The sequence below is a fragment of the Microcoleus sp. N9_A2 genome (assembly GCF_036701775.1).
In the GTDB taxonomy this organism is placed as follows: Bacteria; Cyanobacteriota; Cyanobacteriia; order Cyanobacteriales; family Microcoleaceae; genus Microcoleus.
This window is the reverse complement of record NZ_JAUBRH010000005.1, coordinates 111891-211189: the sequence shown is the minus strand read 5'-3', so window position 1 is coordinate 211189 and position 99299 is coordinate 111891. Positions and strand designations below refer to the sequence as shown.

91 protein-coding genes (1 of these 91 only partly in view) are annotated in these 99299 nt (G+C 46.2%); 45 read left to right on the top strand and 46 right to left on the bottom strand.

From position 1 onward, the window contains the following. The coding region (locus QUA44_RS05055) for a DUF4347 domain-containing protein (protein WP_333248550.1) at nucleotides 1-3398 on the bottom strand (3398 nt) is incomplete at its 3' end. 639 nt (nucleotides 3399-4037) lie between these two features. Continuing rightward, the gene (locus QUA44_RS05050) at nucleotides 4038-4919 is read right to left on the bottom strand and encodes a lysophospholipid acyltransferase family protein (protein ID WP_333248552.1); all 882 of its coding nucleotides are present in this window, start codon (nucleotides 4917-4919) and stop codon (nucleotides 4038-4040) included. An 864-nt stretch (nucleotides 4920-5783) separates the two neighbouring features. Here QUA44_RS05050 and QUA44_RS05045 point away from each other — a divergent pair. Then, nucleotides 5784-6737: an SH3 domain-containing protein gene (locus QUA44_RS05045; RefSeq protein ID WP_333248556.1), complete on the top strand. Its 954-nt coding sequence runs from the start codon at nucleotides 5784-5786 to the stop codon at nucleotides 6735-6737. A 438-nt stretch (nucleotides 6738-7175) separates the two neighbouring features. Here QUA44_RS05045 and QUA44_RS05040 read toward each other — a convergent pair whose 3' ends face one another. The 9 genes from QUA44_RS05040 to groES all read right to left on the bottom strand — a co-directional run bounded on the left by QUA44_RS05040 (nucleotide 7176) and on the right by groES (nucleotide 12631). Next, nucleotides 7176-7352, bottom strand: a complete 177-nt coding sequence (locus QUA44_RS05040) for a hypothetical protein (protein WP_333248558.1) — start codon at nucleotides 7350-7352, stop codon at nucleotides 7176-7178. Nucleotides 7353-7426: 74 nt separating this feature from the next. Continuing rightward, entirely contained in the window at nucleotides 7427-8086 is a 660-nt protein-coding gene (locus QUA44_RS05035) for a glutathione S-transferase family protein (RefSeq protein WP_333248560.1), read from the bottom strand. Between the two features lie 76 nt (nucleotides 8087-8162). Continuing rightward, entirely contained in the window at nucleotides 8163-8642 is a 480-nt protein-coding gene (locus tag QUA44_RS05030; RefSeq protein ID WP_333248562.1) for a hypothetical protein, read from the bottom strand. Then, nucleotides 8596-9090 (bottom strand): hypothetical protein, encoded by a 495-nt coding sequence (locus QUA44_RS05025; RefSeq protein WP_333248564.1) that lies wholly within the window; start codon nucleotides 9088-9090, stop codon nucleotides 8596-8598. The genes QUA44_RS05030 and QUA44_RS05025 overlap by 47 nt, the downstream gene beginning before the upstream one ends. Nucleotides 9091-9276: 186 nt before the next feature. Then, on the bottom strand, nucleotides 9277-9477 hold the full coding sequence (locus QUA44_RS05020; protein ID WP_333248566.1) for a hypothetical protein: 201 nt from the start codon (nucleotides 9475-9477) through the stop codon (nucleotides 9277-9279). Between the two features lie 120 nt (nucleotides 9478-9597). Then, nucleotides 9598-9858 carry a hypothetical protein gene (locus tag QUA44_RS05015; RefSeq protein ID WP_333248568.1) on the bottom strand — a complete coding sequence of 87 codons (261 nt, stop codon included), beginning with the start codon at nucleotides 9856-9858 and terminating at the stop codon, nucleotides 9598-9600. A 147-nt stretch (nucleotides 9859-10005) separates the two neighbouring features. After that, nucleotides 10006-10341, bottom strand: coding sequence for a flavoredoxin (locus QUA44_RS05010; protein WP_333248569.1), 336 nt, complete (start codon nucleotides 10339-10341; stop codon nucleotides 10006-10008). Nucleotides 10342-10540: 199 nt separating this feature from the next. Then, on the bottom strand, nucleotides 10541-12181 hold the full coding sequence (gene groL, locus QUA44_RS05005) for a chaperonin GroEL (RefSeq protein WP_333248571.1): 1641 nt from the start codon (nucleotides 12179-12181) through the stop codon (nucleotides 10541-10543). Between the two features lie 138 nt (nucleotides 12182-12319). Beyond that, complete coding sequence (gene groES / locus QUA44_RS05000) at nucleotides 12320-12631, bottom strand: co-chaperone GroES (RefSeq protein ID WP_194008182.1); 312 nt, start codon at nucleotides 12629-12631, stop codon at nucleotides 12320-12322. Between the two features lie 367 nt (nucleotides 12632-12998). Here groES and QUA44_RS04995 point away from each other — a divergent pair, with 367 nt between their 5' ends. The 7 genes from QUA44_RS04995 to QUA44_RS04965 all read left to right on the top strand — a co-directional run bounded on the left by QUA44_RS04995 (nucleotide 12999) and on the right by QUA44_RS04965 (nucleotide 19242). Beyond that, on the top strand, nucleotides 12999-13424 hold the full coding sequence (locus QUA44_RS04995) for a ferredoxin (protein WP_333248573.1): 426 nt from the start codon (nucleotides 12999-13001) through the stop codon (nucleotides 13422-13424). A 648-nt stretch (nucleotides 13425-14072) separates the two neighbouring features. Further along, nucleotides 14073-14723: a response regulator transcription factor gene (locus QUA44_RS04990; RefSeq protein ID WP_333248574.1), complete on the top strand. Its 651-nt coding sequence runs from the start codon at nucleotides 14073-14075 to the stop codon at nucleotides 14721-14723. A gap of 335 nt (nucleotides 14724-15058) precedes the next feature. Then, complete coding sequence (locus QUA44_RS04985) at nucleotides 15059-15580, top strand: LabA-like NYN domain-containing protein (protein WP_006633075.1); 522 nt, start codon at nucleotides 15059-15061, stop codon at nucleotides 15578-15580. 255 nt (nucleotides 15581-15835) lie between these two features. After that, nucleotides 15836-17479, top strand: coding sequence for a 2-isopropylmalate synthase (locus QUA44_RS04980; protein WP_333248575.1), 1644 nt, complete (start codon nucleotides 15836-15838; stop codon nucleotides 17477-17479). 143 nt (nucleotides 17480-17622) lie between these two features. Further along, a complete protein-coding gene (locus QUA44_RS04975) occupies nucleotides 17623-18423 on the top strand; it encodes a class I SAM-dependent methyltransferase (RefSeq protein WP_333248577.1) in 801 nt (266 codons plus the stop codon). A 46-nt stretch (nucleotides 18424-18469) separates the two neighbouring features. Then, complete coding sequence (locus QUA44_RS04970) at nucleotides 18470-18766, top strand: antitoxin family protein (protein ID WP_106150941.1); 297 nt, start codon at nucleotides 18470-18472, stop codon at nucleotides 18764-18766. Continuing rightward, nucleotides 18760-19242, top strand: coding sequence for a type II toxin-antitoxin system VapC family toxin (locus QUA44_RS04965; protein WP_333248580.1), 483 nt, complete (start codon nucleotides 18760-18762; stop codon nucleotides 19240-19242). The genes QUA44_RS04970 and QUA44_RS04965 overlap by 7 nt, the downstream gene beginning before the upstream one ends. 72 nt (nucleotides 19243-19314) lie before the next feature. Here the strand turns inward: QUA44_RS04965 and hisC are convergent, their stop codons facing one another. The 4 genes from hisC to QUA44_RS04945 all read right to left on the bottom strand — a co-directional run bounded on the left by hisC (nucleotide 19315) and on the right by QUA44_RS04945 (nucleotide 23205). Further along, a complete protein-coding gene (gene hisC / locus QUA44_RS04960; protein WP_333248581.1) occupies nucleotides 19315-20361 on the bottom strand; it encodes a histidinol-phosphate transaminase in 1047 nt (348 codons plus the stop codon). A gap of 44 nt (nucleotides 20362-20405) precedes the next feature. Next, entirely contained in the window at nucleotides 20406-21119 is a 714-nt protein-coding gene (locus QUA44_RS04955) for a glycerophosphodiester phosphodiesterase family protein (RefSeq protein WP_333248583.1), read from the bottom strand. Continuing rightward, nucleotides 21116-21970, bottom strand: coding sequence for an alpha/beta hydrolase (locus QUA44_RS04950; protein WP_333248584.1), 855 nt, complete (start codon nucleotides 21968-21970; stop codon nucleotides 21116-21118). The genes QUA44_RS04955 and QUA44_RS04950 overlap by 4 nt, the downstream gene beginning before the upstream one ends. A gap of 173 nt (nucleotides 21971-22143) precedes the next feature. Beyond that, nucleotides 22144-23205, bottom strand: coding sequence for an esterase-like activity of phytase family protein (locus tag QUA44_RS04945; RefSeq protein WP_333309528.1), 1062 nt, complete (start codon nucleotides 23203-23205; stop codon nucleotides 22144-22146). A gap of 273 nt (nucleotides 23206-23478) precedes the next feature. On the opposite strand from QUA44_RS04945, the gene QUA44_RS04940 reads away from it, so the two are divergent. Then, nucleotides 23479-24801, top strand: a complete 1323-nt coding sequence (locus tag QUA44_RS04940; RefSeq protein WP_333309523.1) for a tetratricopeptide repeat protein — start codon at nucleotides 23479-23481, stop codon at nucleotides 24799-24801. A 70-nt stretch (nucleotides 24802-24871) separates the two neighbouring features. On the opposite strand, the gene QUA44_RS04935 is transcribed toward QUA44_RS04940, so the two are convergent. Continuing rightward, nucleotides 24872-25393, bottom strand: coding sequence for a GNAT family N-acetyltransferase (locus QUA44_RS04935; protein ID WP_333248590.1), 522 nt, complete (start codon nucleotides 25391-25393; stop codon nucleotides 24872-24874). Between the two features lie 252 nt (nucleotides 25394-25645). Further along, nucleotides 25646-26005 carry a GNAT family N-acetyltransferase gene (locus QUA44_RS04930; protein WP_333248592.1) on the bottom strand — a complete coding sequence of 120 codons (360 nt, stop codon included), beginning with the start codon at nucleotides 26003-26005 and terminating at the stop codon, nucleotides 25646-25648. Nucleotides 26006-26138: 133 nt separating this feature from the next. On the opposite strand from QUA44_RS04930, the gene QUA44_RS04925 reads away from it, so the two are divergent. Next, entirely contained in the window at nucleotides 26139-28208 is a 2070-nt protein-coding gene (locus tag QUA44_RS04925; protein ID WP_333248917.1) for an ABC transporter ATP-binding protein, read from the top strand. Between the two features lie 217 nt (nucleotides 28209-28425). Here QUA44_RS04925 and QUA44_RS04920 read toward each other — a convergent pair whose 3' ends face one another. The 5 genes from QUA44_RS04920 to QUA44_RS04900 all read right to left on the bottom strand — a co-directional run bounded on the left by QUA44_RS04920 (nucleotide 28426) and on the right by QUA44_RS04900 (nucleotide 32885). Next, nucleotides 28426-28644: a hypothetical protein gene (locus QUA44_RS04920; RefSeq protein WP_172184703.1), complete on the bottom strand. Its 219-nt coding sequence runs from the start codon at nucleotides 28642-28644 to the stop codon at nucleotides 28426-28428. Between the two features lie 27 nt (nucleotides 28645-28671). Continuing rightward, nucleotides 28672-29889: a DNA double-strand break repair nuclease NurA gene (locus QUA44_RS04915; RefSeq protein ID WP_333248594.1), complete on the bottom strand. Its 1218-nt coding sequence runs from the start codon at nucleotides 29887-29889 to the stop codon at nucleotides 28672-28674. A 530-nt stretch (nucleotides 29890-30419) separates the two neighbouring features. Continuing rightward, complete coding sequence (locus QUA44_RS04910) at nucleotides 30420-31214, bottom strand: HAD family hydrolase (RefSeq protein ID WP_333248596.1); 795 nt, start codon at nucleotides 31212-31214, stop codon at nucleotides 30420-30422. A gap of 54 nt (nucleotides 31215-31268) precedes the next feature. Continuing rightward, on the bottom strand, nucleotides 31269-32003 hold the full coding sequence (locus QUA44_RS04905; protein ID WP_333248598.1) for a DUF928 domain-containing protein: 735 nt from the start codon (nucleotides 32001-32003) through the stop codon (nucleotides 31269-31271). Nucleotides 32004-32144: 141 nt separating this feature from the next. Continuing rightward, nucleotides 32145-32885: a DUF928 domain-containing protein gene (locus tag QUA44_RS04900; RefSeq protein ID WP_333248601.1), complete on the bottom strand. Its 741-nt coding sequence runs from the start codon at nucleotides 32883-32885 to the stop codon at nucleotides 32145-32147. Between the two features lie 391 nt (nucleotides 32886-33276). On the opposite strand from QUA44_RS04900, the gene QUA44_RS04895 reads away from it, so the two are divergent. The 4 genes from QUA44_RS04895 (at nucleotide 33277) to malQ (ending at nucleotide 38201) form a co-directional block, all read left to right on the top strand. Continuing rightward, on the top strand, nucleotides 33277-35067 hold the full coding sequence (locus QUA44_RS04895) for a CHASE2 domain-containing protein (protein ID WP_333248603.1): 1791 nt from the start codon (nucleotides 33277-33279) through the stop codon (nucleotides 35065-35067). 71 nt (nucleotides 35068-35138) lie between these two features. Continuing rightward, nucleotides 35139-35897: a MinD/ParA family protein gene (locus QUA44_RS04890; RefSeq protein WP_333081123.1), complete on the top strand. Its 759-nt coding sequence runs from the start codon at nucleotides 35139-35141 to the stop codon at nucleotides 35895-35897. Between the two features lie 206 nt (nucleotides 35898-36103). Continuing rightward, on the top strand, nucleotides 36104-36229 hold the full coding sequence (locus QUA44_RS04885) for a photosystem II protein Y (protein ID WP_333248606.1): 126 nt from the start codon (nucleotides 36104-36106) through the stop codon (nucleotides 36227-36229). Between the two features lie 463 nt (nucleotides 36230-36692). Then, nucleotides 36693-38201, top strand: coding sequence for a 4-alpha-glucanotransferase (malQ, locus tag QUA44_RS04880; protein ID WP_333248609.1), 1509 nt, complete (start codon nucleotides 36693-36695; stop codon nucleotides 38199-38201). Between the two features lie 433 nt (nucleotides 38202-38634). Here malQ and QUA44_RS04875 read toward each other — a convergent pair whose 3' ends face one another. The 3 genes from QUA44_RS04875 to QUA44_RS04865 all read right to left on the bottom strand — a co-directional run bounded on the left by QUA44_RS04875 (nucleotide 38635) and on the right by QUA44_RS04865 (nucleotide 40790). Continuing rightward, on the bottom strand, nucleotides 38635-39516 hold the full coding sequence (locus QUA44_RS04875; protein ID WP_333248612.1) for a RodZ domain-containing protein: 882 nt from the start codon (nucleotides 39514-39516) through the stop codon (nucleotides 38635-38637). Further along, the gene (locus tag QUA44_RS04870; RefSeq protein WP_333248920.1) at nucleotides 39513-40307 is read right to left on the bottom strand and encodes a pseudouridine synthase; all 795 of its coding nucleotides are present in this window, start codon (nucleotides 40305-40307) and stop codon (nucleotides 39513-39515) included. Before QUA44_RS04870 ends, QUA44_RS04875 begins: the two co-directional genes overlap by 4 nt. Nucleotides 40308-40493: 186 nt before the next feature. Continuing rightward, nucleotides 40494-40790 (bottom strand): hypothetical protein, encoded by a 297-nt coding sequence (locus tag QUA44_RS04865; RefSeq protein WP_333248614.1) that lies wholly within the window; start codon nucleotides 40788-40790, stop codon nucleotides 40494-40496. Nucleotides 40791-40925: 135 nt separating this feature from the next. Between QUA44_RS04865 and QUA44_RS04860 the strand changes: the two genes are divergently transcribed. Then, entirely contained in the window at nucleotides 40926-41717 is a 792-nt protein-coding gene (locus QUA44_RS04860; protein ID WP_333248616.1) for a DUF2993 domain-containing protein, read from the top strand. Nucleotides 41718-41922: 205 nt separating this feature from the next. On the opposite strand, the gene QUA44_RS04855 is transcribed toward QUA44_RS04860, so the two are convergent. From QUA44_RS04855 to QUA44_RS04845, 3 genes are all read right to left on the bottom strand, one after another. Then, the gene (locus QUA44_RS04855) at nucleotides 41923-42840 is read right to left on the bottom strand and encodes a phosphatidate cytidylyltransferase (protein ID WP_333248618.1); all 918 of its coding nucleotides are present in this window, start codon (nucleotides 42838-42840) and stop codon (nucleotides 41923-41925) included. A 334-nt stretch (nucleotides 42841-43174) separates the two neighbouring features. Beyond that, complete coding sequence (cbiT, locus tag QUA44_RS04850; protein ID WP_333248620.1) at nucleotides 43175-43768, bottom strand: precorrin-6Y C5,15-methyltransferase subunit CbiT; 594 nt, start codon at nucleotides 43766-43768, stop codon at nucleotides 43175-43177. A 99-nt stretch (nucleotides 43769-43867) separates the two neighbouring features. Next, complete coding sequence (locus QUA44_RS04845; protein ID WP_333248622.1) at nucleotides 43868-45439, bottom strand: aminotransferase class I/II-fold pyridoxal phosphate-dependent enzyme; 1572 nt, start codon at nucleotides 45437-45439, stop codon at nucleotides 43868-43870. Between the two features lie 358 nt (nucleotides 45440-45797). On the opposite strand from QUA44_RS04845, the gene QUA44_RS04840 reads away from it, so the two are divergent. Beyond that, nucleotides 45798-46046, top strand: a complete 249-nt coding sequence (locus QUA44_RS04840) for a gamma-aminobutyric acid A receptor, epsilon-like protein (RefSeq protein ID WP_333248625.1) — start codon at nucleotides 45798-45800, stop codon at nucleotides 46044-46046. Between the two features lie 140 nt (nucleotides 46047-46186). Here the strand turns inward: QUA44_RS04840 and QUA44_RS04835 are convergent, their stop codons facing one another. Beyond that, on the bottom strand, nucleotides 46187-46549 hold the full coding sequence (locus QUA44_RS04835) for a hypothetical protein (RefSeq protein WP_333248626.1): 363 nt from the start codon (nucleotides 46547-46549) through the stop codon (nucleotides 46187-46189). Nucleotides 46550-46670: 121 nt separating this feature from the next. Between QUA44_RS04835 and ychF the strand changes: the two genes are divergently transcribed. After that, complete coding sequence (ychF, locus tag QUA44_RS04830; protein WP_333248629.1) at nucleotides 46671-47762, top strand: redox-regulated ATPase YchF; 1092 nt, start codon at nucleotides 46671-46673, stop codon at nucleotides 47760-47762. Between the two features lie 27 nt (nucleotides 47763-47789). Continuing rightward, on the top strand, nucleotides 47790-48155 hold the full coding sequence (locus tag QUA44_RS04825) for a phage holin family protein (RefSeq protein ID WP_333248922.1): 366 nt from the start codon (nucleotides 47790-47792) through the stop codon (nucleotides 48153-48155). A 150-nt stretch (nucleotides 48156-48305) separates the two neighbouring features. Here the strand turns inward: QUA44_RS04825 and QUA44_RS04820 are convergent, their stop codons facing one another. The 3 genes from QUA44_RS04820 to QUA44_RS04810 all read right to left on the bottom strand — a co-directional run bounded on the left by QUA44_RS04820 (nucleotide 48306) and on the right by QUA44_RS04810 (nucleotide 50545). After that, the gene (locus QUA44_RS04820) at nucleotides 48306-48740 is read right to left on the bottom strand and encodes an NUDIX hydrolase (protein ID WP_333248632.1); all 435 of its coding nucleotides are present in this window, start codon (nucleotides 48738-48740) and stop codon (nucleotides 48306-48308) included. Nucleotides 48741-49054: 314 nt separating this feature from the next. Continuing rightward, nucleotides 49055-49507 carry a DUF3531 family protein gene (locus tag QUA44_RS04815; RefSeq protein WP_333248634.1) on the bottom strand — a complete coding sequence of 151 codons (453 nt, stop codon included), beginning with the start codon at nucleotides 49505-49507 and terminating at the stop codon, nucleotides 49055-49057. Nucleotides 49508-49522: 15 nt separating this feature from the next. Further along, nucleotides 49523-50545: a Sll0314/Alr1548 family TPR repeat-containing protein gene (locus tag QUA44_RS04810; protein WP_333248637.1), complete on the bottom strand. Its 1023-nt coding sequence runs from the start codon at nucleotides 50543-50545 to the stop codon at nucleotides 49523-49525. A 394-nt stretch (nucleotides 50546-50939) separates the two neighbouring features. Between QUA44_RS04810 and QUA44_RS04805 the strand changes: the two genes are divergently transcribed. Next, a complete protein-coding gene (locus tag QUA44_RS04805) occupies nucleotides 50940-51611 on the top strand; it encodes an energy-coupling factor ABC transporter ATP-binding protein (protein ID WP_333248640.1) in 672 nt (223 codons plus the stop codon). A gap of 239 nt (nucleotides 51612-51850) precedes the next feature. Continuing rightward, entirely contained in the window at nucleotides 51851-52570 is a 720-nt protein-coding gene (gene rsmG, locus QUA44_RS04800; protein ID WP_333248642.1) for a 16S rRNA (guanine(527)-N(7))-methyltransferase RsmG, read from the top strand. Nucleotides 52571-52684: 114 nt separating this feature from the next. On the opposite strand, the gene QUA44_RS04795 is transcribed toward rsmG, so the two are convergent. Next, the gene (locus tag QUA44_RS04795) at nucleotides 52685-53437 is read right to left on the bottom strand and encodes a Fe-Mn family superoxide dismutase (protein ID WP_333248644.1); all 753 of its coding nucleotides are present in this window, start codon (nucleotides 53435-53437) and stop codon (nucleotides 52685-52687) included. A gap of 213 nt (nucleotides 53438-53650) precedes the next feature. After that, on the bottom strand, nucleotides 53651-54832 hold the full coding sequence (locus QUA44_RS04790) for an aldo/keto reductase (protein WP_333248646.1): 1182 nt from the start codon (nucleotides 54830-54832) through the stop codon (nucleotides 53651-53653). On the opposite strand from QUA44_RS04790, the gene QUA44_RS04785 reads away from it, so the two are divergent. Beyond that, entirely contained in the window at nucleotides 54795-54923 is a 129-nt protein-coding gene (locus tag QUA44_RS04785; RefSeq protein ID WP_333309531.1) for a hypothetical protein, read from the top strand. The two genes, QUA44_RS04790 and QUA44_RS04785, sit on opposite strands and share 38 nt — an antisense overlap. 128 nt (nucleotides 54924-55051) lie before the next feature. Here QUA44_RS04785 and rpiA read toward each other — a convergent pair whose 3' ends face one another. Further along, nucleotides 55052-55768: a ribose-5-phosphate isomerase RpiA gene (gene rpiA, locus QUA44_RS04780; protein ID WP_333248648.1), complete on the bottom strand. Its 717-nt coding sequence runs from the start codon at nucleotides 55766-55768 to the stop codon at nucleotides 55052-55054. 214 nt (nucleotides 55769-55982) lie between these two features. Here rpiA and QUA44_RS04775 point away from each other — a divergent pair, with 214 nt between their 5' ends. The 3 genes from QUA44_RS04775 to QUA44_RS04765 all read left to right on the top strand — a co-directional run bounded on the left by QUA44_RS04775 (nucleotide 55983) and on the right by QUA44_RS04765 (nucleotide 60427). After that, nucleotides 55983-56330: a hypothetical protein gene (locus QUA44_RS04775; RefSeq protein ID WP_333248655.1), complete on the top strand. Its 348-nt coding sequence runs from the start codon at nucleotides 55983-55985 to the stop codon at nucleotides 56328-56330. Between the two features lie 362 nt (nucleotides 56331-56692). Then, nucleotides 56693-57115, top strand: coding sequence for a hypothetical protein (locus QUA44_RS04770; protein ID WP_333248658.1), 423 nt, complete (start codon nucleotides 56693-56695; stop codon nucleotides 57113-57115). A 45-nt stretch (nucleotides 57116-57160) separates the two neighbouring features. Further along, the gene (locus QUA44_RS04765; RefSeq protein ID WP_333248661.1) at nucleotides 57161-60427 is read left to right on the top strand and encodes a tetratricopeptide repeat protein; all 3267 of its coding nucleotides are present in this window, start codon (nucleotides 57161-57163) and stop codon (nucleotides 60425-60427) included. Nucleotides 60428-60694: 267 nt separating this feature from the next. Here the strand turns inward: QUA44_RS04765 and QUA44_RS04760 are convergent, their stop codons facing one another. Next, entirely contained in the window at nucleotides 60695-64660 is a 3966-nt protein-coding gene (locus QUA44_RS04760) for a PAS domain S-box protein (protein ID WP_333248663.1), read from the bottom strand. A 296-nt stretch (nucleotides 64661-64956) separates the two neighbouring features. On the opposite strand from QUA44_RS04760, the gene QUA44_RS04755 reads away from it, so the two are divergent. Both QUA44_RS04755 and QUA44_RS04750 read left to right on the top strand, forming a co-directional pair. After that, on the top strand, nucleotides 64957-65169 hold the full coding sequence (locus tag QUA44_RS04755; protein ID WP_333248665.1) for a hypothetical protein: 213 nt from the start codon (nucleotides 64957-64959) through the stop codon (nucleotides 65167-65169). 128 nt (nucleotides 65170-65297) lie between these two features. Next, on the top strand, nucleotides 65298-65885 hold the full coding sequence (locus tag QUA44_RS04750) for a cytochrome b (protein ID WP_333248666.1): 588 nt from the start codon (nucleotides 65298-65300) through the stop codon (nucleotides 65883-65885). On the opposite strand, the gene QUA44_RS04745 is transcribed toward QUA44_RS04750, so the two are convergent. After that, nucleotides 65870-69619, bottom strand: coding sequence for an alpha-mannosidase (locus tag QUA44_RS04745; protein WP_333248669.1), 3750 nt, complete (start codon nucleotides 69617-69619; stop codon nucleotides 65870-65872). The genes QUA44_RS04750 and QUA44_RS04745 overlap by 16 nt on opposite strands. A gap of 311 nt (nucleotides 69620-69930) precedes the next feature. On the opposite strand from QUA44_RS04745, the gene QUA44_RS04740 reads away from it, so the two are divergent. The 4 genes from QUA44_RS04740 (at nucleotide 69931) to QUA44_RS04725 (ending at nucleotide 75763) form a co-directional block, all read left to right on the top strand. Then, nucleotides 69931-71916: a hypothetical protein gene (locus tag QUA44_RS04740; protein ID WP_333248671.1), complete on the top strand. Its 1986-nt coding sequence runs from the start codon at nucleotides 69931-69933 to the stop codon at nucleotides 71914-71916. Nucleotides 71917-71994: 78 nt separating this feature from the next. Further along, entirely contained in the window at nucleotides 71995-72111 is a 117-nt protein-coding gene (locus QUA44_RS04735) for a photosystem II reaction center protein I (protein ID WP_039887172.1), read from the top strand. A 284-nt stretch (nucleotides 72112-72395) separates the two neighbouring features. After that, a complete protein-coding gene (locus tag QUA44_RS04730; RefSeq protein WP_333248673.1) occupies nucleotides 72396-74924 on the top strand; it encodes a DUF3769 domain-containing protein in 2529 nt (842 codons plus the stop codon). A 167-nt stretch (nucleotides 74925-75091) separates the two neighbouring features. Next, nucleotides 75092-75763 carry a hypothetical protein gene (locus QUA44_RS04725; RefSeq protein WP_333248676.1) on the top strand — a complete coding sequence of 224 codons (672 nt, stop codon included), beginning with the start codon at nucleotides 75092-75094 and terminating at the stop codon, nucleotides 75761-75763. 266 nt (nucleotides 75764-76029) lie between these two features. On the opposite strand, the gene QUA44_RS04720 is transcribed toward QUA44_RS04725, so the two are convergent. After that, nucleotides 76030-76539 (bottom strand): phycobiliprotein lyase, encoded by a 510-nt coding sequence (locus QUA44_RS04720; protein WP_333248677.1) that lies wholly within the window; start codon nucleotides 76537-76539, stop codon nucleotides 76030-76032. A gap of 513 nt (nucleotides 76540-77052) precedes the next feature. Here QUA44_RS04720 and QUA44_RS04715 point away from each other — a divergent pair. Beyond that, entirely contained in the window at nucleotides 77053-77241 is a 189-nt protein-coding gene (locus QUA44_RS04715; RefSeq protein ID WP_333248679.1) for a hypothetical protein, read from the top strand. A 4-nt stretch (nucleotides 77242-77245) separates the two neighbouring features. Then, nucleotides 77246-79477: a hypothetical protein gene (locus tag QUA44_RS04710; protein WP_333248680.1), complete on the top strand. Its 2232-nt coding sequence runs from the start codon at nucleotides 77246-77248 to the stop codon at nucleotides 79475-79477. A gap of 98 nt (nucleotides 79478-79575) precedes the next feature. Here the strand turns inward: QUA44_RS04710 and QUA44_RS04705 are convergent, their stop codons facing one another. The 3 genes from QUA44_RS04705 to QUA44_RS04695 form a co-directional block, all read right to left on the bottom strand. Further along, nucleotides 79576-79713 (bottom strand): hypothetical protein, encoded by a 138-nt coding sequence (locus QUA44_RS04705; protein WP_333248683.1) that lies wholly within the window; start codon nucleotides 79711-79713, stop codon nucleotides 79576-79578. 117 nt (nucleotides 79714-79830) lie between these two features. Further along, nucleotides 79831-81240, bottom strand: a complete 1410-nt coding sequence (locus tag QUA44_RS04700) for a (Fe-S)-binding protein (RefSeq protein ID WP_333248685.1) — start codon at nucleotides 81238-81240, stop codon at nucleotides 79831-79833. 297 nt (nucleotides 81241-81537) lie between these two features. Further along, nucleotides 81538-82854, bottom strand: a complete 1317-nt coding sequence (locus QUA44_RS04695; protein WP_333248687.1) for an FAD-binding oxidoreductase — start codon at nucleotides 82852-82854, stop codon at nucleotides 81538-81540. Between the two features lie 96 nt (nucleotides 82855-82950). On the opposite strand from QUA44_RS04695, the gene QUA44_RS04690 reads away from it, so the two are divergent. The 4 genes from QUA44_RS04690 (at nucleotide 82951) to QUA44_RS30635 (ending at nucleotide 86635) form a co-directional block, all read left to right on the top strand. Beyond that, nucleotides 82951-84414 carry an ATPase domain-containing protein gene (locus QUA44_RS04690; RefSeq protein ID WP_333248689.1) on the top strand — a complete coding sequence of 488 codons (1464 nt, stop codon included), beginning with the start codon at nucleotides 82951-82953 and terminating at the stop codon, nucleotides 84412-84414. A gap of 433 nt (nucleotides 84415-84847) precedes the next feature. Further along, entirely contained in the window at nucleotides 84848-85219 is a 372-nt protein-coding gene (locus tag QUA44_RS04685; RefSeq protein WP_333248692.1) for a response regulator, read from the top strand. Beyond that, nucleotides 85216-86376, top strand: a complete 1161-nt coding sequence (locus QUA44_RS04680) for an ATP-binding protein (protein ID WP_333248695.1) — start codon at nucleotides 85216-85218, stop codon at nucleotides 86374-86376. Before QUA44_RS04685 ends, QUA44_RS04680 begins: the two co-directional genes overlap by 4 nt. 121 nt (nucleotides 86377-86497) lie before the next feature. After that, nucleotides 86498-86635 (top strand): hypothetical protein, encoded by a 138-nt coding sequence (locus QUA44_RS30635; protein WP_445243635.1) that lies wholly within the window; start codon nucleotides 86498-86500, stop codon nucleotides 86633-86635. A gap of 116 nt (nucleotides 86636-86751) precedes the next feature. Here QUA44_RS30635 and QUA44_RS04675 read toward each other — a convergent pair whose 3' ends face one another. Then, the gene (locus QUA44_RS04675; protein WP_333248698.1) at nucleotides 86752-87732 is read right to left on the bottom strand and encodes a DALR anticodon-binding domain-containing protein; all 981 of its coding nucleotides are present in this window, start codon (nucleotides 87730-87732) and stop codon (nucleotides 86752-86754) included. A 355-nt stretch (nucleotides 87733-88087) separates the two neighbouring features. On the opposite strand from QUA44_RS04675, the gene QUA44_RS04670 reads away from it, so the two are divergent. The 5 genes from QUA44_RS04670 to QUA44_RS04650 all read left to right on the top strand — a co-directional run bounded on the left by QUA44_RS04670 (nucleotide 88088) and on the right by QUA44_RS04650 (nucleotide 92824). Further along, nucleotides 88088-88921, top strand: coding sequence for a Crp/Fnr family transcriptional regulator (locus QUA44_RS04670; protein WP_445243633.1), 834 nt, complete (start codon nucleotides 88088-88090; stop codon nucleotides 88919-88921). Next, nucleotides 88890-89714: an HAD-IB family phosphatase gene (locus QUA44_RS04665; protein ID WP_333248701.1), complete on the top strand. Its 825-nt coding sequence runs from the start codon at nucleotides 88890-88892 to the stop codon at nucleotides 89712-89714. The genes QUA44_RS04670 and QUA44_RS04665 overlap by 32 nt, the downstream gene beginning before the upstream one ends. 259 nt (nucleotides 89715-89973) lie before the next feature. Beyond that, entirely contained in the window at nucleotides 89974-90594 is a 621-nt protein-coding gene (gene mtnB / locus QUA44_RS04660; RefSeq protein ID WP_333248703.1) for a methylthioribulose 1-phosphate dehydratase, read from the top strand. A gap of 157 nt (nucleotides 90595-90751) precedes the next feature. Then, nucleotides 90752-91786: a patatin-like phospholipase family protein gene (locus QUA44_RS04655; RefSeq protein ID WP_333248704.1), complete on the top strand. Its 1035-nt coding sequence runs from the start codon at nucleotides 90752-90754 to the stop codon at nucleotides 91784-91786. A gap of 225 nt (nucleotides 91787-92011) precedes the next feature. After that, a complete protein-coding gene (locus tag QUA44_RS04650; RefSeq protein ID WP_333248707.1) occupies nucleotides 92012-92824 on the top strand; it encodes an MlaE family lipid ABC transporter permease subunit in 813 nt (270 codons plus the stop codon). A 316-nt stretch (nucleotides 92825-93140) separates the two neighbouring features. Here QUA44_RS04650 and QUA44_RS04645 read toward each other — a convergent pair whose 3' ends face one another. Further along, entirely contained in the window at nucleotides 93141-94649 is a 1509-nt protein-coding gene (locus tag QUA44_RS04645) for an SGNH/GDSL hydrolase family protein (protein ID WP_333248709.1), read from the bottom strand. A gap of 206 nt (nucleotides 94650-94855) precedes the next feature. Here QUA44_RS04645 and QUA44_RS04640 point away from each other — a divergent pair, with 206 nt between their 5' ends. Both QUA44_RS04640 and QUA44_RS04635 read left to right on the top strand, forming a co-directional pair. After that, nucleotides 94856-95200: a hypothetical protein gene (locus QUA44_RS04640; RefSeq protein WP_015174589.1), complete on the top strand. Its 345-nt coding sequence runs from the start codon at nucleotides 94856-94858 to the stop codon at nucleotides 95198-95200. A 165-nt stretch (nucleotides 95201-95365) separates the two neighbouring features. Further along, on the top strand, nucleotides 95366-95608 hold the full coding sequence (locus QUA44_RS04635; protein ID WP_333248713.1) for a hypothetical protein: 243 nt from the start codon (nucleotides 95366-95368) through the stop codon (nucleotides 95606-95608). Between the two features lie 254 nt (nucleotides 95609-95862). On the opposite strand, the gene QUA44_RS04630 is transcribed toward QUA44_RS04635, so the two are convergent. Then, nucleotides 95863-96063 (bottom strand): hypothetical protein, encoded by a 201-nt coding sequence (locus QUA44_RS04630; protein ID WP_333248715.1) that lies wholly within the window; start codon nucleotides 96061-96063, stop codon nucleotides 95863-95865. Between the two features lie 267 nt (nucleotides 96064-96330). On the opposite strand from QUA44_RS04630, the gene QUA44_RS04625 reads away from it, so the two are divergent. Beyond that, on the top strand, nucleotides 96331-96675 hold the full coding sequence (locus QUA44_RS04625; RefSeq protein WP_333248717.1) for a hypothetical protein: 345 nt from the start codon (nucleotides 96331-96333) through the stop codon (nucleotides 96673-96675). 115 nt (nucleotides 96676-96790) lie between these two features. Here the strand turns inward: QUA44_RS04625 and QUA44_RS04620 are convergent, their stop codons facing one another. Together QUA44_RS04620 and QUA44_RS04615 are read right to left on the bottom strand one after the other, a co-directional pair. After that, complete coding sequence (locus QUA44_RS04620) at nucleotides 96791-98077, bottom strand: glycoside hydrolase family protein (protein WP_333248719.1); 1287 nt, start codon at nucleotides 98075-98077, stop codon at nucleotides 96791-96793. A gap of 412 nt (nucleotides 98078-98489) precedes the next feature. Next, nucleotides 98490-99149: an NAD(P)H-binding protein gene (locus QUA44_RS04615; RefSeq protein WP_333248722.1), complete on the bottom strand. Its 660-nt coding sequence runs from the start codon at nucleotides 99147-99149 to the stop codon at nucleotides 98490-98492. 121 nt (nucleotides 99150-99270) lie between these two features. On the opposite strand from QUA44_RS04615, the gene QUA44_RS04610 reads away from it, so the two are divergent. After that, on the top strand, nucleotides 99271-99299 hold the start of the coding sequence (locus QUA44_RS04610) for a DUF1997 domain-containing protein (protein ID WP_333248723.1). 685 nt of this gene lie beyond the right edge of the window; only the first 29 of its 714 coding nucleotides appear in the window; the start codon lies at nucleotides 99271-99273; its stop codon lies off the right edge, out of view.

The following is a 99299-nucleotide window of genomic DNA, read 5'->3' as shown; positions in this document are numbered from 1 at the left end:
CCTGTTGGTAAGGTAAGGTTGCTGAGGTTTAAAGCTGCTGTACCGAGATTTTTGACGGTAAAGGTTTTGTTGAGAGTGCCGCCAATCGTTGCACTGCCAAAGTCGATCGCACTTGTTGTACCATCTACTATATCTGTTGTGCCGTCTAATACTTGGATTTCTGGTGCAGGTGCGTTGTATGTGACACTATTATCCGTACTGGTACTAACAAAATTCTGATTGCCTGCTGTATCAGTAACGCCGTTAGCTTTGATGCTGGCAATGACGTTTCCGCTACCTGTGATACCGTTGACTGCAACTGTGTAAACGGGGCCGCTACCTGTGATGGTGGGCGTTAATGTTCCACTTGCTGTACTGGCAGTTAAGTCGATATCAGCAGCATCTAAACCTGTCACTGGTTCGCTAAATGTGACGGTAAAGTTGATGGGTGAAGTAGCAGTTGGGTCGGTTTGTGCTGTTGCTTGGTTGATCGTGACGGTGGGTGCCGTAGTATCAATTACTATGGCTTTATTCGCACCTAATGAATTGGCCGTAGCGGGAGTTGGTAGAGTTAGTGTGGCATTGTTGGTAGCAGCATCTTGAATTGTGCCACCGTTTAGTGCGAGGGCAGCAGTTGAGAGATAATCTAAGTCTGCACTTGCATGACCGGCGGCTACGGTGTAATTAAAAGTGAGGGTGTTAGTACCGCTACCGCTGGCATAGTTGATGCGTGTTCCTGCGCCTCCTGTGGCTAGGGTTAGCTGTGGGATGCCTGTGACGGTGACGGGTTCGCTGAATTGTACGGTGATGGGGATAATCTGACCGACAGTATAGCTGCCATCGGTTGTAGTTGAGGTGATGCTAGTGACTGTGGGTAAAACGCCATCGACTAATACAGCAGTGGTTGCACCGACGCTGTTGAGTGTCAAGATGGCGTTGACAGTGGCAGCATTTTGAATGGTTGCACCGCCGCTGAGGGTTAAGGCTGTGCCGACTGCGATGCCGTTGGTGTCTAGGTTGCCGGATGCAACTGTGTAGCGGAAAATTTGGGTGGTGTTGCTGGCCCCTGTACCGACGAGGGTGGCGTTGACTGTGCCGCCGGTGTCGAGGGTGATGGGGAGGATGGCACTACCTGTGCCTTGGGTGATGGTGACTGCTTGGTTGAAGGTAACGGTGAAGTCGAGGTTTTGTCCCACTCCGTAGCTGCCGTTGGCGACTGGGGTGACGCTGGTGATGGTGGGTGGGGGGTTGATTGTGATGTTGGCGGTTTCAGTGGCTGTGCTGAAAACGCTGGATGTGCCGTTGGTAGCTAAGTCTGTGGTGTAGTTGGCGGTACTGCCATTTAGGCCAACTATTTGATCCCAAGCGGCAAAGGTGATGGCGTTAGCAACGGTTCCGTTATAGGTGGCGTTGGGTACGAAGCGGATGCGGGTGTTGGGATTACTAGCTAATAGTAAGGCGTTGGTGGCAGAAACGGCTGGGGTGTTTGTCCAGGTGGTGCCGCTGTTGATGGTGTATTGCCAAGTGCCGTTAGCGGTGTCTAAACCGGTGATGGCGATGCCTTGGAGGGCGGCGGTGTTGGGATCGGTGATTTTTGTGCCGCCGAGGTTGGTGATGATCGTGGAGATTAATGTGCCTGTACTGGCGCTGTCGCCTTGGTTTTGGGCAGTGAGGGTGGGTGTGCCGCTGGTGTCTAAAACCGGGGAGTTGTTGACGAGGACGCTGACGGTAGTGGCGCTGCCGGGGCCGGTGCTGTCGTTGGCGGTGTAGGTGAAGGTGTCAACGCCGTTGAAGTTGGCGTTGGGGGTGTAGAGGATGTCTCTTTTGGGGTCGATCGCGATCGCATTCGCATTGACAATATTATTCGCATTCGGGTTGAAGGTGGCATCGGCGACACCTGTTGTGGGGTTTAATTTGGCGATATAGTTGCGGGTTTGTGGGCCGATGTTGGTGAAAGCGCCGCCCACTATGGGGTTGCCGCTGCTGTCTATGGCGATCGCATAGACAAAACTATTCGCATTCGGGTTGAAGGTAGCATCGGCGACACCAGTTGTGGGATTTAATTTGGCGATTCGGTTGCGGGTTTGTCCGCCCATGTTGGTGAAAAAGCCGCCCACTATGGGGTTGCCGCTGCTGTCTATGGCGATCGCTCTGACCAAACTATTCGCATTCGGGTTGAAGGTGGCATCGGCGACACCTGTTGTGGGATTTAATTTAGCGATATAGTTGCGGGGACTGCCACCGATGTTGGTGAAATTGCCGCTCACTATGAGGTTGCCGCTGCTGTCACTGGCGATCCCATAGACCTCAACATTCGCATTCGGGTTGAAGGTGGCATCGGCGACACCTGTTGTGGGATTTAATTTGGCGATTCTGTTGCGGGGACTGCCACCGATGTTGGTGAAATTACCGCCCACTATGGGGTTGCCGCTGCTGTCTATGGCGATCGTATAGACAAAATTATTCGCACTCGGGTCAAAAGTGGCATCGGCGGCACCTGTTGTGGGGTTTAATTTGGCGATGCGGTTGCGGGTTTGTCCGCCGATGTTGGTGAAACCGCCGCCCACTATGGGGTTGCCGCTGCTGTCTATGGCGATCGCTCTGACCAAACTATTCGCATTCGGGTTGAAGGTGGCATCGGCGGCACCTGTTGTGGGATTTAATTTAGCGATAAAGTTGCGGGGACTGCCACCGATGCTGGTGAAAATGCCGCCCACTATGGGGTTGCCGCTGCTGTCTATGGCGATCGTATAGACAAAACTACTCGCATTCGGGTTGAAGGCGGGATCTACTGTTCCATCGCTATTCAATCGAGCGATTCTGTTGCGTGTAACCCCACCGATGCTGGTGAAATAGCCGCCTACATAAATCCCGTCATTAATAATAGCTGTGCCGTTGGTGGGGGGGATGGCGATGCTTTGGACGTTCACTCTGCCCGTTCCAGTGTCGTTGGCTAAAACATTGATCTGGGTGGAAGTTGGTGTGCCACTGACGAGTAAGGCTTTGTTATCTGCCGCCCCTGTTGGTGGTAGGGTGTAGCTGTAATTGGGAACGTTCAGGGATTGGGTTGCTATGTTCCCTACTTTTACTTCTAATTCCCAGTCTCCCCCGGCGGCTTGATTCCCGGTTTTGTTTTTCGATGCAGCGATATTTGCCCCGGTTAGTTGATGCAGCTTTTGGATGAATTGCAATCCGATTTCTGTGGCTGCTACATTGCAGCCGTAGAGGAGGATGTCGGCATTTTTTGTTAAGGCTTTCCCCCACTGTTTAATTTTGTTGCTCCATTGGGCTAAGTTCTGATTGCTTAAGGTTTCTGAGCCGAAGTGTAAAGTGCCGGGGCTACCGTGGGAGAGGATATGAATTGCTTCTATATCGCTTTGAAGAGCCAAGGTATTAGTAATTTGTTCGATACCGCTCAAATTTTCATTTTAAATGAAAATTTGAGCGGTATCGGCGCTGTTAATTAGGGTTTGATAGTCTTGTACGGCGGAGTCTACGAAAATGATTTGCTTAGTCATCGTTAATTTGGTGATGATTTTTGTTGGGGATTGTCAATGCTAATCAGTTTGCTGTTGCTGGTTTGTAATAAAAATGCTCACAAATTGAGTTAAAGCCTCTTTAAGTTTTGTAAGTCGTCTGCATCTGAAAAGAAGAAGGCGATCGCTTTTCCGGTTGCTACTTGCTGTATCATTTCACACAATTGACATTTAAATAATCTCTGGAGGCAAGACAGTGCCTCCAGCATCTGAGACGGTATCTGCTTTAAGTTGGATGTTGCATAACTTTACGGGATTACCGCCGAGTTTATTGCAAAATCTATCTTGCGGTAGATGTCATCCAACTGAGTTTATGAATATACACTCGCGAGTGGGAGAAAAGTGCAATCGAACTCGGCCAATAATAATCATAACCTCAGTCATTGCTTTGGAAAAAATCTGCTCAGGTAAATTTTCACCAAAATCAGTCCTGGCCGCACTCGCAACCCAAGCGCTGGGGGGTCTTCTACCGGGATTCAGGGCTGTAAGAAGGTTTTTTGGTCGATCGAACTTGTGCTATTCTCAATTGCCAGCCAAACAATCTAATTGTTCTTGCATTTGGGCGGTAACTCGATCGAAACAAGCATCAACATAATCGCGATCGCCCGCCGCCTCCTTACCGTACCTCTCAAATACGATCGGTTCGCACACACGAGTCCGAATTTGCACTGGCAAAGGCAGGTTAGGCAAAGGCCCAACACTCAATCCCCAAGGCAATCCCAAATACACCGGAAATACCACCGGATCGATGCCAAACAACCACGGCATTCCCAATTCATGCAATTGCTTTGCTTGTTCGTACAAATCTGCCAAAACTATCAAAGTATCGTGGGCACCGTGGGATATAATTGGTAAAATTGGAACTTCTTCTCGCAATGCTAATTTGATAAATCCCTTGCGTCCCGCAAAGTAGATTTTATCGCGCAAGTGGTGGGGACGAAAAACATCTTGGGCGCCGCCCGGATAGACGAGAACTGGGGCATTTTTCCGCAAAGCTGCGATCGCCATTTTCGGATGAGCTTTGATCGCGCCACACCGAACCGCCAGGCCAGCAATATCAGGAGAAACTTGCCAAACCGTCGGGTGCATCAATCCGTAAGCCAAGCGTTCCGTGCCGTACCTGCAGAACCATTCGTATAGGAACATAAACATATCGGGAGCGGCGAGTCCCCCGTTGTGAGAACCGACAACAAGCATTTTTCCGCTCGCTGGGACGTGGTGCCAGCCGTCGCTTTGGACGCGAAAATAGTAGCGGTACAGCCATTCCCAGATTGGCAGCAAAAGCTGAATGAAGTCGGGATTGCGATCGTCTAAAGATAGACCGTCAAAGGGATATTTAGAGGAGTTGCCGTCTTTTTTATTAGTAGTTTTTGTCACTGCAAAAGTATTTAACGCTTTGGTCATTATATAGCAGAAGGAAGAAAGCTTTAACTCTCGAAGAGAGAAGGCTTTAGTTATTTGGGGAAGGAGGAATAAGGGAGGAGATTAGTTGGGCTTTTCCTCTACTTGTGCGTGTGCTAATCGCCCTCGCCCTGCGAAAAAAAGATTTTTCCTATCATTAATATACTCCCATTCCGCAGGAATCTACCGCATTAGTTTCAGCAAGTGAAAACCTCATAAACATCGCACACGGTTGCTATAGCAATATAATTAAATCAGAATTGGCGCAAATATTTGGTTTCTGATTTGAGCGGGCTGCTTTTGTTCGGAGGTTTTATGCTGGTTGTCTATGTTGTTGCCTAAACCCGCCCCTTGGATTTTTAAACTGAGATGTTGCACCATTCTCAATAAGACTTTTATGGGCGGGATCTCCTGCCCATCCCCTACTCCCCAGAAGAAATTCATTCTTTGTGGAACAGGCTGTCGGGGCTTTTAAGCGATAATTCTGCTCTGGGCGTGAGTTTCAACAGACTGGGGCTCGAACCGTAGCAGGCAAAGTAAAGCGTCAGCGAGTAAATATCAAGCAACCATCCAAGTTTCTTATGTAAGAGCAGCACCAAGGGCATCTGAAGTCCGGGAAGTACAAACCGGCGTTGTGACGACTAGAATCCTGAATGGAAATGTCTCCACAGGAACAAAACCGTTTGGAAACAGTTACAGCTTTATTTGTCTTCGCTCAACTCACCAAACATTAAATTATATAAATAAAGCTTGACTTGCGGTCATAAAAAAGTTATATAAAGCTTTTTTGTGGAAGACAAATCGATTTTTTTGCTATATTAACCTGCAATTAAGATAATGATTGTGGTTAAGTGAGGAGTTGAACGGATGAAAAACTTGAATTGCTGGAATAAACCCGCTGCATTGCTGGGCGCGATCGCGATCGTAGCCGGAAGTTTGCAGGCGAATGCCATCGGTGTTGCCGCCCCCTCAACATCCACTGTCAGTCAAGATGCGGAAAATATTTCCTTTGAAGATAGCGCCACCTTTCAAATAGCCCAGGCTGGCAACCTTTGCCGCAAAGTCACTCCCAAAGAAGGTTTGACCGTTCGCCAGAACCCAGACCCCAAATCCCCTAGAGTGGGCGGGGTAGGACTTAACACTCAGGTAACGCTGTCCCAAGGCGCTACTTCTGTTAAAGCCTCCGACGGTCGCCTCTGGATTCAAATTACCGCTCCCGTCACAGGGTATGTCGCTAGCGGCTATCCCAACGACGAAAGTAATTTAGGTTCGTGCACCATTAGTCAAACTCCTTCCCCAAGTCCCGCACCGGCACCTGCACCAGCGCCTGCACCAGCACCAGCGCCTGCACCAGCGCCTGCACCAGCGCCTGCACCAGCGCCTGCACCAGCGCCTGCACCAGCACCAGCGCCAGCACCAGCGCCTGCAGCAACACCAGCGCCAGCACCAGCGCCTGCACCAGCACCAGCAGCAACACCAGCGCCAGCACCAGCGCCTGCACCAGCACCAGCACCAGCGCCAGCACCAGCGCCAGCACCAGCACCAGCGCCAGCACCAGCGCCTGCACCAGCACCAGCAACGGGCCCCGTAAGTCTGTGCCGCCAAGTAGAACCTCGCGTAGCGCCGAGGGGTCTAGCCATCCGCACCGAGCCTTCCAAGACTTCTGCTGTTAAAGGGGGTGTACCGGCTAACGGTCAAGTAACGCTTGTACCAAATTTCCAGTTAGTGAAAGATAAGAATGGAGAAAATCGCAATTGGGTTGAGATTTCAGGCCCTGTGCCCGGATTCATCTCGGCGGGAAATTTAATCATGTGCAAGTAAAATTCTGAGTTTGATCGCTCTTTTTGACTAAAAGAGCGATCGACACCGAAAATAGTTTTAAGTTATTGTCGCGCAGCCAGGGAAAAACGCGGAGTCCAGATTGCTTCCTGGACTTACGCAGAAATAACTTATTTCTGTCGGCAGCCAGCGGTAGCGAATCTTTCTGTGCCTCTGTTTTTCCTCGGTTGCCTCAAGTCTTAGCTTCGTTCCTCGCAACGCATCCGGGGTGAAAGAATTTAAGCAAAAAGCCGATCAACCTTTCTACTGACAGCGCCCGCTTGCCCAATCTTGGTGTCCGCGATTTTGTTGACACTTCGATTGTCGCCCAATCCCGACAATTTCCCACTTATTTTGCCTGAGTCTGAGTTCGATGCGGTGTCGCATTCCAGCCACCGAATCGTCAGCTAAACCGATGACTGTATGTACAATTACTGCTGTTTATCGCGTGGGATATTCAACCGAAATTTGGTCGCTTTTTCGGCCTTCAGATTCTTCATCGCTGCTAAAGAGTTTTGCGGCGATATCTTTGGGGTTGGAGACGGTAATTTTGCGATCGACAAGGAACTGTTTAGCGTTAATTGCTTCGTAGTTCGATCGGGCGGCGGGCTGCCCCATTGCTGCGATGGGAATTTGGATGCAGGCGAAGACAGCTAGGAAAAAGAGCGATCGCTTGAGAGTGGATTAGTTCATTAGGCTTCAGATTGTGCCAGAAATTTTTGTCTCCGAGATGCGAAAGCCGCCAAATCTGCCTCGGTGAATTGAGTTTGCTGCCATGAGGGGCGGGCAAGCAGTCGATCGCACCAAGCTTGAATTTTAGGATAGCCGTCTAGGGACACACCAACCCAAGATAGCAAAGGCACGACGGTGCCGGCAACGCACTCGGCAAACGTGATACTGTTGCTAGCGAAAAAAGGGCGATCGTCCAACAAGCCTTCAAAGAATTTCAGCACAGTATCGATTTTTTCCTTAGCCTTTTCGATTTCCTGCGCTTGGGGAATTCCCCATCCCATTATTTCACTGCTTAGGGGGTAAAGTTGCGGTAGAAGTTCGTTAACCGTGACCAATTCTACCATCCTCACAACTGCCAAATCTTTCGGTTCTTTTGGCAGCATTGCCGGTGCGGGATACTTCGTTTCTAGATAGTCAAGAATTGCGAGAGACTCGACGACAGTGAAGTCATCATCGACCAAAACCGGGATACGATGAAAAGGATTCATTGCGATAAAGTCAGGCTGCAAGTGATCGCCGTCCAAGTGGATTTCTACTAATTCAAAGTCGAGGTTTTTTTCTAAGAGGGCGATCCCGACGCGGCGGGAGTTCGGGGAAATGGGACTATGGTAAAGTTTCATAAATGGTGTGCCTGGTTATTGAAAGGTAATAGAAGCCACATTTTGATTATGCACCTTCACTGTCATTTGATTTATTTTATTCAACTTTATCCTCTCCAGTTTCATCGTCTCCACTGTCGTCTAAATTTTTACTTTCATCGGAAACTTCATAATTATCCATAATTTCGAGCAATAAACGCTTTAGATTCTGATCCGGTGGGCGTTTTTCAAATTCTGCGTGCGTGTAAATCCACAGCAACACAACTTCTTTTTTTGTAATATCTAACAAATATATAAGTCGCCCCTGTTCAGCGGCTCCGCGAAGCTGAGGCATTTTAAACTCCAACTTCCACAGTTCCCATCCATCACGGCTACTGCCTTTTGGCCAAGGTTCAAAATGTCCCAACGGTGGACGGGGACGGGGGTCAACGCTCAAAAATCTGAGGAATTTTTGGAGTAATTCGACAAATTTTACTAATCCTGCCTGATTTTTACGATAGCGATCGCGGATTAGTTTTTGCTGAGTTTTATCAAAGTTCTTCGAGAGCTTGATATGAAATTGCTCTGATTCGTTCACAGGCCTCCTCCGCTGTCATCGCCTCGCTAGTTTCCCACCCTGCAAAAGTCTGTTCCAGGGCTTCAGATAGTGCTTTTTGATAAGCAATATCTTCCCGTTCTACTCCACTTAAAATCGCATTAATAAGTCTATTAAAGGCGTTAATATAAGCTACAAAACTATCGAGTTCACCTTTAAGTACAATCCAAGGTAAAGCGATAGCCAAAGAAAAAAGCCCCACAAATTTAAGCAACCTCTCTTTAATTCCTTGAGGGGGTTCAATGAAAGCATAGGCAAAAACTTTGAGTAATTCTTGCGTTTCAGCAGGAATTTTTTCCCAACGGTCTTCAATTATTACAGCTAAATTGTTTGCTTTTTGAGCCAGTTCCCAAAACCTTGAGGCGCTGGACGTGCGTGGCTGAAATATCTGCCGAATTTCGCTGGGGCTAATTGTGATGGTGGCTGACATTTGCCTGACCTCTGCTCACTTTACGATTACTCAGTCATTCTCAGTATATCATCTAAACAAACTTCTGAAAATCCTGTCATTGACTGATTATTGGCTTATTGTGACTTCCTGACGCACAGACGAGGTAATCGCCTCTACTAGAAATAATCGCTCACTAAGTGACAACTTCTGGGTTAATTCAACTAATTATTGAAACGATATTTTTTTGGATGTTTCTGAAAATTTATCATTCTGAGCTGGCGAAGAAACCTCACCATAACTTAAAGTTTTGACTGAAGTATTCTGCTCTAAAGTTGTCGTCATGTCTGCGTGGAGAAGCTCTAAAAATTTAATATCGTTCCCTAGAGCGGCTGCCTCATCCTCATCTACATCTTCTATTACTTGCAAACGTTCTTTATAGGCATTTATTTGATGTTCAAGGGCTTTTATAATAAATCTTAAATCTTTAAATAAATGATAGATTCATATTATTTCCATTCCCAAGAACGAATATTTAGCAATCCCTAACTAGACAGTTGCTGGAAGAAGCATATCCTCTACTTGTCTAATTTGCTCCCAATCAATTGCTGCAACCCAAAGACTTTCCTCTTCCGAATATTGCACTACGCCATCCACTTCTAATTCTTCGCTATAGAGGGTGAGCAATTGACCATTTTGCAATTTAATATTTTGGCGGCTCAAATCTTCAATTGTACCAACACAATTCAGACGAAGGCGACTCTGTTTATCAGCATTATGAAAGTCTGCAAAGATTCTGGGAGCACTCATATTTATTACAATTAAGATTTTTTATGATGGGGAAATTTACGCAACTGACTCATTTAGATGAGCTTGTAGGGTGCGTCAGACGAAGTGATGGATTAATATAACCAGGGTTTTAGCGTCTGACGCACCCTTACTCTATTTGCTAGTTGCCTAAGTCCTAGATGGGTTAGGGATCGTTGGTGTCAGCAGAAGACTTGCTTTTTCTGGTGGTAAGCCACTGAGAGTTGCATGATTTAAGCTTCTGCCAGAAGTACGGATGACATCTCCACCTTCCGAGCGAACTTTAGCCACTGTGGTAACACCCACTTGTCCGTGAGGGATTGCTAATGCTAATTCTGCTACAGACAATTCTACTGCACATTCTACAGAAATTCCCGTGATGCCGCTGGGGTGGGTTCCTATGGCACGTTGAAGATCTTCTGGACGATTAAGACCACCACGAACTACTAAGGCTTCGTTGGGAACTATCTCTACTTTTTCAGGCATTTTAACTCCTATGTTTTTTAACTAACGCAGGGTTAGGTTTTGGGTAACCTCGCGTTTGAGTACATAGGCACGGGGGCCTTAGAGATTGTGCGTTTAGTTAATTTCGCTTCCGAGTTAAAATTATGCCTACAGTAAAAGCACTTCCCAAAATAACAGGGCAGGCCCAAAAGCCCGCCCCATCAAACGATCGACTATCGACTTAGTAATCGAAGTCGCCGCCGCCCATGCCGCCGCCAGCGCCAGCAGCAGCGCCATCCTTCGGTTCAGGCTTGTCAACGACGATGCACTCGGTTGTCAGCACCATGCCAGCAATAGATGCAGCATTTTGCAGAGCAGAACGAGTTACCTTCGCAGGGTCAACGATACCAGCTTCAAACATATCGACAAACTCATTTGTCGCTGCGTTAAAACCAACGTTGAACGGCTTTTCTTTGACGCGCTCAGCAATCACAGCGCCATTCAAACCAGCGTTTTCAGCAATGCGCTTCAGAGGAGCAGCCAAAGCACGGGCAACAATCAATGCACCGGTCAATTCTTCGCCCTTCAGAGTGCTGTTAGCCCACTCTTCCAATTGAGGAGTTAGGTGAGCCAAAGTTGTACCGCCGCCGGGGACAATGCCTTCTTCGACAGCAGCTTTGGTCGCGTTGATCGCATCTTCAAGACGCAGTTTACGATCCTTCATTTCGGTTTCGGTAGCTGCGCCGACTTTGATGACTGCAACGCCGCCAGCCAATTTGGCCAAGCGTTCTTGCAGCTTTTCTTTGTCGTAGGAAGATTCGGTTTCGTCCATTTGACGACGAATTTGTTCGCAGCGAGATTTGACTGCGACTTCGTTACCTTCGGCAACAATTGTGGTGCTGTCTTTGGTGATGGTGACGCGGCGAGCTTTGCCGATCGTTTCCAGCTTGGTATTTTCCAGTTTCAAACCGGCGTCTTCGGTGACGAGTTGACCGCCGGTCAATACGGCGATATCTTCTAACATGGCTTTGCGTCGATCGCCAAAACCAGGTGCTTTCACAGCAGTCACGTTCAACACACCGCGCAGTTTGTTGACAACGAGAGTAGCTAAAGCTTCTTTCTCAATGTCTTCTGCAATGATCAACAGCGGGCGGCCGGAACGAGCTACTTGTTCGAGCACGGGTACTAAATCCTGTACCATACCGATTTTTTTGTCGGTCAGCAAGATGAAGGGTTCTTCTAGAACTGCTTCCATCCGTTCGGTGTCGGTGACGAAGTAGGGAGAAATGTAGCCTTTGTCGAAGCGCATCCCTTCGGTGATTTCGAGTTCGGTGGTCATAGACTTCCCTTCTTCTAGGGAAATTACGCCTTCCTTGCCCACTTTGTCCATTGCGTTGGCAATCATTTGGCCGACTTCATCGTCGTTACCAGCAGAGATTGAGCCTACTTGAGCGATGGATTTGGAATCTACTACTTGTTTGGCGTGTTCGGCAATTTTTTCTACCAAAAAGCCGGTTGCTTTGTCAACACCGCGCTTGAGGGCGATCGCATTTGCGCCGGCTGCTACGTTCCGCAGGCCTTCTTTGACCATTGCGTGAGCTAGAACAGTAGCTGTTGTGGTACCGTCGCCTGCTGCGTCGTTGGTTTTGGAGGCTGCTTGACGGATTAAGGCAACGCCTGTATTTTCTACATGGTCTTCTAGTTCGATTTCTTTGGCGATGGTAACACCGTCATTGACGATTTGAGGAGCGCCAAATTTCTTTTCGAGAACCACGTTACGGCCTTTGGGGCCGAGGGTTACTGCTACTGCTTCGGCGAGAATGTCCATACCGCGTTCGAGGGCGCGACGTGCATTTTCGTTATAGATGATGCGCTTAGCCATAGTTTTTGGGGATGAGAGGGTTTGAGATTGTGGATTGGGGATGATGGATATTAGTCATTTGTCCCGTGTCATTAGTTGTTTGGCGGCGTTCGCTTTAAACTAATGACTGATGACTAATGATTGATGACTAATGATTAATTAGTTAACGATCGCCAGAATGTCTTTTTCGGCTAGCAAGACGTATTCGTCGGTGCCGAGTTTGATGTCGGTGCCTGCGTACTTCGAGTAGAGAACTTTGTCGCCGACTTTGACTTCCATTTCAACGCGCTTGCCGTCGTCATTGCGCTTGCCGGGGCCCACGGCCGCGACTTCGCCTACTTGGGGCTTTTCCTTTGCTGTGTCGGGTAGAAGGATGCCGCCGGCGGTTTTTTCTTCGCTAGCGCTTACTTTTACGAACACGCGCTCGCCTAAAGGTTTAACGGTAGAAACACTCAGTGATACTGCTGCCATAAATAAATCTCCAGATTACAGTTCCTAGTCAGTTAGCCGTTCGGAGTCGCTCTGAAAGCAACAGCCGACTGCTTACTACTGACATATTAGCACTCTCGACTCCTGAGTGCTAATTTAGCTTTAGTTAGGGGCGATCGCAACTTATCTGTCTGTACGGGTTCCCGAACCGAGAATGAGTGGAAGGGGCTGAAAGGGGGACAGGGAGAGGGGGAGAGGGGGAGAGGGGAGAGGGGGAGAGTGGGAGAGTGGGAGAGGGGGAGAGTGGGAGAGTGGGAGAGGGGGAGAGTGGGAGAGGGGGAGAGTGGGAGAGGGGGAGAGTGGTGATGACTTTCGATCGCTAACCAATTACTTTTGATTGATGAAGACAATGACAGAAAATAACGAGGAATCTTGCAGCCAAGGCTTGAGGGCTTGTGTCAAAAGCCTGGGAATCGCTCAAATCGAGCGGCATATTTTTATCTGTGCCGACCAAACCGTGCCCAAGTGCTGCGATCGGCAAACCAGTCTGGAGGCGTGGAATTACTTAAAAAAACGCTTGCAAGAATTGGGGTTGGACAAGCCAAGTGCCACTAGACCAACCTGCGTCTTTCGCACGAAAGCCAATTGCCTGCGAGTGTGCGCGTCGGGCCCGATTATGGTAGTCTATCCAGACGGAGTGTGGTATCGCGACGTTACTCCACCCGTCATTGAGAGAATTATTCAGGAACATCTCCTAAACTCAAAGGTAGTTCAAGAATACGCTTTCTTGACTCATCCTTTGCCTGTGCCTGCTGAGGCGGAGCCAAACATTTAAGTATAGCGCTGTTTAAAGTACAGGGTTATAGGTAAAGTGTTAAATTTAAGGTTAAGGGTGAGAATTTGAGACAGTTTGGCGTCCGGGCGATCGCACCTGCTACAGTTCAATAAAACTGTAGTTAGATTCTTGTCTTCCTTGTGCGGCTTCCCGTGTTCCTTGTGTTTCTCAAAAGGTACAGTAAAAAAATCGATCACAGGAACTGTGAAATTTTGTGCAAAAATTTCTCAGTGGCAGACACTAAGCAGGTTGCCAAACTACACTAGAAACAGTTAAATACGTAAGTAGGGAGTCTGCTTAAATTTCTCTATATCAGAAGTATCATTTAAAATCGGGGCATTAACCTGAAATTGAACCGATCAAGATTAAATATTTAACTTGGGATCTGTTAGGGAATCTCCAATCAATCAAGGCTGATCTTGACAGGGCGATCGTCGATTACAGGTTTGGGCTGCGTTCCAGGTCGTAAGACACTCACAAACAGCAGTCAATTATAGGTTGGAAAGCGGTAATACCCGCCCCGCTTTCCCTCACCGCCATCCCTTCAGCCGACCGTCGTCCTCCACCCCCAGCCGGGTGGCGGGGGACTGACGGAAAAGACAGAAGTGAAAATAAGGAAGCGTGCGGGATACTTTAGCGGGAATAAACATGACAAAGGACAATAATTCAGGAGATCAAAAACGGCTGATGCTGGTTGACGACGACCCCAACTTGATCTTGCTGGTCAAGGACTACTTGGAGTTTCGGGGTTACAACGTCATTACAGCAGAAAACGGCAGAGACGCTCTGGAAAAACTAGAACAAGAAGTTCCCGACTTGATTATCTGCGATGTGATGATGCCGGAAATGGACGGCTACACTTTAGTCAAACACATCAGAGAAGACCCTCGCACTAGCTGGATTCCGGTTCTTTTCTTGTCCGCAAAAGGTCAAAGTTCAGACCGAGTAAAAGGCTTGAGCACTGGGGCTGACGTTTATATAGTCAAGCCTTTTGAACCAGAAGAACTGGTAGCCCAAGTGGAATCTTCTCTGAAAGCAGCATCCCGCTTGATTCGCCACTCAAATCCCGGTATGGACAGTGGCCCCAAAATTAAGGCGCGCCGCAATGTCGAATTGACTCCCACTGAGTTAAAGGTGGTACAGTTGCTAGCGCAGGGTATGGCAAACCGCCAGATCGCAGACGTGATGAATGTCAGCCAGCGGACTATCGAAAGCCACGTCAGCAATATGCTGGGCAAAACAGGTCTGCACAACCGGACAGAGTTAGCTCGCTGGGCTCTTGAAAGCAAAAAGGCTTGAGCGGAGGTAGTCTGCACTATGAAATCAGGGAGCAAAATCTACTGCTATGCGCTTAGGTATGCCTGCTTGGCGGTAGGGCGGTACGGCGGTAGTTTGAAGGCGCCATTAACCTTGACACGGCAGCCGGTATTGAGTTACTAGGCGTATAGTTTGTGAGGGCCCCTCGCTCAAAAGCAAGCAGGGTTAAAAGAACCCTCTGGCGGTAGAGCCGAAAATATGAAATACTGGGGAGATGGAGTTTTCTGAAGTCTAATCTATTGCCTCAGTTAGCTCCATGTTGCTAAAATGTGATATTTAGATTAACTTCTTTCTACAATTATTAGGTCTAAGTTTCTATGACAAACTTAATGAACCGCCTTTCTATTTTTGTGGACGGGAACAATATGTTCTACGCTCAACAAAAGAACGGTTGGTTTTTTGATCCTCGCAGGGTGCTCGAATATTTCAAAACTTCGCAGCCGAATGTCATCTTGATCAATGCTTTCTGGTATACGGGTCTGAAAGACCCCCAAGATCAAAGGGGATTTCGAGATGCTTTGATTAGTCTAGGTTACACGGTTCGCACTAAAATTCTTAAGGAATATTACGACGATGCTTCGGGCAGATATTCTCAAAAGGCTAATTTAGACATAGAGATTGTGGTTGATATGTTTAATACCGTGGATCAATACGACCAAGTTGTGCTGTTTAGCGGGGATGGAGATTTTGAGCGGGCGATCGAGCTGCTCCGCTCGAAAAATACTCATATTACTGTGGTATCAACCGAAGGAATGATTGCTAGAGAGTTACGAAATGCTACAGATAGGTATATAGACCTAAATGAAATTAGGGAACATATCGAGAAGATGGATTATTAGTCAGTTGACAGTTGACAGTTGACAGTTGACAGGGAAGCAGTCCGATTTCATTAATCATTAGTCATTGGTCATCAGTCATCAGTCATTAGTCATTAGTCATTAGTCATTAGTCATTAGTCATTAGTCAGCAGTCAGGCGTTATGGGTTATTGATTATTAATTATTTGTTATGGGCGCGAAGCACAAGACTGGTGACTGGCAATAATTGCCCAGAAAAACGGACAAGTAAAAATCAGGAAAACACTTTTTTAGAGCTATGAAAACTCAACCAAGTCAAGACCGGATTATTATTTTCGATACGACTTTGCGGGACGGAGAACAATCTCCGGGTGCATCTCTGAATGTGGATGAAAAGCTGACTATTGCTCGCCAGTTAGCAAGATTGGGCGTGGATGTGATTGAAGCCGGTTTTCCTTTCACCAGCACGGGAGATTTTGAGGCCGTCCACAAAATAGCGCGATCGGTCGGCACGGAAAATGGGCCGACAATTTGCGGTTTGGCAAGGGCGAGAAAGCCGGATATCAAAACAGCAGCCGAAGCTCTGAAACCAGCGGTAAATTCGCGAATTCATACGTTTCTGGCTACGTCTGACATTCACTTAGAATATAAGCTGAAAAAGACGCGGGCTGAGATTCTGGAAATTGTGCCGGAAATGGTGGCTTACGCTAAGTCTTTTGTGGATGATGTGGAGTTTTCGCCGGAAGATGCTTGTCGTTCGGAACCGGAGTTTTTGTATCAGGTTCTAGAACGGGCGATCGCAGCCGGTGCAACTACTGTTAATATTCCCGATACTGTGGGCTACACTACTCCGAGTGAGTTTGGGGCTTTGATTCGGGGAATTAAGGAAAATGTGCCGAATATCGATCGCGCAATTATTTCGGTTCACGGTCACAATGACTTAGGATTGGCTGTTGCTAACTTTTTGGAAGCTGTGAAAAATGGCGCCAGACAGTTAGAATGCACGATTAATGGCATTGGCGAACGGGCGGGAAATGCTGCTTTGGAAGAGTTGGTAATGGCGCTTTACGTGCGGCGCCAATATTTTAATCCGTTCTTGGGCCGGCCTGCGGATTCTGACGAACCTCTGACGAATATTGATTCGCGCCAAATTTACAAAACTTCCCGCTTGGTTTCCAATTTAACGGGGATGTTGGTGCAGCCAAATAAAGCGATAGTCGGGGCCAATGCTTTCGCCCACGAGTCGGGAATTCACCAAGACGGAGTGCTGAAAAATAAGCTGACATACGAGATTATGGACGCTGAGTCGATCGGCTTAACGGAAAATCAAATCGTCTTGGGTAAATTGTCGGGCCGCCACGCATTTCACACTCGCTTGAAAGAGTTGGGTTTTGAAATGGCCGACGATGAGCTGAATAAGGCTTTTGTCAAGTTTAAAGATTTAGCAGACAAGAAAAAAGAGATTACTGATTGGGATTTAGAGGCGATCGCCAACAACGAAGCCCACCAAGCACCGGAACTGTTCCGGTTAGAATTGGTACAGGTTTCCTGCGGCGACAAATCTCGCCCGACAGCAACAGTCACTGTGCGGAATCCGGCGGGCGAAGAATTGACCGATGCTGCGATCGGCACTGGGCCTGTGGATGCGATTTACAGGGCAATTAACCGGGTGGTAAACGTACCGAATGAGTTGATCGAGTTTTCTGTACAATCGGTAACAGCGGGCATAGATGCGATCGGCGAAGTCACAATTCGGTTGCGCCATGAAGGCAAAGTATTTTCTGGACACTCAGCAAATACCGACATTATCGTCGCCTCCGCAGAAGCATACATCAGCGCTTTAAATCGACTGTACGTGTCATTACAGTCTAGTGCTGAAAAAGCATCGGAAAAGCCAACTAAAATCAGAAGTGAAGTTGTTGCAGCAGAAGTACAGCGCTGATAAATTTATTGTCAGGCATATTTCTTAAAACAAACCGCAGACGAACCAAGATAATAGCAGATAAATCTCAATTAATCTGCGTTAATCCGCGTTCATCTGCGGTTTCAAATTAATTTTTTTACAAACAACAAACACTTAAAAAAATGCAAGACGAAACGTTAAAAAAAGAGCGACAATTCCATGATGCTTGGGCATCGACAATCGACGTTGATGGCATCCGAGTCAATGATTACTTTGAAGCTTGTACAGCCCCAGAAAATAGATTCATCGTCCAGCAAATGGGCGATATCATTGGCAAACGCCTCTTAGATTTAGGCTGCGGCGCGGGAGAAAATAGCGTTTATTTCGCTAAAAAAGGGGCGCTATGTACGGCGGCTGACTATTCTCAGGGCATGGTAGAAGTTGCTCTGAAATTGGCAGAGACAAACGGCGTCAAAATCGAAGGTTGTACTGTAAATGCAATGGCGCTAGATTTCCCAGACAATAGTTTTGATATTGTTTACGCTTCTAATTTATTGCACCATTTGCCGGAACCAGAAAAAGCAATTCGCGAAATGCAGCGCGTGCTGAAACCGGGCGGTAAAGCTTGTTTTTGGGACCCGATGAAGCACAATCCGGTGATTAATGTTTACCGCAAGATGGCTACTGAGGTGCGAACTGAGGATGAAACTCCTTTGGATATTAATATTGTCAAGTTTGTTGAATCTCTGTTTTCGGAGACGGCTTACGATACGTTTTGGTTGACCTCGCTGTGGATTTTTTTGCGTTTTTATTTGATCGAAAAAGTGCATCCGAATGATGAGCGTTATTGGAAGAAGATTATTCTTGAAGAAGAGAGATTGAAGCCGGAATACTCTCGATTGGAAACGTTGGATGGGTTTTTAAAGAAGTTGCCTTTGATGAAGCGGTTGGCTTGGAATTTGGCTGTGGTAGCAACAAAGTAATTAAAAGAAGTACAATAAGTCTAAGCATTTAATTAAGAAGCTAATTATGCCAGAAACTATTACTGCTATCTACGAAAACGGGGTTTTTCGCCCCTTGAGTTCTGTGTCTTTCCAAGATGGGGAAACTGTGCAGATTCAACTCTGGCCTGATGATCCCAAAAAGCAGGCAGAATTGGCAATCCAGTTGTTGGTCGATCGAGGATTGGTGACTCCACTACCTAACACTCCCCAGAATGTCGAGGCTGTAACCGATGAAGATGTGTATGAATTGGCTAAAAAGTTAGGGGCAAAACCGGGCAAGCCTCTGTCTGAAATGATTATCGAGGATCGCGGGCCGTGGTAAACATTTATTTTTTGGATAGCAGCGCTCTCATCAAAAGATATGTGGTTGAAATTGGCAGCCCTTGGATCAAGACTCTCACGGATTCCCAGACGGGTAACTCGCTGCTTCTCGTCCGCATCACCTGGGTGGAAGTTCTTAGTGCTTTTGCACGCAGACAGCGTGAAGGTGGTATAAATGCTGCGGAAGTTGCTACACTTATTCAACATTTTAGATCGGAATTCAATAGTCGGTATAGAGTTATTGAAGTTGATGAGGTACTAGCTGAAAGGGCGGGTGAACTGATTATTCAATATCCATTGCGGGCTTGTGATGCTGTGCAATTGGCGGCTGCTTTGCGGGTTCAATCTGTTTTAACATCAATGCCAGAAACTCAACTAATTTTTGTTTCGGCGGACAACAGGCTGCTGAATATTGCTCAGTCGGCCGGGTTGGCGATCGACAATCCTAATAATTATCCCTCATCAAACGGTTCGTAGTGAGGAATGCAAGTCCTGGGATGGATGCGGACACCAAGACGCACTACGAACCTATATTGCTGCGATCGTTATTTATAGGATTTCCTTCAAGGTTTTAACTAATATTTGATTCTGTTCTTCCGTACCTACACTAATTCGCAATTTGTCTTCTAATCGCGGCTGATTGAAGTATCTAATCAATATTCCCCGTTCTTTGAGTGTTTGATAAATTCTTTCTGCATCGCCGCCCAGCGGTCTGACTAACAAAAAGTTGGTTTGCGAAGGCCAAACTTCAAAGCCTAATTCCTTGAAGATAACTGCTAGTTTTGCTCGCGAAGCCTTAATCTTTTCGGCGTTGGCTGTTTTGTGGTCTGAATCTGCGATCGCACTCGCCGCCACCGCATAAGCTACAGCATCAACATTGTAGCTGTCTTTAATTTTATTTAATTCAGCCAGCAGCAGCGGATTTGCTATAGCAAAACCCAACCTCAATCCTGCTAGAGAATAACCTTTGGAAAGCGTTCTCAAAACTATAACATTACTGTACTTTTTTGTCAACTCCAAAGCATTTTCTTCTGCAAAATCTACATAAGCTTCATCAATGACAAGAATACCCGATAACTCTTGAGCCAGTTTCTCCAAATCTGCCACAGAAATAGCTGTTCCCGATGGACTGTTTGGGGAAGCTACAAATGTCACAGCACCCCTGGCTCCTATTAGTAAATCGACTGGTAACTGGTAGTCGTCTGGATAGGGAACTTCCACAAATTCTGCATCTTGAATTTGTGCCAAAGTGCGGTACAATACATAGGTTGGCGCGGGACAAACAATCTGTTTTCCCGGTTCGCCCACAGCACGAACTATCAAGTTCAATAAATCATCGCTGCCATTACCTACAGCAATCCAATCGTCAGGAACTCCCAAAACTTGACTAGCAGCGATGCGGAATTTTTTACCCGTTGGATCTGGATAGCGCCGCAGCATTTCTCCGTCTATTTCTTGAAGCACTTTTAAGGCTTTTGGAGAAGGCGGATAGGGATTTTCATTAGAATTTAATTTAATAATTTTTGTGCCTAGCGGTGGCTGTTCTCCCGGCACGTAACCCGACATTTCCTGGATGCTTTGGCGAAAATAATTCATCTATTATCTGGCGTTAATCTGCGTTAATCTGCGGTTAAAAAAGATCATATCAAACAATTAGTGACAATCCGAGTTATACCCAAATCAATTAATTTTTGCCTATCTTCTGGATCGTCCACCGTCCACACCACAATGTCAACTCCCTGACTCCGGCTTTCTTGAATCAGTGCGGGATTTTCCAGCAAAATGCGATACTGGCTGCTAATCAAGCGATCTTGATACGCCACAGCTTGAGATAATTGAGTTTTGTATGCTTCTAGATTAGCAACAATGTGTCCGATCGCCAAATCGCCATCTAGCTGCCGCACTTGTGCCAAAAATCCATCACTAAACGAGGTAATAACGCATTTTTCTTTGATTCCTGCACCATTCAAAGTATTGACAAAATCCGCAACTTCTGCATTCGACCATTCGCAATGGGGCTTGACATCAAAATAGAGAAATTTGTCAACTTTTTTCAGGATAACTAATGCTTCTGCGAAAGTAGGAATTTTTTGTCCTGAAAATTCATCGCTAAACCATTTTCCCGCATCAAGTTTCTGCAATTGTGACAGGTTTGTTTTTCTGACTTTACCAGAAAATCCAGTGATTCTATCTAGTGTTGTGTCGTGAAAAATCACCGGTACGCTGTCGGCTGATAGCTGGATGTCGAATTCGATCGAATTAGCTTTGCGGGCGATCGCCAGTTCAAAAGCTGCTAAAGTATTCTCAGGGGCGATCGCCGAAAATCCCCGATGTGCGATAATTTCTAAATTCACTGTCTTGTTCCCTCTAAAAAATCTGCCACAGTTTGATTAAAAGTTTCCGGTTGAGTCAAAAAACACCAGTGATTCCCCGGTACTTTTGCAGCGGTAAGATTTTTCAAGTATTTCTTGTACGGCTGCATTTGCCAATCCATGCGATTTACGCCTTTTTCCGGCTGTACAAACAAAGTCGGTATCTCAATATTTTCAGTTAAACCGGCAACTTTCATCACTTCTACAAATATCTGATTTCTGGCAGCAATCGCAAACTTACTACCCCAATTTCCGTCGGATTTTTGTTCAATTTGGTGTTGGAATACCCTTTGCTGCACGTCACTCCAATCTGCGTATTCTCCCGATTGTTTTGCTGCTGCTTCTGCTTGGGATAAAGTCGCAAACGGGCCCACACATTTGAGACAATCTAATTTTCGGTAAACAATGGGGAGGGTGAGTTTCATCACGGCGGGCAGTTTGGTGATGAAGATGGGGTCTACTAAAATCATACTGCAAAAGCGATCGGGATTTTGCCTCGCCCAAATCGGTGCTAGTTTTCCAGTCCAAGAATGTCCTAAAATGTGTGCGTCTGGCCAGTTGAGATGTACCATCAAAGCTTCTAAATCTGCGATCGCACTTTCAAAAGTATAGCCTGTTTTCGGTTTGCTACTCTCTCCGTGACCGCGCATATCTGGCGCTACAATATGATAGCGGTTGGAGAAGTAATTGCCCAAGCCCGTCCAGACACACGCACTATCTGCTAAACCGTGCAGTAGCAGCAAACGCGGAACTTTTTTTAGCCCAGTTTGTGGCTGCCATTCTAGGTAGGAAAGTTCAATTTCTGGTAAGTGCAAAGTCTTACGAGTTGGCATAATTAAAGTATTTTATAGTTGGATAAATGTGATTTAACTTTTTTATGAACAGGCAAGATGCCTGTTCCACAAAGAGTGAAGTTTCTTGGACTGTTTTCCTAAACAGGCTTTCCGGCTTATTTCACAAATAATAAGTCTTCTTGTGGGGTGGGCTTCTAGCCCGCCCTTCAGAGCTAATTTTTCCTTTTTAAACTTAACAAAATAAACTGAGTTTTCTGCGCTTCATCAAAATTGTCGTCACTGACCAAAACAACACTTTTGCTGCCATCTGGCAACATCGGCCCGAGGGTCATTCCCTCTAAATTGTACAGCGGAATTCCGAGTTCGCTTAAGTCTAGCAGCAACTTTTTCTTAATAGGTTCGACGGCCACTCGTCCTTTAAAACTCTGGATTCTCGAAGTATCTGTAGCCGCCCCAACCGCTACTTGATAAATCCTAGCGCTGTATCCCGACAGCCCAAAAGAACGTTCTAAACTCAGAATCTGACCGCCACCGACAGTTACTAATTCTGTTAAACCGTTCAAAATAGTCATGGGAACTTGGTCGAGGATGTAAAGATTTTCCGAGACTAATTGAGGCGTTTTATCGACGATAACATAATGTAAAAGACGAAGTTTGTTTGCCTGTTCCGGGTCTAAATCTTGCATTAACGGCGCTTCCGTAGCTGCGAACAAACGAAACGGATCGAGACCGCCCGGACTAAAAGTTTCTGGGTCGATGGTTAAAGATTCAAAACCTAAATTGTCCACCACTCCTTGCTGCTGTTTTTCATCGCTGGCATCGGGAATGTAGCGCTTTGGAATCGGCAAATTTCCCCGCATTTGCCCTGTTTTGAGGTCAAATTCACCTAGAAAAGGAGGGATGCCAACATGAGTAACGCCTTCGCTGGCGACAAATACTGAATTGCGGGGAGAAAAGGCGATGCCTTCGGGATTGATGGAACCCCAAGAGAAGGTTTCACCGTCTGCTTTTTTGAGGGATGTAACGCCTTCAACGGTAACTTTTTTCAGGCGAATATTTTCTGAATCGCTTGATGTGAGGTCGAGTCTCAAACTGTAAAATCTCGCTTCTCCGTTTTCGCTGGGGTCGTCGGAAAGAGCGTAAAAGCGATAAGCTTTAGAAGTGACTGCGCTAATACCTTTGGGGTCGTAGGTGATTCCTGACAAACCGCCGACTGGTGCTCCTTCAAAATTGATTTTTGGCAATTGGTATTCGCCCAAAAATTCTAGAGACATTTCTGGAAAAGAGCGGTCTTTTGCAACTGCGGAAGGGGGGGCGCAAGCTGTGCAAACAGTTAAGACAATTAGGGCTAAACTAAATAAGCGTAAAATACGTTGGCGAAGCCCGCCCCTACGGGGGCTACGCCAACGAAGAGGATCGCCCAGCGTCTTTAAATCAATATAATTGCTGAGTGCGGTAAAATTTATTTTGTTGCTCTTGTTGAACAGTTTGCTTTTGTGCCATCTTTGTGACATAATTTATACCGTTTTGTAGATATGCAAAACTTGATGTTTCCAGAAGAGATGCCGAATCGCGGCAACCCAATTTTGAGAATGAGAAGTTATGTGCCAATTGGGTGCTTGCTTTTCTTGTGGCTGTGTGCTGGTTCTATTGCTAGCGCCCAAACTAATCCACCAGGCCTCGATCAATTTTCTCCTAATCCTCTAGAAATTACCACACCCGATCCCCTAGCTCCCGCTAACGAATCTTTGAGCAGCACTCAGCGGGACGAACTGACAGCGGCTTTGGAGGAGTTAAACTTAGAAGCAGCGACTAAACTGGAAGCTGGAGACGGCGCGGGTGCTTTTGAAATTTGGTTCCGAGAATTGCGGCTGCGGAGGTATCTGGGCCCGGCGGCAGAAATTGCTGCTTTGAGTCGGGTGGGAAGTGCTGCTTGGAGTAACGGTAAAAACCTCGAACTACAGCTTATTACTAAACGGTTGCAAGCAATTCAAAAACAAGTCAAATCTCAAGTACCACTTAATACTGAGTTGCTCCCCACCTTGGTTGCGGCTTTTCAGCAGGTGCGCGCTAAAGGGCCGACTGTAGAAGTTTACCAACAAATTCTCGAAAATGCGCGCCAAAAGCAAGATATATTGGCTGAAGGTCAGATTTTGAAGGATCTCGCACTTATTCACATCAATTGGCTGAGTTACGATAAAGCTGCTCCGGTGTATGAGGAATTGGCAACTTTAATTCAGGAAAACCGCGCTTTATTTGCTGCTAATTCGGCTGTGCCAAATTCTGCTGTAGTTGCGGGAAACGGCGCGCCGCCGCAGCCTGTAACTCCTCCAACTGAGGTAGATACTCTGAGACAGTTGGCCTACGTTTACCAGCAGTCGAAACAACCCCTAAAGGCGATCGCCGCCCGTGAAAAACTAGCATCAGTGTATGTCAACCTGCAAAATCCCAGCGCCATACCACCGCTCAAAATTGCGATCGCCAGCGATTACCAAACCATAGGCCAAATCAATTTAGCCGCTCAATACTATCAGGAAGCATACAATTTAGCCGTCCCCATTCAACAGTATGCCCAAGCTAGCGAAGCTTTGGATAAATTAGCATTGCTTTACCGAGCGCAAAAGCAGTGGGAGCAGACTTTGCGGATTTATCAAATGCAGTTGCTGTTAGAAGAGCGGGCTTACAATTTCTACGGATTGATGAACGCTTATGACAATATCGGTCAAGTTTATCAAGAGATGAAGGCTTACGATAAGGCTTTGGAATCCTATCAAAAAGGGTTAGAAGTGGCTAAAAAATTGGGACACCGACAAGAGTATTTTGCTAAGAAAATTCAGAAAGTTAACAAGCAATTGCAAAAAACTTCGTAGTTGTCAGCCGACAATAATGCCAATCTGCGATGCGAGTAATTTAAATGCAGTAAGGTGCGCCTAGCGCACCCTACAAAACTACTTTTGACTGGTAACTTTCTCGCGATATAGAATAATATACTACATCTGTTTCGTAATAATGAGCATTTTTTTCATATTTCATGCCAACTTTCTGTATCACCCGCTGCGAGGCGATATTTTCTGGGCGGGCGATCGCAACTATTCTATCAAGCTGTAATATTTCAAATCCATAATTTAGACTAGCCAAAGATGCTTCTGTCACCAATCCTTGATTCCAATAAAGTTTGTTGAGTACATAGCCAAGCTCAACTTCCGGTGTGTTGTCCAGAAAACCAAGTCCGCAGCGACCAATCATTTTACGGTCTATTTTATGTACTACAGCCCACATTCCAAAGTTGTTTTCTTCCCAACGTTTGAGCATGGTATGAATGGCGATTTCTGTTGCTTCTCTAGTTCTAACTCCTGCGAGGTATTTCATGATTTCCGGATCGCTGTAGATGCGGTACAGCTCATCTAAGTCGTCTGGCGTAAATTGTCTCAGATACAATCGGGCTGTTTCTATTTCTTGCATGATTAATATAATTTCTACTACTAGATTATGATACCAGTTTTGATAAGTCTTGCTACAAACATTTTGGTTGGATTTCCTTCCTCAACTCAACTCAACTACTTTTGACTGGTAGATTTTTCGCGAGATTGAATAATATACTCGATCGCGATCGCGATAGTCAAAGTTATGCTGGTATTTCATCCCCATTTTTTCCATTACCCGCCGCGAGGATCTGTTTTCGGTATCTGCAACTGCGACTATTTTTTCTAACTTCTATACTTCAAATCCGTACTTGATGCTGGCCGCCGCAACTTCCGATGCTAAACCTTTCCCCCAATACGCTTTTGCTAACACGTAACCGACTTCTACTTCAGGTGTTTTGCTTAAAAATCGCAGCCCCCCGTCGCCGATTAACTGGTTGTTTTGTTTATTGACAACAGCCCACAAACCGAAAGCGTGTTTTTCCCAATCAGCGATTATTTCAAATAAATCGGCTGCTGTTTCTTCTCTACTTCTGACGCCTTCGCTCAGATATTTCATCACTTTTGAATCGCTGTAGATGCGGTACAGCTCATCTAAGTCATTTGGCCTAAATTGTCTCAGATACAATCGGGCTGTCTCTATCTCTTGCATGATGACATTATAACCTTTCTTTAGATCCCCGACTTCTTTATGAAGTCGGGGATCTGGGTGTTCTGTTTTTTGAGCTTGGTCTAGTTATTTGTTACAATTATGACTTAGATAAATTGTACAGTTTTTGCCATCAATGACCATTTCCTCACCAGTAGCAGACACCAAAAACAAATCCGGCCAGGAAACAGACTGGCGGTTATTCATGAGGTTGGCATCTTATGCAACCCGCAGCAAACGCTTGCTGATTATTTCGATCACACTATTAGTACCGCTAGCAGTCTCAGGAGCAATTCAACCCATTCTCATCGGGCAGGCCATTTCGGTAATTCGCTCGGAACCTACCTACGAATTCTTGCGGGGATTGCCTCTCTCTGCTGCCTTGAATATTTTGGCTATTTTGCTCATGCTAACTATAACACTTAGATTAGCACTGCAATCAGTTCAAGGCTATTTAGTCACGAAAGTAGGGCAAATAATTACTACTGATATTAGAAATGATTTGTTCGCCCACGTCACATCGCTAGCAGTGAGATTTTTCGATCGCACTCCTGTCGGTAAATTGATGACTCGCCTCACCAGCGATGTGGAAGCTTTGGGAGAGGTTTTCTCTTCAGGGGCGATCGGCATTGTCAGCGATTTATTTTCAATTTTAGTAATTGCCATTTTCATGTTTACCATGCAGTGGCAACTAGCTTTAATGTTGGTGCTGATGATGATACCAATTACCGCAGTCATAATTTATTTCCAGTACCAATATCGCATAGCAAATTACAATACCAGAGAAGAACTGTCCGAGCTCAACGCCCAACTGCAAGAAAACCTGACTGGTATTGGCGTAGTGCAGCTATTCCGCCGCGAAAGATTCAACTCAGAATTGTTTAGAGTCACCAATAAACGCTACATTAAAGCAGTCGATAAAACTATTTTTTACGACTCCGCCGTATCTGCGACATTAGAATGGATTGCTTTAGTGGCGATCGCAGCCGTTTTATGGATGGGCGGCCAAAGGGTTTTAGCCGGTAATCTTAACTTCGGTACTCTCTCGGCATTTATTTTATTTGCTCAGCGTCTTTTCGATCCGCTGCGGCAATTTGCTGAGAAATTCACTGCAATTCAAGCCGGATTTACCGCTGTCGAACGGATTAGCGATATTCTCAACGAACCGATCGAAATTAAAGATCCAACTAGCGGGAAGAAGGAAGAAGGAAGTTCGGCAACGGATTATGTAACGGATGTAACGGATGTAACGGATTTGAGGAAGAAGGAAGAAGGAAGAAGGAAGAAGAAAGAGGGAAGAAGGGAATATTATTCGCCGTTGCTGATGGCAGGTCATCCAGAGGCACTTGCCTATAATTTATCTTCAAATGAGGAAGAATTGGTAGAGAATAATCAAACTCCTGTAACTTCTGAATATCGCCTATCCACTAACAATCAAAAATCCCTACTTGCCCATGCCCAATCAAAGCAATCTGAATCGGGAGAAATCCAATTTGACAACGTGTGGTTTGCTTACAAAGAAGACGAATATGTCCTGCAAAACCTCAATTTCACCATCAAATCCGGGGAAAAAGTAGCATTAGTTGGCCCCACCGGTGCGGGCAAAAGTTCGATTATCCGTCTCCTGTGCCGCCTTTACGAACCTAGCCGAGGACGGATTCTGGTTAATCATGTCGATATTCGGGATTTGCCTCAAGCAGAGTTACGCAGGCACATAGGCGTAATTATCCAAGATGGCTTTCTCTTTGCTGGTGACGTGAAGAGCAATATCAGCCTGGGAGAAAGTTACTCGATTGAGGAAATTCAAGCAGCAGCAGAAAAGACAAATGTTGCCCGTTTAATCGAACAGTTGCCTCAAGGTTATGATACGCAATTGCGGGAACGGGGAACCAATCTTTCGGGGGGACAAAAGCAATTATTAGCCTTTGCTCGCGCCGCTATTCGCAATCCCAGTATTTTAGTTCTAGACGAGGCAACTGCTAGTTTGGATGTGGGGACGGAAGCTTTAATTCAAGAAGCTCTAGAGCGTTTGATGGCGGACAGAACGGCGATAATTATTGCCCACAGGCTCTCGACTATCCGAAATGTCGATCGTATTTTAGTGCTCAAACGCGGGCAGTTAGTAGAATCGGGCAGCCACGAAGAGTTGTTGCAGCTAGAAGGGTTGTATGCCAGTTTGTACAAGTTGCAAATGCTGGGAAGTTAGACAGTTGACAGTTGACAGTTGACAGTTGACAGTTGACAGTTGACAGTTGACAGTTGACCGAAGGAAGAAGGCTACGCGATCGGGTAAAAAGACTTGTCAGTCAGCGTAGTCTAAGGAAGGAAGAGGGAATATTTTTCCTAAAGTCGGCAGATTTGCGGTTTTAGATTTTAGATGTGAGAACAAATCTAAAATATAAAATCCAAAATCTCAAATTGATTCACTTGCCTGAAATCATTTTCCCTAGGGTTTCCGGCAAGTGAATTATATGTTGGAAAAGCTGATTTGGCCCGATGCCAAACAATAACTGCATCGCCAGCACAATTGCTGCTAAAGCAATCGCTGTTCCGATGCTGGCTTTCAACACTTTAAACGCCCAATTAAAGACTAGCCAAGATACAAGTAAGGAAGCGATTAAGATAATTAGTTCTATTGGCATATAACATTTTTTACTGTCATGTTTGATTCAAGCAATACTGCCGCGCTTCCGTGTTTCCTTATAAGAAATTCCGACATTTTTTAAGCCGGCTTTAATCATTTGCTGCTCTAACAAAGCGAAAAAGCGAGTTCGATCGCCCCCCGTGACTACCGCTTGATTGTGAGCTTCTGCTAGCGTCACCGGATACCCGCCGCCTTTGTGTACTTGAGCCAGCATCATTCCTAATGCTAAATCTAGCTGTGCTTTATCTTGTGCTACCCATTCCGGCACTTCTATTCTAGCAATTTCTGTGCCAACGTGAACGTAACAGAAATAAACTGAATTGAGGCCGTACAAATCTAAAATTCGAGCTTGGGATTTCCACAAAGGGCTTCTTTGTCCCGGTGAGAGGATTGTTGCCCACAATATGGCATCCCGCAAAGGTTCAAATTCTTGACAAGGTGCTTTTTCGGCGAAAGAAATTGTGGCGGCAAATCCGACGTTCGGACAATTTGTCATGCAGTCTGGTACTTCGTGGGTGCAAGCTTCAAACCGTAAAAAAGATAAACTTTCGCTGCTGCGAGAAGCGCTTAAGTATCCTAACAGCGGAATTCCTGCTAAACGCAACTTGTCCCAAGCTTCTAAAATTGGCAGCAAAATTTGATCGCGCGCTTCGCTGGGTAACTGTTCCAAAAACCAATAAATCAGGGAACCATCTACCATTGCTAAAGCTGGCGCGGGCAATTTATTGTCGTTAACTTTTGCCCAATTGCAGCCCATTTCTGCTAAGGCAATTGCTTCGGAAACGGCGCGCCGGTATCCCATCCATTCTTCTGTTCTAATTCCCCACTGTCGCGAACCGTACAAGTCTTCGGGTTTGTAGAAAACCTCGGGTACGCTGTCTAAAACTGGGTGGCGGCTTTGCCCGTAGTGCAGCATGACTGTGCCGACGTTTAGCAGGTAGCAGTAGGCTATTTCGTGATGGTTGGGGGAAATTTGCGAGCCGTCTGTGGCGAAGACTGTGTGAGCGGCGGGGGGTGCGGTAATGTAGGTGCGATCGCCCAAAGGCTCGATCGGCGTAGCAGCATTAAATAAAGTGCGATCGTGCCAATTCTCTTGCAATTCCACCAATTTTTCTTGTCCCGCTGCTGCCTTAACCAGCAAATTCTGAGCCACTTCCAAACGTTGGCGAGCCGCCTGAGCTTCCACATTCAAATGTTGGCTCATTCCCTGCATTGCCTTAGCTGCTTTAGTTAAATCGAGCATTAGTTTTAAGTCTCAATATTAGAAAGCTTTCAAGTTGATGGAGCGATCGCACTTGCGACTCAGAAACCCGGTTTCTTCCTTCTATTTCTCGTTCCTGGACCCAAAACTCCTAGAAACCGGGTTTCTCACCCGATGCGCCAGCCCTAAATCTGAGAAATCATCAAAACACTTTTCAAATTTTGGGTTCCGAAGCTTGCTTTTTTTTGCCAGAAACTGGGTTTGACGGACGAAACTACACAGATTATAACCCGTAGGAACAGTAATAAAATCTGGTTTTTCAGCTCAAGATAGCCTCCAAAACTGTATCAAAAAAAAATCGATTTTTTTTTTCAATATCCTTGCTTTTTTTGAAAATTCCTGTTATGTTTATCTTATAATGGGAGTGCGTCTAAAAATATTATTTTCGCAACCATCCCATTATTTAAAAATACCATGCCAGCGCCGCAACAGTCAACCCCAAAATGTAAAAAATTGTGGATTTTTTTTGACTCTGGCAATCGAAAAAAACCCACCAGCCAACAAATCTAACATCAAGATTCGAGCGGCAGCCAATCGGCAAAATCTCCGGCAAACTGCGACAGAGAAAGCAATTGAACTGGTGGATTTTGAGCCACAGATTCCCGTTCTGCCAAAGTATTGTAACCCCAATCAGCCAAAAACAACCTCACCTGAGATAAATCCGGCTGCTGCTTCACCGACAGCAAAGTTTTTAACCGATCTTCTACAAACCAAATAATCGAATCTTTACCAGACGCTGCCAAAAATTCTCGCAAGATTTGATGTTTCGGCTTGTTGTATTCCTTGCCAAAAATCAACTCCGACGGTATTTGTACGCCAGCTAGCTGTAAAAGTTCTCGGACAAAACGACCTTCCTTCGTAGTGACGATCGCCACTTTAACCGAACTATCCTGCAAAGAGTGCAGGCGATCGGCTACCCCTGGATAAAAACGGTGCAAAGACAGCCACCCAGGTAAATCCTCAGCAATCCAGTTATCGCGCAATCCGTCCAACATAGCGCCGACAGACTGGGCTTTCAAATTATTTTCGGTCAATAAATTGGGTACAATATTGGGCCAATCCAGCAGAATTTGCTCTTCCGTAATTTCTGTCAGCAGTGCGCGAATCAGCAGTGGCATTTCCCAACCAGTTTCGATGGCGGGGCGCACTCGGTAAAAACTCAAAGCTAAATCTGGATCTGGCACTGTTTCGACTGGTTTCCAGATTTGACAGTAGCTGCGCCAAGCTGTTTGGAAATATTCGATTAGTCCGTCACAAATCACACCGTCAAAATCAAGGGCTAGAATTGTTGGAGAGTTATTAGTCATCAAGCGATTTTAGATTTTAGATTTGGGATTTGGAATTTGGGTGAATAGTCTCGATTAAAAAGACTGAACTAGCGGTTTATCGGCGATCGCTTCTAGTTTCTGGGACTGCAACAATTGCGTCCACTCTGCTTTCAGCATCGGATCGTCAGGAGCTTTTCGTCGCATTTCGGCTAGAGTAGCAAGAGTCTCGTACCAAATCCCATTTTTAGCATAAGCAATCACCTTAGCCATAGGGTCGGGATTTGCCAAATCCTTCTTGAGATTTCCCTGGGGTTCAATTCGCTGCATCCATCCTTTAACAATATAATCTCCAGAACGCTCCAGAGGATCGCAGGCTAGTGCAAACGACCACACATATCGCTTACCAACCTCAATATTTTTTGTCGGGTCTTTCTCAGGAAGGCTAACTCCAACAATTCCGGCTTTGTCATTTTTTAAAGTAGTTTCGTAAACTACTTCTGATTCATCTGCGTTTAGCAAAATAAACTCTACTTGAGCCGCCGGTTGAGAAACATATACAAAAAATGTTGGCGACTCTGTTAGCGTTAAGCCAATATTGCTTTCAGGTATTAAGGGAGTAATGAATAAACCATCCCGTAACTTACAGCCTCGATGCGTCCCCCCTTGCCTGTTGTCGGGGGCTGTTACATCTGGGGGTTTGAAATTAACATTCTGACTCAGCAGAATGGGTGCAGGCACAGCCTGCATCGGTGTAAGCAAACTGGGGAGAGTAACTGCGATCGCCAATACAGTCATCACCAGTGCAGTAAAATGTATAAAACGTTTCATTTTTCCACCAACTTGTAGAAATATTTATAGATTGCATCTCTAATTTTAACCCGGAGTGTTAACCCCGGGCGCGATCGAGTAAATGGGTTAATTTTCACATCGCCATCGGAAGACTGACAAAACTTTAAGAAATAGCGAGATTTAAAGAGGCGCAACCAGTGGTTGAGCTGCAACTGATTCCAGTCCTTGGGACTGCAATAATTGCGTCCACTTGGCTGTCAGCTTCACATCCTCCGGTGTCTGGCGCCGCATTTGGGCTAAAGTAGCAAGAGTTTCGTACCAAATCCCATTTTGAGCATAAACGTTGAGCCTAGTCATCGGGTCGGGATCTGCCAAATCGCTCTTGAGAGTTGCCTGGGCTTCTATGCGCTGCACGAACCCTTTAACAACTAAATCCGCCGATCGATCTTCGGGGTCGCAAACCATCGAAAATGACCATACGTATCGCTTGCCAACTTCAAGGGATTTGTTGTTGTCTACGGTGGCAGGAATACTAACTCCAACAATCCCCGATTTTTCAAGTTTAAATGTTTTTTCGTAGACCACTTTGTCCTCGTTTTCGTTGAGCAAAGTAAACTCAATTTCGGGCGAGGTGTTAGGAATATAGACAAAAATTGTGGGAGAATCTGTTAGGGTTAAACCGATATTAGTTGGAGGCACTAAAGGAGTAATAGATAAACCCGCTGGACAAAGCTTGTTGCCACGATGTGTCCCTCCTTGTCGGCCGGCCGGGGCTGTTACGTCGGGAGGCTTGAAATTAACATTTTGACTCAGTAGAAGCGGCTGAGATTGTGCGCGCATCGGTGCCAGTGAACTGGGTACGGTAGCTGCGATCGCAGATACGGCGATCGCAAGTGTAGCCCGATGTAGAAAACGTTTCATTTTGTTGTACCTTTCACTATAATTGCAAACACAGGCATTCGCTGATGGCGACAAATATTTTTGAGATGCTAGTCGAGGGCTAGTCTAGGGCGCAGATACACAATTTAAACCTTGACATATCATCAATAACATTAATTAATTCGAACGGCAAGTGATTCTCTGTCGGAAAAATCAGCTTGCCTAGGTCGCAAGTATCATTGGATACAGTTGCTCGCCACGTACTGTAAATTTTTGTAACAAAGTGGTCGGAGTTTCCGAGTGTTCTAAGATGGAGGAAGTCTCCAGCAGGCGGGAAATGTGAAACAACTACTGTTCCAGAAACGAGTCAAACTTTTATGCTGGGATAGTAAGCAACCCCGGTCTAAAGACACGGGGCTTCGTAAGGATTCAGATGAGTAAAATATCTAACAACATTCGATCGGCAGCGACTCAATTGAGTCTAATGTATAAACCATCACTAGCATTGGCTAAGTCTGTATTAATTGCCAGCGCGGCAGTAACATTATCCTTGATGGGAGCCCGACAGCTAGGAATACTCGAACCATTAGAATTAAGCGCTTACGACCAAATGGTGAGGTGGCGTCCCGAAGAACAGCCAGACTCGCGTTTGCTAGTTGTGGGGATTACCGAAGCAGACATTCAGAAACTGAAACAGTGGCCGATATCCGATCGCAAAATAGCTGAAATCTTACAAAAACTTGACAAAATGCAGCCGGCAGTCATCGGTTTAGATGTACTGCGAGACGTACCTTTAGGAGACGGGCGCGAGGAATTAACTAAACTTTTACAAAAAAGCGATCGCATTATCGGGGTATGTTTAGTCACCGACGGGAACCCCGACAATCCAGGTTCTCCACCTGCGCCGGGGCTGCCAGAAAACCGGGTCGGATTTGCAGATTTCGGAGTCGATCCGGGTGGCATACTCCGCAGGGCTTTATTATTTATGAAACCGCCGACCATTGAGGGCAACTCCTCGGCCCAAAAACATTTTTGCAATGACGATTCTCAAGTTTTATATTCCTTCAACCTCCAGCTAGCACTCCGCTACCTGCAAGGGCAAAAAATCTCTCCCAAACTCGCCCCCGATCAATCTTTATGGCTGGGAAAAACCCAATTAAAACAACTAGCAAGCAATGACGGAGGATACAAAAATGCCGATGTCAGGGGATATCAAATATTAATTAACTATCGTTCCAAGCAGCAAGTCGCAAACCAAGTCAGAATCACCGATGTTTTAGAAGGGAAAGTTGACCCGAATTTAGTTAAAGATAAAATAGTGCTCATCGGTTACACCACAGAAACCGTTAAAGATTTCTTTTATACTCCTTACAGTGGGCGACAGCAAAGCAACCAATTCATGCCTGGTATCGTGGCACACGCACAAGTAGTCAGCCAAATTTTGAGTGCCGTTTTAGACAACAGACCGATGTTTTGGTTTTGGCCGGAATGGGCAGAAATCTTGTGGATTTCGGGATGGTCAATTGTGGGAGGAACCTTGGCATCGCGGATGGCTCACCCAGCGAAGTTGACAGTGACATTCGCAGCACTGCTGTCCGGGTGCTGCGCGATCAGCTTTGGGATTTTTCTGTTGGGAGGGTGGGTGCCTGTGGCAGCGCCAGCCTTAGCATTAATCTTAACGGGCGGTAGCATTGTATCAGCAGAGAGATTTAATAAAGCCGGATACGGGAAAGCAATTAGCGATCGAGTAAAACAAGTCTTCAAAATCGAAATAGACCAAGCCAAAAAAGAACAGCAAGTCGCAGAAATCACAGAATCTGATTTCTTTAAAGAATTGCAGCAAAAGAAAGATAAACTGAGGATTAGCAAACAAGAAACCTCTGAAAAAGCACCTTCCGATCCCCAAGAAATAACTGCTAGTAACGCAGAGCTTCCCAAGGCCGAAAGTCAGGCAGATGAATACTTAGGTCAGTTGCAGGAAAAAGCCAAACAGCATAAGCAGCGCGCCGCCGTGACTGAATTGGAAAGCAGCTCAAAAACGGGTACCCCGAGCGATGCCTGTTCGGGTGCTAGTTCAGCAGAAACCAAACCCGATGACGAGTTCAGCGATTTGCAAGCCAAAGCCAAACAGATGCGGCAGCGCAGGGGCGCAGAAAAGAGGATAAAAGATGAAAAAATTGATAGTTTAACAGACAAGGAGGATTTGGGGGGCAAGGAAGAATGACAGACAGCTCGACTGCATCGAGAATTGCATCATAATTAATTCTCGCCGTTTCTTACGCTCATACGCAGATCATGTCCAAAATCATCTCTGTCCACTCTTACCGGGGCGGAACTGGCAAATCGAACACGACAGCAAACCTGGCATCTATTATCGCTCGCAGCGGAAATCGGGTCGCCATTGTGGACACAGACATTCAATCGCCCGGGATTCACGTGCTGTTCGGTTTCAGCGAGAGCAACATGGATCGCTGCCTGAACGATTACCTGTGGGGCCGGTGTCCGATCGCGGATACGGCCTACAATGTGAGTTCGCTGCTGCCAAAATTAGCCAGTAACGGCAGCCTCTACCTGATTCCTTCGAGCATTAAAGCAGGGGAGATAGCGCGAGTTTTGCGGGAAGGCTACGATGTGGGACTGCTTACCGACGGCTTTCAAGAACTGATCGAGGTTTTGAACTTAGACTACCTATTTATAGACACGCACCCGGGGCTCAACGAAGAAACCCTCCTCAGCATCACCATTTCCGACATCCTGCTGCTGATTCTGCGTCCGGATCAGCAAGATTTTCAGGGAACGGCTGTCACGGTAGATGTGGCCCGCAAATTAGAAGTTCCCAAGATTTTGATGACGATTAATAAAGCCCCAGAATCGCTGGATTTCGAGGATTTGAAGCAGCAAGTAGAGAGTATTTACAAAATCCCAGTGGCAGGGGTACTGCCCCACAGCGACAAGATGATGCTGCTCGCCAGCAAGGGGGTGTTTGCGCTGCACTTCCCTAACGACCCTCTAACTAAGGTGGTGGAAGGGATTGCCAAACAGATTGTGGGATAATTGGTACAGCGAAGACCGATCGCCCACCCAGGAGTTTCGCTTTCGCTCTCAATTCTTGGGGAGCGATGTCCTCCTGCGTATCCGGCTGCCAGTGGCAGAGGAACTTTCTCAGCGACAATATTTGGTTAAAGAGTCAGGAGAATGGCGACAAAATGAGATACAAATAGATTATGAGAATTTGTTAAAAAACTTTAGGAGGAGAACTCATGGATTTTGACTTCCGCATACTAATAGTATTGATGCCCGTATTGTTGGCTGGCGGCTGGGCTGCTTACAACGTCGGCACTATAGCTCTCAAACAAGTGCAGAAAATGTTGAACAAGCAAGCTTAAACTCAGCCTCTTTTCAGGTAATTCCGCAGCCGACTGTTTTTTGTGATACAAAACAGTCGGCTGATTTGTGCATTGGCTCTGCTTAAGTGATGGCTGATTTTTGGCGGGCAATTTACGACTGCAGAGAGATGGAGCGAAAACAAAAGAAAAGTTAGATTTAAAAATTAAGCAGAAACCGGGTGCGATCAAGCAAAATACTTTATTGCAGCAAACGAGCCTGGGTAAAAAAACCTAGCTGTGAAAGCAGGGCGATCGTGTAAGTTCGGATTTTGATGTTTTGAACTCTACTCATAACTTCTGAGTAGAGTTCCATAAAAATATTGGGTAAGCACGTTATCGCAGAAAATATGAGACAATCACAAAAGTATTTGCCCTAACAATCGCCCTAAAAACTGCGAAGTTTAACGGGTAGGGAAGATAGGTCAAATTGTCAATGTTTAAATCCTATATCTTTAGATAGATTATGCTTTTTCCCCGATCGAGCGGCATTCTACTCCACCCCACATCCTTTCCCAGTCGATTTGGCATGGGAGACATGGGAATAGAAGCATATCGCTTTATTGACTTTTTAGTAGAGAGCGACCAGCAATACTGGCAGGTATTGCCGCTGGGGCCGACAGGATACGGCAATTCTCCTTATTCGTGCTATTCAGCAATGGCGGGAAATCCGCTGCTGATCAACCCAGAACTGCTGCGGGACGACCAATTGCTCGCCGATGAAGACTTCGCTAATTTACCAGAATTTCCGCTCGATTATGTAGACTTCGAGCGGGCGATCGCCCTGAAAGTGCCTTTGCTCAAAAAAGCTTGCGAAAACTTCAAAGCCAAAGCATCCCCCATCCAGCAAAAAGAATTCTCAGCTTTTTGCGAAAGCAAAGAGAGTTGGCTGGAAGATTACGCCTTATTTATGGCACTAAAAGACAACTTTGGCGGTGTTAGCTGGAACAATTGGGAACCAGAAATTGCCCGTCGAGAACCAGAGTCGCTAGAGAAGTGGCGCCAGCAGCTAAATGCTGAGATTTATTACTACAAATACGTCCAGTTTGAGTTTTTTCGCCAGTGGACGGAGTTGAAACGCTATGCCAATCTGCGGGACATTAAAATTATTGGCGACATTCCGATTTATGTAGCTCACGACAGCGCGGATGTATGGTCTCATCGAGAAATATTCTGCTTGGATGAAGCCACCGGAGAAGCAGCTTTAATGGCGGGAGTTCCCCCGGATTACTTCAGCAATACAGGTCAATTGTGGGGCAACCCGGTATACAATTGGGAGAAGTTGCAAGCAACTAATTTTGAGTGGTGGGTGGAGCGTTTTGAAGCGATTTTCGCTTATGTAGACGTGACTCGGATCGACCACTTTCGAGGATTTGAGGCTTACTGGGCGGTGAAACGCGGGCAAGAAACTGCGATGTACGGAGAGTGGATTAAAGCGCCGGGAACAGCTTTGTTGGATGTAATTAACGAGAAGTTTGGTAACTTGCCGATTATCGCTGAGGATTTAGGGGTGATTACTCCAGAAGTGGAAGCTTTGCGCGATCGATACGAGTTTCCGGGAATGAAGATTTTGCAGTTTGCTTTCGGTGCTGGCCCTGGCGATCCTTTTTTGCCTTTCAACTACGATCGCAACTGCGTAGTTTACACCGGAACCCACGACAATGACACGACTGTGGGCTGGTTCAATCAACTGCAAAACTACGAAAGAGATGAGGTTTTGCGTTATTTGGGCTGCATCGATCCCCAAGGAATTCACTGGTCTTTAATCCGCATGGGTTGGATTTCTATTGCTAATTTGGCAATTGTGCCGTATCAAGACTTGTTGGGTTTGGATACCGACGCGCGGATGAATTTTCCGGGGAAAGCAGAGGGAAATTGGGGCTGGCGGTATCGGCCTGAAGCTTTGAATTGGGAGGTGCGCGATCGGCTCAAAAGCATGACTTACATCTCCGGCCGCGCTCCTAATAAACATTGAGCGTCGGTAAGGGGTAGTTGGTAGTTGGTAATTGGTAATTGTTAATGGGTAATATCAAATCTGTTAGCATCGGAATTATTCCTATCTCTCTACTCTTGATCTGCGTTAATCCGCGTCAATCCCTTGTCATCTGCGGTTCGAAAAATTATCTTTGTTTGACCGCAGATGAGGGCAGATGCAACACAGATTAACGCAGATGAATTCTCTCAATTTCGGTTGCACCATCCATCGGGAATTGTTGACCCTTCGGCTTCGCTCAGGGCATCGCTGTTGACTGGATTTGACTATTCCGATGCAACCGGAATTTATTTAATGGGTAATTGTTAATGGGTAATTGGTAATTGGTAGTGAGTGAATCAAGACGGACATTCTAATTAAAAGCTGGGGACTGCCCGCTCTTAGCTATTACCCATTAACAATTACCCATTAACACTCAACCTTGATTCTTGGGCGGTGCTGAAGGCTTGAGTTCGTTTGCTTTAAAAACAACTTCTTTGGCGACTCCCGGATCTCCGAGTTGTTCGGCTTGTCCGTTATTAACAGCAACCATTACGCCGCCGGCGTTACCTGCTACCAATACCAATTGCTTTTGAGCCCCCCAGGTGCGAACAGTCCCGGTCGGCAAAGTTCCCTCAAACTCTGTTTTACCATCGACTTCAACCTGCATCCAGGATTCTGCTTTAAAAGTGACGCTAATCATCACTGGTTTATTGCCAGATTTATTTAAATTTTGACCGGTTCTTGCTGCTTCCACAGTGGCGTAAGTATCCGGTTTATGAGTTTTTGAGGCGCTAGATGCCTCAGCAGCTAAACGGGCTTGTTCTTTCTGCCCAAGCGCTAGTTCTTCGGCTCCCGCACCGTTTTTTGCGGTCACAGAACCGCTCATCAACTGAGATAAGACATTGACCGAACAGATAATTAGAAATGTGTAAAAGAGGTAGAGGTGCATCGGCCGCAACTGAGGCCCATCTTGCCAGGATAGCTTGGTTCTCGATCGGGGCGGCGGTTCGATCGGGAAAAACTCGGCAAACTGAGTTCCGTCCAAACCCATTGCTTCAGCGTAGCGCTTGATCAAACCCTGAGTGTAGACGGGTTCGGGAAGTTGGTCTAGTTGACCGTCCTCGATGGCTTGTAGCAGATTCCGCCGAATCATTGTTACCAGGGCTACTTTGTCCAAACAAATCGACTGCTGTTCGCGGTACTGACGGAGTTGAGTTCCAATTTCGGCTAGCTTCTTCTGAGCTGTTTCTGGCTCTTGGGAGTGCCGTTTCTGCTTAGTGGTTTTGAAGAATAAAAACAATAAATTCTTTGTCATATGCTGTGCTCCTGGGAATTTACTGGCACGCTTATTGATGTTAGGTTGACTAGATTCCATAAATAAATAATTTCCGCATCTTCTAGGGGTCGGCAGCAGCCTGGTGGCAATATTGGCGAACCGGGCCGCTGCAATTGAATCGGGCCAATGGCTGTGCGGTGCAGGCGCACCACGGGATATCCCAACAGCTCGGCTGTTCGCCGAATCTGTCGGTTTCTGCCTTCTGATAGAATGACTTCTAACAGAGTTTCGTCTCGCGCGCGATCGATAACTTTAACTTTCGCGGGCAAAGTTTTTCTGCCGGACAAGATGAGGCCCTGACGCCACGTTTGTAGTATGGGTTCCGGGGGATCGCCCCGTACCCAAACCTGATAAGTTTTGGCGATCGAGTGACGCGGATGGGTTAAACAAAATGTCAGCTTACCATCATTGGTGAGCAAGAGGGCGCCGGTGGAATCTGCATCTAAGCGTCCTACGGGGTGGATGCCTTGACCGGAGCGCAGTTGTGGTGGCAGCAAGTCGAGAACTTTCGATCGGGATCTTGGATCGCTGCAAGTAGAAACTACGCCTGCCGGTTTGTTGAGCAACAGATAGACCTTTGCGGGTCGATCCGTTGGTTTCACCGGGATTCCATCCACTTGGATGAGATCGCGATCAGGATTCGCTTTTTCTCCTAAGCGAACAATATTGCCATTAACTCGGACTCGTCCAGCTACAATCATCTGTTCTGCAAGACGGCGAGAGGCAATGCCCCACTGGGCGAGGATTTTTTGCAGCCTTTCATCAGACATGACGGGAGTGTGGAAATCCCCAACGAGCCAGCGGTGGGGGAGGAAACACGACACGGTTAATTGATTAACCGTACTAGCAATGCTCAATTCCTGGTTGGGAATAAATTATAATGCTGACCAATTATTACAGGACGCCCGGCCTGGCACAGATTTTCCTTGTGCCCGGTGCAGATTGTCCTGATGGCATTACCCTGAATGCTGTGCAAAAACTACGACGAAAAGACTCGTGGCAGGCACAGGTTTGCACCGTTGGTTTGCGGCTGGTTTGAAAGGTGTGGGTCTGACCCGACCATAAACCAACACTACCATAAATCCCGTACTGCTGGTTAAATTTATACGCTCGATCGCGAATTTTTCATGGGGATCGCACAACTCGTGAACTACCCAAGATCCCAAGGGGGGAAAGGTGAGAATTTTTCTGCTTCTGGCGTTGCTGATGCCAGATTTCTGCTTGATTTTTGAGTTAATCGGACTTGTTTTCATCAACCCGGTTTCTAAGGAAAATCAGAGGTTGACAGCCGTATATCTGTGCAGAAACCGGGTTTTTGAGGCCGGATGTGCAAGTTCTAGTTAAATTTCTGTGCTTGAATATTAAGGGTTTTTATTCTGAAATTGTTTATGACTGTCGATCGAAACTCTCTTCAATTTGACAATAGAGATGGGGCTGGTGGCTCTGGTGGGACTGTTAATCTCGGCGAGGAGCCGGGGAGACCTTCGCCGAATCCAGGCAGCCGGATCGCGAGCGCGGTGCTGTCTCCGGCGGTGCAGTTGTGGCTGCGATCGCAAGTTCAGCAGGTGGACGAGTTGAAGGTGAAAATTGAGGGGAGCGATCGACAAATCTTCAGCGGTGCGATCCCCAAAGTCACGGCAGCAGCTCGCGGTGCTGTGTATAAAGGACTACACCTAACTGAAGTTGCCATAGAGGGCTGTGGCATTCGCATCAACCTCGGTCAAGCTCTCAAAGGCCAACCCCTGCGCCTCCTGGAATCCGTTCCCGTGGCAGGGGTTTTGAGGCTTAGCCAAGCGGATTTGAATGCGTCGCTGAAAGCGCCTTTACTTGGCTTAGCTTTGAGCGAATTTTTGCGGACGATGCTGCCACTAACAGATAGGGAAAAGTCGCTGAAGTTGCAAAATTCGCAGATCGCAATTGAGGCGGGTTTTTTGACGCTTTCGGCTGCAATTTTGCACGCTGGCGGTAGGCAAATTCCTTTTGTATTGCGGACTGGTTTGCGGATAGCCAGCGGTCGCGAATTGATGTTTGAATCACCAGAAATTGAAATGGATGGAGAATTAAAGAGCAGTGATTTCAATGGTTTTAAAATTGATTTTGGGCCGGAAGTTGAGATAGAAGAGTTGATTTTGAGTCCGGGGGAGATTGTTTGTCGGGGGGGAATTAGAGTTTTGCCTTAGTTAGTTGACTGTTGACTGTTGACAGTTGACTGTTGACTGTTGACTGTTGATTGTTGACTGTTGACTGTTGATTGTTGACTGTTGACTGTTGACTGTTGATTGTTGATTGTTGGCTTTAACCTGGTTCTTTGGTAGCTCCTGGGAATAAATAGCCAATGCCCAATGCCCAATGCCCAATGCCCAATGCCCAATGCCCAATGCCCAATTACCGATTAATTAAAAAAGAGTCGATCGCGGGCAACAGTAAAGTGACAAAATAGTAGACTAGGGGCGCGGTAAAAACATAACTGTCGGTGCGATCGAGAATGCCGCCGTGACCGGGGATCAACTGCCCCGAATCCTTAACGCCGGCGTCTCGCTTCATCATCGACTCAGTTAAATCTCCCAACAAGCTAGCAACCCCAATCAACAGACCAAAAGCAGCCCCAGTATACGGCCACCCCGGCCAGTGCAAATACCAAGACCCAGCCGCTGCCACGGCGATGCTGCCGCAAACTCCAAATACGGCACCTTCAACGGTTTTTTTGGGGCTGATGTGGGACAGGCTAGTGCGACCGAAGAATTTGCCGACAAAATAAGCCCCAATGTCAGCGGCCCAGATGCAGAAGAAAGCCAGCAGCAGCGAAGTCAATCCTAAAGATATATGGCTGGAATTTGTCCAAGACAGGGACGGGTAAATGTTAACCGGCAAATTGCTTGCTACTGCTTGCGAAAGTTGGGTTGTAGCAAGATTGGCTGGGTCGAGGCCGACTCGCAGCCGTACCCAATAGCTGGGCAAATAACCGCCGTAGAACAATCCTAAAACTGAGGAGGCAATATCGGCGATCGTCGATAATTTAGGTTGGAATAACAGGTAGAAACAAATTAAGGTTCCCGCTAAGGGGAACATGGCATCTACGAGTTCCGGTGCTAGGGCGGCAGTAATTAATAGCCCTTGACTGACGGCTAAGGTAGTTTTGGCAGCGGGTGCAATGCCTTTAGCCCTGGCTAATTGAAAATATTCCAATTGACCTAGGTAGACGATGACTCCAAAGCCGAGGGTGAAGTACCATCCCCCCATAATAATCATTCCCAAAGCAAGGGCGATCGCAACTATTCCACTGAGGATACGAGACCAAGGCATAAATGAATTTCTCTTGCAGACGGCGGCGGGTCATTCGATTTTAGATTTTAGATTTTGGATTTTGGATTTTAGATTTTGGATTTTTCTAGAACACGAGTTGATCCCTTGCACAAATAACCCTTATCCCCCATCCGTTATCCAATATCTCAAGTCAGGCGGTCAATCCAGCTATGGTGGCCCCTATTCTTAAGTATGAAGGTTAAGTGAACTTAAAAAAGATTAAGAATTACATTTAGGAATGGGCATAGGGCATAGGGCATGGGGCATTGGGTATGTATTCCCAGGCTCTGCCGAGGAACCAGGTTAAAGTTAACTGTCAACTGTCAACTAACTTCTAATCCAGCTTTTCGCCGCTGAGAATAAATATGGGATTGACGGCGGCAAAGGTTTGACTCAGGCCGCGAGTCTCCAAGCGGTTGACGGCGGACTGGACTACTTCGATGTTGCGGACTTGCAACTCGGCGAACCCTTCGGAAAGGGCGTAAAGATTCTCTAAATTCGAGGCTGTGGCGACAACTCTACCGTGGGGTTGCAAGTACCGCCAAACTTCTTGGAGAATGGCTTTGATGGGGCGACCTCCTTCGATGCAGACTCGGTGGGGGGGTTGAGGCAGGTTTTCCAGGCATTCCGGGGCACTGCCTTCTATGACTTCTACGTTGTTGAGCTCGAATCGATCGCAATTTCTGCGAATCAAGCTTGCTACTTCTTCGTCCCTTTCGACGGCAATAATCCGACCTTTGGGACACAGCAAACCTGTTTCTACGGCGATCGTACCAGTACCTGCACCGATGTCCCACACGACTGAATCTGCTTTCAGCCGCAGGTGGGAGATTAACAGCAGTCGGACTTCTCGCTTACTCATGGGAATTCCCGGTAAACGTTCAAATAAGTCATCGGGAATGCCTGGAGTGACGTAGGGCCAAAGCATAGTTCTATTTTTGATTTTTGATTTTTGATTGAAGCAAGACCGAAGTTGGAACTCGCGGAAGAAGTAGAAATTCTCCCTATTTCCCCCAAGCCTTAATATTTACTGTCGCACAACCTTGAGAGTTTGGAGGCCGGGATCGCTACAACCTGTAATTTTTCCGCCGGCGACCAGGATTTGTTGCAGGTAGTCAACGGCTGCTGGGGTAATAATTTCACCGGGCATCAGGACTGGTATTCCTGGGGGGTAGGGACAGATGAGTTCGGCGCACAGGCGATCGACTGCTTTGTCTGCGGATACTGTTTCCGCCGGGAAAAAGAAAGCCTCGCGGGGGGAGACGAGAGGGGGAGAGGGGGAGAGTGGGAGAGTGGGAGATTGGGCAAATCTTCCATCGGACATCTTCCTTCTTCTCTCGGACTTCTTCTTTCGGACTTCTTCCTTCTTCCTGACATCCGTTACATCCGTTACATCCGTTACAGAATCCGTTGCCGAACTTCCTTCTTCCTTCTTCCTTCTTCCTTCTAAAAGAGTACAAGCTTTAACTAAATTGTCAATATCTGATTCTGTATTTCCCAAGCTGATAATAAATGTTAAATGTCGGGGCATGGGAAGTTCTGCGGTGACGGCGAGTTGAGAGTGCAGAATTTCATCGGCGGCAAATCCTGTGATTCCTAAATCTGATACTTTTACTGTTAGCCTGGTGCGGTCTAATGCTGCACAACCCGGAGTATTTAATGGTTCTAAAACAGATAAGCCGGGAATTTGACTAATGCGCGATCGCGCTTTTTCGGCTAGCTGTAAAGTTTGCGCCATTAACTCTTTGCCGTGGAGTGCGATTTGTTGGCGGGCTGCGTCTAGGGATGCTAATAGTATGTAACTCGGACTGGTAGATTGTACTAACTGCAATGCTCTATTTAATTTTTGGATATCTATGCGATCGCCCTTGAGGTGCAGCATCGATGCTTGTGTCATTGCACCGAGGGTTTTGTGGATTGATTGTACTGTTAAATCGGCACCGGCTGATAGTGCTGGTTCTGGCAAGTTTGGATGAAAGTTAAAGTGCGCGCCGTGGGCTTCGTCTACTAATAATGGTATGTTGTATTGATGGGTAATTTGGGCGATCGCCCGCAAATCCCCGCAGACGCCGTGATAGGTTGGGTAAACCATCATTACTGCTTTCGCGTCGGGATGTTGTTCTAATGCTGCGGCTGTGGCTTCTGGGGTGATGCTGTTGGCAATATCCCAATCCTGGTTGTACTCTGGATTGACAAAAATTGGAATTGCACCCGATAAAATTAAACCTGAAATCGCCGAGGAGTGGATATTTCGAGGCAAGATAATTTTCTCTCCAGGGCCGCAAGTTGCTAAGATGGCGGCGATTATTCCGCAAGTCGAACCGTTAGCCAAAAACCGAGTTGATTGGGCTCCAAAAGCTTCGGCGGCTAAGTCTTGAGCTTCGGCAATTGCACCTTCTGGGTTAAAGAGATTATCTAATTCCGGCAATTCCGGCAAATCCGATCGAAATACTGTCGCACCGAATAAGTCAATTAGGGGTTGAGAGATTCCTTGTCCGCGTTTATGTCCGGGGGCGTAAAATGGGGCGTGCGGATGATTTGTGCGATCGCGCAAGGCATCTAATAGAGGCGTTTGTTGTTGAGAGTTTGCTGGTGACACGCTTAATCCTGATTGCTGTATTTGATATCTAAGTAGAGCGATATGAAAAAACCATAATATCTTGTAGGGACGGGTTGAGCTAGTACCTTTACTTTCAGGCAGTTTCTTGCTGTACTCACGCGATCTACCCATCTAATGTTTATTTGTAACCACCTACTTAGTTTAATGCCAAAGGCATAAATTTCTGCAGCCGTAATAATTAATTATAGCTATTTAGATAGATGTGTTCACTGCACTCTTGAGTTTAAAATTATGATATAAAACAATACCACAACTCAGTTATTTTTGTTGAAAAATATAGCTAGAAGTGGCGACCAAATGTTTTTGGAATATCTCTATTAGCGAGCAAAACACTAACATGATTTTTCCCAACCCTACTCCATTTCCCGGCCCGCAGATTCCCAGTACCGAACCGGGGCTGCCGACTATACCCGCATCGCCACCAGTGCCGGGCCCCGTTCCCGAACCGATTCCCGGCCTTGTACCGGAACCGGTACCTGCGCCAATTCCGCAGCCAATTCCCGAACCGGTGCCAGAAACTGTACCCTCTCCGATTCCTCAGACAGTGCCGAGTCCAATTCCTCAGACAATCCCTGAACCTGTTTAAATGATGTTTTAGTCGATCGCGAAATTTAAGATTGTTTGTAAGGTCGATCGCAAAAACCGGTTTCTCCAAAGTCCCCAATATTTTTGTGGAATATCAGACTTGAAAAAACTCGGTTTTTGCCTAAATTATCGATTAACTACTTACTGATTACTGAAGTTGATCGACGGCGCTGTACAAAAGTTAATACCACGCAAATCAGACTGTGTGCCGTCAGAGTATGTGGCCCTGACATCAAAAACACAGCCCTCCGAGATATCACCCTCGAAGTCAGCTGAATCCCATTCAAAAGTGAAAGTGCCCCGATCGGGAAGCGGATCGTCTAACTTGTTTTCTCCCCAATCATCCTCGGAAGTACCCGACTGGAGGACTGTCATCGTCTTGCCGCTGTTGTTAAGCACCGAAATTTTGTTCCTCTCAGCGAAAACGCTAGGTGCTGTCAGTGCTAACAGGGGCAGCGACAGCACCGCAGCGATCGTCACTTTGCTCAACCATCGGTTAACCATTGAGCCATCTACCTTAAGTTGTATATTTATTTAAGCTTAGCAGTGGAAGTTAGAAAGCACAAGTCAGATATATTGCTATTGCTTATGATATTTTGAAACAGTGATATGTTTCTAAATAGCTATGCTTACTGCCGGAATTGTCGGACTGCCTAATGTTGGCAAATCTACTTTGTTTAATGCTCTGGTTGCTAATGCCAAGGCGACTGCTGCTAATTTTCCTTTCTGTACGATCGAGCCAAATACGGGTATCGTGGCAGTGCCAGACGAACGGTTGAAGGTGCTGAGCAATATTTCCAATTCCGTGCAAACTGTGCCAACGCGGATGGAGTTTGTGGATATTGCGGGTTTGGTGAAGGGGGCGAGTCAGGGGGAAGGATTGGGAAATCAGTTTTTGTCTCACATCCGGGCTGTGGATGCGATCGTCCACGTTGTCCGCTGTTTTGAGAATGATGATATCATTCACGTTGCCGGTTCTGTCGATCCGATCCGAGATATTGACATTATCAATCTCGAATTAATTCTAGCAGATTTAGCTCAAATTGAACGCAGGCTCGATCGCACTCGCAAGCTCGCCCGCAACAATAAGGAAGCTCAGGCAGAAGTGGACGTACTCGAAAAATTGGTCGCTGTTTTGAATGCGGGGAAACCAGCACGGCAGTACAATTTCACAGATGAAGAAGCTGAATTAGTTAAAGGTTTGGAATTACTGACCAACAAACCAATTATCTATGCTGCTAACGTATCTGATGACGATTTAGCAACAGGAAATAGCTATGTCGAACAAGTGCGGGAAGTAGCAGAAGCAGAAAATGCTAAGGTTGTCATAGTTTCGGCGCAAGTTGAGTCAGAATTGGTGGAGTTATCCGAGGAAGAACGAACGGATTTCCTAGAATCTCTGGGAGTAAAAGAAGGTGGCTTGAAATCTCTGATTCGAGCTACTTACGAATTATTGGGTTTGCGGACTTATTTTACTAGCGGGCCGAAAGAAACTCGCGCTTGGACAATTATCGCGGGAATGTTAGCACCGCAAGCTGCGGGGGTGATTCACTCGGATTTTGAACGGGGTTTCATCCGGGCCGAAACTGTAGCTTATGAAGATTTGGTTGCTACGGGCGCGCTGAATGCAGCTAAGGAAAAAGGCTTAGTTCGCAGTGAAGGAAAAGAGTATGTTGTACAAGAGGGGGATGTGCTGTTGTTCCGATTTAATGTTTAGCTTTTTTAAGGAGATTGGCACATGACTATCGACATCTTTTCGCTGGTAATTGCTTGGCTGGTTACTTCTGTGAGCTTTTTTATCATTTCCAAGTTGCCCATCGGGGTGGACATTGACACTTTTGGAAAAGCGATGATTTCGGCTGCAGTTTTTGGATTGCTGAATGCTTTTCTGCGGCCGCTTTTTGTTGGAAATGTTGGACCATTTGCGTTGCCAACTTATAGCTTGTTTGCGATTGTTATCAACGCTGCTATGTTTGGATTGGCGGCTTGGCTAGTAGATGGGTTTCGCTTGCGGTGGGGAATTTGGAGTGCTTTGCTGGGGGCGATCGCCCTCGGTTTTATCAACTCTTTGCTCTCTGAGCTGTTGCGGACTCTGCCTAGTGTAAGGTAGCTCCGGGTAATGCGGGGGCGGAAGGAAGGGGCGGGTTTATTCATCCTGTTAGTTATCGCAAATCTTTCAGGTGAAACACGCCCCTAGGGCAAATATTTTAGATTTAATTCCCCCATCTCAGGTATTTGTTTTTTGGCATTGGTTGAGTTATTAGCTTTCGCAGTAGTCGATAAATTGTTCGGGAACTAGGCGCAATTCGCCCGATCGAAAGCGATCGATCGGCATCCAAAATGCAGTATGTTCCCCATCTCCGTCTGCAAAATCCAGACTCTCCAATTCATAAAATTTGGAATCGACAAAATCGCACTGGTATAGTTGTATTAATTCGTGTCCAGCCTGACCATTAAAAATAAAAAAATTTTCCAAACAAGCCAAATATTTGATATTTGTTAACTCGGCTTGAATTTCTTCTTGAAACTCTCTTTGCAAAGCGTCGCGGCTGTGTTCTCCGAATTCTACGGCGCCGCCCAGAACTCGGTAAAATGTGTCTTGTTTGACCGTATCTTCGCATTCTGACACGAAAATGCGATCGCCCGATCGAATTAATCCTAAAACAATTACGCGAATATTAGGTAATTTTTGCATAATTAGTCATTAGCCATCAGTTAGTCTATTTAGATTTTAGATTTTGGATTGAGGATTGAGGAGTGAATTAAATCATTTAAATAAGCTTGTGGGATGGGCGTCTCGCCCGTCTATAAGGGACGGGCGAGACGCCCATCCCACAAGAAAAATCACGCATTGCAGTTTATTTAATTCTCCTTCCTTACTTGCAGCATTGAATCTGGGAGGATGAACCTTAGTCTAGGGCTTATGGAAATTTAATTATTTTAGGGTGCGGGTTCCGTACCTTACTATTGCAAGTCGCGAGGGCGGGCACGGGGACACCGCCCCTACGGTTAATTATCAGCAACAAACGCCTCTCGACTGCGACTATTTTCAATGGGCCAGTTTTTATTTTCCCCGCCAATAATCAGTTTTTCAATCGTTACGAATTCTTTGCTGAGTTGCTGGAAAACATTAATCAAAACATCGAGGCCAATTGCATCGCTAGTCCCCAAATCAAACCAACAGCGAGCCCAAGAACCTTGATACTCCATTTCTCCCATATTGTGCATTAAAGCCATCATGCTTTGGTCGGCTAGATTAACATCGTAATTCATCTGACTGATATCTAAGCCTTCGTCTTGAACTTGCAAATTTTCCGCATTAAATCCTCCCAGTTTTCCCAAGAAAAACCAAGAGTCAAACACTTCTTCAACATACTGTTTTTCACCGTTTGAAGGCACGTTGCTAAACTTCAGCCAAATCCAGAGGTCAAAGGGGTTAAACTCGCGAAACTGTACTTTCATGGTTTTTTGGTGTTTTTATAGTGGTGGTAAGGCTGTCGGCCCCCAGACTCCATCTGCATCTCTAATTTTATCGCGCATCGGGTCGCAGGCGCGAGATTGGCTGTCGAGACGGTTGCGGGTTCTGCACTGCTGAAAGAAGATTTCGGCTACTAAACTGCGCGGCAGTTGGTCGGGTTTTGCTAAGGCTGCGTCGAAGTTTTTTCGGGCTTCCTCAAGTAAGGTTTTGTTGCCGTCTTTCCCCTGGGATTGGGAAAACAAGATTTGTGCTTTTAGATATAGAACTTCGGGATTATTTGGCGTTTCTGCTAGGGATTTGTTCGCAAATTCTAAAGCGCGATCGTACTTTTTCAAGTCTCGATAGCCTACTGCCATGCCGCGATAAGCTAAGTAGCGGGGAGAGGCTTTTTGTTCCAGTCTTTGAATGGCTTCGTTGGGGTTGGAAAAGGGCAGGTTTGTGGCTAGAATTAAGTCCATGTAGCCTTTAATCAGGTTAAGTTCGGGGTCGTTGGGCGCTATTTTATCGGCGGCCTCTAGGTATTGAAATACTACTCGCAATTTACTCAAAGCTTGGGGCGCGCCTTTGGCTGTTCCTTCTTTGGCTATAATGTGCGATCCTTCTAGAAAGTGACCTGCTGCTGTGTAGATGTTGCCACGCAGTGGGTTGGTTTTGCTTAATTCTTCGGCGACTTCGCGGGTTTTTTGTGCGTAGGAATTCATCGAGTTGAAGTCCTGCTCGATGTATGAGAGGGAAGCTGCCATTGCATAGACTAGCGGCTCGTTTGGTTCGGCTGATAGTGCTTGTTGAATTTGAGTTTTTGCTTGTTTGTAGTTTCCTTGCTGAAACATTGTTTTGAAAGCGGTTTCGGTGTTGGGGCCGATCGCCTGCGGGTTGCTGCTGCGAAAGGGATCGCCCGCTACTGCTGAGTTAATGCAGATGCTGAGGGCGATCGCTCCTGCACAGGCGATGATCATCGCCCGCACTGTCTGTTTAGAACCTAACATTTGCTTGCCCAGCGATGCTAAAGGGGTTTTCGTCATCGTCAATTCTCTCAATGTAATATACTGTAAACTAGAAACAAGAGAGTTAAATTTTCAGACTTTCGGGCCGCGACCAAAAAAAGAGTGAAATTTGCTTGATTTTTTGTGGTTGTTGAGGTATATTTTAATAATGGGAGTGTGACTTGTAATATATATTAAAGGACAGATTTCGATTATTAATAATATACCATGAAATAACAGAAAAATCAAACGCCAATCCTGAAAAAGAAGGAAACTTTTGTAAAGATTTATGTAAAATAATTGTGTGCGATCGGCACGAGCCAAAAACCACCTTAACTATCAATAGGACAACCAGGAGTTCCCTCATCCAACAATAACTATTTTTCTGACTGCCAACTGCCAACTGCCAACTGCCAACTAACAACTGCCATTAATGCTTTATCTAAAAAACTTAGTATATCATCCTACCGCCTGTCCGAATCCTATTCTGAAAAATATTAACTTAGAACTGCCCTCGCAGCAAATGGGGCTGATTGTGGGTCGCAGCGGTTCAGGCAAAAGTACGCTATTAGAAATATTAGCAGGTTTAGCGGAAAAAACTAGCGGCGACATCCGTTGGCGGGAACAAGAATTAACACCGGAACACTTGCAACAATTAGGAGGTTTAGTGTTTCAGTTTCCAGAAAGGCATTTTTGCGGAGGCACAATTTTAGAAGAATTGCGGTTGGGTCATCCTGAATTGGGACAAGAACAAATTAACTCAGCAATGGCAGAAGTGGGACTAGGACATTTGCCGCTGCGCGCTTCCCCCCACGCTTTGAGCGGCGGACAACAGCGCAGGGTAGCGCTGGCGGTGCAGCTAATTCGGCAGCCGCATTTGCTACTATTGGATGAACCGACGGCGGGTTTGGATTGGTCGATGCGGCGGCAGTTGGTAAGCTTGTTGAGCAAGTTGAAAAATCACTGGACTTTGTTGATTGTTACTCACGATGCTAGCGATTTGCTGAGCGTTGCCGATCGATTTTGGACTTTAGATCACGGTGATTTGCAGGAGGTCGATCGGGCTAAATTAGAAGCTAAGGAAACGAGTTGTGTGAGTCAGTAGTCAGTTGGCAGTTGGCAGTTGGCAGTTGTTAGTAGCCAGTTGGCAGTAGTCAGTAGTCAGTAGTCAGTAGTAATTTTAGCCTGAGCGAAGTCGAAGGCTAGTCAGTAGTCATTAGCATTTTGTAGGGGCGGGTTTAGCTAAGGATATCTGATACAAATGACTAAAAAAAGGCAAAACCCGCCCTCTCAGTCATTAGTCAGTAGTCATTAGTCAATAGTTCTTTCAATAGTTATTAGAAAATGAACCAGACGGAAATTATGATGTTGCCGGAAATGAATGAATTGTGGCAACAAACGCTGAATTGGCAGCCAGATGAGTCGCAGCAGCAACAGTTTCAGCGGCTTTACGAGTTGATTGTTGAGGGAAATCGTTCCTTGAATTTAACTCGAATTACTGAGCCTGTTGAGTTTTGGGAAAAACATTTGTGGGATTCTCTACGGGGAATTGCGAGACTGTTGCCACCTCATCACAATTTGGCAGAAAATGCCGATTTGCCCGCTGAATCGGTGTTGAAAGCGATTGATATTGGGACTGGTGGCGGTTTTCCGGGTTTGCCGATCGCGATCGTCCTACCGCATTTATCTGTCACTCTCCTGGATTCAACCCGCAAAAAAATTACTTTCTTGGAAACAGTTTTGCCGTATTTAGGGATAGAAAATGCTGTGACTTTGTTGGGTAGATCTGATGAAATTGCCCGACAGCCGCATCACAAACAAGCTTACGATCTAGCACTTCTGAGAGCAGTTGGAGCCGCTCCTCTCTGCGCTAAATGCGCGCTGCCCCTGCTGAAAAATGGCGGTTTGGCTGTACTTTACCGAGGAAATTGGACGGTGGAGGAAGAGACGGAGTTGCAAAGGGCGATCGAGCATTTGGGCGGCACAGTTGAGTCAGTCGAAGCATTCACAACGCCGACGAGTCAGGGGGCGCGGCACTGCGTTTACTTGCGGAAAGTTGAATAAATTTGTAGTTATGAGATTGGGATTTTTAAACCGCAGATATTAGCAGATAAACACAGATAAACGCAGATAAAATTCCACCTGCGTTTATCTGCGTTTATCTGCGGTTTAAAAAAATCATATCGCCTTTTCGTAGCGCTTGTTAACTTCCGTCCAATTAACCACGTTCCACCAAGCTTTTAAGTAGTCGGCGCGGAGGTTTTGATACTTGAGATAATAAGCGTGTTCCCAAACATCATTGCCCATAATTGGATAGTTGCCATCTATAAAAGGAGTGTCTTGATTTGCCGTAGTTGCAATCTCTAGTTTGCCTGCTTTGTTGCGAACCAGCCAAACCCAACCGCTGCCAAAACGCTTAGTTCCAGCCTCATTAAATTTGGCTTGAAAATCGCTAACACTGCCGAAATCTTGCTTGATTGCTGTTGCAATTGCCCCTGTGGGTTCGCCGCCGCCGTTGGGACCCATGATTTCCCAAAACATACTGTGATTTAGGTGTCCGCCGCCATTGTTACGCACGGTTGTGCGAATATCTTCTGGCACTTTGCTCAAATCTCGTAGCATATTTTCCGCAGTGATATTTTTGAGTTGCGGGTATTTACTGACAGCATCGTTGAGGTTTTTAACGTAGGCGGCGTGATGTTTGTCGTGGTGAAATTGCATGGTCCGCGCGTCGATGTGCGGTTCTAAAGCGTTGTATTCGTAAGGCAGAGGCGGCAGTGTAAAAGGGCCGGGAGTTTGGGCTGTTTTTGGACTTTCTGCAATGGGACTTGCTTGCGATACATTATTTCCTGACGCTTGGCAAGCACCTGCGGTAATAGCTCCGACGGTAGCAGTCACCAAATACAAGAAATCTCGGCGTTTGAGAGTCATAAAAAGTACCTAAGTGAATTATTAACTGTTTTATCTCAGATTAAAGCAAAATGGGAGTGAGTTGAGAAAAAAAGTGGTATCGCCCGAATGGATGAGACGGATGGGCGATGGTTGTGAGAGTTTCTCAAGTATAGGCTAATTGTGTGCGCGTAACTAACTCACGTGCTCCGGTTCACTAATCCGGTTTCTGTCTCGAAACCGGGTTTTTTTTGATTATTCTTGGGACAAGCGCTGGATGGCTTCGCCTCCAAAAAGCCGATCGGCTGCTTGAAGAATACCGGGAATTTTAGCAGCGTGGGGACTGTGGGCGAGAGGGCGGCGCAAGTCTAATTCATTGAGGCGATCTGCTTTTTTGCCGGGAAACCAGTGGCTGGCGTTACCCAAGAGGTTGTAGCGCATCTTGCAATAGTCGATCGTATCGTAAGCCTGCGCCAAATTCCACAGCCACAAAATCACACGAATGTTAACCTCTCCGGGAGTATTTTCGATAGTTGGTAAACCGACATCCCAAGTCTTAAACCAATCTTCTCCTAATTTATCAATCGCTGCCTTTTCCAACCTTGCTAATATCGGCGGCAACAATTCATCGGGTCTATCTAACAATTCTACAGCTTTCAGATGCTCGTTAAAATCTTCAGGTTTGGCAGCACCCAAACTCAAAGTATGTACTTGCGGGTGCGACAAACAAAACAAATCATTAAACACCATCGGACTCAGGGGATAGCACAAATCAACCAATTTTTGCGATGGGTTGTAGAGTTGACCGCCTTTGTCGGAAGGGCTGATAATAAAAACGCCCATGTCGTGACGTTTTGCTGCTTCAATTGCGGGCAAATTAATTTGATTGATGTAGTACCAGTGCAAATTAATATAATCAAATTGATTTGTCTCAATGGTTTTGACAATCACATCCGTCGGCCCGTGAGTTGCAAAACCAATAAACCGAACTTTGCCTTCTGCTTGCAATTGTTTAGCAACATCCATGCAGCCGCCGGGACGCATGGAGTCATCTAGCAATTCCCACGTATTAATGCCGTGTAGGGAAAATAAATCGACGTATTCTAATTGCAAATAAGCTAAGGATTTATTAAATTCTTCGCGAAAATCCTGGGAGTTGGCTTGGGGATTTACTTTAGTTTGAACTATCAATTTTTCGCGGGGAAACTGCGGCAAAATTAAGCCCAACTGCATCTCGGAAGTGCCGTAACCGCGAGCAGTTTCTATGTGATTGATGCCGCATTCGATAGAATAACGAATTGTGGCTTCTACATTTTGTTGATTCTCTGGTGGAATCTCATTTACTGGCACGTCTTGCCATTTGTGGTGATATCTCATACCGCCACAGGAAAAGACGGGCATGGATAATTCTGTGCGGCCGAATCTGCGATATTGCATTATCAAAAAGAAGGAAGAAGGAAGAAGGAAGAAGGAAGCGGGAAGAGGGAAGAAAAGAAATTTAACGTCGGAACTTACGCACCAAGCTTAAGAAACTGGGTTTCATGGACGACAATATTTCGTTGCAGTCCGTAGATTCGGGCAAAAACTCAGTTTCTGACTATCAGTGCGTAAGTCCTATTAACTCTAGGTACGAGCAGCGCCCGGGCTAACTATTTCCTATTTAGAAATTTCGCGCACTACGGGTTTACCGTCTTTGATTTCGCCGACTAAAACCAAATCTGTACAGTTAACAAACAAGCCATTTTCTAACACGCCGGGAATATTATTCAAACTTTTTTCTAATTCCGCAGGATTGTCAAGGTTATCAAATTGAACGTCTATTACCATGTTACCTTGGTCGGTAATTACTGGGCCGGCTTTTTTGATTCCCATGCGGAGTTCTGGTTTGCCTCCCAATTTTTCGATGGCGCGAGTAACGGGGGTGATTGCCATCGGTATTACTTCGATGGGTACGCGAAAAGTCGAACCCAATTTATCTACCATTTTGGAACTGTCAACTACTACAATAAACTGAGTTGCGAGGTAATCTACAACTTTTTCGCGGGTGTGGGCTGCGCCACCACCTTTAATTAAGTTGAGGTGGGGGTCTACTTCATCAGCGCCGTCAATAGCAACATCAATTCTGTCAATTTCATCTAGTGTTGTCAGCGGTACTCCGTACTGTTTGGCTAACACTTCTGATTGAAAAGATGTCGGCACTCCCTTGATATCTTTGAGTTGACCTAATTTTATGCGATCGCCCAACGCTTGAATAGTATAAGCTGTAGTTGACCCCGTGCCGAGTCCGACAATCATACCAGATTGTACGCGATCGGCTGCTGCAAAGCCGACTTGCTGTTTCATCAATTTTACGGGGTCTTGTTCTGTGGTCATGTTCGGTACTCCTCAATAGCTTTAAGATTATATCATTTATTATGGATTTATTTAACCGCAGAGAACGCAGAGAACGCAGAGAGGAAGAAGCAGAAGAGACGGCACTCGCAAATTGTGTCAAGTGGGAAATTCTCTCTTTCTTCTCTGCGCCCTCTGCGCCCTCTGTGGTTAAATAAAAAAAATCTAGTTCACAAATCGGCGGATAATTGCCATAATGAAAATCGGTTTTCTGGATACCTACACTTGGGATTACAATATTGAAACTCCTTACCGCGAACCTTTGGGCGGCACTCAGTCGGCTATTTGTTACTTGGCTGAGGCGTTGGCTGCACAGGGAAAGGAGGTATTTTTACTTAACAATACTTCCGAGTCTGGGATGTCGCCCGGCGTTGATTGCAGGCGGCGCGTGGGTGACAAATCTCATTTAGAATTGCTGCGATCGCTCGATTTTTTAGTTATAGTCAATATAGTCGGCAAAGCGCTGGAAATTAAGCCGCTTCTGGGGCATCACACTAAGTTAATTTTGTGGATTAACGAACCGGGCTTTGTATTTCTCCAATAGTCCAATAATCAGCGAGAAATCAATGTTTGCGATGCCTTTGTATTTGTCAGCGACTGACAGCGCGAGCAATTTCATCGGCGCTTTGGGATTGACTCCAATCGCAGTTGTGTTTTAATAAATGCGATCGCACCTTGTTTTGCTAACATTTTCGCCGATAATATTTGTATCCTCTCTCATAAATCTCAACCACCCATTCTAGCTTACACCAGCACTCCATTTCGCGGGCTCGATATTTTGTTAAAAGTCTTTCCCGAAATTCCTCAAGCTGTCCCCGTAACCAGATTAAAAGTATTTTCAAGCATGAAAGTACACTAAATAGACGACAATGATAACAAGCTTTTTTTCGGTCAACTTTACCGCCAGTGTCAGGAAACAGAAGGCGTGGAGTACGTCGGTTCCGTACCGCACCCGAACTCGTCGGGCAACTGCGTTCAGTCGCGGTTTTAGCTTACCCGAATACCTATTTGGAAACCTCATCTATTGCCGTGATGGAGGCAATGGCCAGTGGTTGCCGGATTGTAACGAGTGAATGGGCAGCTTTGCCGGAAACAACTGCTGGATTTGCCCGTCTAGTTTCAGTGTCAGGGGGGGAAATTTTTGCATCGATAACTAATTGGAAGCGGGCGGGTAAACCAGATTGGGAGGGATATACAAGGCGGTTTTTAGAGGCGATAGTCGGAGTTTTAAATGAGGGCACGGGTGCGGGCAGCGCAACTGCTGAAAATCATCTGAGACAGCAGGTAGAATATATAAATCGAGGGTGTACTTGGTCTGTGCGATCCTGATAGTGGGTAGAATGGTTGAATATTATTAGTGTAAAACCTGTAAGAGTGGCAGAGCAAATGATCGGGAATTCTTTAGTAGGTTTAGAGGCAGTGAGAGATTATTTTCAAAAGGGAAATTGGCTGAAAGATCGAGGTGATCTCGGTGGCGCAATCGAGAACTATCAGAAAGCTTTAGAGTTTAATCCAGGAGATGCCGAAGTTCATAAAAAGTTGGCGGAAGTTTATGTTTTGCAAGGAGAATTTGAAAAGGCGATCGCCTCTTGCAATGTCGCTCTTAAATTTCAACCCAATTTTGCTCCTGCTTACTTAACAATGGGCAATGCCCTGCACAGTCAAGAAAAGCTGGAAATGGCAATTCAAGCTTACTTGCAAGCTTTAGAAATTCAGCCAGAATTTGCTGAAGCCAGCGCGAATCTCGGCAGTATGTATTACAAGTTAGGGCAATTGGAACAGGCGGCCAATTATTACCAAAAAGCTCTTGCCCTTAATCCTCAATTGTCTTCGGTTAATATGATGCTGGGCAGCGTTTTACAGCAGCAAGGAAAGTTAGATGCAGCAATTGCTTGCTATCAAAAAGTGCTGCAACTGCAACCGGGAGATGCCAGCGCTGCTGAGAAAATATCGAGTTTAATCGCACAAAAAGAGCGGCAGATTACCGACAGCAACTTTATCGAATTAGAAACAGAATCAGGGGAATCTCAACCAGTATCTGTCAACAAAGATGAAGGCTACGGCTTGCAGCCTTCGAGCATCAATTTGCCGCCAGCACCAACCACTGAGACTTTAAATACTCCATTTACAAATCCCGCCGAAGTTTCCGAACAAGTTACCGCGCTCAATGTTCCAGATAGCGGACAAGTTGCCAATTTTCAAGAAGTAGAACCCTACAAGAAACTGGCAGAAAACTTTTTAGTTCAAGGTAAAATTAAAGAGGCGATCGCAGCGTGTCAGCAAGCGATAAAAATCCGACCAGATTTCATTCACGCTTACGTCACTTTAGGCAATGCCTTGCAAGCTGAAGGCAAAATTGAAGCTGCCATTCGTTCATATTCTCAAGCCCTAGAATTGCAGCCAAATTTTGCGGAAGTGCGGGCCAATATCGGCAGTATGTATTTCAAAATGGGGCGTTTGGAAGAAGCGATTACTCATTACCAGGAAGCCATTGCCCTCCGCCCCGATTTAGCGGGAGCTCACTGGAATTTAGGGAAAGTATATCAGCAACACGGCAACATTGAAGCTGCGATCGCCTGTTTTAAAAGAACATCCGAACTCAACCCGCAGTTAGTCGGTGCAGACTTCCACTTTAACTTAGGTAATCGACTTTTCAGCCAAGGAAAGCGCGAGGAAGCCATCGAAAGCTACGAAAAAGCGATCGCCATTAAACCAGATTGGGCAGAAGCTTACGGTAACATCGGCAGCGCGCGATCGCAACAAGGCAATCTCGACGCCGCCATCGCTTACTATCAGAAAGCTGTAGCTTTAAAGCCGCAATTAGAAGTTTTGCACTTCAATATAGCCAATTCTTTTTTGCAGCAAAACAAGTACGACGAAGCAATTACTAATTACCGCAATACTCTGAAAATCAAGCCCGACTGGCCGGAAGTTCACGCTAACCTCGGCAGTTGTTTTTCCATGCAGGGGCGGCTAGAAGAAGCTTTAGTCAGCTATCAGCAAGCCCTGGCATTAAAACCGAATTGGGCAGAGGTTTACTGCCGGATGGGACACATTCAGAAACAAGATAAGCCGTTGGAGGCGATCGCACATTTTGAAAAAGCGATCCAATGCAACTCCAAATATAGCGAAGCCTACCAACAATTGTGCGACTTGCTAAGCCATTCCACCAACCTTGCAGGAGCCCGCAACGTAGCCGACAAATACTGCGAAAACTGCGGCGAAAATGCTCCAGTCATGTCAGCTACAGCCTACGTCTTTTCCTACCTGCAATCAGGTGTCAGCAAACAGGCAATTCAAAAACTCGAAGAAATCGAAAAACTCTGCTACGAAAAGGTCGAAACCTTTAGCGTAATCGAGCTCAAACTGCTTTACGAAATTTTCCTGTTTGCAGTTTCTCACCTGCGAGACAACCGAGAAAAAAATGCCAGTTTCTACAGACTCATTGCCAAAGAATACTACCAAAAAGCCGTTCCGAAGCGCCCGGTGAACAGAATCAAAGCCACCAATAATCCGGGACAAAAACATTTAAAAATTGGCTTCCTTTCCAAACATTTCCGCCGCCACTCCGTAGGCTGGTGCAGCGAAGCTTTAATTCGCGAATTAAGCCGCATCACCCCCCACGTTCACCTTTACGTCACCGGGAAACTCCACCGAGATGAAGTTACGCAGCGGTTTGAAGACATGGCGGGCAAGTTTTACTGGCCTAAAAAATATCCAAATGGCTTTGCTGATGGCGGTGAAATCTTGGCCGAAGTAGTGCAAGACGATTTGGATGTTTTAATAGACTTAGACTCGATGACAGTCCCAACAAATGTCGAAGTGCTGTCTCAATATCCTGCGGGGATTTGCGTGTCTTGGCTAGGATTCGACGCCCCCTACATTTCAGATAATCACTACTTTCTCTGCGACGAACACACTCACCCCCCTGGTGTGGAAAAAAATTACTTAGAAAAGTTAGTTAGGTTGCCTAGTTGTTCCGTAGCAATTGGCGCACTGCAAAGCATTCCTGTCAATCGAGAGGCAATTAGAAATGCTCTCGGAATTGGCTTAGATCAGATGACTTATCTATGCGTTGCGCCCGGGAGAAAAACAAATCCTGAAATGGTACGAGCTCAAGTTAAAATCCTTAAGGAAGTACCAGATAGTTTGTTAATCCGCAAAGGTCAAGGCGATCCCGATATTATTCACAGCACTTACCGCGAAGAATGCGAAATTCAGGGAGTAGATTTTGGTCGGATTAAGTTTATAGGGCAAACCAGAAGTGAAGAAGAACACCGCGCTATTTATTATGTAGCCGACGTGCTTTTAGATTCCTATCCTTACAACGGCGGGACTCACAATTTAGAGGCTTTGTGGGCGAATTTGCCAGTGGTAACTCGATCCGGCGACCAATATCTTTCGCGCATGGGTTACGCTTTTCTGAAAAGTGCAAATCTTGATGTTGGTGCGGCTTGGACTTGGGAGGAATACACGCAGTGGGGAGTTAAGTTTGGCCGCGATGCTGGTTTCAGAAATGCGGTGAAAGAGCATTTAGTAAAATCTAAGCAGCCAGAACATCTCGCACCTTTGTGGAATCCTAAAAAGTTGGCTGAGGATATGTATGGGGTGTTTCAAAAACTTTTGTCAGTTGACTGTTGACTGTTGACTGTTATCAGTTGTCATTAGAAGGAAAAATTTCCGCATCTCTCAATCTTCCCATCTTTCTGTGAAGTCTTGTAACAATCTTCGTGGAAATGCGTAAAAATTCCGCGCCGAGTCTGATAGATAAATAGCTGATTCATAGTACCGCGATCGCACTAACTTTATGCCAGTTAGGGCGATCGCTTTTTTAGTAAGCTGATGACAACTGTCAACCGTCAACTGTTAACTGTCAACTGTCAACTGTTAACCGTCAACTGTCAACTGTCAACTGTCAACTGTCAACTGACTACTGACTACTCGATCGCGCCCGCCCGACTTAGCTCGATACAGTGCCTTATCCGCCGCTTCAATCAACATTTTCGGGGAGTTTTGACTTTCGGAAACGGCCGCAACTCCCAAGCTGAGAGTCACACAATCGCCGACAACAGACTTAATGTGGGGAATTGCTAAGGCTTTGACACGCTGGCGGATTCCCTCAGCAACAGCCTGTGCAGCCACGATATCCGTATTGGGCAAAATTACCGCAAATTCCTCGCCACCGTACCTAGCAGCCAAATAGAGGCGTTCTGCGGGTGCGTTCGTGCAAGCATCTCCGATCGCCCGCGCCACTTGCTGCAAACAAGCATCCCCGGCTTGGTGGCCGTAATTGTCGTTGTAAAGTTTAAAACAGTCAATGTCACACATAATCAAAGATAGCGGTTCCGAAGAGCTCGACTGCTCCCATTCTCGGTTGATCACCTCGTCAAAACGGCGGCGGTTAGCTAGTTGAGTCAGACTGTCCAAATTCGCCAACCCGTCCAACCGCTGGTTGGCCGCCGCTAGCTGCTGGTAAAGTAAAGATTGTTCGATCGCGATCGCAACTTGAGTACCCAACTGACTCAGCAAATCCACATCAAACTGCTGCCACTGGCGGGGTGCCGAACAGTGGTGGGCAATCAGCAAACCCCACAACTGCGGCACTTGACAAGAAGGATTGCCATCGCGGTGTTCTATTCCCTGCTGGACAATCGGCACTACCAAATTTGCCTTCACCTGACAAGCCTCCAAAAATTTAAGGTGACACTCGCTCAAATTAGAAGTGTGAATATCCTCGATGGCGCGAATGCGACCCTTTAAATACTGTCCGATGTAAGTATTGGCAAAACAGCAATCGTCAATTCCCATCCCCTTGAGTGGAATCCATCCTTCTCCAACCGACTCCACCACCACATCTCCGTTCCAGTCGGGTCGGAATCGGAAAATCAGCACGCGATCGGTTGCCAAAAACTCCCGCACTTCCGCTACTGTAGTGTTGAGAATATCTTGTAGATCCAGAGAAGAACGAATGCGCGATTGAATCTGTGCAATCAAGCGTTCCCGTTCTATTTGTTGCCGCAGCGCGACTTGGGCTTGCTTACTTTGAGTAATGTCCCGACCTTCGGGCAGCAACAATACTATTTTGCCCGTTTCATCCGCCACCGGTTTGAGAGAAAAATCAACAGTTGCCGTTCGATTTACACCTTGAACTTCCACTTCATAGCGGACAAATTCACCTTTTGCCGATCGAGAAATCGCCTCTTGCAACTGTTCCTGAACTTCCTCAGAATCTCCCCACCAAGGCAATAGCCAAAACGGTTTATTGGCCACATCCCGCAGCTTAATTCCCGCAAAATCCAGAGAAGTTTGGTTAGCTTCCAGCAGAGTGCCGTCCGGTTTCAACAAGCTCACAAATTGGAAAGAAGAATCAAAAATTGCCCGAAAGCGCCTTTGAGAATCTCCCAACATTGCCGTCACCTTTTCGCGAGAGGTAATATCGCGGAAGCGCCACACCCTGCCAATAATATTTTGTCCGACTCGAATCGGTTGCGTGTAGCGCTCAAAAGTGCGGCCGTCTTTAAATTCTAGAATATCGCAACCTTCCGACTCCGCATCACTATAAAATTCTTTAACTCTCTGCAAAAAAGCTCTCGGATCTTTAACTTGCTTAGTTAGAAATGCCAGCCGCACCGTTCTATCCATGGAGTTTCTAACTTCTTCATAAATTCCCCACATTTGAACTAACTTTTCGTTATAACTAATCATTTCTCCGGCGGTAGTAACGGCGAGAATGCCGTCGGCCGTTGCTTCTAAGGTAGCGTGCAGCAGAGAGCGCGATCGCTCTAATTCTGCTGCGGTCAATTTGCGTTCCGTGAGGTCTCGGACTGCTTTCACCTGGACTAAACGACCTTCCCAAAATACAAATTTGCTGCGAACGTCAGCAGGAAAAGCAGTTCCATCTCGCTTGAGAAAAATAGTTTCACAGACTGTATTGCTGGCAGCAGAAATCATTTGCGGCGCCTGTTTGTATGATTTAGGCGACAGTAGTTCCAGCAAACTCATTCCCGCCATTTCCGCAGGTTCGTAACCGAAAAGTTCGGCAAAATCACTGCTGACACTCAAAATTGTGTCGCGGTCAGCCACGGCAACTGCTTCAAAATAAGCTTCGGATTCAAGCAAGCCCGGTACTACTGTGCTGCTGCCATTTTCGCGGGAGTAGCTGTTGCTAATTAGCTGTTGCAATTGCGTATTTGCCGAGTACAAAGCGGCCATAGCTTGCCTGTACATAGCAGTACGTTTCTCGACTTTTTGTGCGAGGCGATCGCGATATTCTCGCAGTTCTTTTTCGACTCTAATTAAATCAGTAATATCTACTGCAAACACGATTACACCAGCGACTTTACCTGTTTCATCCCGGTAAGGTATTTTATCTGTCCGCACCCAGCATTTTTGACCTGAAACTGTTGGTAGCAGTTCGACTTGGCCCTGCTTAGAAACGCCGGAATTGATTACTTCCAAATCTTCTAAATAATATTGCTCTGCTTCGTCTGGATAGATTTCATAAAAAGATTTACCTTCTAATTGAGCTGCGGGCAAACCTCTCGATGCAGCGGCGGCTTGATTAATTCGCAGCAGGCGACTTTCGGTATCTTTGAGCCAAATCATCGCCGGCACGGAATCAAAAATTATTTGCTGTTCTTGTTGCTGCAGGCGTAGTTCTGCTTCTGCTTGTTTTCTTTTAATTATTTCTTTTTGCAGTTTTTGGTTAGCTTTTTTGAGTTCCGCCGTGCGTCTTTCAACTCTTTCCTCTAGTTGATCGTAGTATTGGGTCAGCAAGTTTTGCTGCTGTTCGTGCCGTATTGCTTGTAATTTTAACTTTTCGTTAGCTGACAAACTGGAGGATACAAAATCTGCTAAGATTTGAGTAAATTCGTGTTCTTCTTCCGTCCAATCACCGTCGGAACCCTGGCGTTCAGCGCTGACTATTCCCAACCTTTGACCTGCTAGCACAATCGGTACGTTTAACAGGGAAGTCGTGCCCTGATCGAGCAAATAAAGACCGACAAGTTCTCGTGTTCTGGGATCATTTTCTGCGGCAACTGTTGCGATCACACTTGCAGATTTTAGAGCTTGAAAATATGCCGGACAGTCGGCTGCTGTGATGATGATTTGTACGGAATGGAGTTTAGTATTTTGTTCGTAAAGGTCGATGCAGTGAAGCTGGGTGTTGTCTTCGCCATACAGCCAAATACTGGCTCGATCGCAGTTGACAATACTGACAGCGGTTTCTGTTACTTCACGGATGAAGTCTTCTATATTGTTGCGTTCTTTAAGTTGACTTTTGGCTAATTTTGCGATCGCTAAAGTTGGACTGCGCCAATTTGCTCTCTGGTTGGGCGACGTGGGTGACTGCGAAGCAGCCTTAATTTCTTCACAAACTAACAGTACAGCCGGCCGTTGGAAATTCGCCATTGAGCGACCATTGGTATTTTCCTCTATTTTCCAATCTACCGCCGGCATTGGGCGCGCGGTTGCTTTTACCCTAATAATCCTGCCGTCTTTGCAAGTCAAGCCGCCTTCCCAACAGGCAATTTTTGGAGTTGGCGTACCGTTTTCCGACTGGGCCAATCCGGCAAATTCTGCCTGCATTTTGGCTTGCTCTTGGCAGTAAAATATGTTAAAAATTGAATGACAAATTAATTCCTGCGATTTGTAGGCGAGGCGAGACGCACCGAATTGATTGAGCGAAAAAACTCTTCCCAAAGCGTCTAGAACGAAGTAAATGCCCGGAAAATTCTCGTAGAGAGTTCCATACCAATCTTGTTCGACTTGTTTGTTGCACGAAAGTTTTGCTGTCGCGAACTCGCCGTCGGTGTCGATCAAGTGAGAATAGTTGGTTTCGGGGTTGCTTGAATGACTTTTTTTAGCAAACACTTTTAGCTTAACTCGACTGTAATTAATTTTACTTTCTGGAATTTAACTTTTTTGTGAAACTAAATTAAACCTGTTGTTTGAAAAAAGTTACAAGTTGTAACAAATATACGACTTGTCCAGCGTGCTGGTTTTCGCTTCCCCATCCAACCACTGTGTTTGTTTGTAGCTGGTACACGGTCTGGTGACGATATTTCCCGCTAGTTGCAATGCCAGCAGGTTTAGCTACAATTACCTAGTCTGTACTTTTAGCATCCTAGACAATAAAAAAACCCCACAATCAATGGTTTTAAGTATATATGATAACACTCAAATACCTAGTATTGGGACTGACCTACTTCGGATTCGGTTTGGGGTATTTGTCCAGGCGGCGGATGAACCGGGTGGCGGTTGCAATTATCGGGTCAGCTTTTGCGGTGGCTTTGGGGATACTCGACCTGAAAACTGCTTGGGAGGCGATCAACCCAAGTACGATGTTTTATGTTGGGAATGACGATCGTGAATATACTTAATTTGACTGTTTAATAAATATTTGCAATAATTAAGTTAAGTATATCTTATAATGCACAATCGGTCACGGGCTTTAGTCCGATAGTTTTTACTTAATCTTGTCCAGCAAACCCTAAGGAGGTAAGGAAGAATGATTACCCAACCCGCTGCGAAACCCAGACTTAATTCTGCGTTCAAACAACTAATGTCCTTACACTGGGTGATGTCAGCTTGCTATTTAGCGCTGTTTATTACCGGTACTTCTATGACTCGATTGCCGAGAGAATTGTTTATTCGAGGCCCCCTTTACGATTTTCACAAATCCGTAGGGGTGCTGACAATGGCTTTCCTGACTTTGCGGATTTTGACTCTGCTGCAGGTATGGTGGAAAAAATATACGAAACGCCTGCCAAAGTTTACGAAGGAATGGTACAAAAATTTTGCTCTGCACGCAACTTTGTACGTTTTTATGTGGCTAGTTCCGGTTGCTGGTTTCTTACTTTCTAACTCTTACAAAAGTAACCATGTGAAATTTTTCGGAATTCTGTTGCCGGATCTGTTTCCGCAGAATTCCGCAATGGTTGAGGTGGGAAGGAGTTTGCATTTTTGGCTGGCGTACACATTTTTAGCGTTCGCGATTTTGCATATTTTAGATCAGAAGAAAGTTGTGAGGGCTAATTGGCGCAGGTTGGCAAATTTTGTTCGCACTAAGTTCGCAAAGTCTCAAAAGGTTGGATAAATTTGCGATGAGCTACTATTCTCAATTGGTATTGATAAATTTACTGCAAAACTAGCTATTTTCCATGGTGATATTCTGAAACTTCTCCCATCGTCTGACTTCTGAGGCAAATTTATAGGTTGTTCTAATAAATCGACAGGCTGACTAATCGCCAAACCCAAATCGCTCTTTAATTCCAACTTTGCCTCTTCACCGTGACACTCGTAACACCGCAAAATCCAGACATTAGAATCATCTTCCGATTGTTTGAATGCCATCAGCACTAAATTTTCGGCGGACAAATCCAAAAACTTGCCAACTGCGGGCAGAGTCTTGTGGCTATTTTCCTCTAACTTGGGTAACACCTTTACTAGCAGCGGCAAATTCAACTCGTACCCCTGTCGAACAGTACCTGCATCCTGCCAATTTCCGCTGTGGGGATAGACGGCATAAGTAAATTCGGAAACTCCTACATCTGCTTGTTCATCCGGCCAAGTCGAACCCCGAAGCAAAGTTAGGCGAATTTGATTTGGTTGAAGGTCGCAACCGTATTTGCAATCATTGAGCAAACTCACTCCAAAACCGTCATTGCTGATATCAGTCCAGCGCAAAATCGGCACTTCCCATTTGGCTGTTTCGGCGGGTGTTTGCGGCTTGGTTGTGCGATTGATCGCACCGCCGGGAATTTCGCAACTTGCAAAATCTGCTTCTACATTTAACCCAAAGGCTGCTTTTACTAAAACGTGCTTTTCTTGCCAATCTGCCACTGTCTTGATTTTCAGCAGCGGCGAACCTATTTCTACTATATAATCTTGGCAAAACTCCGATTTGCCAATTTGTCTGACTACGCGCAAACTCTGCCGTATTTCTCCCTGTGCTATCCAGGAAATATCTTTCAGTATCGGCGCTGGTAGTTGATGTTTTTCATAATTTGGATCGATGTTCCAAGCATCCCAATATTGACCGCTGTCTTGAAATGCTTGCAGTTGATTTCCCCCTGCTGCATTCAAGACTTCTCGGTTATTTACTTTATCCCAAATGCTGGATAAATCCCCGGTTTGTTCGTCTACTGTTGCCCGAATAAATTCATTTTCTAAAACCATTTCTGCGGCTGCAAAATGCGTTTCTTGACTAACTGTGTTTTTTTGTGCTATACCGTATGTAAGTTTTGATAACTCTGTCTTTTTTTCGGTTTCTAGCCTCGCGGACGCATTATCCACAGTTTGAGCCACAGTTTGAGCGTCTTCGCGACACAGCCAAAACACCTGGTAGCAAACGGCGGGGAGATTATTTGCCCAAAATAACAGTGTAGATTGCGATTGCGGTCGATCGCCCCTGACAATCTGCGAAACCAATCGCCGTCGGGACAAGTCGTAAATTTGCCAAGCTGAATCAAGGGAATCGGGAAGCGTTACGGCGACAACCTCAGAGCGCGACCAATTGAGAGTATTGAAAACTAAAATCGGTTGAGCGTCGGGCGCAGGAGGGGAGGGGAGAGAAATTTGAGCCGAGATGGCATCCAAAGATTTTAGCAGGATTTCGCGACAAGTGCGATCGACCTCGGCAAAGGCTAGATTAGCATCCGCGTAGACTTGGGCGATCGCAGAACCGGGCAAAATATCGTGAAACTGGTTAAACAAAATTTGTTTCCAAACAGATTCTAATTCTGATTTCGGATAAACTGCACCAGTACAAATCGTTGCCAGCGAAGACAGCAACTCCGCTTGGTAGAGCAATTCTTCGCAGTGGCGGTTTTGGCGTTTTTGGTCAGCGCGAGTCGTGTAGCAACCCCGGTGGAATTCTAAATAAAGTTCGTCTTTCCAAACGGGAAGAGTTTTGAGTGGTGAGATGGGAGGATTTGCACCCGAAATTGCCGACAAGTTTGACAATTCTCGCGCCCGCAAATCCTCCTGCTTATCCGATTTTGCCACATCGCTTTCCTGTGAACTTTCCGCAACTTCCGGCAAAAACTGACTCTCAATCAAAGACAAATAATCAACCGCTTTCGCAAACTCCAACTTCGGGAAAAAAGGCGACATTTTCCAGCGTTTCGCCACCTCCAACATATCACGAGTCGGGCCACCGCCGTGGTCGCCAACCCCAGGCAACCAAAGAGCATCCTGCAAACCAGTCTTAACTTGCCAGTCAAAAGCATAACTTGCCATTTTCACAGCTTCTATACTTTCGCCAATTGGAGAAGACATCATGCTAAATATTTTAGTACCGTCCAACCCTTCCCACCAAAACGCACCGTAAGGAAATTCCGTTGTATCATTCCACCGCAACTTTTGCGTCACAAAATAATCAACTCCACCGTCGCGCAAAATCTGAGGTAATTGCCACCCAAAACCGAAAGTATCCGGTAGCCAAGCCACCCGCATCAATTCCCCAAATTTTTCTTTGGCATAACGCTGTCCGTAAAAAACTTGCCGCACCATTGATTCAGCGGAAATCAAGTTTAAATCCGGTTCAACCCACATCCCGCCGACAACTTCCCAACGTCCGACGGCCACCTGTTTTTTAATCTCTGCAAATAAGTCCGGCCGATGTTCTTCCATCCAAGCATAAAGCGCCGGAGTTGAATGACAGAAAATCAAATCGGGAAACTCCGATTGCAATTTCAATACCGACTCAAAAGTTCGCTTTGCCGCTTCCCAAGTTTCCGGAACCGGCCACAGCCAAGCTAAGTCTAAATGAGCGTGACCCACCAAATAGATTTTACTTGTATATATAGATGTCCGATCGCCACTTTCTCCTATATATATAGATATAGCGTTGCTATTTTCTCCAACCTCAAAAACCTCCTCCCTTCTTCCTCCCTCTGCGCCCTCTGCGCCCTCTGCGGTTACCTCATCTAAATCAAGAGAAAAAGATGTCAGAGCACCACTTTCTCCTATATATATAGATGTAGCGTTGCTATTTTCTCCAACCTCAAGAACCTCCTGTCTTCTTCCTCCCTCTGCGCCCTCTGCGCCCTCTGCGGTTACCTCATCTAAATCAAGAGAAAAAGCCCGCAGATATCCCAGTAAATTGTGCCGCAAAACCGACAGCGAGCGATCGAACTTTTGTCGATCGCCCACCGCCGACCAATCGATCAAACCCAGCGCCAAATCAATCTCAGATTTCAGCATTTCCCCCTTGACAAACCAGGGGCTATTTGCTATTCTTTCGGTGGGGAGGTATTGGGAATTTAAATTTTCCAGATTACCGGACAGCGAATTCTGTAAAATCTCTAATTCGGCAGCCACAAAACCCGGATCGAAACAAGAAGAGTCAGCAGCTTCGTACAAACAAATCGATCGCACTAAAGCACCGTTATCGTGACCCGGACTTACCAACCGCAAAATCACTAAAAATTCATCTCCGGGATTAGCCGACGAACTCAACAAAACTCGATCGGCAAAATCAAATAAATCTCCCTGTCCGACTAACTCGCCGCCCACAAAAATTTGAGCATCTTCTGCCCACCAAGTCAAGCCCAGCAGCAACCGCAAACCAACCACAGGATAGCCGTGCAAATTGTCAGGAATTACAAATTGCTGGCCCAAATACAAAACTTGCTTCCCCGACGGCCAAGCAATATGTCCTTTGCTGTTAAGTTCGGCAATAGGGCTGTTACAAATATTTACTGAAGAGAAAGCAGAGTCAGAATCGCAGTACCTCCAACCAGACTGAACCTCCAGTTGGCTGAGGCGGCGCAACTTCTCGACAGTGACAGAAATATTGTTGCTAGCAGGTGACACAGAAGCGCTCATATTTCGCTAAAATAGGAATTGTGTATTAATCAAAGATTCGGATTGAACTCACATCTTGCACTATTCTCAAGAACAGGCAAGATGCCTGTTCCACAAAGAGTGAATTTTCTGGTGGGGTGGGCATCCCGCCCGCCAGTAAAAGGCTTATTGACATTGGTGCAATATCTTATATCGAACCGCGAAGACGCGAAGGACGCGAAGAAATAAAGGTTTCAGAGGGTTTGAAGCTTCGATTAAGATATCGCTTTGATTTTACAGCAAATTCAGCAATTCCGGCGCGAATCCAAAATCTGAATTCAATAATAAAACTTATGTCCAACGGTTACTACGGCCCATACCAAAGCCGACTATTAAATTTTATATCGAAACAGTCCCGCCAAGTCGCTGACAATTGCGATCGAACTTGGCGTCAAATTAAAGAAGCAAGTCTCACCGCCACCCAAATTCTGCTTTATCCAGCTTATTTGCTGGTGCAAAGTTCCCGAATGCTGGGCCGACAGTTGCGGGAATCAAGTCAAAAAGTAGATTTACCGGAACTACAAGAATTTGGCGGCGACGAAAATCCAGATTTCCCACAAAATTGGTATCAGGGGCAAACTTCCGAGGAAAGTTCGATCGCGGAAATTTTACACCTAGCCGAAAATTTACTAACCTCGTCGCAAACTGCGAAAACTTTAGCCAGCTTCCCGCTGTTAATTAATCAGGGAAATGCTGTTAACGATTTACATCCGGCAATCAATTTTAGCGGAGAAACCGCAAAGCATCAAACCACTTCCGTCTTAGAAAACCCGCTTGCTAAAACTCAATTAAAACCGCAAGCGAAAGTTGAGGGAATTGCCAGTTTTATCCCAGCCCGCACTTTAGTATTGGTCGGAAGAGAAAATCAGATATTAGATATTTTGACACCCGAACAGCAGGAAATGCTCGAAGGTCGCATAACTTGGGAAATTGCCAACACCGAGCCCGAACGGCGGGAAATTACCCAAAAAGAATTAAAATTTAATCTCGGTTTGGAGTCGGCGGCCAAAAAAGCGCAGTTGCCACCGATGCGTCGTTTTTGGGAATTGATGGCATGGCTTCAGACGAGTCCGGTTGCTCTGAAAAGAAATCAGTTTGGAGAATCAATCCTCGCAGTTAAAAAATCGATCGACCGCAATGCCATCCTAGTCCAAAAAGCCCGCGCGCAGATCGAAGTAAAAACCGCACAGCAGTCAATTGGGGCATCAAATTCGATCGACTACAATACCCCAAAACTAGAAACTAATTTTAACAGCCAGTTCGATCGACCCCCTACTCCTCTCTCCTTTGTTACATTACTCGATCGCGCCGCCGTCAACCTCGAAGAATTTACCCTGCCGCCATCGGCAAAAACAATCGCCGCACCCACAGAAAACTCTGGAGTAACAATTGACACATCCGGTACCCAAACAAATTTAGATTTGTCCGCCCGCGACATCCTCGAAAAATACGCTCGAAACATCGAACAAATGATTTGGTCGTCAGTAGACAACCTTTTGGGCAAAGAAACGGCAGCGAGTGATAATACCGATAAATCAGTCGCAATTCAGTATTATTTGAAACAGCGACAAGAACAAGAAAACATACAAAATAGCCCAGAGGTCGATCGACCCTGGCTGAACTGGCAAGACTTATTCGGCGAAGCAGCACCGCAGCATTTAATCGACGGAAGTTCCGAACCCCAGGCAGCAGCTCAAAGCCATATAGCACAAGCTAGCCCAAAAGTCAAGGAAGAAATGGCAGAATTAGGAGAATTGGCAGAAGGTCGATCGACTGCCGTCTCAATATCCCCTTACCCCGAAGCACTTCACAGCCTGCTGGGGCAGCTAAAACAGAGCTTGCTCACAAAAAGCTCAAAAAGTCAACCCCAAACAGCATCTGATTTATCTGATTTAGCAATTACTCAAAAAAATAGCTCTGCACTCGCAGCAGAATCAACCCCAGGGCGCGCGCCGGAAACCCAAGTGCCAAAAAACACAAACCCGAACACCGCACAAAACAGCCAGTCCCCAGCAGCAATCACCGCGCAAACTAGCAGATACACCGCCGCAACCCCCGCCGCAGCAGAACCCAAAAATCCCAGCGCAGGCGTCCCACCCGAGGGCGACTACTTAGAAACAAAAGCAGAATCGATGGGATACATTAAGCACCCCCTAGAACAAGTGCTCGAATGGCTCGATCGAGTTATGCTGCGGCTAGAAAATATTCTGGAGCAACTCTGGAATTGGGCAAAAATCAACTTGCCAAAAATCCTCAAAAGCAAAGAGAAAATTGACTAATCTTTAGCTTATGATAAAAAAGTTGCCGCAACAGCAGCAAATCAGCTCAGTATTATGCCATCTTTGGAGACTCCCACAGTGCTAACCCTCAAAATCGTAGTTAATGTAGTTGTTTTATTTTTTGTTTCCCTGTTCATATTTGGATTTTTGTCCAATGACCCAGCCCGGAACCCCAACCGCAGAGACATGGAATAAACAAGTTATCTCGGCCGCTGGCTGGGGGCGCGCCACCGCAGTCCCCCAGCAAGCCCGCAAAAATTAGTCTAAAAAAACTTGACCTCGCACCAGCAGCGAGGTTATCTTGTGGCGGAAGCAAGTTCTGAAAGCAGCCATATTCCGGCGCGCCAAAGCCACTGCAAATTTTAGATGTCAGATTAATATCTAAACAGTTGCCTTTTAGATGCAAAATTTTCAATAAATTGCACCCTATAAAATCTAAAATCTAAAATCTAAAATCGGATGACTTACCTGTTATAACTATGCCCTATCCGGTACCGCCGCCAGAACCCTCTGCCATCATCTACATCGCAAAGCCCAAAAAGGTTGCCCTCACTGTGGCGGCAGGCGATGGAGACACCCGCAGCAACCCCGCAGAAATACCGGAACTAAGCCCAGATATCCTTCAGCCAGAACCCACACCAGCCCAAGCAGAACCCGCAGCCACACTCCTCGGCACCACCCCAGCCACCGACCAGCCTCCAGAAATCGCCGACCCCCTAGCTGCAGTGGAAAGTGGCGAGGCAGTGGTGGGATTTCAGCGTCGGCCTCCTGTGGGAGAACCCGAAACTGCGGAAACTCCGAAACATTCCTCGTTTACGGCTTACCAATTGGGTTCGGTAGAAAATGCCGTTGCCATTCGCAATCGAAAACGAACCGCAGAGGCGCAGAAACAACAGGAGAGAAATCTTGTCGGAAAGCAGGAAAGTTGGTATCAGGCCCAAGGCCGGCAGTTAGAAGATAACTCTCCCCAACCTGCTGAAATTCCCGTTCCCGAACCCGCGCTAGAACCAGCACCTAGCGGGCAACAGCAGTTCGACATTCCCACACCAGGAACTGCCCCCGCACCCAGAACGCCCCCAGCGCCAAAACCAAAGCCTAAACCAGCCGCGCCGGGAGTCCGCACCGCCCCTTCTCAGCGGACGGTACCTTTTCCGGTCACTCCGGCCGATACTATTGAAGTTAAGGCGGACAGCCAAGAATTCGACGACAAGCAGCAAATTGTGACGGCGGTTGGTAATGTCGTCGTGCGGTTCCGGCAAACTGTGATTGATGCCGATCGAGCGATCGTCAACTTAGTCACCCGCCAAGTGGTAGCATCCGGCAATGTCGCCTATACCCGCGGGCAACAAGTAGTGCGCGGCCAGCGGATGGAGTTCAATCTCGGCCTCAACAGCGGCGCAGTCGAACAAGCAAGCGGCGAAATATTCCTGCCCGCAGCAGGTAGCGAATTGACGCCCACACTGCCGACAGATATTAGTGCAGGGACGATTCTGGAACAGCCGCTGAGCGATCGAATTACCAGCCAGCAGCCCGTGCGCGGAGTCAAATCCCCCGGCGCTGCTACAGTGACTATCGGCGGCGGCGGACAGCTAGCAGCCCCCCAAGTGGTCGGTGCGGTCAACCGCGTCCGCTTTGAAGCAGAACGCATCGAACTGCTGCCAGACGGCGCGAGAGTAGCAACCAACATTCGGATTACTAACGACCCGTTTTCCCCGCCGGAATTTGAATACAGGGCCCGGACGGCGACGATTAGAAGGATTTCGCCCACGGCAGAGGAATTGGTCACAACTAAACCCCGCTTGGTGTTCGACAACCGGGTGAAAATACCCGTGTATCCCCGCAGGCAAGTGTTTGACAGCCGGCAGCAGAACGGCCCGTGTTTGACCTTTGGTTACGACGGAGGGGAACGCGGCGGTTTGTATGCCGAGTGCGGTTTTGAGGTGTTGCAAAACGGGCCGGTGCGGCTGACTCTGACGCCTCAAATTTACCTGCAGCGGGCCGTGGCAGAGCACGGCGGTAATCCGTTTTTTCCCGACAGCTACGGGCTGAAAGCGAGGTTGGGCGCTAGTCTCGGCCCACGCACCAGGCTCGACGGATCGGCAATATTTCTGAGTTTTGAAAATTTCCCGAACTTGCCGGAAGACAGCTTTCGGGGCAATTTGCGCCTCCGACAGTTGATCGGCACTCACTCTCTGGCAGCAGAATACAGTTATCGCGATCGACTCTTTAACGGTTCTCTGGGCTTTCAAACCGTGCAGAGCAGCCTCGGGGCAGTCCTCACTTCCCCAGTCATCCAACTCGGAGGCACTGGCATCAATCTCAGCTACCAAGCTGGGTATCAATTTATCAATGCTGACACCGATCGAGCAGACTTGCTCGAACCAGTGCGAGAAAACAACCGCATCGATCTGGGGCGTTCCCAACTCAGCTTCGCCTTAAGCCGCGGCTTCAACCTGTGGGAGGGCGAACCGCTGCCCCGCACTCCCACCCAGGGTTTGAGGTATACGCGGACGCCGGTGGTTCCTTTCTTGCAACTGGCCTTGGGACTCCGGGGAGTGGGAACTTATTACAGCAGTGGCGATCGACAAAATTCGCTCGCTGGCAGCGTCGGCATTCAAGGGCAGTTCGGTCATTTCTCCCGCCCTTTCCTCGATTACACTGGGTTTAACGTGACTTATACCCAGGTGGGACGGGACGGTATATCGCCGTTTTTATTCGATCGCTTAGTAGATTTGAGAGTCCTGTCTTTTGGGCTTGTCCAGCAAGTTTACGGAGGCTTTCGAGTTGGATTTCAAAGTGCTATTAATTTAGAAAGCGGGGAAGCAATCAGTACGAATTACACTTTAGAATACAGTCGCCGCAGCTACGCAATCATTTTGCGTTTTAATCCTGAGCGTCAAGTCGGCAGCCTGACTTTTAGAATTAGCGACTTCAACTGGAATGGGACTCCCCAACCTTTTTCCGGGGACGCGCGAACTGTAGAAGGAGGAGTGCGTTTATCCGATTAATTCAATTGGCTAATTGGGCATTGGTCATTGGGAATTGGTCATTGGGAATTTGGAACTAACAGTCAACAGTCAACAGTCAACAGTCAACAGTCAACAGTCAACAGTCAACAGTCAACAGTCAACAGTCAACAGTCAACAGATAACAGTCAACAGATAACAGTCAACAAATGACAGAAGTGACGGCAATATCTGCACAAGCAGCGGCTCTGCTGGTTCACTACGGTTTTGACCTAGGTGGCAAAAAAGCCGAGAAATTGGCGGGTGAATGGCTGACCAAGTATCCCGGCTATTGGCTGCGTTTAGCAGTGGTTGAAGCGCTTTATCAAGGCCGCTACAAGGCTGTTTCTGTGGGACAGCTATTGAGTATGTGGCATCGGATAGGTGAACCTCTCTATCATTTCAATCGCGAGTTTGAACGCTTGGTATGCAATAATTTTCCTCAAAATTTAACCGGGGAAAGTGCTGCTCAACTGTCACCGGAAGATCTACTTTTATCGAACCAGGAATCGGAAGTAACTGCCGCAGAGTTAGATTTGCGTGAACCGTCAGAGGCGCAACTTGATGTGGCGCTTCATCCAGAAGTCCCAAACACAGAGGCAGAGGAAACAGGAAAATTACCTGCAGCCGACGATCGCACAAAAGAAAATACAGAATTTGTAGTATATGAAGATGTGGCTGTTACCGCCCTCGCCGATCGAGCCGAAGCTGAACACAAATTAGCGGACAAACCTGTGACCAAATCATTCCCAGTTGTCAAACACACTGATTTTCACACCAAGTTAAAAGCGATTGCCCGAGAAGGCAGAAGAAAGAAGGGAGAAAGCAGAAATAGGGTGTAATACCCTTTTCGATTTTCGATTAAAGAATTAGGAATGACTGATAAAAATCGTGATTTGGATCTGCCTACAGTTGCATTATTTTTTGGGGAAGTGGTTTCAGTTGACAGTTGACAGTTGACAGTTGACCGCAAGATAGCGACCTCTACCTGGAAGGAAGAGGATTGGAGTAATGAATAGTCTTCTTTTAATTTCTCCCGCTTATGGGTTCCGGCTTTAAACCAATTTTTTTTGGTAATGTTTGGGAATTACATAGTTGTTTGTGAGAGTTAAGTTTTCGGACTTCCTCCCATCCGAATTTCCGAACAAAAAGATGCTTGTTCGGTACCGTTAGCTTGCTTAACAATGCTAGTCCGCAGTCGCAAGTTAGGCATGAGATACCACAGCCTTTCTTCGGCATGGAGGGTGTCTGATTCTGTAATCAATGTCAGTACGTCGTCGCCCATCACGTAGCGACTGTTACCCTTGTCTTGCAACACTTTGCCTTCGCTGGGATTGTCGGGATTTGGTACGAGCGCTAATATTGTAGAACCGATTTGTTTAGCTTTGTCGCGATCGGGAATACCGTCCCAACTAATCCGAACGCCCTTGAGCCCAGTTGAAGCCGGGTTAATCGAGTGTTGTTGGCAAAGTTTGACGACTGCTGCATCGCTAGCTGTCAGTATTTCTATTTTGAGGTCAGATTTACCTGCCTGCAATTCCCCAGAATTGAGATTGTGTACGGTACGCTGAGAAAACCATTTACCTGCACTTAACTCAAAAAACTCGATAACATCCATGAAATTTGTCTCTAAAGTCAATACTGCTTTATTTGCGATCGTGACTTGCGCGCTATGGAGTCAGAAACCCGGTTTCTTCCTACGTACCTAGCGGTCAAACCCATGATTTTGTCTAGAAACCAGGTTTAAGAGTGCAAGTCATTTTTTATATTTTAGAGGAAGGGGGCGCACCTGGAAAGCTTTCTGGGAGCTTTGGCTGAAACAGATTGCAGATGCCGTTGAGGTACGAAACCCAACCAGGGGGACATCTGCCTCGCAGCAGCAGCCCCATTGACAGAAAATTAGACCATCCGCCATCATATTTCGTTATAAAAAGTCTTTTTCGCACATTAAATAGGATTACGATACCTGAAATTTTTTAGCTTTGACAGTTTTGATTGATCGACCATCATCGCCCAAATACCAGCTATGTTAAGAAAAACAACGATATATGTCAGCTTTTGTCGATCGATCGGTAAATTGGGCGTTGCTGAGTTGAATTATATTGGCGGCGATTTATTGTAATCGCACTGCTTGAAAATTCTCAAAGCAGACTCAGACTCAAAAACCAGCAATTCATCGAACCATCACCAAACCGAGGACAGCAAGCCCGTAGCACAGAGCATTCAAATATGTCATGCTAAGTCAAGAGAAAAGATTCTCGATCGGCTTTTCGGTAGGGTGCAGCTAGCGATCGTATACATTTTAAAAACACATCCGTAAATTTATGACCGAGTTTACACAAGGGCTGGATAAAATGCAGCCCGCCGAACAGATGCACTGCCTGGAAATCCTGCCAAATCAGCTAGCAGCGACTTCAGACTCAGAGAAATTATACAGCCTACTAACAGATTACAATTTTATTGAAGCCAAGCTGTCAGCATCGGGAGTGCAGGCGCTAATAGAAGATTACGATTTAGCAACAAGTCCCGATATTATAACCTCAGACCAAAAAGCCGACCAACTCAAATTAATCCAAGAAGCAATTCGGCTTTCGTCCCACATTCTAGCCAAAGACAAAACCCAACTAGCAGCCCAACTAATTGCCCGCTTGATGCGCTTTGAAAGTCCAGAAATTCAAGCACTGCTAGCACAAGCAAAACACCAAAAAAAACCCTGGCTGCAGCCGCTAACCCCCAGCTTTACTCCTCCCGGCGGGAGATTGCTACGCACCCTTACCGGACATACAGATTGGGTACAAGCTGTAGCAATCACCCCTGACGGCAAGCGGGCAATTTCTGCGTCCTCCGACCACAATCTCAAAATTTGGCACTTAGAAACAGGAGAAGAACTTTCCACCCTCAAAGGTCATCTTACCTACGTCAATGCTGTAGCTGTCACCCCCGACGGTACTAAAGTAATTTCCGGTTCTTGGGACAATACCATTAAAATTTGGGATTTAGAAACTGGGACAGAAATATTTACCTTTGCCGGCGATACTTTTGCCGTAGAAGCAGTAGCAGTAACTCCCGACGGCAAGCGAGTAATTTCCGGTTCTTGGGATGGCAGTATTAAAGTTTGGGATTTGACAAGCAGGGAAGTAATTTTTAACTTCAAAGGTCACAGCAGTTTTGTCCAGTCCGTAGCAGTAACTCCTGATAGCAAACGGTTGATTTCCGGATCGGGAGACAACAGCATGAAAGTCTGGAACCTAGAAACTGGAAAAGAACTTTTTACTCTCACGGGTCATGCAGACTGGGTAAAAAGTGTAGCAGTTAGTCCCGACGGCGAACAAATAATTTCCGGCAGTTACGACGGAACTATTCAAGTCTGGAGTTTGTCAGAAAGAAAGCAACTTTTCACTTTAGGAAAACACAGCAGTTTCGTTCAAGCTGTGGCAGTCAGTCCCGACGGCAAACGGGTAATTTCGGCTTCCGGCGACAAAACGCTGAAAGTTTGGAATCTGGAAACAAAAGAAGAACTTTTCACTTTTACCAATCACATCGCCCCAGTGAATGCTGTGGCTGTTACCCCCGACGGCCAGCGGATAGTTTCTGGTTCCTCTGACAAAACTCTCAAAGTTTGGCACTTAGAAAGAGGCAAAGAAAATTTATCATTTGCAGGTCACGATGACTGCGTAAATGCTGTAGCAGTGACGGCAGACGGTACGAAAGCGATTTCCGGTTCTGGAGACAACAGCATTAAAGTCTGGAATCTCAAAAACGGACAGGAAATTTTTACTATTTCGGGACATCAAGATTGGGTAAAAGCAATTGCAATAACACCGGATAGCAAGCGAGTAGTTTCGGGTTCCGGCGACAAAACTGTGAAAGTTTGGAATCTAGAAACCGGAAAAGAAATCTTTACTTTCACTGGTCATACAGACTGGGTAAATTCTGTGGCAGTGACGGCAGACGGAACGATGGCGATTTCCGGTTCGGGAGACAAAACTATTAAAGTTTGGAATCTAGAAACAGGAGAAGAACTTTTTACTTTTTCAGGTCATGAGGACGGGATAAAAGCTGTGGCAGTTACTCCCGACAGCAAGCGGGTTATTTCGGCTTCCGGCGACCAAACTCTGAAAGTTTGGAGTTTGGGGAAACAAAAGAATATTTTGGCAAATTTATGGAATTTAGCCGTCAAAAATCTACTTTTCACTCTCAAAGGTCATGAAAGTTTTGTGAATGCTGTGGCAGTTACGGCGGATGGCAAATGGGCGATTTCAGGAGGGCGGGAACACAATTTGAAAGTTTGGGATTTGTCAAGTAGAAAAGAAGTTTTTACTTTGGCAGGTCATGCTGATGCGGTAACATCTGTGGCGACTATGGGAACAAAGGCAATTTCTGTTTCGGACGATAATACTCTCAAAGTTTGGGATTTGTTAAGTCGAGAAGTAATTGCTAGTTTCAGGGGAGATAGTGCTTTGAAAGCTTGCGCTATTGCACCTGATGGGGTGACAATTGTGGCGGCGGAAGCTTCGGGACAGGTGCATTTTTTGAGGTTAGAAGAGGGGAAATAGTCATTAGTCATTAGTTATTAGTCATGACTCATTAGTTATTATGCCGATCGCACTTTTGCTAAAATTTAAAAGTGCGATCGGTCTTTTCCCAATCTAGTTTACAATTGTTCCGGGTCAATTCCCATCGTTCGCAGTCTTTCTGCCAATAAAGCAGCCCGCAGTTGGGCTTGTTCCAAGCTGCGAGAAACCTCCTCATAACTTGCAAACGGTTCGCCGTCAGGGCGATAAATTTGCAACTTTTCACCCCAGACTCCTTTGTGGAACAGGCGTCCCGCCTGTGAATTCCTGCTGTTCCTTGAAAAAAAATCTCACTCAGCAGCGAAAATAGGGCAGACACGGCCCGCCCTACAAAACTACTTCCTCTGCAACCTCACCCCACGTATAGAATAATCCAAAAGCTCAATAGGGTGCATTAAAGTAACTTTCTTTCCCTGCAACTCCAAATGCTTCTTAATTTGCAAAGAACAACCTGGATTAGAAGAAGCAATCAACTCAGCCCCCGTATTCAGCAAATTCTCCACCTTCTGCACTCCCAATTCATCAGCAATTTCCGGCTGAAGCATATTGTAAACCCCCGCACTCCCGCAGCACAAAGCAGCATCCAAAGGCTCTTTTAACTTCACACCAGGGATTTGTTGCAACAACTGACGCGGCTGCAAACTAATCTTTTGCCCGTGCAACAAATGACAAGCATCCTGATAAACAATTGTCAAATCTCCATCAATCAAAGGATTGAGTTTCGCCGTAATTCCCGCACTTGCCAAAAACTCCTGCACATCCTTCACATTCGCAGCAAAATTCTCAGCTTTCTCCCGATATTCCGGGTCATCAGCTAAAATGTGACCGTATTCTTTCAAAGTGTGGCCGCAGCCAGCAGCGTTGATAATTACAAAATCAACATTAGTATTTTCAAAGCTGTCAATCATTTGTCTCGCCAAAGATTGCGCCTGCTGGGCTTGTCCTTGATGTTCCGGCAAAGCAGCGCAGCATCCTTGACTTTTGGGAATCACAACCTCGCAGCCGTTAGCCGTCAAAACACGCACCGTAGCCTCATTAACCGGCGAGAACAACAACCTCTGCACGCAACCTAAAATCACGCCGACTCGATAGCGTTTCTCCCCTTGTGCGGGAATAACTTCTGGTAAATTATCCCGGAAAGAATCAACTGTTACCTTCGGCAAAATTGATTCCATCGCCGCCAAGCGGGGAAATACTTTTTTCAGCAAACCTGTTTGGCGGACAAGTTTTGGCAGTCCTAATTTTTGATAAATAAACAGCGGTACAAGCAAAGGCCGCAATCTGTGAGGATAAGGGAATAGATTAAAAATCAGAGTCCGAATTACATTGTCGGAAAAAGTGCGTTTTTGATTTCGGGTAACTTGGTGGCGAGTTGCGGAAATTAATTTGTCATATTGCACACCAGAAGGGCAAGTTGTCACGCAGGCTAAACAGCCCAAACAAGTATCGAAATGCTGCGAAGTTGCTTCGTTTAAAGGTGCGTCGCCTTCGTTAATTGCATCCATTAAATAAATGCGGCCTCTGGGCGAATCCATTTCTTTGCCAAGTACGCGATAACTCGGACAAGTTGACAAACAAAAGCCGCAGTGTACGCAAGTATCGATTAATTTCGGTTCTGGCGGGTTCTTGGCATCGAAACCTGGGAGTTCGAGGGTTTCTAAGTGCGGATTTTGTGCTAGGAAATTGCTGTCTTTAGCGGGTTTTAAATCGTCACTGGGAATTTGAGATTTTTCTGAAGTTTGCATATTTTACCTAATTCTTAAGGTTCGTAGTGAGGACTTTAGTCCTTCTTCGGGAATTTAAGAAGGACTGAAGTATTGGTGTCAACAATCGCATAAAACTCTCGATTGAACTCGCTTTTAGCTGAGTCTAGATCCCCCTCAATCCCCCTTAAGAAGGGGGAGGCAAGAGCATTTCCGGTTCCCCCCTTCTTAAGGGGGGCTAGGGGGGATCGATAGCCTAATCGTCAAACACTATCTTGGTACTAAATAAGACGTTAAGCTGGCACCAATGATACTGAATTCCTGACTACAAACTTTAAACTAAATACCGCTTATAAAACGATGGGGACTCAAAAGATTTTCCGGGTCAAACTGCTGTTTAATCCGGCGCATTAAATCGATCGCACTTCCAGTATAGCCCCAAATATCTAACTCTTGCTTGATGTCAGCAGGCGCTACCAAAACCGTCAGAAAACCGCCTTTCGCTTCGCACCCTCTGCGTACCTGCAACAGCGTTTGGGCCGTCGCATTCTCAAACCGCAAAACCCCCAAACCGCTTCCTGCATGAATCAAAGCGTCCTGTACCGGCAATTCGTTAATTGCCGTTACAGCTTCCGATGGTCTGATGCCTATTTTGCAAATAATTGCCGACTTGGTGCCAGAATTCCACATTGTTTCTGGTAATCTTTGCCATAACTGAAGCTCATCATTTTCGCAGCAGGTAGTGCCTTGCAAACCCAACTTTTCGCCAACTTCCAGCAAGCGGGCTGATTGTTGTTTAACGCTTTCGGCGATGCTTTGAAATCTGACGATTAATCCCGTACCCTTTCCTAAGCCTAATTTGACGACTAACTGCGGTGACAGCAAATCAACTGCCGTAGGTGTCAGGGCAGAAGATAATAAGATTTGAGTGGCTTCAGCTAAAGCATTAGTTTCTCCTGTCAGTATGACAGTTCCCGATGATTCGGGCAGCGGATAAACTCGGAAAGTTACTTGAGAAATGATGCCTAATGTGCCGTAAGCACCGGTAAACAGTTTCATCAAGTCGTAGCCGGCGACATTTTTTACAACTCGACCTCCGGCTTTAGCAATTTTACCGTCCGATCGCACAAAGGTCATTCCCAGCAGCAAATCGCGAACCCCGCGATAGCGATGCCGCAAAGAACCCGCATCAGCAGTAGCGATAATTCCGCCCAAAGTTGCCTGTTGGGGATATGCTGGATCGATCGGCAAAAATTGACCTACTTTACCTAAAATTTCCTGCAAATCCGCAAACTTCATGCCCGCTTCCGCAGTCACCGTCAAATCGCCCACAGCGTGTTCTACCAGCCGATTTAGGCGCGTCGTACTCACGGCAATTTTGACTCCCTTGACTAAACCGCCCCAATCGAGTTTGCTGCCGCTACCACAAGGCAAGACTACACAGCGATTTTGCTCAGCCCAAGCAATCACCGCCGCGAGTTCTTCCTGAGTATGGGGGTAAACGGTGCAGTCTATTTTCGTGCCCGGGGCAACTGCTTTTTCTACCCGTTCTTGCCAAAATGGCTCTGTATCTTGCCAGCGACAGATGCCAGCAGTCCCGACAATACTTTCTAATTCTTGTGTGCTTACGTAATTTTCGGTAGAAAAAGATTTCATGAAGGTTATCAGACGCCCGGTAAAAAAAATATCAAAACACTGCCTAAAACCATTAAATATTAATACGGGCCCGATATTCAAAACATGAAGAAACAAATGTCTCAAAACCGAATTTCTCTGGGAATTACCGGTCTCAACGAAGTGATTGATGGCGGCCTGATTCCTCAACGCTCTTATCTGGTACGCGGCGGCCCGGGTACTGGCAAAACTACTCTGGGCTTTCACTTTTTGGCTGCGGGTATTGCTCTGGGAGAAACGCCCCTGTTTATTACTTTAGGAGAACCGGAAGCGCAATTGCGCGCCAATGCCGAAAGTCTCGGTTTTGACATGGAAGCGATGGCGTTCCTAGATTTGAGCCCTTCCTCAGAATTCTTTACCGAAGTTCAAACCTACGACATTTTCTCGCCGTCGGAGGTTGAGCGAGAACCGACTACACAAAAGATTATCGAGCGAGTTAAGGCTGTCAAGCCACAACGGGTGTTTTTGGATGCAATCACTCAATTTCGCTACTTGGCTGCGGATGAGTTTCAGTTTCGCAAGCAAGTTTTGTCTTTTCTGCGGTTTTTGGTGGAAGGGGGGGCGACGGTGGTGTTTACCTCGGAAGGGACATCAAGTGCTCCCGATGACGATTTGCAATTCATCAGCGACGGCGTGATTTATTTAGAATTGCGGCCTGAAGGGCGCACTCTGTCTGTCACTAAGCTGCGCGGTTCTAACTTCCGCGACGGCCGCCATTCGCTGCGCCTGACTCAGGCTGGTATGGAGGTATTTCCGCGACTGCTTCCGGACAACTACCAGCAGGATTTTGTGGCTGAACCGATTTCTGCTGGGGTTCCAGAAATGGATGAACTGCTGCACGGGGGACTGGAACGGGGGACTGTGACGGTGATTACTGGGCCTAGCGGCGTGGGTAAAACGACGGTGGGGATGCAGTTTATGAAGGAGGCGGCGGGAAGGGGGGAGCGATCGGTAGTTTACATTTTTGAGGAGTCAATTTCTACTCTGCTCGGCCGCTGCGAATCTGTCAACATCCCGGTTGGGGCGATGATGGCGCAGGGAAGTCTTTCGGTGATACCTGTGGAACCTTTGCTGTACTCGCCGGATCAGTTTGCGAGTATGGTACGCCGAGAGGTGGAGCAGGAAAAGACGCGGATTGTGATGATTGACAGTATTTCTGGCTATCAGATTTCGATGCGGGGGCAAGATTTGGTGAACAATTTGCACGCTTTGTGCAAGTATCTCAAGAATATGGGAGTCACTGTTATCTTGATTAATGAGGTAGAAGCGATTAGTGGAGATTTTCGCCTGACCGAGATCGGGATTAGCTATTTGGCGGATAATCTTGTGTTTATCCGCTATCTGGAACGCCAACTGCATAATAGAACGGAAATCCGCAAGGCGATCGGCGTAATTAAAAAACGAGTCAGCAATTTCGAGAGAACTCTGCGAGAACTCGATATTACTCGCTACGGCATCAAAGTCAGCAAACCGATACGGGGGCTGCGCGGCATTTTGAGCTCGGCGCCGACGTGGATTGAGGGGGAAGCGGAGGAAGATTGAATCAAGGTTATCAGTGCTATTTTTGGCGGAGTGCAGCTAATGAAAGCAGTTGTCGATCTAATTAGTAGGGTGCGGCGCGCGCACCTCAGCAATAGCAGTAGTGCACGCACCGCACCAGCAGCATAAGTCCTGGAAAAGTTAAATATCTTGGTAAAATTGTGTATTTTCCGACTTTTACAGTCTTGGACGCACGGGGGCTAGAAACCCGGTTTCTACGAAAAATTTGCGTTTATTGACGAGAAATCTAGGAAGAAACCGGGTTTCTGAGGTCGCAACTTTTAAGAGCTCGCCGAAAAGTAAGCTAATACCAGTTGAAACAAAGAATACAACTGTAGGCCAGATCCAAACCCATAGATAATCAGTCATTGCCTATTCTAAATTCTAAATTCTAAAATCTAAAATAGTATAAGCCCTATTCAGAGGACGCCGATAGATGACTGAAAACTCAATAATTTTAGCGGTAGACCGGAATCACCGAAATTTGGAACTCCTAGCACAATTTCTTAATAAAGAAGGATACCAGACGATCGCGGCTGATAGCTTTGAAGAGGTTGCACAAGCTATCAGTCAGCCTGCTAGGATCGGGATGGCTTTAGTAGATATTTCTGGTTTCGACCGCCGGATTTGGGACTGCTGCGAACAACTGCGAAATCACCAAATCCCTTTTCTGATACTTTCGCCCAAACAAAGCGCTGCCATTCAGCACGAAAGCTTCTCCCGCGGTGCTCGGAGTATGTTGGTAAAACCTTTGATCGTTAGAGATTTGCTGTCCATTGTTCACAGCTTGCTAGGAGAACCTGCGTGAGTCAAATTTTATTGCTTGTCGAACAGAGAGAAAATCGCCGCCTGTTATTAGAATGGCTGGCAGTTTATTATGAGGTATTGCTGCCCAACTCCACAGAAAATATTGATGAAATGTTACCATTAAATCAATCTTTCGATCTGGGGATAATTGACGGTCTTGCCCTGAAACGGCACGGGCAATGGATCGCCGCCAAAAAACAGGCAGAAGGCCCGGTATGCTTGCCTTTTCTGTTGATTACATCCCGCTCGGATGTGGGGATGGCAACGCGATTTATTTGGCAAACTATTGACGATTTAATTATTGCTCCGATCGAGAAGATAGAATTGCAAGCGCGGGTGGAGATTTTGCTGCGATCGCGCCAGTTGTCTTTAACCCTCAAATTGTCTCACGACCAACTCGATCGCACCCTGCAAACAGCTAAAGAACTCAACGAGATAAAAACTTCTTTGCTGTACATGATTGCCCACGACGTTCGCAATCCTTTAAACTTCATCATCGGCACTACGCAAGTTCTTGCCAGATACAAATCGAAATTATCTGATGATAGAACACAAGAACTGCTTGACAAAACTCAAGTCGCAGCAAAAAGTATCGATCTGTTATTAGATGACGTTCTGCTGCTGGGCCGCTCGGAGTCGGGAAAAATTGCGCTTCGTTTGCTACCGCTAGACTTGGCAAAGTTTTGTAATGAGTTGGTAGCAGAATTTCAAAGCAGCCTGAATTTGAAGCGTCAAACTGATGCGGTGAAGTTGATTTTTGTGAATCACTGTCAATCGGCGATCGCGTGTTTGGAGGTGAGCTTGCTGCGGGGCATTCTTAGCAATTTGCTGTCAAATGCTATCAAGTATTCTCCCCCCCATACTCAAGTAGTTTTTGAATTAAAAGTTACGGAAAATGAGGTGGTTTTTTCGGTAACTGATTCCGGAATTGGCATACCTTTGGCAGACCAAGAACGGCTGTTTGAGTCATTTTACCGGGCTAAAAATGTCGGTCGAATTCCCGGTACTGGACTGGGGCTAAGCATCGTTAAAAAATGCGTGGACTTGCACCGTGGCGAAATTACTTTGACCAGTGAAGAAGGCGTCGGCAGTACATTTACAGTAACGCTGCCGATCGCAAAAATTGAACAAGAGCAACTCTCGTCTGCAACGCTTTAAACTAGATGCAGGAATTATATTGGGATTTAAAGACAGGATTTTTGGCAGGGATGATAAATCGCTGGTTTCTCATTTTTATTACGGCATCGATGGAAGGTTTTTGATGGTTTTTTCCTAGGCAATTGCAGCGGAAATTTATCATGCTCGATCGCACCGCTGGCGGAAAATTCACACTATTTTAAAGTGCATCGCGCTGCTGCTATTTCTCTGCCCAAGAGTAACGGGTTCTCGCGATTTGTTGGGAATTCGTTTAAGCTAGCAAAAATAACTCATTTATCACGGCAATTTCAAAAACTAAACTTGTCCGAAACCAGCGCCAAAATACAGTAAAATACTTTATTTTATGTTCGTTATTACTTTTTTAGACTGACTCATTCAAAGTTCTAAAGGAGCAATAGCGTTAAACAAATTTTCTAGGATAAATCGCAGCAAAGATTGAGTTGCTAATATTAAACCTAATCGAGCTTGGGCGAGTTTTGGCTGTTCTATTTTAACTTCTCCCCAAATTCGGCACTGGCTGTAAAAAATCTGAAATGCTTCGCTCAAACTATTGGCTAATTTGAAATAATTGACAGGTTGTTCGCGGTTTGTCGAGTCAAAAGTAGGATATAAATTGTCTAGCACTGTTAACAGTTGGGATATTAAACGGCGTTCTGCTGGATGCACTAACCGCAGTCGATCGCCCTCGTCAATCCAAGGGATAGGGTTTGGCGCCGCCAGCGACCAAATTTGCGGTGCTGTAGCGACATCCGGCTGCGCGATCGCAATTATGCGATCGCGATCGGCCATTCGCAACAGGGAACAACAGCGCGCGTGGCTGTACTGAATCGGAAACAGTCGATCGGCACACACAACAGGAGATAAGATCCGATATTCTGGAACTGGGAGGGGAATTTGAGCTAAACGCTGCAACCAGACGGCTAAACCGGCATCCGTCAACTCTAGTTCAATCATTCCATCCCGTGCGACTTTAACGGCGAAATCTGGGTAACACAACGGTTGGAGAGTTTCGGCCAACTGTGTGGCGATCGCCTGCGGTGTCTGCTGCCAACTTTTAGCCAATTTCAGGGCGATCGCAGACAGGTACAGCACCCGCGCGCTATCTTTACTCCGATTTAACGGAAATATTGCACCATTCTCAATAAGCTGGTTATGGGCGGGCAGGATGCCCACCCCACAATCAAATTCACTCGTTGTGGAACAGGCAAGATGCCTGTTCTTGAGAATGGTGCCACCTATGAGATTTAACGGAATGTGGGCCAGTGTTCCCTGCTGGGCGATCGCGCTTTGGAACCTTGAAAGCAAGAAACACTTCACTGTAACTTCCGGGCACTGTGAGATATTTGCTGTATCCATATCGGCTGATCCTACGGTAAGAGCAATGATCGACTGTTACCGCTTGCACTATTCTTGTACGTTAAACTGCTGATGTCAGAGATAGTCGATCAGCTCCCCTGGGCGGGGCTACATCGAATTAATGTGCTTTCTAGCGATTTGTTTGCTAACTATACAATAATTTACGACAAATTTTTTGCTGAACTCTACCATTTTGATGTATTTTTTGCTACATTAAATCTTTCGGTAAAACACAGAAAAGTCAGCATAGTTAAGAAGCGTGCAAGCTTGATCGGGGGTTGGTTGTCTCACTTTGTATCGCACTGCTGGCAGAAGCTGTTTTTCTCACTATTAAATGTATCCCAGAGCCTCACTTATGCAATCAACTTCCACACATCTAGAGACTATCGATCGACCTTTTATCACTTGGCAGCGAATTATCGACTGGGCCCAGGAACACTACCGCTGCCGGACTTTTAGCAAAGATGAGCGGATTCCCGCAAGACCCGGACTGCTGTATTTAGTCCAGAAAGGTTCTGTGCGGCTCGTAGGCAGTGCTCAAGTTAGCGCTGCAGCGGCGAAATCAAAATCAGCTGACAAAACTACAGAAGAAGCTTTTTTGGGCTTCGTCGGCGCCGGTCAGCCTTTTGAACTGGTTGCTCAGTCTCCGTTTACTCTCCAAGCTTACGCTCATGCCGATCAAACTCACGTAGTGTGGATGTACTGGCACGACTTGGATAATTGGCCTCACTTTCGCAGGGAAATTTTGGATGCGTTTCGCTACCAGCACCAGCGGAAACTTCTCTGGCTGAGCACTTTGGGACAGCGCCGGACGATCGACCGATTGCTGGGATTTCTCACTTTGTTGATCGAGGAGTTCGGGGAACCTTACGTAGGTGACGGCGAACCGGATGTGGTTCGAGGCTACCGGCTGCCTTGGGCTTTGACTCACGCTCAAATTGGCAGCGCGATCGGCTCAACGCGGGTGACGGTGACGCGACTGATGGGTAAGTTGCGATCGAAAGGTTTGATTAATACTGAGGATGATAATTTAATCTGTTTGCCCGCTAAGTCTAACCCCCAAAAGACAAAAAACCACAAGCAGGAGGTAGAAGATTCCTTGGAAGATTCCTTGGAAGATGAAGATTCTCTCGAAGATTCCCTGGAAGATTCCCTGGATGATGAAGATTCCCTGGAAGAATCTGCATAAAATCCTGCGGGAAATTGCTAACAAACAGCAGGTCACTATTAGTTTTGGGCAGTCGCGCTCGATCGCTCGACAGTGTACGATGAATTGTGTAAACTTTTCCCGTTCTCGAAAGGTGCGACTGACAATGACCGATGACAAGCAAAAATCTTCAATCCCGAACAATCAGCAACGGGTGGTATTCTGCGACTTTGACGGCACGATAACTGTTGAAGAAACTTTTGTGGCAATGCTCAAGCATTTCGCGCCGGAACTGTCGTCTCAACTGATGCCTGAAATATACGCTAGAAGGCTGAGTTTGCGATCGGGAGTGCGGCAGTTACTAGAGTCTATTCCCTCGGAATGTTACGGGGAAATTGTAGATTTTTCTAGGGGAAAGCTGATGCGGCCGGGATTGGTGGAATTGCTGGATTTTTTGGACGAGAAAAAGGTAGATTTTGCGATCGTGTCCGGCGGTCTTCGGATTATGGTAGAGACGGTAATGGGCGATTTTGTACACCGGGCGATCGCTATTTACGCTGTGGATGTGGACGCTAGTGGCCCTCGGTTGCAAGTCAATTCTGAGTTGGAAGGAGATGAGGAATTGGTGTCTAAGGTGCGGGTGATGGGCCAGCACCCTGCCGAGGAACAGGTGGCAATTGGAGATTCGCTGACGGATTTTAATATGGCTTTGCAGGCTTCGTCTGTGTTTGCGCGCGATCGGCTTGCCGAGTATCTAGACGAACAGCAAAAGCCTTATACTAAATGGGATAATTTTTTTGATGTGTTGGAAAGTTTGTCCCAGAAATGGAATTGAAACTATAGCCTTTCTCAAGAAAAGCTATGTGTGTATTGGTAAAGTGTGCACTGCCCACCCTACGTTTAGATAAGCCTGGGCAATTCCTATTAACTCACATCTTGCACCATTGTCAATAAGCCTTTCACGAGTGGACAGGATGCCCACCACGCAAGAAAATTTACTCTTTGTGGAACAGGCATCTTGCCTGTTCTTGAGAATGGTGCAAAATGTCACTATTAACCTAAAAAGTAGATAAAAAACTGAGGATTTATAAAAAATGAGTGGCGATTTGAGATCGGATTTAATTGCAGCAGCCAAACATTTTTACGATCGCGGTTGGATGGTTGGGACTGCTGGCAATCTTTCAGCCCGCTTACCAGATGGCAGTTTTTGGATTACTGCTAGTGGCCGCGCCAAAGGGCAGTTAACTAAAGAAGATTTTATCAGAATGAACTCAGACGGCGCAATTGTCGAGCAACCTGTTGCCGACAGCCGCCCTTCAGCCGAAACCAGCATTCATTTAGCCGTTTACAATTGTTTTCCAAATGCTAAAGCTTGCTATCACGTCCACTCGATAGAGGCAAATCTAGTTTCTCGGCTAACAGCAGGAGATGCAGTGCCTTTGCCTGCGATCGAAATGGTGAAAGGTTTGGGGGTGTGGGAGGAAAACCCGCAAGTGTCGATACCCCTCTTTACAAATTATTTAGAAGTCCCTAAGATAGCCAAGGAAATTTGCGAATTCTTTGCCATTTGTGCGCCCTCTGTGCCCGCTTTGTTAATTCGCGATCACGGCATCACAGTCTGGGCAGACTCGCCAGCCGCCGCCTACAATTACGTAGAAATTGTAGAATACATTTTTCGCTATACGATCGCAGCCCGCCAATTAAATTTAGATTGAAGATTTGGGATTTGAGATTGAGTGGTGCATGAATTCGGAATTATGTAGCGTGAACCTTAAGCACCTTACCGCTATTACCCCTAGGATTAGCCTCTCAAACCAATTTTTGTATCCCGGACTGTAGGAAACGAGTAAATATTCAGAAGAAGCAACAGTTATGGCTAAATATACCAGAATTTTATCCATAGATGGAGGCGGAATTAGAGGGATTATCCCCGCGCAAATTTTAGTTAACGTTGAGTCAAAGCTGCAACAAAAAAGTGGCAACCCAGATGCGAGAATAGCTGACTATTTTGATTTAATCGCTGGCACGAGTGCGGGAGGAATTTTAACTTGCATCTATTTGTATCCAGATGCCGAAAATCCCAGCAGGCCTCGGTGGGCGGCCCAAGACGCTGTTAATTTTTCGATTAAGAGCGGCCGCGACGTTTTTCAGACTTCATTTTGGCAAAAAGTCAGATCTCTAGATGGTTTGAGAGATGAGAAATATCCCAGCGATCCCTTAGAAAAATTATTTTGGGAACATTTTAGAGATTGCAAACTCAGCGAACTGCTAAAACCTTGTTTAATTTCCAGTTACGACATCGAAAGGAGAAAAGCTCACTTCTTCGATCAAATAGATGGTAAAAAATGTCCAGCAGAAGACTATTTTATTAGAGATATCGCCAGAGCAACATCGGCAGCTCCCTCTTATTTTGAGGTTTCTAAACTCTACTCTTTTAGCAACGAATGCTATGCTTTAATTGACGGGGGAGTATTCGCAAACAATCCGGCACTTTGTGCCTATGCAGAAGTTAGAAATAAATTCCGAATTCCTGACAATGGCCCAGACCGAGGCCCGACAGCAAAAGATATGGTAATTTTATCACTGGGAACCGGAGAAGCTCAGAAAAATTTTCCCTACGAAAAAGTAAAAAACTGGGGTCAAGTTGAGTGGGTTGAGCCTTTGATCAATATCATGATGACGGGAGTTGCTGAAACTGTAAATTATCAACTAATTCAAATTTATGATGCGATTGAAAGACCGAATCAATATTTGAGAATTACTCCTGATTTGAGCCACGAACAACCGCTGCAGATTGATGATGCCTCGGAAGAGAAAATATCAGACCTGCTGAGAATTGGCAAGGATCAAGCCGACAAGAATAATGAACAGTTGGATAAGTTTATCGACTTGTTACTTGCGGAGTAGTCCTAGGGTTTGAGATTTGAGATTTTAGGTTGGGAAATGAGTGATGATTACCACAGAATCAATCAGTGCCAATCTAAAGTCTAAAATGGTATAGCACACCAACCGCAGGGCAGGCAGACTGAAAATATATGTTGACAAATCGTGCAATAATTGCTGTAGGATTGCCGAAAATCTCTATGTGGCAGTGCTACGCCCTGTTTGCAATTAATCGCGAGCCCTCAGTCATTGGTTAAAAAATACCAAGAAAAGCACGATCGACATTTAGATGAAACCTTCAATAACAGGTGGTTTCAGCGGTTTTTCGTGACATTGTTCCTGGGTGGGCAAGTGCTGCTACGCATAATCCAAGGCAGAATTGACCGCCGCAAAATCATGGAACATTTAGTAACAGTAGGTCTGGATTCTTTCCGATCCGTGCTACTAATAGCCTTTTTTGGTGGCATGATTTTTACCTTTCAATCGGCCAGAGAATTGGTTCGCTTTGGGGCGGTTGGGGCGATGGGAGGTGCGTTTGCTGTGGCATTTTGTGGCGAATTAGCACCACTTTTAACGGCGGGCGTGGTGGCGGGACAGGTAGGTTCGGCCTTTGCGGCGGAGATAGGAGAAATGCAGGTGACGGAACAAATAGACGCCCTGTATATGTTAAGAACAAATCCGGTTGATTATTTAGTAGTGCCGAGGGTGATAGCTTGCTGCATCATGCTGCCGATTTTAACAATTTTTTCGGTAGCGGTGGGGATTTTGGGCGGGCTATTTGTAGCGGTTTATTTTTATAATTTGGAACCGTCGGTATTTTTGGAATCGGTGCGGACTTTTTTGGGGCCTGGGGATTTAGTAACTGTGGTGATTAAAAGTTTTATTTTTGGGTTGATAATTGCCCTTGTCGGTTGCGGTTGGGGATTGACGACGGTGGGCGGAGGGAAAGGAGTTGGTCAAGCTGCAACGGCGGCGGTTGTGACTTCGTGGGTGTTGATTTTTGTGGCGGATTTCTTTTTATCATTGTTGATATTTCATGAGTTGAGGATGCTGAAAAGTTGATAATCTTGGCGATTGTAGCAGGAGTCAGGAGTTAAGATGCTTAAATATTAAGGGTTTGAACAATCATCAACGCCCTGCGCCGGTAAGGCGATTGCTATAAAATAAATCAACATGAAGATTTTTTAAACCGCAGATGAACGCAACTAAACGCTGATCAAATAGCATCAGCGTTCATCCCAATACGGTTTACTTAAGAGGGCGGGTTTTGCCTTGATACAGTCGATTATTTCATAAATTCTGAGCCCAAGCCGCCCCTACCGCAATATGGTTGACTTAAGAAATTCGTCAAAAAGCCCTAAGTAAACCGTATTGGCGTTCATCCGTGTTCATCCGCTGATATCTGCGGTTTAAAACTCTCAACTTTAGATGGTAGATTGGAGAAAGGAGGGCGATACACTCGAATTGCCTCAATAGGAAATTTCCCATCTGTTTCGGGGACGATTTCGAGGGTGTGTTTGGAGTTGCTCAAATTCTGAGCCAATGTTGTAGAATACTCGCGGCTTGAATCTGCAATTTGTGGCGGAACGTATGAATCAACAAACATTGGTCGCACCTGCCAGGAAATCTCAAAGCCTTTAGGTATCGGTTTTTTAGAGTATTCATAAGAATTTTTTAGCCACCAGTTTATCGGTTCAATCACGACGAGGCCCGAGTTTGAGACAAACATTTCGTCGTTTGTACCGCTGCCGTCGTAACCTGTTTTAGAACCTACAACGTCAAATTTAAACTTGCTGGCGTCGCTGTTAATCTCAGTAATTACGGCTTTCCAATCTTCGACGATTAGCGGTTTTTGGCTGGATACTTGGATGATGGCCGGCCAAGGAACGCCAGGACTAGCGCTAGGTCTGGTGATGCTGTAAAGTTCAGGAAATTCTGAGGGTTTTTTGCCGTCGATCGCAATTTTAGCAGAAATCGCGCCGCCGTTGAAGGTTTTATCGGCGATCGCATCTATTCTATTTCCTTCAAATTCTAAAACCCACTTGCCATCTTGCCACTTAACATCCCTGCCAACTGTATAGGTTTTCACTAAATCCTGCGGCGGTTGAGGAGAATTTTGCCTGTATCGCAGGTGCGGTTTTATGAGAGCAGCTAGGAGAAAATTTCCCCAATCGTTGAGGTGAATGTTGTCACTCAATAGCTGTTTGGGCTGCAAGCGATTATCTTTCAAATACCGCAGCCAAGGTTCACGAATTTCGGCTATTTCGCAGCCGTATTTATCTGCCAACTCAGGCAGCCATTTAGTAGAATGAGTGTTGTGCCATTCGTATCTGCTGACTGAATTGGGATCGTCGCTGTTGCCTGTCGGCATCCAGTCGATGTGGTCTGAATGCAAGAGTATTTCGCTAGCAGTGCGGCTGCGGACATTGGCAATTATGGCTTCGTAATCTTCATCGCCTCCGTAGACGTGAAAAATTAGTAAGTCTGGATAAAAAGGATACAAATCGTGTTCGCTGGGACGGATTAAAATCGGGGCGGCAAATCCTCCGAGCGCCCGATTTTCCACAATCAAATCTGCATTGGGAAATCGCTGTCTCAAATCATTCACTACATCTTTCCACCAATCTTGCTGAGTGATGGATTGACCGTAGAATAGGATACGCACTTGGCGGCGGTCTGTTGGAGTGCTAGCTGCAAGTAGCCCCATCGTCCTTTGAATCCTCGCTCCAAAACTAGCATTATTTGCAATAGGAGCGGGTGGGGGGAATGGCGTATCGGCAGCTATTTTTTTGATGAGCGGAACTAACAGAAAGCTCAGACACAAAAAAAGCAGCCACAAGTAGCGATCAATCTTGGATTTTCTGCTATTTCCTTGGTGTTTTGCCATTGTTTTATTTTTCCCTGTCCGTTTCACTTCGCTCAAGGCGACTGTGGGATGAATGCTACGCCTCTATCAGTAGCTGTAGCGTGCTTATGGGCGCACCTCACGAGTAGCTGTAGTGTAGGCTGTATGGAAATATATTACCAAATTGAGGGCGACAAAAAGTGATATAATGCCAGCTAATTAATTGCAGGAGATCGATCGCACGTCAAATGGATTACAAAACAGCCCGCAGTTTTCTGATCGACCAAGGAACCGCCCTGGAAACCAAGAAAAATCCCGACGCCTTCCTGATGCGTCTCAAACAAGGTCAACCGCCCGTACCCGGACAGGTGACATCGATTTTATTAGCTTTAAAAATATTGTTTGAAGGGCTGCAAGAATCTCCAATGCTCGATCGACAATTAATCTCGGCACTACATTTACTGTCAGTAGAAGGTTTGCAGCAATTTGAAGCTGGACTCCGCAGAGGAGTTTCTTGGCCACCGCTGCTGAAGGAAGACTTAAATCGAATTGCGATCGCAGTCAAGAATATCTTTTCCGGCGTCTGGCAATAATTAGCTCGGCAACCACCGATCTCTATACCACCGCCAGCAGACTCAAATTTTGATCATACAATACAAATTTTTGTTAAATATTCTGTTAATCTTGCTACATTTACCCTCAAATTGTGGCATCTTAATATAAGAATCGGTTCTAACAAGCAATTGGAGAAATTACTCATGAACGCCGAAGAAAAAGCTAGACAACTAATTGCACGAGAAAGGCAGCATAGCGAACACTTGCACGAATCTATGCTCAACCGTTCCTCCCACGAGCTAGAAACACATGGGGAGGGAATTGCTGAAGAAAAAGCCAGAGAATTAATGGCTCAAGAAAGGCAGCACAACGAACACCTGCACGACTCTATGTTAAGCCGTTCCTCCCAAGAGGCATCGATCGCACCCGATGACACTCACAAATAAATTTTGTTAACACAAGACTTACGGACACAAACCAAGAAACCGGGTTTTTATACCATTTTTCATACCATAACAAAGGGCTGTAAAAATGTTTTTGTATAAACAACCAGGTTTCTGCGTCCCGGAATACTTCAGCACAGCAAAACTATACTTAAATCGAGGAGGGTTTTAGGTGCAATCAAAACAGCCCCTGCTTGGTTGACAGCCGCTATCACCAACCTCCAAGTGCCAAATATAGCAAGAGAAAATGCCAGGTTCTACTCCTCGCGAAAGCTTTCGAGGGATGCCAAAAGAGCTGGCAGTCCCGCTAGCGCGGCCGACACCAAAGCCTCATCTTTGTAAACTCGCGATCGGAGAATACGGGTACTTTTAGACGCAGAGGTGAAAGAGCCTCGCCGTTGGGAATCTCCGGTTTCAACCCGCCCTAAATTTTTTGTTTCTCGGGTCACGGAAAACATAGCAGTATCCTCGCAGTATCGTCAATTAATCCCTAAATATGCGCCCGTAAAATTTATCACGGCTTGCTGTATGTTTCTATTATTACTCAGATAGGTAACAGAGATGAAACCATGAAATAATTATTCACGATAGCTAGGGATCAACTTAAACTGCTTAACAGCTTTTATTAATTTGTTACACGGCGCGCGTTTGTTTCAGCCGATCGCCCACAGCGACTCAGCCACCAGGCAGCAAAATCACCGATTTCACAAGAGGAACGCGGCTCAATGATGCTAACTCTTAGTCCAGCAACAGTTATAAGTCAAATCAGACCGACTGTCGAAAGCTTGCCCGACGGAGACTACCGCTACCGAGACTCCTTTGCGATCGATCGACCTTTCAGAGAAATCCAATTTCGCAAACAAGACAGATACATCACCGGCAGCGATTCAGACAAACGCACTGGCAAAAGTTACTGCTTCCGGGGAATCCCCCAGCACAACAACATTATTAACATCACGGTAGCGATCGAAATTTCCCCAAAAACAGCACAGCAAACCCAGTGGAAATTAGCACCAGGAAGCCGATTAATTTCGACAAGCTTTATCCGCTGCAAGCTGGGCCGGGATTAGAATTGTACAAATGTTTGACAGCATTTTTACCAAAATTGAAGTAGTCATCAGCCAACAGCCAACCGTCAACAGTCAACCGTCAACAGTCAACCGTCAACAGCCAACATTTAACTCCCTAAGAACCAGCATTTGCCAATTCTTCCCGCAGCATTTCCCGGTAGACTTTCGGCAAACGAGAACTCATAGAATTGTTCTCAATTCCATATCCCAAACTCGTCCAAGTTCCCGAAAGCATCCGCAATACCTCAGTTAATCTTTCCTGCCGCAACATCTCAGAAATATCAGCTTTCCAAAACTTGCGATCGCTCAACCAAGCATAAACCACAGCATCCTGATCTTCTGGTTTAAAACTGTAATCTTCCCAGAATAAAAAATTAGCACTACGCGCCTGATAGCGCTTAGCCTTCTCCTTCCAAGTCGTAGTCAGAAATTGATACCTGCCCGCTGCCGTAGTACACTTGCCTCGATTCGGGCCATTAACAATCTTCACGCACCAGTCAGGATGGCGGCTCAAATCTAATATATATTTGCCACCGTAAACAACGTGATAAGGGCGAGAAACATTCGACTCGCTAGCAGAAATAGTACGCATCAGTGCCCGAATGTAAGGATCGCCGGTTTTCATAGCCAGCGGCGGCAATTTTCCCACCCCGCTTACCGACTGCGACAACTGCTGATTTCCCCGCAAACTGTCAACCAAAAAAACACCGCTGCCAATCACAGCGCCGATTAAAAGTATAAATCCGAGGATTTGAATCTCTGATCGCCTCAGCAAACCTCTTTTTCGACGGCCCAATTTCTCAGCTTCTAGCCAAGTCATTTCCATTTCCGAAATTTCAACCCATTTTCGAGCCACCCGCATCCGGCGCACCCGAAAATCATATTGATATAGCGGCGCGGCTAACAGCGTTAAACTCGATAAAACTCCCGCCAATTTGCTCAACCAGAAATCGAATTCACCGGCTATGGCAACATTTGTCAGAGTAGATATTCCTGTTAGTAACTGAGCCGGATCGATCGATCGCGCTGGCCAATAAAAAATCGCAAGTTGCACCAACAGCGACAGATTAAAGGCAAAAAAAATCACTACAACAGCATTCAAGCCTTCTCGCAAGTGCGATCGAATACCAGTGTGCCTGCGCTTGAACTTGCGCGCAACGCGAAAGCGCCCCGGCAGCATAATTAGTAAGGGATTTAAGATTTTGACGGCGAACAAATGAAAAACAAAAAACACAGGCAACTGAATCAGCCAAGCCGCCAGCAGTAGAGTCAGAAAGCCGATATCGTCGCTGACAAAAGGAATGCCCCTGCGAAGGACAAAACTAAAACTCAGAGCGAGAGCAAATGCCCTTAACCACGAAATCGGATAGGGGAACCAAGCTGGCCACTTGAGAGTTTTCATGCTAGAAGAGAGAAATTTCAACGGCGAATCGTAAAACTATTAAGATTTTGCCAGATTTGGCGATCGGAAAATTGTTGTAGGGTGCGTCAGCCCAAATCTTTGACCCAAATCACATCTTGCACCATTCTCGATAAGCCTTTTTTGGGCGGGCAGGATGCCCACCCCACAAGAAAATGCACTTTTTGTTGTGGAACAGGCATCTTGCCTGTTCTTGACAATGGTGCAACATCTCATATCATTTCCGGTTACACTCATACATGATGTTGACGGTTGACTGTTGAGAGTGAACAGTCAACCGTCAACAGTCAACAGTGAACTCGAATTTACTATTCCGATGCTAACGGATTTGATATCAGATCCAAATCAAAGTGTTTTTTGTCTGACGCACCGAACCCAAGCGAGGCTAATTCAATCAAATCACACTGGCAAACAACTCCTCAAAACTTTTTTGCGGAGCCTCCGACTTCGCCACAATTTCCACAACCTTGTTGCGAGAAGTCGGCTGAAACAGCGCCTCCACGCACACTTGGGCTACCTTGGTGCGGGGAATGCTGCTCTCAAACATTTTGTCCGCACCAGTCATGACGATCGCATCTGAATTATCCTCATTTTTGAGACCGCCCGGACGGACAATGGTATAAATCAAGCCACTTTTTTGCAAATACTCCTCGGCTTGCTTTTTCCAAACCAGAATCAGCCAGAACAAATTCAGCGGGTGAAAAAACTGAGAGACGCACAGAGAAGTCACAAGCACAAAATGCTCAATTCCCTTAGCCTTAGCTGCCTCCACCAAATTTTTAGTACCTTCAAAATCCACCTTGTAAGGCGCTGTCGGGTCAAAACCAGGGGCCGCCCCTGTCGCGCACAGCAATACCGTACTGTCGCCGATGGCATCGTCCAGGGAAGTCGCATTTAATACATCCCCAGTCACTAACTCAGCCTCCGGTGGTAAAATTTGTCTAGCTGTCTCTAGATTTCGGACTAAGGCGCGCACGGGAATACCTCGCTTGACCAATTCTGCGACGATGCGGCGGCCAGTCTGACCTGTGGCTCCTGCTACAAATGCTTTCATAAGTCGAGTTATGCTGAACTAGGGTAAGTTTTGTTACTATCAATTTCTCAATTGTAGGGAGGAAACTCCCTTAACACATCCCCAACCGGATCGATCGGTGCGTATTACAGGAGAGTATAGGATGAAGCAAGATTCCGCTGAATATCAAAC

Excerpts from the sequence above, each read along its gene's own strand:
- QUA44_RS04910 (WP_333248596.1), bottom strand. The coding sequence starts at position 31,214 with ATGACTAATAACTCTCCAACAATTCTAGCCCTTGATTTTGACGGTGTG.
- QUA44_RS04750 (WP_333248666.1), top strand. The coding sequence starts at position 65,298 with ATGATTACCCAACCCGCTGCGAAACCCAGACTTAATTCTGCGTTCAAA.
- rpiA (WP_333248648.1), bottom strand. The coding sequence starts at position 55,768 with ATGACCACAGAACAAGACCCCGTAAAATTGATGAAACAGCAAGTCGGC.
- QUA44_RS04890 (WP_333081123.1), top strand. The coding sequence starts at position 35,139 with ATGTCCAAAATCATCTCTGTCCACTCTTACCGGGGCGGAACTGGCAAA.
- mtnB (WP_333248703.1), top strand. The coding sequence starts at position 89,974 with ATGAGTGGCGATTTGAGATCGGATTTAATTGCAGCAGCCAAACATTTT.
- QUA44_RS04840 (WP_333248625.1), top strand. The coding sequence starts at position 45,798 with ATGATTTTTCCCAACCCTACTCCATTTCCCGGCCCGCAGATTCCCAGT.
- QUA44_RS04935 (WP_333248590.1), bottom strand. The coding sequence starts at position 25,393 with ATGCAAGAAATAGAAACAGCCCGATTGTATCTGAGACAATTTACGCCA.
- QUA44_RS05025 (WP_333248564.1), bottom strand. The coding sequence starts at position 9,090 with ATGTCAGCCACCATCACAATTAGCCCCAGCGAAATTCGGCAGATATTT.
- QUA44_RS04865 (WP_333248614.1), bottom strand. The coding sequence starts at position 40,790 with ATGAAAACAAGTCCGATTAACTCAAAAATCAAGCAGAAATCTGGCATC.
- QUA44_RS04995 (WP_333248573.1), top strand. The coding sequence starts at position 12,999 with ATGACAGAAAATAACGAGGAATCTTGCAGCCAAGGCTTGAGGGCTTGT.
- QUA44_RS04925 (WP_333248917.1), top strand. The coding sequence starts at position 26,139 with ATGACCATTTCCTCACCAGTAGCAGACACCAAAAACAAATCCGGCCAG.
- QUA44_RS04810 (WP_333248637.1), bottom strand. The coding sequence starts at position 50,545 with ATGACGAAAACCCCTTTAGCATCGCTGGGCAAGCAAATGTTAGGTTCT.
- QUA44_RS04625 (WP_333248717.1), top strand. The coding sequence starts at position 96,331 with ATGATGCTAACTCTTAGTCCAGCAACAGTTATAAGTCAAATCAGACCG.
- QUA44_RS04710 (WP_333248680.1), top strand. The coding sequence starts at position 77,246 with ATGACCGAGTTTACACAAGGGCTGGATAAAATGCAGCCCGCCGAACAG.
- rsmG (WP_333248642.1), top strand. The coding sequence starts at position 51,851 with ATGAACCAGACGGAAATTATGATGTTGCCGGAAATGAATGAATTGTGG.
- QUA44_RS05010 (WP_333248569.1), bottom strand. The coding sequence starts at position 10,341 with ATGCCTGAAAAAGTAGAGATAGTTCCCAACGAAGCCTTAGTAGTTCGT.
- malQ (WP_333248609.1), top strand. The coding sequence starts at position 36,693 with ATGCTTTTTCCCCGATCGAGCGGCATTCTACTCCACCCCACATCCTTT.
- QUA44_RS04980 (WP_333248575.1), top strand. The coding sequence starts at position 15,836 with ATGAAAACTCAACCAAGTCAAGACCGGATTATTATTTTCGATACGACT.
- QUA44_RS04855 (WP_333248618.1), bottom strand. The coding sequence starts at position 42,840 with ATGCCTTGGTCTCGTATCCTCAGTGGAATAGTTGCGATCGCCCTTGCT.
- QUA44_RS04755 (WP_333248665.1), top strand. The coding sequence starts at position 64,957 with ATGATAACACTCAAATACCTAGTATTGGGACTGACCTACTTCGGATTC.
- QUA44_RS04620 (WP_333248719.1), bottom strand. The coding sequence starts at position 98,077 with ATGAAAACTCTCAAGTGGCCAGCTTGGTTCCCCTATCCGATTTCGTGG.
- QUA44_RS04805 (WP_333248640.1), top strand. The coding sequence starts at position 50,940 with ATGCTTTATCTAAAAAACTTAGTATATCATCCTACCGCCTGTCCGAAT.
- QUA44_RS04725 (WP_333248676.1), top strand. The coding sequence starts at position 75,092 with ATGACAGAAGTGACGGCAATATCTGCACAAGCAGCGGCTCTGCTGGTT.
- QUA44_RS04645 (WP_333248709.1), bottom strand. The coding sequence starts at position 94,649 with ATGGCAAAACACCAAGGAAATAGCAGAAAATCCAAGATTGATCGCTAC.
- QUA44_RS04775 (WP_333248655.1), top strand. The coding sequence starts at position 55,983 with ATGAAAATCGGTTTTCTGGATACCTACACTTGGGATTACAATATTGAA.
- QUA44_RS04895 (WP_333248603.1), top strand. The coding sequence starts at position 33,277 with ATGAGTAAAATATCTAACAACATTCGATCGGCAGCGACTCAATTGAGT.
- QUA44_RS04820 (WP_333248632.1), bottom strand. The coding sequence starts at position 48,740 with ATGCAAAAATTACCTAATATTCGCGTAATTGTTTTAGGATTAATTCGA.
- QUA44_RS04745 (WP_333248669.1), bottom strand. The coding sequence starts at position 69,619 with ATGAGCGCTTCTGTGTCACCTGCTAGCAACAATATTTCTGTCACTGTC.
- QUA44_RS05045 (WP_333248556.1), top strand. The coding sequence starts at position 5,784 with ATGAAAAACTTGAATTGCTGGAATAAACCCGCTGCATTGCTGGGCGCG.
- QUA44_RS04720 (WP_333248677.1), bottom strand. The coding sequence starts at position 76,539 with ATGGATGTTATCGAGTTTTTTGAGTTAAGTGCAGGTAAATGGTTTTCT.
- QUA44_RS04785 (WP_333309531.1), top strand. The coding sequence starts at position 54,795 with ATGGATAATTCTGTGCGGCCGAATCTGCGATATTGCATTATCAAAAAG.
- QUA44_RS04640 (WP_015174589.1), top strand. The coding sequence starts at position 94,856 with ATGGATTACAAAACAGCCCGCAGTTTTCTGATCGACCAAGGAACCGCC.
- QUA44_RS04630 (WP_333248715.1), bottom strand. The coding sequence starts at position 96,063 with ATGTTTTCCGTGACCCGAGAAACAAAAAATTTAGGGCGGGTTGAAACC.
- QUA44_RS04985 (WP_006633075.1), top strand. The coding sequence starts at position 15,059 with ATGACAAACTTAATGAACCGCCTTTCTATTTTTGTGGACGGGAACAAT.
- QUA44_RS04945 (WP_333309528.1), bottom strand. The coding sequence starts at position 23,205 with ATGTCTCTAGAATTTTTGGGCGAATACCAATTGCCAAAAATCAATTTT.
- QUA44_RS05050 (WP_333248552.1), bottom strand. The coding sequence starts at position 4,919 with ATGACCAAAGCGTTAAATACTTTTGCAGTGACAAAAACTACTAATAAA.
- QUA44_RS04740 (WP_333248671.1), top strand. The coding sequence starts at position 69,931 with ATGTCCAACGGTTACTACGGCCCATACCAAAGCCGACTATTAAATTTT.
- QUA44_RS04870 (WP_333248920.1), bottom strand. The coding sequence starts at position 40,307 with ATGTCTGATGAAAGGCTGCAAAAAATCCTCGCCCAGTGGGGCATTGCC.
- QUA44_RS04700 (WP_333248685.1), bottom strand. The coding sequence starts at position 81,240 with ATGCAAACTTCAGAAAAATCTCAAATTCCCAGTGACGATTTAAAACCC.
- QUA44_RS04875 (WP_333248612.1), bottom strand. The coding sequence starts at position 39,516 with ATGACAAAGAATTTATTGTTTTTATTCTTCAAAACCACTAAGCAGAAA.
- QUA44_RS04940 (WP_333309523.1), top strand. The coding sequence starts at position 23,479 with ATGTTTCCAGAAGAGATGCCGAATCGCGGCAACCCAATTTTGAGAATG.
- groES (WP_194008182.1), bottom strand. The coding sequence starts at position 12,631 with ATGGCAGCAGTATCACTGAGTGTTTCTACCGTTAAACCTTTAGGCGAG.
- QUA44_RS04970 (WP_106150941.1), top strand. The coding sequence starts at position 18,470 with ATGCCAGAAACTATTACTGCTATCTACGAAAACGGGGTTTTTCGCCCC.
- QUA44_RS04790 (WP_333248646.1), bottom strand. The coding sequence starts at position 54,832 with ATGCAATATCGCAGATTCGGCCGCACAGAATTATCCATGCCCGTCTTT.
- QUA44_RS05015 (WP_333248568.1), bottom strand. The coding sequence starts at position 9,858 with ATGAGTGCTCCCAGAATCTTTGCAGACTTTCATAATGCTGATAAACAG.
- QUA44_RS04665 (WP_333248701.1), top strand. The coding sequence starts at position 88,890 with ATGATGAAGATTCCCTGGAAGAATCTGCATAAAATCCTGCGGGAAATT.
- QUA44_RS04930 (WP_333248592.1), bottom strand. The coding sequence starts at position 26,005 with ATGCAAGAGATAGAGACAGCCCGATTGTATCTGAGACAATTTAGGCCA.
- QUA44_RS04675 (WP_333248698.1), bottom strand. The coding sequence starts at position 87,732 with ATGGATACAGCAAATATCTCACAGTGCCCGGAAGTTACAGTGAAGTGT.
- QUA44_RS04615 (WP_333248722.1), bottom strand. The coding sequence starts at position 99,149 with ATGAAAGCATTTGTAGCAGGAGCCACAGGTCAGACTGGCCGCCGCATC.
- QUA44_RS04685 (WP_333248692.1), top strand. The coding sequence starts at position 84,848 with ATGACTGAAAACTCAATAATTTTAGCGGTAGACCGGAATCACCGAAAT.
- QUA44_RS04915 (WP_333248594.1), bottom strand. The coding sequence starts at position 29,889 with ATGCTCGATTTAACTAAAGCAGCTAAGGCAATGCAGGGAATGAGCCAA.
- QUA44_RS05040 (WP_333248558.1), bottom strand. The coding sequence starts at position 7,352 with ATGGGGCAGCCCGCCGCCCGATCGAACTACGAAGCAATTAACGCTAAA.
- QUA44_RS04975 (WP_333248577.1), top strand. The coding sequence starts at position 17,623 with ATGCAAGACGAAACGTTAAAAAAAGAGCGACAATTCCATGATGCTTGG.
- ychF (WP_333248629.1), top strand. The coding sequence starts at position 46,671 with ATGCTTACTGCCGGAATTGTCGGACTGCCTAATGTTGGCAAATCTACT.
- QUA44_RS04835 (WP_333248626.1), bottom strand. The coding sequence starts at position 46,549 with ATGGTTAACCGATGGTTGAGCAAAGTGACGATCGCTGCGGTGCTGTCG.
- QUA44_RS05035 (WP_333248560.1), bottom strand. The coding sequence starts at position 8,086 with ATGAAACTTTACCATAGTCCCATTTCCCCGAACTCCCGCCGCGTCGGG.
- QUA44_RS04655 (WP_333248704.1), top strand. The coding sequence starts at position 90,752 with ATGGCTAAATATACCAGAATTTTATCCATAGATGGAGGCGGAATTAGA.
- QUA44_RS04730 (WP_333248673.1), top strand. The coding sequence starts at position 72,396 with ATGCCCTATCCGGTACCGCCGCCAGAACCCTCTGCCATCATCTACATC.
- QUA44_RS04690 (WP_333248689.1), top strand. The coding sequence starts at position 82,951 with ATGTCTCAAAACCGAATTTCTCTGGGAATTACCGGTCTCAACGAAGTG.
- groL (WP_333248571.1), bottom strand. The coding sequence starts at position 12,181 with ATGGCTAAGCGCATCATCTATAACGAAAATGCACGTCGCGCCCTCGAA.
- QUA44_RS04990 (WP_333248574.1), top strand. The coding sequence starts at position 14,073 with ATGACAAAGGACAATAATTCAGGAGATCAAAAACGGCTGATGCTGGTT.
- cbiT (WP_333248620.1), bottom strand. The coding sequence starts at position 43,768 with ATGCTTTGGCCCTACGTCACTCCAGGCATTCCCGATGACTTATTTGAA.
- QUA44_RS04885 (WP_333248606.1), top strand. The coding sequence starts at position 36,104 with ATGGATTTTGACTTCCGCATACTAATAGTATTGATGCCCGTATTGTTG.
- QUA44_RS04670 (WP_445243633.1), top strand. The coding sequence starts at position 88,088 with ATGCAATCAACTTCCACACATCTAGAGACTATCGATCGACCTTTTATC.
- QUA44_RS04815 (WP_333248634.1), bottom strand. The coding sequence starts at position 49,507 with ATGAAAGTACAGTTTCGCGAGTTTAACCCCTTTGACCTCTGGATTTGG.
- QUA44_RS04950 (WP_333248584.1), bottom strand. The coding sequence starts at position 21,970 with ATGCCAACTCGTAAGACTTTGCACTTACCAGAAATTGAACTTTCCTAC.
- QUA44_RS04860 (WP_333248616.1), top strand. The coding sequence starts at position 40,926 with ATGACTGTCGATCGAAACTCTCTTCAATTTGACAATAGAGATGGGGCT.
- QUA44_RS04920 (WP_172184703.1), bottom strand. The coding sequence starts at position 28,644 with ATGCCAATAGAACTAATTATCTTAATCGCTTCCTTACTTGTATCTTGG.
- QUA44_RS04695 (WP_333248687.1), bottom strand. The coding sequence starts at position 82,854 with ATGAAATCTTTTTCTACCGAAAATTACGTAAGCACACAAGAATTAGAA.
- hisC (WP_333248581.1), bottom strand. The coding sequence starts at position 20,361 with ATGAATTATTTTCGCCAAAGCATCCAGGAAATGTCGGGTTACGTGCCG.
- QUA44_RS04635 (WP_333248713.1), top strand. The coding sequence starts at position 95,366 with ATGAACGCCGAAGAAAAAGCTAGACAACTAATTGCACGAGAAAGGCAG.
- QUA44_RS04795 (WP_333248644.1), bottom strand. The coding sequence starts at position 53,437 with ATGACTCTCAAACGCCGAGATTTCTTGTATTTGGTGACTGCTACCGTC.
- QUA44_RS04905 (WP_333248598.1), bottom strand. The coding sequence starts at position 32,003 with ATGAAACGTTTTATACATTTTACTGCACTGGTGATGACTGTATTGGCG.
- QUA44_RS04900 (WP_333248601.1), bottom strand. The coding sequence starts at position 32,885 with ATGAAACGTTTTCTACATCGGGCTACACTTGCGATCGCCGTATCTGCG.